The 115,343-nt window shown below is 41.1% G+C and carries 97 protein-coding genes, 1 tRNA gene, 1 pseudogene and 1 riboswitch (2 of these 100 running past the window's edge); of the genes and pseudogenes, 17 read left to right on the top strand and 82 right to left on the bottom strand.

Translation table 11 applies throughout. The annotated features are described in order from the left end of the window. On the bottom strand, positions 1-586 hold the 5' portion of the coding sequence (locus JF50_RS04395) for a TonB-dependent receptor domain-containing protein (protein ID WP_039608283.1). 1,271 nt of this gene lie to the left of the window's left edge; only the first 586 of its 1,857 coding nucleotides appear in the window; the start codon lies at positions 584-586; its stop codon lies off the left edge, out of view. 38 nt (positions 587-624) lie between these two features. Continuing rightward, positions 625-795: riboswitch (cobalamin riboswitch) on the bottom strand. A gap of 85 nt (positions 796-880) precedes the next feature. Further along, positions 881-1,363, bottom strand: coding sequence for a YajQ family cyclic di-GMP-binding protein (locus JF50_RS04390; protein ID WP_039608282.1), 483 nt, complete (start codon positions 1,361-1,363; stop codon positions 881-883). Between the two features lie 190 nt (positions 1,364-1,553). Here JF50_RS04390 and JF50_RS04385 point away from each other — a divergent pair, with 190 nt between their 5' ends. Together JF50_RS04385 and JF50_RS04380 are read left to right on the top strand one after the other, a co-directional pair. Beyond that, positions 1,554-1,910 carry a VanZ family protein gene (locus JF50_RS04385; RefSeq protein ID WP_039608281.1) on the top strand — a complete coding sequence of 119 codons (357 nt, stop codon included), beginning with the start codon at positions 1,554-1,556 and terminating at the stop codon, positions 1,908-1,910. Further along, a complete protein-coding gene (locus JF50_RS04380) occupies positions 1,903-2,799 on the top strand; it encodes a ketopantoate reductase family protein (protein WP_039608280.1) in 897 nt (298 codons plus the stop codon). The genes JF50_RS04385 and JF50_RS04380 overlap by 8 nt, the downstream gene beginning before the upstream one ends. 17 nt (positions 2,800-2,816) lie before the next feature. Here the strand turns inward: JF50_RS04380 and thiI are convergent, their stop codons facing one another. Then, positions 2,817-4,274, bottom strand: a complete 1,458-nt coding sequence (thiI, locus tag JF50_RS04375; RefSeq protein ID WP_039608279.1) for a tRNA uracil 4-sulfurtransferase ThiI — start codon at positions 4,272-4,274, stop codon at positions 2,817-2,819. A gap of 171 nt (positions 4,275-4,445) precedes the next feature. After that, a complete protein-coding gene (locus tag JF50_RS04370) occupies positions 4,446-5,102 on the bottom strand; it encodes a TetR/AcrR family transcriptional regulator (RefSeq protein WP_039608278.1) in 657 nt (218 codons plus the stop codon). Between the two features lie 171 nt (positions 5,103-5,273). Between JF50_RS04370 and coaD the strand changes: the two genes are divergently transcribed. Next, the gene (coaD, locus tag JF50_RS04365; protein WP_039608277.1) at positions 5,274-5,756 is read left to right on the top strand and encodes a pantetheine-phosphate adenylyltransferase; all 483 of its coding nucleotides are present in this window, start codon (positions 5,274-5,276) and stop codon (positions 5,754-5,756) included. Then, the gene (locus JF50_RS04360; RefSeq protein ID WP_052262133.1) at positions 5,753-7,108 is read left to right on the top strand and encodes a capsule assembly Wzi family protein; all 1,356 of its coding nucleotides are present in this window, start codon (positions 5,753-5,755) and stop codon (positions 7,106-7,108) included. Before coaD ends, JF50_RS04360 begins: the two co-directional genes overlap by 4 nt. 49 nt (positions 7,109-7,157) lie before the next feature. Here JF50_RS04360 and JF50_RS04355 read toward each other — a convergent pair whose 3' ends face one another. From JF50_RS04355 to argC, 7 genes and pseudogenes are all read right to left on the bottom strand, one after another. After that, positions 7,158-7,616 carry a hypothetical protein gene (locus JF50_RS04355; RefSeq protein ID WP_152614457.1) on the bottom strand — a complete coding sequence of 153 codons (459 nt, stop codon included), beginning with the start codon at positions 7,614-7,616 and terminating at the stop codon, positions 7,158-7,160. Between the two features lie 56 nt (positions 7,617-7,672). Then, a complete protein-coding gene (locus JF50_RS27110; protein ID WP_160290450.1) occupies positions 7,673-7,840 on the bottom strand; it encodes a hypothetical protein in 168 nt (55 codons plus the stop codon). Positions 7,841-8,314: 474 nt separating this feature from the next. Further along, positions 8,315-9,676: pseudogene (gene argH / locus JF50_RS04350) on the bottom strand (argininosuccinate lyase); the annotation flags it as partial. A gap of 24 nt (positions 9,677-9,700) precedes the next feature. Further along, positions 9,701-10,912 (bottom strand): argininosuccinate synthase, encoded by a 1,212-nt coding sequence (locus JF50_RS04345; protein ID WP_039608275.1) that lies wholly within the window; start codon positions 10,910-10,912, stop codon positions 9,701-9,703. Positions 10,913-10,925: 13 nt separating this feature from the next. Next, positions 10,926-11,843 (bottom strand): ornithine carbamoyltransferase, encoded by a 918-nt coding sequence (locus tag JF50_RS04340; protein ID WP_039608274.1) that lies wholly within the window; start codon positions 11,841-11,843, stop codon positions 10,926-10,928. Between the two features lie 8 nt (positions 11,844-11,851). Continuing rightward, positions 11,852-12,640, bottom strand: coding sequence for an acetylglutamate kinase (gene argB, locus JF50_RS04335; protein WP_039608273.1), 789 nt, complete (start codon positions 12,638-12,640; stop codon positions 11,852-11,854). Then, positions 12,637-13,644 (bottom strand): N-acetyl-gamma-glutamyl-phosphate reductase, encoded by a 1,008-nt coding sequence (argC, locus tag JF50_RS04330; protein WP_039608272.1) that lies wholly within the window; start codon positions 13,642-13,644, stop codon positions 12,637-12,639. The genes argB and argC overlap by 4 nt, the downstream gene beginning before the upstream one ends. A 167-nt stretch (positions 13,645-13,811) precedes the next feature. Between argC and argE the strand changes: the two genes are divergently transcribed. After that, positions 13,812-14,990 carry an acetylornithine deacetylase gene (gene argE / locus JF50_RS04325; RefSeq protein ID WP_039608271.1) on the top strand — a complete coding sequence of 393 codons (1,179 nt, stop codon included), beginning with the start codon at positions 13,812-13,814 and terminating at the stop codon, positions 14,988-14,990. Positions 14,991-15,005: 15 nt separating this feature from the next. Here argE and JF50_RS04320 read toward each other — a convergent pair whose 3' ends face one another. The 3 genes from JF50_RS04320 to JF50_RS04310 all read right to left on the bottom strand — a co-directional run bounded on the left by JF50_RS04320 (position 15,006) and on the right by JF50_RS04310 (position 17,851). Further along, the gene (locus JF50_RS04320; RefSeq protein ID WP_039608270.1) at positions 15,006-15,701 is read right to left on the bottom strand and encodes a DUF3581 family protein; all 696 of its coding nucleotides are present in this window, start codon (positions 15,699-15,701) and stop codon (positions 15,006-15,008) included. Positions 15,702-15,887: 186 nt separating this feature from the next. After that, positions 15,888-16,526 (bottom strand): cytochrome b/b6 domain-containing protein, encoded by a 639-nt coding sequence (locus tag JF50_RS04315; protein WP_039608269.1) that lies wholly within the window; start codon positions 16,524-16,526, stop codon positions 15,888-15,890. Between the two features lie 170 nt (positions 16,527-16,696). Then, a complete protein-coding gene (locus tag JF50_RS04310; RefSeq protein WP_039608268.1) occupies positions 16,697-17,851 on the bottom strand; it encodes an iron-containing alcohol dehydrogenase in 1,155 nt (384 codons plus the stop codon). Positions 17,852-17,864: 13 nt separating this feature from the next. On the opposite strand from JF50_RS04310, the gene JF50_RS04305 reads away from it, so the two are divergent. The 3 genes from JF50_RS04305 to JF50_RS04295 all read left to right on the top strand — a co-directional run bounded on the left by JF50_RS04305 (position 17,865) and on the right by JF50_RS04295 (position 19,862). Continuing rightward, positions 17,865-18,866, top strand: coding sequence for a LysR family transcriptional regulator (locus tag JF50_RS04305; protein WP_235423396.1), 1,002 nt, complete (start codon positions 17,865-17,867; stop codon positions 18,864-18,866). Positions 18,867-18,939: 73 nt separating this feature from the next. Next, complete coding sequence (locus tag JF50_RS04300) at positions 18,940-19,422, top strand: glutathione peroxidase (RefSeq protein ID WP_039608267.1); 483 nt, start codon at positions 18,940-18,942, stop codon at positions 19,420-19,422. After that, positions 19,419-19,862, top strand: a complete 444-nt coding sequence (locus JF50_RS04295; RefSeq protein ID WP_039608266.1) for a MarR family winged helix-turn-helix transcriptional regulator — start codon at positions 19,419-19,421, stop codon at positions 19,860-19,862. Before JF50_RS04300 ends, JF50_RS04295 begins: the two co-directional genes overlap by 4 nt. Positions 19,863-19,884: 22 nt before the next feature. Here the strand turns inward: JF50_RS04295 and gltX are convergent, their stop codons facing one another. The 4 genes from gltX to proB all read right to left on the bottom strand — a co-directional run bounded on the left by gltX (position 19,885) and on the right by proB (position 24,085). After that, positions 19,885-21,372 (bottom strand): glutamate--tRNA ligase, encoded by a 1,488-nt coding sequence (gltX, locus tag JF50_RS04290; protein WP_039608265.1) that lies wholly within the window; start codon positions 21,370-21,372, stop codon positions 19,885-19,887. Positions 21,373-21,462: 90 nt separating this feature from the next. Continuing rightward, a complete protein-coding gene (locus tag JF50_RS04285; RefSeq protein ID WP_039608264.1) occupies positions 21,463-21,828 on the bottom strand; it encodes a glutaredoxin family protein in 366 nt (121 codons plus the stop codon). Between the two features lie 136 nt (positions 21,829-21,964). Next, positions 21,965-22,918, bottom strand: coding sequence for a GGDEF domain-containing protein (locus JF50_RS04280; protein WP_152614456.1), 954 nt, complete (start codon positions 22,916-22,918; stop codon positions 21,965-21,967). A gap of 48 nt (positions 22,919-22,966) precedes the next feature. Beyond that, positions 22,967-24,085 (bottom strand): glutamate 5-kinase, encoded by a 1,119-nt coding sequence (proB, locus tag JF50_RS04275; protein ID WP_039608263.1) that lies wholly within the window; start codon positions 24,083-24,085, stop codon positions 22,967-22,969. Positions 24,086-24,290: 205 nt separating this feature from the next. On the opposite strand from proB, the gene JF50_RS04270 reads away from it, so the two are divergent. Both JF50_RS04270 and JF50_RS04265 read left to right on the top strand, forming a co-directional pair. Beyond that, positions 24,291-24,500, top strand: a complete 210-nt coding sequence (locus JF50_RS04270) for a hypothetical protein (protein WP_039608262.1) — start codon at positions 24,291-24,293, stop codon at positions 24,498-24,500. A 123-nt stretch (positions 24,501-24,623) separates the two neighbouring features. Continuing rightward, entirely contained in the window at positions 24,624-26,267 is a 1,644-nt protein-coding gene (locus tag JF50_RS04265; protein WP_039608261.1) for an amidohydrolase, read from the top strand. Here JF50_RS04265 and JF50_RS04260 read toward each other — a convergent pair. Continuing rightward, a complete protein-coding gene (locus JF50_RS04260) occupies positions 26,264-26,482 on the bottom strand; it encodes a YgjV family protein (protein WP_039608260.1) in 219 nt (72 codons plus the stop codon). The genes JF50_RS04265 and JF50_RS04260 overlap by 4 nt on opposite strands. A gap of 313 nt (positions 26,483-26,795) precedes the next feature. On the opposite strand from JF50_RS04260, the gene JF50_RS04255 reads away from it, so the two are divergent. Both JF50_RS04255 and JF50_RS04250 read left to right on the top strand, forming a co-directional pair. Further along, entirely contained in the window at positions 26,796-27,452 is a 657-nt protein-coding gene (locus JF50_RS04255) for a Crp/Fnr family transcriptional regulator (protein ID WP_039608259.1), read from the top strand. A 234-nt stretch (positions 27,453-27,686) separates the two neighbouring features. Next, positions 27,687-29,324 (top strand): hypothetical protein, encoded by a 1,638-nt coding sequence (locus JF50_RS04250; protein WP_039608258.1) that lies wholly within the window; start codon positions 27,687-27,689, stop codon positions 29,322-29,324. A 608-nt stretch (positions 29,325-29,932) separates the two neighbouring features. Here JF50_RS04250 and JF50_RS04245 read toward each other — a convergent pair. The 39 genes from JF50_RS04245 to JF50_RS04050 form a co-directional block, all read right to left on the bottom strand. After that, complete coding sequence (locus JF50_RS04245) at positions 29,933-32,059, bottom strand: YjbH domain-containing protein (RefSeq protein ID WP_039608257.1); 2,127 nt, start codon at positions 32,057-32,059, stop codon at positions 29,933-29,935. Between the two features lie 182 nt (positions 32,060-32,241). Further along, positions 32,242-34,191 carry a polysaccharide biosynthesis protein gene (locus JF50_RS04240; RefSeq protein ID WP_039608256.1) on the bottom strand — a complete coding sequence of 650 codons (1,950 nt, stop codon included), beginning with the start codon at positions 34,189-34,191 and terminating at the stop codon, positions 32,242-32,244. Between the two features lie 202 nt (positions 34,192-34,393). After that, entirely contained in the window at positions 34,394-34,942 is a 549-nt protein-coding gene (locus tag JF50_RS04235; RefSeq protein WP_039608255.1) for a sugar transferase, read from the bottom strand. Positions 34,943-34,956: 14 nt separating this feature from the next. Then, positions 34,957-35,886 carry a UDP-glucose 4-epimerase family protein gene (locus JF50_RS04230; protein ID WP_039608254.1) on the bottom strand — a complete coding sequence of 310 codons (930 nt, stop codon included), beginning with the start codon at positions 35,884-35,886 and terminating at the stop codon, positions 34,957-34,959. Further along, entirely contained in the window at positions 35,883-37,007 is a 1,125-nt protein-coding gene (locus JF50_RS04225) for a glycosyltransferase family 4 protein (RefSeq protein ID WP_039608253.1), read from the bottom strand. The genes JF50_RS04230 and JF50_RS04225 overlap by 4 nt, the downstream gene beginning before the upstream one ends. Beyond that, a complete protein-coding gene (gene asnB, locus JF50_RS04220; RefSeq protein WP_039608252.1) occupies positions 37,007-38,920 on the bottom strand; it encodes an asparagine synthase (glutamine-hydrolyzing) in 1,914 nt (637 codons plus the stop codon). Before asnB (JF50_RS04220) ends, JF50_RS04225 begins: the two co-directional genes overlap by 1 nt. An 18-nt stretch (positions 38,921-38,938) precedes the next feature. Continuing rightward, positions 38,939-40,087, bottom strand: a complete 1,149-nt coding sequence (locus tag JF50_RS04215; RefSeq protein WP_039608251.1) for a glycosyltransferase — start codon at positions 40,085-40,087, stop codon at positions 38,939-38,941. Continuing rightward, positions 40,057-40,809: a formyl transferase gene (locus tag JF50_RS25950; RefSeq protein ID WP_052262129.1), complete on the bottom strand. Its 753-nt coding sequence runs from the start codon at positions 40,807-40,809 to the stop codon at positions 40,057-40,059. The genes JF50_RS04215 and JF50_RS25950 overlap by 31 nt, the downstream gene beginning before the upstream one ends. After that, the gene (locus JF50_RS04205; protein WP_039608250.1) at positions 40,802-41,761 is read right to left on the bottom strand and encodes a polysaccharide deacetylase family protein; all 960 of its coding nucleotides are present in this window, start codon (positions 41,759-41,761) and stop codon (positions 40,802-40,804) included. The genes JF50_RS25950 and JF50_RS04205 overlap by 8 nt, the downstream gene beginning before the upstream one ends. A 16-nt stretch (positions 41,762-41,777) precedes the next feature. Then, the gene (locus JF50_RS04200; protein WP_152614455.1) at positions 41,778-42,707 is read right to left on the bottom strand and encodes a hypothetical protein; all 930 of its coding nucleotides are present in this window, start codon (positions 42,705-42,707) and stop codon (positions 41,778-41,780) included. Between the two features lie 73 nt (positions 42,708-42,780). Next, entirely contained in the window at positions 42,781-43,902 is a 1,122-nt protein-coding gene (locus JF50_RS04195) for a glycosyltransferase (RefSeq protein ID WP_039608248.1), read from the bottom strand. Positions 43,903-43,954: 52 nt separating this feature from the next. Continuing rightward, positions 43,955-45,853, bottom strand: a complete 1,899-nt coding sequence (gene asnB, locus JF50_RS04190; RefSeq protein ID WP_039608247.1) for an asparagine synthase (glutamine-hydrolyzing) — start codon at positions 45,851-45,853, stop codon at positions 43,955-43,957. A 265-nt stretch (positions 45,854-46,118) separates the two neighbouring features. Beyond that, complete coding sequence (locus JF50_RS04185) at positions 46,119-47,183, bottom strand: glycosyl transferase (protein ID WP_039608246.1); 1,065 nt, start codon at positions 47,181-47,183, stop codon at positions 46,119-46,121. After that, on the bottom strand, positions 47,180-48,424 hold the full coding sequence (locus tag JF50_RS04180) for an O-antigen translocase (RefSeq protein ID WP_039608245.1): 1,245 nt from the start codon (positions 48,422-48,424) through the stop codon (positions 47,180-47,182). The genes JF50_RS04185 and JF50_RS04180 overlap by 4 nt, the downstream gene beginning before the upstream one ends. Further along, on the bottom strand, positions 48,421-49,521 hold the full coding sequence (locus JF50_RS04175) for a DegT/DnrJ/EryC1/StrS family aminotransferase (RefSeq protein ID WP_039608244.1): 1,101 nt from the start codon (positions 49,519-49,521) through the stop codon (positions 48,421-48,423). The genes JF50_RS04180 and JF50_RS04175 overlap by 4 nt, the downstream gene beginning before the upstream one ends. Then, entirely contained in the window at positions 49,514-49,981 is a 468-nt protein-coding gene (locus JF50_RS04170; protein ID WP_039608243.1) for an acyltransferase, read from the bottom strand. Before JF50_RS04170 ends, JF50_RS04175 begins: the two co-directional genes overlap by 8 nt. Next, the gene (locus JF50_RS04165) at positions 49,978-50,379 is read right to left on the bottom strand and encodes a sugar 3,4-ketoisomerase (protein ID WP_039608242.1); all 402 of its coding nucleotides are present in this window, start codon (positions 50,377-50,379) and stop codon (positions 49,978-49,980) included. The genes JF50_RS04170 and JF50_RS04165 overlap by 4 nt, the downstream gene beginning before the upstream one ends. Next, on the bottom strand, positions 50,379-51,251 hold the full coding sequence (gene rfbA / locus JF50_RS04160) for a glucose-1-phosphate thymidylyltransferase RfbA (protein ID WP_039608241.1): 873 nt from the start codon (positions 51,249-51,251) through the stop codon (positions 50,379-50,381). The genes JF50_RS04165 and rfbA overlap by 1 nt, the downstream gene beginning before the upstream one ends. Next, positions 51,252-52,316 carry a dTDP-glucose 4,6-dehydratase gene (rfbB, locus tag JF50_RS04155; protein ID WP_039608240.1) on the bottom strand — a complete coding sequence of 355 codons (1,065 nt, stop codon included), beginning with the start codon at positions 52,314-52,316 and terminating at the stop codon, positions 51,252-51,254. After that, the gene (locus JF50_RS04150) at positions 52,316-53,338 is read right to left on the bottom strand and encodes an SDR family oxidoreductase (RefSeq protein ID WP_039608239.1); all 1,023 of its coding nucleotides are present in this window, start codon (positions 53,336-53,338) and stop codon (positions 52,316-52,318) included. Before JF50_RS04150 ends, rfbB begins: the two co-directional genes overlap by 1 nt. 60 nt (positions 53,339-53,398) lie before the next feature. Continuing rightward, positions 53,399-54,679: a Vi polysaccharide biosynthesis UDP-N-acetylglucosamine C-6 dehydrogenase TviB gene (tviB, locus tag JF50_RS04145; protein ID WP_039608238.1), complete on the bottom strand. Its 1,281-nt coding sequence runs from the start codon at positions 54,677-54,679 to the stop codon at positions 53,399-53,401. Positions 54,680-54,699: 20 nt separating this feature from the next. After that, positions 54,700-56,937: a polysaccharide biosynthesis tyrosine autokinase gene (locus JF50_RS04140; RefSeq protein WP_039608817.1), complete on the bottom strand. Its 2,238-nt coding sequence runs from the start codon at positions 56,935-56,937 to the stop codon at positions 54,700-54,702. 14 nt (positions 56,938-56,951) lie between these two features. Further along, positions 56,952-57,386 (bottom strand): low molecular weight protein-tyrosine-phosphatase, encoded by a 435-nt coding sequence (locus tag JF50_RS04135; protein WP_039608237.1) that lies wholly within the window; start codon positions 57,384-57,386, stop codon positions 56,952-56,954. Positions 57,387-57,401: 15 nt separating this feature from the next. After that, positions 57,402-58,526 (bottom strand): polysaccharide export protein, encoded by a 1,125-nt coding sequence (locus tag JF50_RS04130; protein ID WP_039608236.1) that lies wholly within the window; start codon positions 58,524-58,526, stop codon positions 57,402-57,404. Between the two features lie 781 nt (positions 58,527-59,307). Then, entirely contained in the window at positions 59,308-60,309 is a 1,002-nt protein-coding gene (locus JF50_RS04125) for an NAD-dependent epimerase (protein ID WP_039608235.1), read from the bottom strand. Between the two features lie 14 nt (positions 60,310-60,323). After that, complete coding sequence (locus JF50_RS04120; protein ID WP_039608234.1) at positions 60,324-61,490, bottom strand: nucleotide sugar dehydrogenase; 1,167 nt, start codon at positions 61,488-61,490, stop codon at positions 60,324-60,326. 385 nt (positions 61,491-61,875) lie between these two features. Continuing rightward, positions 61,876-63,291 carry a phosphomannomutase gene (locus JF50_RS04115; RefSeq protein WP_080760139.1) on the bottom strand — a complete coding sequence of 472 codons (1,416 nt, stop codon included), beginning with the start codon at positions 63,289-63,291 and terminating at the stop codon, positions 61,876-61,878. After that, positions 63,291-64,703, bottom strand: a complete 1,413-nt coding sequence (locus JF50_RS04110) for a mannose-1-phosphate guanylyltransferase/mannose-6-phosphate isomerase (RefSeq protein ID WP_039608232.1) — start codon at positions 64,701-64,703, stop codon at positions 63,291-63,293. The genes JF50_RS04115 and JF50_RS04110 overlap by 1 nt, the downstream gene beginning before the upstream one ends. Positions 64,704-65,022: 319 nt before the next feature. Beyond that, positions 65,023-65,775: a glycosyltransferase family 2 protein gene (locus JF50_RS04105; RefSeq protein WP_039608231.1), complete on the bottom strand. Its 753-nt coding sequence runs from the start codon at positions 65,773-65,775 to the stop codon at positions 65,023-65,025. 24 nt (positions 65,776-65,799) lie between these two features. Continuing rightward, positions 65,800-66,780 (bottom strand): glycosyltransferase family 2 protein, encoded by a 981-nt coding sequence (locus JF50_RS25945; RefSeq protein ID WP_052262128.1) that lies wholly within the window; start codon positions 66,778-66,780, stop codon positions 65,800-65,802. Between the two features lie 325 nt (positions 66,781-67,105). Continuing rightward, entirely contained in the window at positions 67,106-68,044 is a 939-nt protein-coding gene (locus tag JF50_RS04090; protein ID WP_152614454.1) for a lipid II flippase MurJ, read from the bottom strand. Positions 68,045-68,049: 5 nt separating this feature from the next. After that, positions 68,050-68,877 carry a polysaccharide pyruvyl transferase family protein gene (locus JF50_RS04085; RefSeq protein WP_052262127.1) on the bottom strand — a complete coding sequence of 276 codons (828 nt, stop codon included), beginning with the start codon at positions 68,875-68,877 and terminating at the stop codon, positions 68,050-68,052. Further along, positions 68,874-70,004: a glycosyltransferase gene (locus JF50_RS04080; RefSeq protein ID WP_039608228.1), complete on the bottom strand. Its 1,131-nt coding sequence runs from the start codon at positions 70,002-70,004 to the stop codon at positions 68,874-68,876. Before JF50_RS04080 ends, JF50_RS04085 begins: the two co-directional genes overlap by 4 nt. Further along, the gene (locus JF50_RS04075) at positions 70,005-71,090 is read right to left on the bottom strand and encodes an EpsG family protein (protein WP_080760111.1); all 1,086 of its coding nucleotides are present in this window, start codon (positions 71,088-71,090) and stop codon (positions 70,005-70,007) included. It abuts the gene before it with no gap. Positions 71,091-71,107: 17 nt separating this feature from the next. Beyond that, complete coding sequence (locus tag JF50_RS04070; protein WP_039608226.1) at positions 71,108-72,046, bottom strand: Wzz/FepE/Etk N-terminal domain-containing protein; 939 nt, start codon at positions 72,044-72,046, stop codon at positions 71,108-71,110. A gap of 44 nt (positions 72,047-72,090) precedes the next feature. Next, positions 72,091-73,083 (bottom strand): exopolysaccharide biosynthesis polyprenyl glycosylphosphotransferase, encoded by a 993-nt coding sequence (locus tag JF50_RS04065; protein WP_080760109.1) that lies wholly within the window; start codon positions 73,081-73,083, stop codon positions 72,091-72,093. Between the two features lie 106 nt (positions 73,084-73,189). Then, on the bottom strand, positions 73,190-75,805 hold the full coding sequence (locus JF50_RS04060; RefSeq protein ID WP_039608225.1) for an SLBB domain-containing protein: 2,616 nt from the start codon (positions 75,803-75,805) through the stop codon (positions 73,190-73,192). A gap of 127 nt (positions 75,806-75,932) precedes the next feature. Further along, the gene (locus JF50_RS04055; RefSeq protein WP_039608224.1) at positions 75,933-76,736 is read right to left on the bottom strand and encodes a DUF481 domain-containing protein; all 804 of its coding nucleotides are present in this window, start codon (positions 76,734-76,736) and stop codon (positions 75,933-75,935) included. 13 nt (positions 76,737-76,749) lie between these two features. Further along, positions 76,750-77,571 carry a mechanosensitive ion channel family protein gene (locus tag JF50_RS04050; RefSeq protein WP_039608223.1) on the bottom strand — a complete coding sequence of 274 codons (822 nt, stop codon included), beginning with the start codon at positions 77,569-77,571 and terminating at the stop codon, positions 76,750-76,752. Positions 77,572-77,755: 184 nt separating this feature from the next. Here JF50_RS04050 and JF50_RS04045 point away from each other — a divergent pair. Further along, positions 77,756-77,831: transfer RNA gene (locus JF50_RS04045), tRNA-His, on the top strand. A 291-nt stretch (positions 77,832-78,122) separates the two neighbouring features. On the opposite strand, the gene nagP is transcribed toward JF50_RS04045, so the two are convergent. The 5 genes from nagP to secA all read right to left on the bottom strand — a co-directional run bounded on the left by nagP (position 78,123) and on the right by secA (position 87,881). Further along, complete coding sequence (gene nagP, locus JF50_RS04040) at positions 78,123-79,424, bottom strand: N-acetylglucosamine MFS transporter NagP (protein ID WP_039608222.1); 1,302 nt, start codon at positions 79,422-79,424, stop codon at positions 78,123-78,125. Positions 79,425-79,701: 277 nt separating this feature from the next. Then, complete coding sequence (locus tag JF50_RS04035; protein ID WP_039608221.1) at positions 79,702-82,299, bottom strand: family 20 glycosylhydrolase; 2,598 nt, start codon at positions 82,297-82,299, stop codon at positions 79,702-79,704. 266 nt (positions 82,300-82,565) lie between these two features. Next, a complete protein-coding gene (locus tag JF50_RS04030; RefSeq protein WP_039608220.1) occupies positions 82,566-84,629 on the bottom strand; it encodes a M13 family metallopeptidase in 2,064 nt (687 codons plus the stop codon). An 88-nt stretch (positions 84,630-84,717) separates the two neighbouring features. Continuing rightward, positions 84,718-85,113, bottom strand: a complete 396-nt coding sequence (gene mutT, locus JF50_RS04025; RefSeq protein ID WP_039608813.1) for an 8-oxo-dGTP diphosphatase MutT — start codon at positions 85,111-85,113, stop codon at positions 84,718-84,720. Between the two features lie 59 nt (positions 85,114-85,172). Beyond that, positions 85,173-87,881 carry a preprotein translocase subunit SecA gene (gene secA / locus JF50_RS04020; RefSeq protein ID WP_039608219.1) on the bottom strand — a complete coding sequence of 903 codons (2,709 nt, stop codon included), beginning with the start codon at positions 87,879-87,881 and terminating at the stop codon, positions 85,173-85,175. Between the two features lie 437 nt (positions 87,882-88,318). On the opposite strand from secA, the gene JF50_RS04015 reads away from it, so the two are divergent. Further along, a complete protein-coding gene (locus JF50_RS04015; protein WP_039608218.1) occupies positions 88,319-88,792 on the top strand; it encodes a DUF721 domain-containing protein in 474 nt (157 codons plus the stop codon). A 49-nt stretch (positions 88,793-88,841) separates the two neighbouring features. Here the strand turns inward: JF50_RS04015 and lpxC are convergent, their stop codons facing one another. The 16 genes from lpxC to mraZ form a co-directional block, all read right to left on the bottom strand. Then, positions 88,842-89,765, bottom strand: coding sequence for a UDP-3-O-acyl-N-acetylglucosamine deacetylase (gene lpxC, locus JF50_RS04010; protein ID WP_039608217.1), 924 nt, complete (start codon positions 89,763-89,765; stop codon positions 88,842-88,844). Positions 89,766-89,842: 77 nt separating this feature from the next. After that, positions 89,843-91,099 (bottom strand): cell division protein FtsZ, encoded by a 1,257-nt coding sequence (ftsZ, locus tag JF50_RS04005; RefSeq protein ID WP_039608216.1) that lies wholly within the window; start codon positions 91,097-91,099, stop codon positions 89,843-89,845. A 21-nt stretch (positions 91,100-91,120) separates the two neighbouring features. Next, entirely contained in the window at positions 91,121-92,353 is a 1,233-nt protein-coding gene (gene ftsA, locus JF50_RS04000; protein ID WP_039608215.1) for a cell division protein FtsA, read from the bottom strand. Continuing rightward, a complete protein-coding gene (locus JF50_RS03995; protein WP_039608214.1) occupies positions 92,350-93,129 on the bottom strand; it encodes a cell division protein FtsQ/DivIB in 780 nt (259 codons plus the stop codon). The genes ftsA and JF50_RS03995 overlap by 4 nt, the downstream gene beginning before the upstream one ends. Position 93,130: 1 nt before the next feature. Next, entirely contained in the window at positions 93,131-94,039 is a 909-nt protein-coding gene (locus tag JF50_RS03990) for a D-alanine--D-alanine ligase (RefSeq protein ID WP_039608213.1), read from the bottom strand. Then, the gene (gene murC, locus JF50_RS03985; RefSeq protein ID WP_052262126.1) at positions 94,036-95,445 is read right to left on the bottom strand and encodes a UDP-N-acetylmuramate--L-alanine ligase; all 1,410 of its coding nucleotides are present in this window, start codon (positions 95,443-95,445) and stop codon (positions 94,036-94,038) included. The genes JF50_RS03990 and murC overlap by 4 nt, the downstream gene beginning before the upstream one ends. A gap of 37 nt (positions 95,446-95,482) precedes the next feature. Further along, complete coding sequence (gene murG / locus JF50_RS03980; protein WP_039608211.1) at positions 95,483-96,547, bottom strand: undecaprenyldiphospho-muramoylpentapeptide beta-N-acetylglucosaminyltransferase; 1,065 nt, start codon at positions 96,545-96,547, stop codon at positions 95,483-95,485. After that, complete coding sequence (gene ftsW, locus JF50_RS03975; RefSeq protein WP_039608210.1) at positions 96,544-97,719, bottom strand: cell division protein FtsW; 1,176 nt, start codon at positions 97,717-97,719, stop codon at positions 96,544-96,546. The genes murG and ftsW overlap by 4 nt, the downstream gene beginning before the upstream one ends. After that, the gene (gene murD, locus JF50_RS03970) at positions 97,720-99,039 is read right to left on the bottom strand and encodes a UDP-N-acetylmuramoyl-L-alanine--D-glutamate ligase (RefSeq protein WP_039608209.1); all 1,320 of its coding nucleotides are present in this window, start codon (positions 99,037-99,039) and stop codon (positions 97,720-97,722) included. Next, positions 99,040-100,122 carry a phospho-N-acetylmuramoyl-pentapeptide-transferase gene (gene mraY, locus JF50_RS03965; protein ID WP_039608208.1) on the bottom strand — a complete coding sequence of 361 codons (1,083 nt, stop codon included), beginning with the start codon at positions 100,120-100,122 and terminating at the stop codon, positions 99,040-99,042. It lies immediately after the preceding gene. Next, entirely contained in the window at positions 100,122-101,504 is a 1,383-nt protein-coding gene (locus JF50_RS03960) for a UDP-N-acetylmuramoyl-tripeptide--D-alanyl-D-alanine ligase (protein ID WP_039608207.1), read from the bottom strand. The genes mraY and JF50_RS03960 overlap by 1 nt, the downstream gene beginning before the upstream one ends. Further along, a complete protein-coding gene (gene murE / locus JF50_RS03955) occupies positions 101,501-102,964 on the bottom strand; it encodes a UDP-N-acetylmuramoyl-L-alanyl-D-glutamate--2,6-diaminopimelate ligase (RefSeq protein ID WP_039608206.1) in 1,464 nt (487 codons plus the stop codon). Before murE ends, JF50_RS03960 begins: the two co-directional genes overlap by 4 nt. Beyond that, on the bottom strand, positions 102,957-104,771 hold the full coding sequence (locus JF50_RS03950; RefSeq protein WP_039608205.1) for a peptidoglycan D,D-transpeptidase FtsI family protein: 1,815 nt from the start codon (positions 104,769-104,771) through the stop codon (positions 102,957-102,959). The genes murE and JF50_RS03950 overlap by 8 nt, the downstream gene beginning before the upstream one ends. Further along, a complete protein-coding gene (gene ftsL / locus JF50_RS03945; protein ID WP_039608204.1) occupies positions 104,768-105,091 on the bottom strand; it encodes a cell division protein FtsL in 324 nt (107 codons plus the stop codon). The genes JF50_RS03950 and ftsL overlap by 4 nt, the downstream gene beginning before the upstream one ends. After that, positions 105,092-106,027 carry a 16S rRNA (cytosine(1402)-N(4))-methyltransferase RsmH gene (rsmH, locus tag JF50_RS03940; RefSeq protein ID WP_039608203.1) on the bottom strand — a complete coding sequence of 312 codons (936 nt, stop codon included), beginning with the start codon at positions 106,025-106,027 and terminating at the stop codon, positions 105,092-105,094. It abuts the gene before it with no gap. A gap of 22 nt (positions 106,028-106,049) precedes the next feature. Then, positions 106,050-106,508, bottom strand: coding sequence for a division/cell wall cluster transcriptional repressor MraZ (gene mraZ / locus JF50_RS03935; protein ID WP_039608202.1), 459 nt, complete (start codon positions 106,506-106,508; stop codon positions 106,050-106,052). Between the two features lie 395 nt (positions 106,509-106,903). On the opposite strand from mraZ, the gene JF50_RS03930 reads away from it, so the two are divergent. Continuing rightward, complete coding sequence (locus JF50_RS03930; RefSeq protein WP_235423395.1) at positions 106,904-109,951, top strand: EAL domain-containing protein; 3,048 nt, start codon at positions 106,904-106,906, stop codon at positions 109,949-109,951. Between the two features lie 49 nt (positions 109,952-110,000). On the opposite strand, the gene JF50_RS03925 is transcribed toward JF50_RS03930, so the two are convergent. Beyond that, on the bottom strand, positions 110,001-111,665 hold the full coding sequence (locus tag JF50_RS03925; RefSeq protein WP_039608201.1) for an alkaline phosphatase: 1,665 nt from the start codon (positions 111,663-111,665) through the stop codon (positions 110,001-110,003). Between the two features lie 661 nt (positions 111,666-112,326). Here JF50_RS03925 and JF50_RS03920 point away from each other — a divergent pair. Both JF50_RS03920 and JF50_RS27490 read left to right on the top strand, forming a co-directional pair. Continuing rightward, positions 112,327-113,058 (top strand): sulfite exporter TauE/SafE family protein, encoded by a 732-nt coding sequence (locus JF50_RS03920; protein ID WP_039608200.1) that lies wholly within the window; start codon positions 112,327-112,329, stop codon positions 113,056-113,058. Between the two features lie 29 nt (positions 113,059-113,087). Continuing rightward, the gene (locus JF50_RS27490; protein WP_052262125.1) at positions 113,088-113,825 is read left to right on the top strand and encodes a helix-turn-helix transcriptional regulator; all 738 of its coding nucleotides are present in this window, start codon (positions 113,088-113,090) and stop codon (positions 113,823-113,825) included. A gap of 40 nt (positions 113,826-113,865) precedes the next feature. On the opposite strand, the gene trpS is transcribed toward JF50_RS27490, so the two are convergent. Continuing rightward, positions 113,866-114,867, bottom strand: a complete 1,002-nt coding sequence (gene trpS / locus JF50_RS03910; protein WP_039608199.1) for a tryptophan--tRNA ligase — start codon at positions 114,865-114,867, stop codon at positions 113,866-113,868. Between the two features lie 36 nt (positions 114,868-114,903). Beyond that, positions 114,904-115,343: the 3' end of an aromatic amino acid transaminase gene (locus JF50_RS03905; RefSeq protein WP_039608198.1), read on the bottom strand. 748 nt of this gene lie beyond the right edge of the window; the window shows 440 of its 1,188 coding nt (coding positions 749-1,188); the start codon falls outside the window, past its right edge; the stop codon is at positions 114,904-114,906.

The raw sequence follows: 115,343 nt of genomic DNA, 5'->3' as shown, positions 1-115,343 counted from the left end.
CAAAGTTATCAGTCTCTTCGTAACCCACATTTGCTAAAACAGTCAGCGCGTCATTCTTAAACGAAGTGGCGACTTGAGCATTGCGATAACTATTGCTACCCAGGGTAATATCCGCTGTTGTATGCTCTGCACGACGAGTGATAATGTTGATCACACCAGCCATGGCATCTGAGCCATAAATTGCTGCTCGAGAGCCTTTTAATATTTCAACACGTTCAATACTTTGCAAAGGCACTTTTGCAATTGACTTATAGCCTAGTGTGGCAGAGCCCACTCGGTTTCCATCAATCAATACCAGAGTATGCTTTGAGCTAGCACCTCTTAAAGTCAAACCTGCATTGTGGCCAAAACCACCGTTTGAATTAATTTGAATACCCGCTTGCTGAGATAGAAGCGTAACCAGATCTCGTGCACCACTGCGTTCGATCTCTGTGCGCTCTATTACCGATACAGACGCTAATACGTCTTTTTGCGACTGCTCAATTTTGTTTGCTGTAACGGTGATACGCTCTATTTCTTGAGTCGCAGATGTGTGAAATGAAACCGCTGCTAATACAGCAGCACTTAGCGCAGAAATTTTTAACATGAAGGTCCCCTACTCTGTGCCCACCGCACAAAGTTCATCAAATGAGTCAAATTCAAGGCCGGTCTCCGGGCTCAACCAAATTAAACAGTTTTACCGTTGCGGGGGCAGCGTTGGCATTGCCAAGTTCTGTCTTGCGCACCAACTTCCCGATTATCCAATATACCGACAGTTAATCTATCGGGTCAGGCACCTCGAAATTCCGCGCACATTGTCTGAGATTTAAGGGGGGATTGTCAATGGACGTCTAGAGTTCCAGCACCATCTATTGATCTGAAACCCTAGCTGAGAAACGAATTAGTCTCTAAAGTTTTTAAACTGGAATGGCTGACCTAATTCTGACGTACGAACAAGCTGCATAACTTCCTGTAAATCATCACGCTTTTTGCCTGTAACACGTACTTCTTCACCTTGAATAGCCGCTTGTACTTTGAGCTTTGAATCTTTGATAAGCTTAACGATTTTCTTAGCCATATCTTTATCAATGCCTTGCTTTAACGCCACTTTACGTGCAAACGTTTTACCACTTCGCTCGACGTCTTTTAGCTCAAAACAACCAACATCTAAGCCACGTTTGGCCGCTTTACCTACGACCATATCAAACAGTTGCATCACCTGTTGTTCAGACTCAGATTTTAATTGGATCACTTCGTCTTTTAACTCGATAGATGCTTCAACACCACGAAAATCATAGCGCGTTTCTAGCTCACGATTTGCATTATCAACGGTATTTTTTGCTTCCGTCATTTCAATTTCAGATACAATATCAAATGAAGGCATTGCTTTCTCCTCAAAACAAATTTATATCGAATTATAACAATGCTCGCTAGCAATAATATATACTTTTTTACATCACCGTGAGCACTGGAGCATACTTATATACTGCTGTGTATTCATACATTTGCTATTAAGCCACTTTTAATATTTCAGTGTTATACTCAATTTTCATCACATCGAAGTTGGAGCACATGTGACCAGAAAAGTATATAGAACACTACTTTTACTGTTTTTAATCGTCATCACATACCTTTTTGCAAAAGAAGTGAAAAGTCATGGCATAAGAATAGAGCACTTAGATAAAGTCGTGCACTTTGGGGTGTTTTTTGCACTTGCATTTTTCTCCCATCACGCCTTTCGATTCAAAATATGGTTTCATATGGTGCTACTAATAAGTTATGGTGCGGCTGTTGAGTGGATGCAATCTACGATCCCATATAGACAAGCATCTCTAGGGGACTTTATTGCTGATGTAGCAGGTGCGATTAGCTACTTTATTGCCATATGGTTTTACCAACGCTTTAAGCAACGTAGGCTAAATAATGAGTGAGATTTATATCTTAGGATGTGGTGCCGTTGGGTTACTTTTGGCTGAAAGGCTCGCTCACCACCATACTGTAACCCTGATCACACGTGATAGCACAGATGCTGAGTACTTTCTCATTCGTGACCAAAAACAACATCGCCTCAATGTACAAGTGACCACATTGAAACAGCTGAATAAAAAAATTCAAACATGTATCGTACCAGTCAAAGCCTATCAGCTAGAACAAGCTTGCAAAGAAATTTTACCCCATTTGAGTCATGACGCCGACATTATTCTCAGCCACAATGGCATGCACGATCTCTCTAAGATCAGCGCCAAGTTAGCTTCAAAACAGGCGCTGTTTTTTCTCAGTACCTCTATGGGCGGTATGAAGTCAGCCCCAAACACAGTGATATTTAAAGGTCCTGGCCTCACGCAACTGGGCGCTTGCAACTTAGCGGCACAACTCACGCTGAACGATGTATATCAAAAATGGTTCTCACAGCGTTTTGACCCCATTGAAGTGGTTGATGACATCAACGTGATCCGCTGGCAAAAGCTCTGTGTAAACATTGCCATTAATCCATTAAGTGCGATTAAACAATGCCCCAATGGTGCATTGAGGGCTCCCAAATATGCCTCTGACGTATTGAACTTGCTTAATGAAGCTTGTTTTATTGCGCACCAAGAAGGGATTCAATTAAAATTAAATGAAGAGCTTGCTCGTGCCTATAAAGTCATGACTTTAACCGCGAAGAATACATCATCGATGGCACAGGATATCAAGCTTAAAAGGCGCTCCGAAATAGATGCGATTTGTGGCTTTATTTCTTTAACAGCACAAAAGCATGGCCACCATGCGGAAGTCAACGACGGATTATGGCGACAAATAAAACTGATAGAGCAGGCTTAAGCCTGCTCTAATATTTTTTATGGTCGGTACACTTTGACTTTAGTAAAACCATTTTCATGTAAGATCAGTGCCTGTAGCTGACTCATTACCCCTTTACTACAATAGAGGTAATAGTCTTTATCTTGAGGCAAATCACCGAATTTGGTCGCTAACCGGAAAAACGGTAAATGGATCACTTCAATACCATCGATTTCTAATGGATCTGCATCTTCCTCTTCTGGAGAACGAATATCGACGACCACGGCGTTTTCTGGTAACTCTTTGACGTTTTCAGCTTCTTTAACTTCTTCTTTTGCTTCAACTTCGATATCACGAATATCTTTAATCACCGCATTATCGACAACCGTATCTAATACATCAAAATCAAAGTTAGCTTCTTCTGCTTCTATTTTCTCTAGTACCGCTTTAACCGTTGGCTTTTTAGAGATCACACCACAGTACTCAGGCATGGCTTCAGCCATTTCACATGTGCCAATTTCTCTGGCAATCCGGATGATCTCTTCTTTATCATTCTGGATCAACGGCCTTAGGATCAAAGTTTCAGTCACACGGTCAATAACACTCAAGTTTGCCAATGTTTGGCTGGAAACCTGACCAATGCTTTCACCTGTAACAAGCGCTTGAATACCAAGCTTTTGTGCGACTGCGCTACCCGCTCGCATCATCATACGCTTTAAGATAACACCCATCTGGCTGTTTTCTACATTCTCCAAAATTTCTGCAACGACTGGCTCAAAATCAACCGTAATAAATTTTACTTTATGTGTTGAGCTATATTGCTTCCAAAGGTAATGACTTACTTGCTTCACACCAATCTCATGTGCAGCCCCACCTAAGTTGAAAAATAAGAAATGCGTACGAGCACCTTTTCTGATCATTTGATAGCTGGCAACACCCGAATCAAACCCACCCGACATTAATGACAGCACATCTTCTTGGGTAGGCAGTGGAAATCCACCTAAGCCACGATATTGGGCACGCACGATATAGGCAAACTGGTCCTTTATTTCGATTTTAACCGTCTCTTGCGGTCGAGTTAACTTTACACTTGCCGTTTCAACATTTTGATTTAACCCCCCACCCACGTAACGCTCTACATCACTTGAAGTGAAGTCATGCTTACCTTGACGTTTCACACGGACACAAAACGTCTTATGTGCAATTTGCTCACGTACTAGTGGTAAAGTGTGTTGGTAGATATCGTCCAGCGTTTCGAAGGTCACTTCCTGAACTTCTAAAAATAATGTCACACCAGGCACACGCTTTAGACCATCAATCAATGCCAAGCGGGTTTTATCATCACTTAACTGACTCACGACCGTGATATTATCCCAGTTGTTTTTCACGAAAATCTTTTCATCAACTCGACCCAGCAAAAGCTTGATGTTTTTTTCTAAAATTTTAGTGAAACGCTTACGCACTGATTTACTTTTAATGACGATCTCAGGGTGCAGCTTGACGATAAATTTAAGCATATGAAGTTACTCGCTGGTGTGAAACTATAAACGCACAAGACGTTGAATCATTTTAAGGCGCGGGATTATAGCAAACTTCTTAAAGACTAGGAAATAATCAGGGAGATTGGCAAATAGTTTAGGATCACAGCGAAAGCTGCCAACATCAGATGGCAGCTCAATTACAGCCGATTAAGCAATACTCGGTAAGCTTGTATCAGCCTGATCTTGATAATAATCTCTCAGCTGCGCTATTTTGTCACTGCTCATTTGTGTTGCATAAGGCTTGAATAGCATGAGCACTTTCACAATACCATTGTAGATATCTTTTTGCTCAAGTACGCCCGTCAACCTTCTCGCTTTGACATAAGGAGTCCAAAAGCTAACAACCATTTTGAGCATATGTGCCAATTCATTCACATCATAGTCTTCAATATCAATCACTCCCGCACTGCGCAAACCAATAACAACGGCTTTAACTTGCTCAAAAAGCTGTGATTGAAATTCGATGTAATCTTTTTTCAATCCTTTATCTCGTGCCAAAATATCCGTGAGATTGTCATAGAAGAAATGATATCGCCACATTAACTCAAACAAAGAGTCTAAGTACTGTGTCAACTGCTCCAAAGGCTCATGCTCAATACTTAGTGGCTTAAAATGCGTGCTCAAATGTTCGCTGTAAAGAGAAAAAATATGCCTGATGATGTCTTCTTTGTTTTTAAAGTGGTAGTACAAGTTTCCCGGGCTGATCCCCATATTGGAAGCAATGTGATTGGTGGTTATCGCTCGCTCACCATGCAGGTTAAACAAGGCAATACTCGTACGAATTATTTTTTCCTTGGTATTCATATCCAACTCTCTTTACACGCTTAATTAAAGTAACGGCTTGGCGGCCTCTTGGTTAATTGAAAATAGCACTAAACATATACAAGGTTAAATGAGCAAATTTGAAAGCAGACCAGTGAATTTGCTTTAGAAGGCTGCTAACATAGCAAAAATTTTTTGTGTTGCAACAATCTGATGAAAGTTATAGCTCTATACCCTGGTACATTTGATCCGCTGACAAACGGACATGCTGATCTTATAAAACGCGCTGCGAATATGTTTGATACCATCATATTAGCCATCGCACACAACCCTTCGAAAAAGCCCTGTTTCACACTTGAAGAGCGTGTAAAATTGGCCAAAGAAGTATTGTGTGACATACCAAATGTCCAAGTTATCGGATTTTCAGGGCTATTGGTTGACCTAGCAAAAGCACAAAATGCCAATGTTTTGATTAGGGGGATCCGCGCGGTCTCTGATTTTGACTATGAGTTTCAACTTGCCAATATGAACCGTAGGCTATACCCAGAGTTAGAAAGCGTATTTTTAACCCCATCAGAGAGAAACTCATTTATCTCCTCAACTTTAGTCAAAGAGGTTGCGCTTCACCACGGAGATGTCAGTGAATTTGTTGACCCACTGGTTGCTAGCGCCCTGAAGGAGAAACTGCACGCATGAAATTAAAATATCTCAGTGCAATCGGTTTGTGCACTTTATCACTATACAGCCACGCAGGACCCTGGATAACTGCTGAGGATAGTGCATTAAAACACTCGATCGATTTATTGGTCAGTCATGGCCTGATCAATCGACCTGTCAATCAATACCCTCTGTTATGGCAAGGCATCGCGCATGACTTGAGACATATCGATTCAGCCTCTTTGAATGATGAAACTGCTTTTGCTGTCAGTCATCTTCGCCATGCACTTCAGCATGCAAAAACAAACACACAATCAGGTATTAAAGCGCATTATAGAGACAAGCCGAGTTCAGATACTGGCATGGGTGAGAATCATAGAGAAAAGTCAGGCATTACAACGTTTGGTGAGATCACCGGTAGCAATGTCAGTGCTCGCGTTCAAATAAACTATGCCGATGAGGCACTTGATGGTAAGCATATTAATCATCATGGTAGCCACTTAGCCGTATTACTTGGTGACTGGTCTTTAAGCGCTGAACGACTTGATTATTGGTGGGGCCCTGGCAATGAAAACGCGCTACTGCTATCCAATAATGCAACGCCGATGAAAGCCGTGCGTTTAAGTAGAGCAAATACAAATTACAGGGGACCACAGTTTTTATCTTTTATTGGGCCGTGGCAAATCACCGCCATCGCTGCACGTCATAAACCAGCTAATACGTCTGGAGACTTTTGGGGAGCGCGATTCTCTTCCACCCCCATTAAAGGGCTTGAACTGGGTTTTGCGACGACAGGTAGTGACTTTGTTTACACTCAACTAAGCACTGAAACCGAGCTGAAAAAGCAGCGTATTACTAGCATAGATTTTAAATTTTCATCTATATGGGGTGGCCAGCCTTTCGCATTTTACGGCGAGTATAGTGGTAACAATGACAATGGCGTTCTACCAGATGAAGCGCTTTTTACAGCGGGTGTTGAAAGCTTCTGGGCCGATCAAGACTACCGTATTAAAGGCTATATCGAATTCAGTGATACCACAACAGATTGCTTAGCAGAGTCAGCAAGCTTTCAATGCAACTTCCAACAAACAGATAAAGGCGCTGACTACAAAGAATATGGGTTGTGGCTTGGCGCATCCAATGGACCACAAGCAAAAAGCATCACCATTGCAGCCGATTACTTTCAAATTGAAGGCGCAGGGGGGTATGCAAAGCTAAAAGTGAGCGATTTTGAATCACTTGATTTAGACCGAACATTGTTAGAAGTGGGCGTTCAAACTGAGCTTTGGACAGGCCTATTTAAATCCAGTTTTACTATTTGGCAAGACAAAACGAACCAACAAGACGATACACACCAAGCATTTGGCGTAAGTTGGGAATATCAATATTAATTAATGAGCTGGCCAGTGGCTGCTATGACACGCACGTGATAGCAGCAAACTAAGCAGTCGCCTTTGTATTCAAAAGTTTTCGTGACAACAATTGCAAGCCTATAAAATCACGATTCAGTATCACAGCGCTAACCATGATTAAATCGACAATATTAACGGTTGAAGAATAAAAGTACCATAAAGCCCAGGGTTCATAATTGCCTAATAAATACGAATCAGTAAACATTGCTAGGAATAACAGCGCATTTATGGTCAGGCCTATGCAGCAATATGTATAGCAAGGTTGGCGAGCAGCCTGTTGAAATAGAAAGTGCCTTGCTATGATGAGTATAAACAACGTGAGTAGATCATAAGCCAGCAGCACCCCAAAATCTATGGCCTCAAAATTTACTGGCATGGTCAAGTCACTCAGACTATAAGAGATAGCCAAAATAGTTGCACATGCTAATGCCTGCACATTTTTATTCACGGCCAGTATGTAAAAAGACACATGCAGTAAACTGGCCATAAAAAAGCCCCAAATCACAAGGGCCCCAATACTTAATCCGAAGTAATCAAATGCCATTATCTACGTTGAGTATATGAAAAGCGCTTTTTAGGATAATTGCCGCTACCACGCCCACCAGATACCACCTTTAAAATTTCGAGAGATGTAATCACATTACCAGATTTTGTCTTTGTTTTTCCAGCATTTTTAGATGAATCAAAGTGTTTGATATTAAAGTTAAACATTGCTTTCCCTCTTTATGAATTTTTTCATTTCAGCTGACACAACAATATTCAGCAGCTAAAACTCTAGAAGTCATATTTAAGCAACAAGCAGGCCAAATCAAAACAAAAATAAAACAAAAAATTTACCAAACCTTTAAAAGAACAATAATTAACCTATTGATTTATCAGTAAACGAGCTAAAAATTGTTATTTTAACAATTAAAAATTACTAAATTTCATATCAGTTAACAACAAATGCGATGATCTACTTAGGAAGCGAAAAAACAAAAAGAACTTTAATGTCATAAACTTAAAAAACTATAGATTAGTTCTTTCAGTGTTAGCGCGTGTAAATCGTTGAGAAAGAGGGAAGTTATGGGAACAAATGCAGATTATATGACACAATAAAGAAAATAAAATGTTAATTAAAAATAACAGAGTGAAGCTGTGTAATAACTTCACTCGAGTAACTTATGTATTTTAATCTGCGATAGATTGCTTAAATGTATTGATTGCTTCACGCACTTGCGGCAAAGATGTGCCACCCAATGCTTGCCTTGCGGCAATACAGGCGGCAATTTCTAACCGCGGATAGACATCACTGTCAATTTTTGGACATACCAGTTTCAATTCATCCAACGCCAGTTCTTCTAAATTCTTGCCCTGCTCAATGGCGATTTGCACCAATTGTCCAACAATGTGATGCCCTTCTCTAAAGGGAACACCTTTAGCGACAAGGTAATCTGCAAGTTCAGTTGCATTAGCGTGTCCGCCTTGCGCAGCCTTTAAGGTCCTTTCTGCATTGACTTTCACCCCTTTAATACAAGACTCCGCCATATGAATACATGCGATCCACGTTGGTAGGGCATCAAACAGACCTTCTTTATCTTCTTGCATATCTTTGTTATAGGCCAAAGGAAGTGCTTTGAGTGTCATCATCATGGCACTAAATGCGCCAAACACACGCCCCGTTTTTCCGCGAATTAACTCCAGTGCATCTGGATTTTTCTTCTGCGGCATTAAGGATGAGCCCGACGTCACGTTATCTGCCAATTCAATAAAACCTGACTCACCACTGTTATAAAAGATCATATCTTCAGCAAGACGCGACAAATGCATCATTGAAATAGAAGCACAACTCAGTAGCTCTACCACAAAATCTCTATCAGATACGGCATCTAAGCTATTTCGCGTAGCACGGTCAAAACCGAGCTGCTCTGCCAAACGTTCTCTATCAACTGGGTACGCAGTCCCTGCTAATGCACCTGAACCAAGCGGACATTCATTAAGGCGTTCAATTGCACCGTTCAAACGTGAAACATCGCGAGTCAGCATCTCAACATACGCCATACACCAATGACTGAAGAGCACAGGCTGCGCGCGCTGTAAATGTGTATAGCCAGGTAAAATGGTCTCAAACTCCCGTTCAGCTAGCTGCACCAACGCACCTTGCAAAGACTTTAGTGCAACCACAATCTGCTGTGCAGTCTGGCGAGACCATAGCCGAAAGTCCGTAGCAACTTGATCATTTCGGCTACGACCTGTATGCAATTTTTTACCTAAATCGCCTACTTTTTCTATCAGTTTAGCTTCAACATACGAGTGAATATCTTCATAGCCACTGCTTGCTATCTCAACACCATTCGCTTGAGACTCATCAAGCAGCGAGTGCAACGCATCAACCAATTGCTTGCACTCCTCACGAGTCAAAACAGCAACTTGCTCAAGTGCACCTGCCCATGCGATAGAACCGACGATATCTTGCTCAACCAACTGGTAGTCAAAAGGTAATGAATCATTAAACTGCTTAAACGCTTGATCAGGGCCTGTAGAAAAGCGCCCACCCCATAATGCCATAATGTATAACTCCTTTTGCGCCAACTAAGACTGCTTTTGCTTATTCAAAGCCGCAATTCGACTCGACAGCGAGAACAGACGAATAAAGCCCTCAGCATGAGATTGATCATAAACATCATCTTCACCAAAGGTGGCAAAATCTTCGCTATATAAGCTGTTCACTGACTGCTTTTGTACAGCGACCACTTGCCCTTTATATAGCTTCAATACCACTTCACCCGTCGCATTACCAGCCAACGCCTGAGCCGCGGCTAAAATGGAGTCTTTCAGTGGCGTAAACCAACGGCCATCGTAGACTAAATGAGAAAACTCGCTGGCATATGTTTCTTTCCACTTACGACTTGATTTATCGAGTACTAATTCATCGATCGCTTGCAATGCTGCCATGATCACCGTGCCACCCGGTGTTTCATAACAGCCGCGAGATTTCATACCTACGAGACGATTTTCCACGATATCAACACGGCCCACCCCATGTTTAGCAGCAATTTGGTTTAGGGTTACTAGACATTGATAAGGACTGTACCGCTCACCATTGACCGCGACAACTTTACCCTGTTCGACTAACACTGAGACAAATTCAGGCTGCTCAGGCGCTTGCTCAGGCGCTGTTGTCCAAGTCCAAACCTGATCGCTCGGCTGATTCCAAGGATCTTCAAGCTCACCACCCTCATGAGAGATGTGCCAAATATTGGCATCTCGACTGTATATTTTTGTGGCCGATGCAGCACAGGGAATATCTCTTTGAGCAAGGTAATCAAGCAGCGACTCTCGGCTCGATAGTGTCCACTCACGCCAAGGGGCAATCACTTTTAAATCAGGCGCTAACGCAGCAAAACAAGATTCAAAGCGAACCTGATCATTACCTTTACCTGTGCACCCATGCGATAACGCATCAGCCCCCACTTTACGGGCTACTTCCACCTGAGCTTTGGCAATGATAGGACGCGCCATCGAAGTCCCAAGTAAATAGGTGCCTTCATAAATAGCACCGGTTTGCAAAGTTGGGTAAATATAATCACTCACCAACTCTTCTTTTAAGTCAACGACATAGCATTCACTGGCTCCTGAGGCGATGGCTTTTTCTTCTACACCAGCCAGCTCTTCTTCACCTTGACCTACGTCTGCGACGAACGCGACCACTTCGCAACCGTAATTTTCTTTTAACCATGGCACGATTGCAGACGTATCCAAACCGCCAGAATACGCCAGTACAACCTTCTTTACTTCACTCATTTTCTCTACCCTTTTAATATTGCTTGTTTAACAAGGTCACCAGTAGCGCATTCTGGGCATGCATCCGGTTTTCAGCTTGTTGAATAATCTTTGAATTTTCACCATCCATTACCGCAGAAGTAATTTCGTACTCTCTGTGTGCAGGCTGGCAATGTAAAACGGTTTGTGCACCTGTTTGTTTTAACAGTTCACTATTAATTTGATATGGCATAAACGTGTCTTTTGCTTGCTCCAATGACACATTACTGCCCATCGAAACCCACGTATCTGTATACAGTACATTTGCGCCTGCTGCCGCTTCAACTCGATCACTGATCAAAATGCTGGCCCCGTTCACCGCAGCCATCTGCTCCGCCTGCTTAACAATTTGCGCATCTGGTGAATGACCTTTAGGACACACTGCAACAAAGTCGGTGCCTAAACTAGCAGCTAATAACATCAGAGAATGAGTCACGTTATTTCCCTCACCCAAATAGGCCAATTTTAATCCACTCACATCGCCATATACTTCTTGCAATGTCATAAAATCAGCCAATGCCTGACATGGGTGATAGAGATCACACAAACTATTCACCACAGGAACAGTGGCATATTCAGCAAGCGTTGACAGCGTGCTATGTTGATTAACACGTGCGACAATACCATCAGCCCAAGTGGAAATATTCAACGCAAAATCTTTTACCGATTCGCGGCTGCCCATTGCACCATTTTGTTGATCTAGGTAAACCGCATGGCCACCGAGCTTGTTGATCCCGATATCAAATGATAAACGCGTTCGTAAGCTTGGTTTTTCGAATAAAGTGACTATCGATTTTCCAGCCAAAGCCTGTGAAAAATCCTGTGGTTGCGCTTTAATCTGATGCGCAAGATTAAACAGTTTTAAAAGTCCAGTTTGGTCGAGCTCCAAGCCCGTGATGAATGACTGAGTCATGGTATATCCTAAGGTAAAATTTTGGTTCCAACATGGTCGCCTCTTAATAAGGCAATTAAATTTTCTGGCTTTTGCCAACTAGAGATATAAACACCACGTCGTAAATGTTGGGCAGCGTGAAGACTGGTCTTAACTTTGACCTCCATCCCGCCCACAATCACCTTCTGTTGTATCAAGCTCTCAATTTGCTCTGCATTTAACGAGTGCAAAGGCTGTTTTTGTGCATCTAATACCGCTTCTACATCGGTCATAAATACCAACTCAGCGCCAATATTCTGAGCAATCTCCGCAGCAGCCTCATCCGCATTGATGTTATACAGACCGCCGTCTTGACCTATTCCAACTGAGCTCACTAGAGGTATGCGCCCAAGCGCCAACAGATTTTCCAAAAGACCGAGCCCCTCTTCGGCAACGCATGTACCGACCTGCCCGAGCGCCTTGAGCTTTTGCTTAGCTAGAAAACCCGCCTCGTACAAACACGTGCCAACAGGCTGAAGTCCCGCAACAATGGCTTGTGACATAAGCTGTTTGTTAGCGCACCCCGCCAAAGCGCCGACTATGTATGGCAATTGCTCTTTGGGGCTTATCCGCAAACCTTGATGTTTAGCAGTGGCAAAGCCAGCATCTTCTAGCCAGCGATCAACTAATGCGCCACCGCCATGAACCAGTACAAACTGCTTGTCTTGCTCTTTGCTTAACTCGTGTAAAACCTGAAATAGCGAAAGCGCGGCTTGTTCGGTATTGAGCACCGCACCACCCACTTTGATCACCCAAGTTTGTTTTGCTACTTGATTCATCCTTTTAACCCCAAAGTAGGTGAAAACTCACTAACAATATTCATACATTGAAGTGCTTGGCCCGCTGCGCCTTTCAGTAAATTATCAATTGCGACAACCACGATTAACTGCTGATCTTGTTGTTGCCAGCCTATATCTACAAACGGGGTATTTGCCGCTCCTTTAATCGATGGCATGTTTTCGCCTTTGAGACGAATAAGGGGTTCATCCGCAAGGCATTGATAAGCCGCTTCAACCTCATGAGGTGTCACGCCTTCTTTTAACTGCACGTAGATAGTTTCCAAGATCCCACGTGCAAAATTGCCTAAATGTGGTGTAAATAGAACTGGGTGATCCAGATACTGAGTGATTTCGGGGCCATGACGATGGTTAAATAAACCATAAGGAGATAAAGACACTTCACAAAAATGCGTAGCCAAAGAGGCTTTTCTGCCCGCCCCTGTAACACCGGAAACCGCATTGATAATAATAGGTAATTCAGTGAGTAACCCTGCGTTTTTAAGTGGTTTTAATGCATTTAACGCTGCGGTTGGATAACACCCAGCAACAGCAACCAACTGCGCATCTTTAATCGCAGTAGAGTACCACTCGGCCAAGCCATATTGAGCTTCGTCTAGCAATGCTTGATGTGGATGTTCAAATCCATAAAATGCTTGGTATTGAGAGGCATCAGCTAGGCGAAAGCCCCCTGACAAGTCAAAAACTTTTAACCCTAATTCGAGAAATTTAGGGGCCAGAGATACACTTACTTTATGGTCAGTGCAAAGGCAAACGTAATCCGACTGCGCAGCAATTTGAGCGAATGCTTGCTCTGTGAGGGGTGATAACTCGATATCCAGTAAACCGCTATGTTCCGGATACAAAGAACTCAACAACTTACCTTTGTCCAAACTTTGTTCAGAAACGTAACAACTAATCAAATTAAATTCAGGATGATTTGCTAGTAATTTGGCTAATTCTGCACCACTATATCCACTGGCGCCGATAATAGAAACATTTAACATCGATAACTCTTTCTTAGTTAGTTGATTGGGGAGTCACACTTGCTATAGATGTCATGTTCTTCGCATCGCCACCCCTAAAATAATTATTCTTTAAAAATGAATTGATATTCATACTAAACACATATAAATTTTTATGCAACATCTTTGAATAAATATTTTGGAGTATTATGTCTGTGCCTGATTTTCTCGACATGTATAAAACCCTCATTGCCAAGCCGTCAATTAGCGCCATTGACGAGACGTTAGATCAGAGTAACAAGGACGTTATCGACGCGCTCGCCAACTGGTGTCGCGATCTCGGCTTTGACGTTGAGATCACCGAACTCACACATGCGCCCGGGAAATATAATTTACTGGCCCGCAGAGAGCCGCTTGATAGCAGTGAAAATCATGGCGGGTTAATGCTTGCAGGTCATACAGATACAGTGCCTTTTGACGATGCCAGATGGACTTCAGATCCCTTTGAGTTAACTGAGAAGGACAATAAGCTGTTTGGGCTTGGTAGTATTGATATGAAAGGTTTTTTTGCATTTGTGATCGACGCCATATCACAGCTAGATCACAAGTACCAAAGTGAACCATTGATGATCCTCGCCACGGCAGATGAGGAGACCACAATGGCAGGTGCGCAACAAGTTGCCCAGCACACTTCCCTCAAACCGAAATACTGTGTGATCGGAGAACCCACTGACATGGTGCCTGTATTTACACACAAAGGGCATATGAGCAGTGCTATTCGTGTTACAGGACGTTCGGGGCATAGTTCAGATCCCGATAGAGGGTTAAATGCCATCGAAGTCATGCAGCAAGCGATCACAAGATTGTTACATTTAAAAGAAGAGTTAAAGAATAAATATTCAATTGAGCATTTCGCTGTACCGCACCCAACTTTGAACCTAGGCCATATTCACGGTGGCGACAATGCCAATCGCATTTGCGGATGCTGCGAACTGCATATTGATATTCGACCGCTACCTGGACTGAGTATCATTGAACTGGAGCAGATGCTACTCAATGCACTCAAGCCTATTAATGAACAATTTCCTGGTAGTGTCGATGTCATCGCGCTTCACGACCCTATCCCCGCTTTTAGTGGACGCACAGATTCAGGGCTCGTGAAGCTTGCAGAAAAGCTCTCAAAGCAAAAGGCCATTGCAGTAAATTACTGTACCGAAGCGCCCTTTTTACAACAGTTGGGCTGTGAAACCATTGTCATGGGCCCAGGTTCAATTAATCAAGCCCACCAGCCCGACGAGCACTTAGATATGAATAAAATCACACCAAGCCAAAAAGTGATTTTGGATTTAATCAAAAAATGTTGCTTTAACAAAGAAAAAGCCAGCTAATTGCTGGCTCTTTACTTACTTTAATGTGACTTTTCGCTCATTGTAATAGGCAATCAAATCATCGATTGCCTGCTGGCAGTATGCTTTAATACCAGATACCAGCATGTGCTTTTCACCAAAGCCCACTTTTTCACCATTACTTAATAGTTCAAAGCGAAGAATAATCTTGCCACGTTTACCTTCATAGCTGAACTCTGGCGTTGCAGCTTCCAGTGTGATCTCTTCAATGTCCAATGTATCCAAATGAATTGACATAGACTCATAGATAACCATAGGGCGGGCTGGGTTTATCATCACTTCTTGCTGACCCATTAACGGAATGATCACATGTGGGAAAGCTTTACCAGAAAAGGCGACATAGTTCTTAATTAAACTTTCTACGAGTTGAGTGCACTGCTTGCTTTGGCCTGAACGCTTCACTGACAACATGGTTTTGCCATTTGAAATGATGTCAAACTCATCACTGCCTTCAGGAAACTCTAACACTGATGTTTCATCCACCATACCAGCAAAGGTAAAGTGCATGTTTTCACTCACACCATACTTATCAAGGACCAATGAAAACAGTAAGTCACCAGGAACACAAAACTTCTTTGCATCAATATCGTGCAAAGGGTTAAAGTCATCAGCGACTTGCTTTGCAAATTGACTGCCTTGTTCACGGTTGATCACGAGTTTATTGGTTTCTTGTTGGTAATAAGGTGTAAGCATAGTTAACTTCTTTCTTGCATGAAAATCGCGCTATATTAGCAGAAAATAAGCATAGAGAGGTCATATCTCTATGCTATATGTTGTAACTTTTGATGTCGCCAGCACTTTTTATGCATGCTACAAAACACGTTATGAGGACAGGCTCACCAAGAGATTGTCATAGCAAGACGAACGATAATACTAAAACTACAATAGCGCGCTCAGTGGCTCAGCTCCCCATAAGATCAAAATACCACTCGCAACCAGAATAAAAATAACGTACGCCCATAAACCGTTTTTTATGGTCGGAGCGTTATCTGATGACCTCATTTTACCAGTCAGTAATGTGCTCAGTAAATTAATGCCCTTAATACGATAAAGCCCAATGGCTAGGATATGCACACCGATACCGACGAGCAAAATATCAATATTAATCTTATGAATACTGCCCGCGAGCTCGACCCAATCATAACTGACATAGCGCACTAGCGGTCCATCCATCAAAATGTCATCCGTGGTCATTAACCCGGATATCAGCTGAACAAAGATGACCACAAAGAAAAACAGCACCATCATGCTGCCTGCTGGATTGTGCCCAATATGAGCACGTTTACGCTTAAGTGCTTCAACTACCGATTTTGGACGGTGAAATAATGCTGTCAGTTTTGCTGTGTCACTCCCAAACACACCCCACGCCACTCGTGTGACCATCAAAGCCAATAGCACGTAGCCAGTCACAAAGTGCAGATCCAGCCAGCCTTCGTCTCCTGATACATATAAAACAGCAATGCCTATGACGAGTAGCCAGTGAAACCCGCGAATAAATCCGTCCCACACTTTGATCATAATTGCCCCTATTATTTTTGTGTGATTATAAAGAGTACCTGAGGGGATAAACAAAAACGATGGTTTTGCGTTATAAAACGCAGAAATTTTGCGGCAGGACAAAGGTAAGGGAATAAAAATTACTATTGTGAATAAAGGCGCCGATTTGACGCCCAACTCAGCCTAATCGCTTACAAGCTCGCCATAATGATCTGGCGGCTTTTATCCAATGTAACAGCCTGTTGTTCACCCAGCGCTGTCATACCATGGCGCTCCAATTGAGCCGTGAGCTTATCTACCGCCTCTTCGCCAACGCCATAATCACTTAAACGTGTCTTCATATCAACGCGGTGGAAGAACTGCTCTGTTAATTCAATTGCCGATGCGATTGCTTGCGCTTCATCAGATGTATCGAGCCCTAAAACACGCTCTGCGTATTGTAGTAATTTCACTCGCTTTTGTTCTTTTTGCTCTGACATCATTCTTGGTAAAATAATGGCAAGCGTCTGTGCATGATCCAAACCATACACCGCGGTGATCTCGTGGCCAATCATGTGCGTTGCCCAATCCTGTGGCACGCCCGCACCAATTAATCCATTGAGCGCCATGGTTGCCGACCACATCACATTGGCGCGTACTTTATAATCCACGTCATCTGACAGCAGCTTTGGCCCCTCTTCCATCAACGTCATCAATAAACCTTCAGCAAAGCGATCTTGTACCTTCGCATCAACAGGATACGTCAGGTATTGCTCCATTGTGTGAACAAATGCGTCAACCACGCCATTGGTCAATTGTCTCGTAGGGAGCGTTTCCATTACTTTTGGATCCAGTACTGCAAACTTTGGTTGAACAAGGATTGAAGCAAACGGCAGTTTGTCATGCGTTTCGCTGTTTGACACTACGCTAAAACTGTTTGATTCTGAGCCTGTTGCAGGTAGGGTTAATACCACACCAATTGGCAATGCTGATTTGACTTCTGCGCCTTTACTCAAGATGTCCCAAGGCTCACCTTCAAAGTTGGCAGCCGCAGCGGTGAATTTACTGCCATCAATTACTGAACCGCCACCTACAGCAAGAATATAGTTAAACTCTTCAGCCTTAATTTTTTCCACCGCTTGCATACAAGTCTGGTAAGTTGGGTTAGGCTCTATACCAGCAAACTCGCCCCAGTTCAACTCGCTCAAAGCGGCACTGACTTGCTCATAAATACCATTTTTATGAATGCTGCCTCCGCCATAAACCACCAATACTTTTGCTTCACTGGGGATAGCCTTGGCTATTTCAGCTACCTGTCCTTCACCAAAAAAGATCTCAGTCGGGTTGTAAAAATTAAAGTTAAGCATAACTGCTCCTGCAATGACGGTATATTATTTAATTCAGAGACAGTTTAATGGCATGCTGAACGAAGATCATTATTCAAAAGACAATTCACTTTTGCACACATGCAATAATGAAGTATTATTAACTTTCATATTTGCACAGGTGATACAAGGTATGTGGCAAGGGTTAGATATTTTTTTAGCGGTTGTAGAGCATGGTAGTTTTAGCAAAGCAGCCAATGCTTTGGATGTGTCCACCTCCCATGTTAGCCGTCAAATACAGCAGTTAGAATCTAGGCTGGGCACTGTCCTATTGCAGCGTACGACTCGCAGTATAAAACTGACTGAAGAAGGTCTTGCCTATTCAGCCAAATTGAAAGACATACAACACGCATTATTAGATGCTAACAATGAACTACAAGGTGTCCAGCATACCCCTAAAGGTCCTATCAGAATCACAGGTGCAGGCGACTTCGTTGCAAACCGGGTTGCCCCTGTCATTGTCAATTTTTGCCAACTTTATCCAGAGGTCGACGTGCATCTAGACTTCAATGCACGCAATGTCGATTTAGTCGAAGATGGCTTTGATTTGGCAATTCGTTTTGGCCGCCTGCAAGACTCTAGGCTCATTGCCCGTAAGCTCAGTACACGCTGTATGAAATTACTAGCAAGCCCTGACTATTTGGCAAAAGCGCCTACTTTAGGATCGCCACAAGATTTGCCCCAGCATAATTGTCTTATAGCGATTTCCAATCGTTGGCGATTCCTTGGTGATGAAGGCATCGATGAGATCAAAGTCTCTGGCAATTGGCGGAGTAATAACCCACAAGCAATCCTCCATGCTTGTCGTTCAGGACTTGGGATCGCCCATCTAGCTGAAGACATTGCCGAGCAAAGTCTTGCAAATGGTGAGCTCGTCTCATTACTTGACGATTATCAGGTCAATGACAATGCCAGTTGGCTTGTTTACCCCCGAAAAGACTTAATGCCACTGCGTGTTCGGCTCCTGATCGACTTTTTACTTGCACACATTAAGTGATCTTTTCTATTGCGATCAGCGTAAGTCTAATCTAATATTTAAATCGTGCACGATTAAATCACTGGAGATATAAATGCTTTACGAATTTACAGCCAATACTCTACAAGGCCAAACCTATGACTTTTCAAATTTAAAAGGAAAAGTTGTCCTTGTCGTGAATACGGCGAGTCAATGTGGTTTGACACCGCAATATGAAGGGCTTCAACAGCTTCATAAAGAACTGCACGCTGAAGGGCTTGAGATCATCGGTTTCCCATGTAATCAATTTGGTAAACAAGAACCTGGCAGTGCATCAGAGATCCAACAAGGTTGCTTAATCAATTACGGCGTCGACTTTACCATGATGGAAAAAATTGAAGTCAATGGCGCTCAGGCACATCCGCTTTATCAATATCTCAAATCAGCACTACCAGGGATATTAACCAACAACATCAAGTGGAACTTTACCAAGTTTTTAATTGGCAAAGATGGGCAACCTCTTAAACGTTATGCGCCTACGACGAAGCCTGAAAAAATCAAAGCAGATATCATCAATGCGCTTGGGCACACTTTATGAGCGACAAGCACCCTGAATTGAACTTAGACAATCAGCTTTGTTTTAGCTTATATGCCGCTTCAAGACACATTACACGCTTATATCAGCCCATGCTGAAACAGCATAACTTAACCTATCCACAGTACATTGTACTGCTGATCCTATGGCAGAAAGAGGGCATGTTAGTCAAAGACATTGGGGAGCGAGCACAGCTCAAGAGTAATACGCTAACCCCTTTGCTAAAGAGACTAGAGCAAAATGGATTAGTAACACGTCAAAGGGACAGTGAAGATGAAAGGCAATGTTATGTGTATCTGACTGAGCAAGGTAAAAGCTTAGAGAGTGTATGTGCTTGTATCCCCTCTCAAATGCTAAAACAAACTGAGATGCCGGTAGAAAAACTCATCGAGCTAAAACAACTGCTTGATCAGCTGATGGTCACAGAAGTGCATGGTAAGTAAGACACTTACCATGCATCACAGGTTAGCCGATTGTTGGATACTCTCGGTATGCCTTTTCTAGCTTTTTAGCCTGTTTCTTTGACACGCCGATGTGGTTAAGCGCCACACGTAGACGTGCACGAGAAAGATCTGAGCCCAGTACTTCCATCGCATCCACAACAGATGTTGACGACGTCTTACCGGTGATTGCGACAAAAATCGGCTCCAAGAATTCTTTGATCTTTAATTCATGGAACGTCGCAACACTTTTCGCAATCGCAAAGATCTCAGACTTATTCCAGCTGCGAAGCTTTTCCAATTCCCAAATAAAGAATTGAAGTGCTTGGGTGATCACCGCATCATCTGCTTTACCAGCAGTTAATAACGCTGGGTCATAACTTGGTATGCCACCAACAAAGTGACCAGCAAGGTCGACCAGATCTGATAACGTATTAATACGTGCTTTTGCTTCAGGCAGCACTCGAGCCAGCGTCTGCGCATTGAATTTCCAATCAACAAAGCGCTGGATCAATTCTTCATCAGATAAGTTTTCACGGATCCACAAACCGTTTAACCAGCTTAACTTATCGACATCGAATACCGGTCCACCTAGTGATACACGTTTCATATCAAAATGTTCGATCATCTCAGCCAATGTGAACTTTTCACGCTCATCAGGCATTGACCAGCCCATGCGGCCTAAGTAGTTAAGCACAGCCTCAGGTAAGAAGCCCATTTCTTTGTAATAGTTGATAGAAGTCGGGTTCTTACGCTTTGACAGTTTAGATTTATCTGGGTTGCGTAGTAGAGGTAAGTGACCTAATACAGGCGCTTCCCAACCAAGATCTTCATACAGTTTTAACAGCTTAGGTGCAGAGTTGATCCACTCTTCACCACGGAAAATATGGCTGATCTGCATATGATGATCATCCACGACGTTCGCCATGAAGTAAGTTGGGAAGCCATCCGCTTTCAACAATACTTGCATGTCTACGTTTTCCCAAGGGATCTCAATCTCACCACGAAGGTAATCGTTAAACTTAAACGTGCCTTCCTCTGGAATTGTCATGCGGATAACGTAAGGTTTGCCTGCGTCTAAATTTGCTTGAATTTCTTCTTTGCTTAAACGTAGACCACGACCATCATATTTAGGACGAAGACCTTCAGCCATTTGTTCTTCACGCATTTGATCAAGCTCTTCTGCGGTTGCAAAACAGTAAAACGCTTTGCCTTCTTCAACTAGCTGATGAGCAAACTTTTGATATAACTCTGTGCGCTCTGACTGACGGTATGGACCAAACTCACCGCCTACATCCGGACCGTGGTCCCAGTTAAGACCTAACCAACGTAAGCTATCCATGATAGCCTGCTCTGATTCTGGCGTGCTTCTAACCTGATCGGTATCTTCGATACGCAATACAAATTCACCACCTTGTTGCTTAGCAAAGCAGTAGTTAAATAGCGCTATATAAGCAGTACCTAAATGCGGATCACCTGTCGGAGAGGGCGCAACACGTGTACGGATTGTCATGATATGTCTCTTAAATTCGTTACTTAAAATAATAAATGGAATGCTAGCACAGCCTTAGCATAGGGAAAATAGCTAACATATTGACCGTGCTTAGGCTGAACGTTCTAACCTTTGAAGGTAGTTCACAATATCACTTGACTCATAAAGCCAAGTTACTTGGCCTTGTTCTTCAATTCTCAGGCAAGGTACTTTTACTTTTCCGCCCTGTTCGTGCAACTCTTGACGATAAGTCGCATTGCTTTTTGCATCACGTGTTTCTAGCTTTAAGCCTTCACGTTTTGCTGCGCGTCTCACTTTGACACAAAAAGGGCAAGCCTTAAACTGATATAGCTTCAGGTTTTGCGTGATAGAATCGAGTTGTTGCTGTGCTTGCGCCGAACGCTTTTTACTTCTTGGCGTAAAAACAAAGTCAAATAATAAGATAAGGCGACCAAGCAACCAACGGATCAGTTTCATGAATATTCTCCCAGTCAAAATCGGGGCTAGAATACCACAAAGCTGCACAACTTACGCGCAAAAGTTCCTATAAAAGTATGCTTCTTAATCGGTCGTTGTTTATCATGATTACTGCGAGTACGCACACCATAGAAAACTAAAATAGCTCAATATCTGTTTCTGCTTTGGCTTGTCCGGCAATACCAAGTTCATCAAAGTCAATAACTTGGTTCCGGCCATGTTTCTTTGCGTAATACAAGGCAAGGTCTGCCTCATGTACCAATTCAGAAACCTGTGCTATCTCTTCTAAAATTGTATAACCAATACTAATGGTTAAGTGCTGTACTTGGGGGAAGTTAAATCGCTCAATAACTTGCCTGATGCGATTAAGTAATGATTTTGCTTCTTCTCTGTCATGCGCTTGAAACAATACTGCAAATTCTTCTCCACCGTACCGAAAAACGAAATCTTCAGCGCGGAAGTTATCTTTCAATTGCTGGGCAACCAACAACAGTACTTCATCACCAATCACATGACCAAAATTATCGTTAACCACCTTAAAGTGATCAATGTCAAACAACGCCAAGAACCATTTTCTCACTCCTTGCTGCTCTCTTTCAATCACAAACCCTTCACCGGTCGTAATTTCGATCACCTTGTCGTCGAAGGTCTGTCGATTGAGTAACTGCGTTAAAGGATCTATGCGACTCAAAGCCAGTGTATTGAGCTGGTGATAAAACACATTTGTCAAATGCGCTATTAAAAAGCTACGCGCTGTAGGTAACTTCTCACCAATCCATAATAGCCCCATTACCGCCTTATTACTTCTCAATACAATGCATACATGATTTTCCCCCCGTAGAATGTTTTGATTTTTTAAGGTCTCTGCTCTGGCTATGAGATATTCAAGATCTGGTGGGGTGTCTGCAGATGATAAGGCTAATAACTTCAAGCGCTCCTTTTCAGATAGGCTTGGCGCTAAATACATCGCCATGGGTATCGCTGGGAGTAACTCTGTGAGGATTTGCTGGATACGACTATACAAGCTATTTTCACTGCGCATTTGCAATAAGCTGATTGCAAATTCATGTCCGCATGGTGATATGTCCACACTCAACTCTCCCAACACCCTCACATTGTATAGCTTAGACCCTCTTAGTTAGGTTGCAACGTGTTCTAGTAATACAAGATCATCTCTGTGAATAACCACATTGGCGCCTTGGTAACCTAATGCTTCACTTATCTCGGTACTATGCAGCCCCTTAATTTTTTGCAACTCTTGACTATCAAATGCCACTAACCCTTTGGCAATGACCCTACCTTGACTGCTCTTAAGCTCTATTAGATCACCGCGTTGAAATTGACCGCTTAAGTCTGTAATGCCCTTCGCTAATAAGCTCGCCCCTTGCGAGCACACGGCACTAATTGCCCCTTCATCACAAAACAGCGCGCCACTGCACCTCGGCCCTGAAAGTAGCCACTTTTTACGTCCATCAAGGGGGGCATCAAAGCGAATGAACTTGGTACTTTTAGCCAAACCTGAATGAATGTTGACAATAACACTTGGTTCACTGCCTTTGGCAATGACTGTTTCAATGCCTGCCCGTTGAGCAATTTGAGCAGCTTGTAATTTCGTCGCCATTCCCCCTGTGCCCAGTGACGATCCAGCGCCACCTGCGATCGCCATGATCTGCTCATCGATTTCGTCAACCGTTTCTATTAAACGTGCATCGGGGTTTTGTCGTGGGTCTGCAGTGAACAAACCTGACTGATCAGTCAATAAAAGAAGCCTGTCTGCATTTGCTAAAATTGCGACCATTGCAGATAGATTATCGTTATCTCCCACCTTAATTTCACTTGTTGCCACCGCATCATTCTCATTAATAATAGGGACCACATCGTGACGCAGCAGCTGAGTGAGCGTATCTCTCGCGTTCAAATAGCGCGCTCTGTCCTCGACATCAGCACGCGTCAACAATAATTGCGCGACGGATACATCGAAAATTGAGAACAAGCTTTGCCATAAATGAATGAGCTGACCCTGTCCAATAGCAGCTAACATTTGCTTTTCCGCAATCGAATTTCCAACATCTTGATCCAGTGCCGCTCGACCTGCTGCCACGGCGCCGCTTGAAACGAGAATGACCTGCCATCCTGCGGCTCTCAATTCAACACACTGACTTGCAATTTCAACCAGCCTTGGTTTATTGAGTAATATGCCGCCAGCCGTCAGTACACTAGTGCCTAATTTAATAACAATGACTTTTTTGTTAGCCATCACACATACATCCAAAGATCTTTTACAGACATTTTTTATACCACGCGCAATGAAAATTGAATACTAAACAAACAGATCAATAGAATATATTTCAAGGGCGCTACCATCGTATTCATATTGATTGCCTCAACTCCCCTGTGATGAACTATGATCAATGTCAAGCTCGACAGAAGCATGCGATGTATACTGGTATTCGGAGGTGACAATGAAAAAGTCTAATTACAAAAAGGAATTAATAATGCTTCCCTTGTTGTTGATCAGCATTGCGCTATGCATTGGGGGACATTTTATTCTGCAGCCCAGCTATCAAAATAACCACTGGGCAGAGTACAGCCTTGCTGCACTGCCTTTTTTAATGTTTGCCATTGTTATTATTGCCATCAAAATCGCCATTAAAGCCGATAAAGAAGATTAACTTTATTTTTGACATCATTGTAGCTACGCAGAACGTAAGCCTGTAAATTAACGTTAAAACTTGATATCAAATTAAAAATAATTAATTTGTAAATATCATAAATATAAAAATAAAGGCATCTCCGTGAAAAAACGCTTGCTACTTTGCTTATGTCTCTTTAGCCACTGCGCCCATGCTCAGTTCACAGTAGTCCACAATGTGAATGGATACACCCCAACCCGCGCAGGGGGGATTGAACAGTTTTCTACTCTCGTCATTAAGGATGGCAAAGTAGTCAAAATCGGAGACAATGAGACCATCAAGCAATACCCTCAGTCTACCACAGTCGATGGTAAAGGATTAACCATGTTGCCAGGCCTAATCGATGCCCATGGACATGTCATTGGCCTTGGTGAAAATTTGTCCCGCCTTGACCTTCGCCACGCAAAGTCAGTAGCAGAGGTAGGCGAATCGCTAAAAAGCTATGCCAAAGAAAATCCGTCTGGTTGGCTTATCGGGAGAGGCTGGGACCAGACTAAGTGGTCTCCCAATCAATTTCCAACAGCACATGATCTAGACAAGTATGTGTCTGATAGGCCAGTTGTTTTAACCCGAGTTGATGGGCATGCTATCTGGGTGAATTCGAAAGCAATGAAATTAGCACAGGTGACTAGACAGACCATATCTCCAGACGGCGGAGAAATCCTGCGTTTAGCCAATAGACAACCAAGCGGTGTCTTTATTGATAAAGCCGAGCAACTGATATTACGTAAAGTACCCAAACGCACGCCTATACAATTAAATGGCGCACTGGATAAAGCAGCTAAACATTTACTCGGTTTAGGAATTACATCTGTGCATGATGCGGGTATTGATGCCGACACATGGCAATTATATAAGCGCAGAGCACAGCAACAGTCCATGCCTTTAAGAATTTATGCCATGTTAAGCGCCTCAGATCCAAACCTAGAGGAGATGCTCAAAGCCGGTATCGTCAAAGAGCAAACCGATTATTTAACCATCCGCAGCGTTAAAATTTATGCCGATGGCGCGCTCGGTAGTCGAGGAGCGGCACTCTTAACAGACTACAAAGATAGACCTGGTCATCGAGGTTTGATGCTTGAGCAACAACCGGTGCTCGAGTCTTTGATTCGCATGAGTGTAAAACATGGATTCAGCGCACACACACACGCCATTGGTGACCGTGCAAATCGAATCGTTTTGGACAGCTACCAGAGCGTTTTTAAAGATACAGGTGGACAACTACTGAGAAACAGAATTGAACATGCACAAATTGTCGATATGCAGGATATTCCTCGCTTCAAACAGTTAAAGATTATTCCGTCAATGCAACCAGTCCATGCCACGTCAGATATGCATATGGCAGAGAAGCGTTTGAGAAACTCTCAATTAACAGGTGCTTATGCATGGCAGACATTTTTAAAGCACAATATCAAGGTGGCTGCCGGCTCTGACTTTCCTGTTGAACTCGCAAACCCGTTTGATGGTTTATATGCCGCTGTCACTAGGATGGATAAAACGCAACAACCAAAAGATGGTTGGAGACACTCAGAGCGCCTGACAAAACAACAAGCATTGAGAGCTTTCACATTAGACGCCGCATATGCTGCATTTCAAGAATTTAAATTAGGTAGTCTAGAACACGGAAAATGGGCCGATTTTATTTTAATCGACCGTGACTATTTTACGGTCGAAAATACTCAACTACATGATATAAAAGTAGAGCAAACGTGGATTGCTGGCAAACTTAAATACAAACGCGACTAATTGTCAGATTTGGCTAACTTAAACAAATGATAGATGTTGACCAATGCGAGCAAACCATTGGTCAATACCACTGGCCAAGCACTTATCATTACACCGTAAACGGTAAAGCAAATACAGCCTGCTAAATTGAACCAGCGCAACTTAGAGACATTAGTCATCATAAGAGAAACAACCAAAAAGACGGAAGCTAGATAGCCTAAATATTCCCAAGTCATTTGTTCTCTCCTCGTAGTTAGGTTAGCATTGGCGGCTAAAACGATATTCAAGTCATTTTTAGGGATAATAACAGACTACATTTGAGCCTATTATGCGCAGATGTAGGGCGATTTTCTACACACTTGCTCCATTAATTACAAGAGATATGAATAGTTTAGTTCACACTCAACTCTTGGAGTAATTAATTCACTTAGTCAAGGATAAGCGAGAATAAAGTCTTAAAAGAAACAACGTGTATAGCTTTGAATAACTCAGTTCATGCTATCTTTATACTAATTTAATAAATAGGACAATTGTCCGAGAGCTAACCAGATGTTCCAATATCACTTTTCAACCACCTTGGTCGAGCAATTACTCAGTTTTGCAGGAAATAGTTTTCAGCACAGAAAAAAAGAAATACTGATCCATCAGGATGAACCGCTCAGCAAATTGATCTTGGTCAGAAGTGGTACTGTGTCATTCAGCTATGATGTGGGTAATGGTAGGCGACTATTACTTGGGCAATTGGACTGTAACAATACCTTAATCGGTGAAATAGAAGCACTCAATAATCAACCTTGTATCTATACGGTCACCTGTTTAAGTGACGTACAGTACAATTTAATTGAACTTAAGCACTGGCGTCAATTGCTATTAGAACAGCCAGACTTAAGTTTATACACTGCGCAAACTATTGCAGCAAAGTTTACCGAGAACCAAAAAATAAACCTAGACAAATTGTTACTTCCGTTGAGCTACAATATTGCCAAGGACTGTTTATTACGCGCAGAGGATAAACACTCTACATTGCTCCGAGCTTATTCAACAGTCAGTGCTGAAGCAGAACGATTTGCAACCACTGAACGCGCTTATAGACGCGTGGTAAGCGAATTAGTGCAAAAGGGCTTAATAGAGAGAACAAACTCAGGTTTAAAGCCTGTGGATCTGGCAGCATTACACGAATTCGTAGATGGATTTTCACAGCTGTAATTTCTGAATATTATTATTTTATTAACATTGGTCAGATCAGATCCCAATTTTAGATCAGTGTGTTATTATTAAACGTGAATTTTTGGATAAAGTTAGGTCAGTTCACTTGACGAACATTTAATGTACGCTTATTCTCTAATTCACTAATTTGCATGCAGGGCAAGGCTTTCTTACATCTGCACCAATTGGTTATAACTCTCAGTTTACTTGTATTTAAAGGAAAAGGTAAAAATCATGGGAAATAAAAATTTGAAGCTAACTAAACTTGCCCTTGCATTGGGTCTAACAGTTGGTTTAACAGGTTGTTTCAGCGATAATGACAACGACGTTGTAGTCACTCCGCCAGATCCAGGCGAAGAAACCACTAAAGTTCCTACTCCAGATACTCCAGCAGCACTTTCTTCTTACGTTTCTGTGACTGTTACTGACAGTGCATCAGGTGATGTAGTTGATAACGCAACTATCACGTTCTTTGAAAGCGGTGCAGCTTCAACAAACGTAACTGATTTAGACGGTGCGGATATTTCATCACAAACGTCTACTGATGGCGCATTTGCGTTCAAGACAAAAGATGGTGTTTCATCTATCACTTTAGCTGTTTCAGCAGCTGATTACCTTGAAGGCTCAGCGATTGTTGACCTAAGCGGCGACGACAATGCTGTTAATGTTGCAGTAAACCTAGTAAGCAAAGCAAGCCTAGCGGTTGCATCTCAAGCAGACTTAGCAACTACAGACGGTAAACTAGCTGAAGCTCTATCTGTTGAAGCAAACTCAACAAATGGTGGCGCGAAGCTGGATATCCCAACGACTGTTACTCTACAAGATGCTGACGGCAACGCTATTTCAGGCGCTGTATCAGTAGAAGTAGCAACAGCTGATTTAAGTGCTGAAGCTGGTAAAGCAAGCGCTGCAAGCATTATTCCAGCGGGTCTAAACGCTGGCAACACGACAAATGTATTAGTACCTGCTGGTATCATTACAGTAAATATTTCTGCTGGTGATACAGCGGTTAAATCGCTTTCTGAAGCTGTTACTTTAACCACTAACTTCCCAGAAACATATACAAAAGCTGACGGTTCAAACCTAGCTCAAAATGATGCATTTGACGTCTACTCATACGACGAAACAAAAGCGACTTGGAGCAAACTAGACTCACAAGCAGTGGTTGCTGCTAAGTCTGGTACAGTTTTCCCAGCAAGCTTTGAAACAACTCACTTCTCAAGCTTCGTTCCTGTTGAAACAGTAACCGGCTGTTCTGAAGAAGTATCTTACGCATTCACTGGTGATGCAGTGCCAGCTTCTGGTCTAAACTTGAAGATCGTTTCTAGCGCTCTAGACAAGACTAAGATTGTTAACTCTGCATCTGGTGTACTATACGCTCAAGGTACAGCGGGCGCAGCAGGCATTACTTCATCAGCAACAGTTAACGTTGAAGTATCAGATGCCAACGGCAACGTTTGGGGCACTGCGTCAAATGTTCAACTTTGTAATAGCAGCGCAACAGCAGCTGATATCACAATCGCGTTAGATGCACCTGTTACATACGTTAATCAAGACTTCAGCCTAACATACTCATGTAGCAACACAGACCAGCCTGACACGCAACTAGCGTTCACTGGTGCATTAGTTCGTTATAACCAGGCAGGTAAAGCACCTCTAATCGCTGCTGAGACAAACGGTACTTACGCACTAACAGGCCTTGTTTCTGGTGCGACATACGAAGTATCAGTAATTCCAGTCGGTGTTGATGTTGGTGATGCATCACTAACTGTTCCTACATTCACGGCTGCAGCAGGTGAAGCTGTATCGTTCAATGTTGGACGTAGCAACTGTCAATTTGATGAAGTTACTGGCGTTACCGGCGGTAACTAATTAATAAAAGTAAACTGAAATTAAAGCCGCGATCAATCGCGGCTTTTTTATTAATAAATTGACACCTCCCCCACTGAGTGCCTTTTTTCCAATGAGTAGCGTTACCATGATGTCTGAGCCTTTCAGGACAATGACTGCCAATATATGGATATCAATATATTAAGGATATCGACCTTTAGACCTGCGCCACTCCTATTCCACCCTCTATGTCACATTGCCTAGCTAAGTAGCGCTTGCTGATCCTCTTCGTTACTTACATTGACTTCCATCATTGAATACCATCTAACTAAGAAAACATTATTTCTGGTCAACCGGATTACCCACACTCACAATGGTATGTTGGCACCTTTTAAGCATCAAATACGGGAAGTTTGGTTTCAGCCTTCATAAGTGACATACTGCGTAAAGGGACACCTTTTTCATTATCAACAACAGGATATATAAACTTGCTTTGAGACGTGCGATGGAAAAGTAGAGTAGTAAGCGTTTTAAGATTTTCATACAGATATGCTTAAAACGCCAAATGGGGGTGGTAGAGATCAGACGGACAAATCACATCAAGCTTATTGCTTTTTCAATCTCTACTAACAATTATGTAAAGTCATTCGCTACTTATAAGTGTTATAAGCTTCTCGCATCCTATCAATATTTTCAAACACATAATCTACAGATAAGCGACCTTGATTGAAGTAAAGGCGATCTAAATTAATATTTGATTTTGGTACATACCCTTTTTGATAAACAAGTGCATTCGAAGACTCGCCGATGCGCGTGCTTACTCCGTGTCTCCATGCATGGTCGCCTTTCACCTGACCAAACTTAGAAACGTTCATGCTCTTTCGTTTAGATAACGGAATACTAAATGAGATCCCGGCTACTTGTACATCGGTATCCAGAGCATAAATAGATAAATAACTATCGCCGTACCAAAACTTAGTCTCTACTTTTACGCCCTTGTCTCTGCGCCAAAATTCGCCAACGGTCACATTAAAACTAATATCCTGCTCAACCCAATTATATTGGTAATCAAACGTTTGAATATCCCTGTCAGCACTGTAGTCATCATACTCAAAATACCCATAATAATGGGTTAGCTTATGGCGACCCTCTGGACTGATCCACGCAGTCTCATTGGTGATCCCTGTGTAGTCATGAAACTCTTTGAACTTACCAACCTGAGTTAAGTTATAAAATCCATAAGGTAGTTCAAATGTTTGGTATGCAACCGCCCTCTCCAAGCCATCTTGCTTACTAAAGTTGCTGAATACACCACCACTTTTATAATCATCCGTTTCATGTACTACCGATTGTGCGGATATATGGACACCAGCCCCTTTCCAAAGAGGAACATCGATATCAGCTTTTAAAGCTAGAGAGTAATCATAAACACCCAGCTCAGACGCATACGCAGAGCTCAGAGCTGGTGAAAGCGTTACTCTAGGCCTAAATGCATATGTATTGCTATCTTCAAGTCCAACCCAAGCAACGCCCCCCACAGAGTGCATACGTCCCAGTTTCACATTTAACTTCGGTGAGCCTTGACCATTGAGAAATGCAATGTAAGTTTGAGCATCACCAGATATCGCCATGGTAGGTATGCCCTTCTTCCTCAACTGAATCGTAAATTTTGCATTGTGCGCCGCAGATAACTCGGCAATTCGACCAGCAACAAGACCAAAAGCATCAATGTCATTTTGATTAAACACTGGGTTTTCAAATGATACGATAATGTGAGGGTATGCATTAAAACCAACTCGTACCCCCTCAAACCCATCGGCTATGAGCTTGTGTCTTAGTTCTCTTACTAATTGGTTGAGCTCAATTTTGCTGGATGTAGCCGTTTTGTTTTCTACTAGACTCGAAGCCGCTGCCGCAGTTTCGTTTGTGCCTGTCTTGAAACTCGCGACCTCTGGATCCCGTTCAGGTCGTTTTGAGCGACTCATATTTTGAGTAGGTTCTGGTGCTGCTTCGACTTTATGATGAGAACGAGATAAGCCTGACAGCGGCTTTGAAAAATTAACGCCCCAATATACATCGTCTTCTGAATAATCAGTGCTGCTATACACACGGCCCATGAAGCTCAATGTGCCTAAATCATACAACCATTCTTTAGGTACAGTTACCCTTACTGCAGCATTAACCGCATCTGCATCAAACTCAGACTGCAATGATAACCAAGATAATGCTTGCCATTCAACGCCAGCAAACACACCATCCATTTGCGATGTGATTCTGTCGCTACTCGCGACTCCGGCAGAAAATCTAAAACTTCCCCACTGCTTCGAGGCCGCTAGATAATGTGTACCATAAGTATTCGCAGCCCCACCTACATCACGCGAACCAATCGCAAGGTTAAACCAGTCTTTGGGAATAAAAGGAATTTGGTATTTAAAATTAAACGATAAATCCCTCAGCTGAAGACGTTCATTTTCAGGGATAATAAACATATTATCATGCATCGTACTTGAGGCAATCATACCGTTTACTTCAAGGTTATCCCATATCCCAGCAGAGAAGGTAAAATTATGCCCTTGCTCATAACTCTCACCAAAGTAGTCTAACTGCGAGTTATAAGAAAAGTCTATCATACCTCGATCGAGGACTTCCGCATTAGGGGTATTTATTAAGCCTGTATACCCGGCAAAAGAGATCGATTTTTCAATATGATTATCCGCCAACACATTTGGCGAAAATAAAATACCACTACTCAAAAATACAATAGGAAGTTTATACATGCATGAAGTCCACTGTCGAAGCTTATTATTTCCAAATTCGCAGGTACTATATCATGCATAAGTGACAATGTAAGTACTTAAAGGAGCAGGAGAAGTAAGTTGGCAGCCCCTTATTGAACCTTGTGTTTGAAAGGGTTAAATCCCTTCGACACGCTACCGAGTCGAAGGGCTAAAATTGACGATTACTTAAAGCTGACGACTTTTCTTTCATCAACATGTTGTAGCTCTTTTTTCGCATTCCACACCAGGTCACAAATACCATCTGTTGGATTAAAGCCTGTTGGTGCATCGAGCAATAACTGTCTGATTACTTCATGATCGAAGTCGTGACAAGCTGTATCTAGCCTATCTAGGAAGTTAATGAGTTCAGATAATGGCATCATAACTTCATTCGCAGTCATTATCCTTTTATGTGATGTATCTTCAACATTGTCACCAATTAACAACTCTTCATACAACTTTTCGCCTGGACGTAACCCGGTACATTTTATCTCTATATCACCATGAGGATTGGCTTCGCTTTTGATTTCCAACCCGGATAAATGTACCATCTTTATTGCTAAGTCTCTTATCTTAACGGACTCACCCATATCGAGTACAAACACATCTCCGCCTTTGCCCATGGCACCAGCTTGTATAACCAACTGAGCGGCTTCAGGAATCGTCATAAAAAACCGAGTGATATCGTAGTGAGTCAGTGTAATTGGGCCACCTTCTTTTATCTGTCTTCTAAACAAAGGTACAACCGAGCCAGAAGACCCCAAGACATTACCAAACCTCACCATACAGAAACGTGTTTTATGTGTGAGCCTAGTATAATCCTGTGCTAAACCTTGTAATACAAGTTCAGCCATTCTTTTGGTGGCTCCCATAACATTAGTTGGTCGTACAGCTTTATCTGTTGAGACCAGAACAAATGTTTCCACTCCAGCATTGATGGCTGCTTTTGCTGTGTAATAAGTGCCAAACACGTTGTTGCGAATACCTTCGACTACATTGTGCTCTACAAGTGGAACATGCTTATACGCCGCCGCATGGTATACGGTTTGTACCCCGAATGCTTTCATGCATGTTTCAATTCTATTGACCCTTTGGACTGAGCCCATAATAGGTATCAACTCAATATTTAGTTCTTTTGTCGAAATACTTTCAGAAAGCTCTTTCTCTATTGAGTAAAGTGCAAACTCTGATATTTCAAATAAAATTAGTTTTTCTGGCTTTTGATTAATAATTTGTCTGCACAGCTCTGAACCGATAGATCCACCAGCACCGGTAACCATAACTGACTTACCCTTAATGTTCGATGCCATTAGCTTTGGTTCAGGGTCAACAGGGTCTCGACCTAACAGGTCTTCAACCTCTACATCCTTAATTTCAGATAAGCTTGCTTTTCCCTCGACAACATCAGCCATGCCAGGAATTGTCAGCACTTCTACAGGAAGCTTTTCCAGTTTAGCCAATACTTCTTTACGTCGAGCTCTAGATGTACTTGGTAGTGCCAATAAAATTTTTCTCACCTTGCCTCTATCAATCAAATTGAACAGCATCTCAAATCCGGAGACTGAAATCCCTTGAATGACAGAGTGGTGCTTGCTTTTATCATCATCAATAAATGCTGATACATAGTAATCTGGACCAGCAGTCAATGCTGTCGCAAGCTGCCTGCCTGCGTCACCTGCACCATAAATCACTACTGGTATTTTATTTACCGAGCCGATACGCCCAACCATTGAACGTACCATGATCCGAGCACCACCAACAGATAAGATAACTAACCAAGCGTAAATAAGAGGCATTGTTCTTGGAATGTTAATTTGCAAAAAGAAGGCAGCCATGACTAACACCACTGTACTGACAATAGTACCAATGACTATGGCACCAATAGCATGCGCTCCAACATATCGCAAAACGGCCCTATATAGACCCAAATTGATAAATACGAATAAACTCACAGGTAGCAATAACGCAAGCAACAGCCAATTTTTAGCCTCTGTAAACGGTGCTAGACTGTCTAACCTGACAACCAAAGCTAACCAAAATGCACTAAATACAAAAACAGAGTCTATCAGTAAAGTGAACAGGCGCTTTTTTGCCCGTGAGGTACTTAGCAAAGAACGGAATAAACTATCCACTGTAAATCCTTAATTAAACAACATCCAATACACGATGTAGTAATCTGGTTATAACGTATAAATATACACAAATATTTAAAAACTGTCATGGAAGACTAACTTTTCGTTAGTCACTATTTAGCTTTTTCTCATTGCCACTATTCCTTTTTGAGCGTTGAGTAACATCTTAGTTAAACCATTTCCTTGCAACTCTGTAAAATGTTTATTTTACACGATCTCCACTGCCTTTACCTGCGACAGTCATAAAAATATACTTAAAATAATTTGATAACGACATGGTGTCTATCATTTCTCTATCTGTTTTTGCTAACAGTTCAGGTGTGGACATATCTATTTCATTCACTTGAGATAAGCCGGTGATCCCTGGTCTGACATCAAACACCTTTTTTGCTTCTCTAGCGTGCGTTAAATCAGTTTGGTTGAACAAACCTGGGCGTGGACCTACTAAGCTCATTTCACCTTTAAGCACATTCCAAAGTTGTGGCAACTCATCCAACTTAGTTCTTCGCAAAAATCCGCCAAAAGCAGTTATCGAAGACGCACTGGCTAAATGACTAGCAACAGAAGCAGTATCCACTTTCATAGTCCTAAACTTGACCAATATAAACGGTTTTTTATTTCTGCCGACGCGCTCTTGAGTGAAGATAGGCGACCCCGTATCAAACAAGCCAACTACAAATAAAATTAGCAAAAACGGGAAGGCAAAGAGCAAACCAAAAAAAGCAAATAGAAAATCAAGTATGCGAATCATTTTTATCTCAGTAATTATTTTTTAGCGGCCAATTTAAAGCCATCTTCAACCGAATAGGGCGGCGTCCAATCAAGCGTATTTTTAGTCTCGGTAATATCTAACTGCAACGAACCAGTTAACCTATCAACGACATCTTGTTTTTTTAATACAGCAGCTGCAATTCTAAATAAGAATACAGGCACAGGTATAGCAATATTTTTTTTATTTTGTACACGGGCCATGAGCGCGACCATTTCCGCAGTAGATAAGTCCTGATCATCACTTACTAAAAATGTCTTATTGGCCGCGAGAGGATGTACCAAACAAACCTTTATTAAATCCACCAAATTATAAACTGATACCAGACTTCGTCTATTGTTTCTAATTGCTCTAAACGGCAAAGGAAGCCCCTTTGCCACAAAGCGCATTAACGAAGCAAAATTGGCTTTTACACCCTGCCCATATACAAGTGGCGGCCGGATGATGACTATGTCCATACCTGTTTCTTGTCCTAAGCGAAGTAGTTGCGCCTCCGCCTCGGCTTTAGACAGTCCGTATGGGTCCTCCGGCATCGGTTTATCACTTGCGCAAAAGGCAGGTTTATCGGTCGTACTCTCACCATTCACTTTAATTGAGCTCACAAAAACAAAACGCTTTACGCCCAATTGTGCAGCCTGACGGGCTAGGTTTAAAGTTCCTTGTGTATTAACAGCCCTAAACTCTGCTAACGGGTCCAGTGCTTTGTCTTGCATAACATGAACGCGAGCAGCACAGTGTACAACTGTTTCGACCCCATCAAGTGCCTCACTATAATCGGAGTCAGCATCGAGGCTATGATGAAAAACGTCTCCTAAATTTGACGATTTCCTACCCAGCAAATTAAGTTCATAGGTCCCTAACTCTGCTAAACTTTCTGTTAGAACCCCACCAACAAACCCTGAGTAACCAGTGATCAGTAACTTCATGAATTTCCCTCATATATATTCATGTGGGTCTGTACGACACTATTTATATCAAAACAACGCTCTGCTAGTTTTCTACCAGCTCTGCCAAATTCAGCTCTACGCTCATCACTCTCTAATAAAGAGGCGATGCTAGAAGCTAAGTCTTCTACATTTTTACTGTTGACTAGTAAACCACTTACATTAGGTTCAATTGCGTCTCTACATCCAGGTACATCTGTCGTTATCACAGCTCTCCCGCAAGCCGCAGCTTCAATTAAACTCTTAGGCAGACCCTCTCTATACGAAGGTAACACCATTATATGACAACGAGGGATAACCTGTTCAACATTTTTTGAATACCCCCAATGCTCAACAAGCCCAGAATCAACGAGCTCAGTAAGTTCTTTTTCTGATAATGAATTAGGGTTTCCAGGATCGACATCGCCCACCAGTACAAATCGCGCATCGCATTCATTTTGTAACTGCTTTGCCGCCTCACAAAACTCACCGACGCCTTTGTCTTTAAGCAGCCTCGCTAAAAACATAACGACTTTCTGTTGTTTCAAAAAATCCGGTTCTGGGGACATTTTGAACGTCTCTAAACAGACACCAGAACCTCGTATTAAAATACTCTGCTCTTCGGTGATGATATTATTTTCTAGAAAGATAGACTTATCATTTTTGTTTTGAAAAATGACTTTTATCTCATTGCCACAAGCCAAATTATACAACTTAGTGACAAAAAACCTAAGTACCTTTGCCTTAAACGAATCATCAATAAAAACAAAACCTAAACCGGATATCGACGCCACACGTCGAGCAACCTTTTGAAAGCGTGTCACTAAGCCGCCATAAATAGCACCTTTGATTGTCACCATGTGTGCTACATCCGGAGAAACCTTTTTGACTATACCGTTGAGCGCTGTGATTACTTTTAGCTCTTGCAGTATGTTTGTTCCACTTCTTGATATAGGTAGAGGGTGCACGCAAATTCCATACCCCTCTAACTCTTTTTGTCTGTCTGTAATGCCACACGCGATATGCACTTCATATCCGTTTTTTATTGCTTTTAGAGCGATTGGTAAACGATGGGATATAAAGAACCAATCAACATTTACAATAAAGAGTAACTTTTTTTTCATCAGTGGTTCTTCTCAAGCCAAAGTTGGAACATCAAGATATCCCACAAATGATATTGATGATTTTTTTTGCCAGAGCGATGCTCTTGCCACATTTCTGAGACAATATCTGCATTAAAATACCCTTCTTGTATCAATCTATCCTTATCGAGCAGTTTATCAGCCCATTCAACAAGCGGACCTTGAAGCCACTGTGCTAACGGAATAGCAAAACCCGATTTAGGCCTTTCGATCAAGTCTTTTGGAACATACTTGTATAAAATCTCTCTCAAGCAAGATTTTGACACGCCGTCTTTTAATTTCTCATTTAAAGGAAGACGCCATGCCATTTCAAAAACAGTATGATCTAAAAATGGTACTCGCGTCTCCAACGAGTTTGCCATCGCAGCCCTATCTACCTTTACAAGTATGTCATCGGTCATATAAGACAAAGTATCTAAAGCCATCATCTTTTCTACTGATGAATCAACTTTAGGGTGGGCACTTAGATCAGACACAACTGTAGCCGGTTCACGACTGCCCAATATGACTTGTTCCGGGTTTTTCCAATGTGAGGTTAAGTTGATATATAACTCATCCGCATTTTTGCACCCCAACACATCAGACGCTTTGTGCATTTTCGCACCGAAGTTTGACATTTTCGCTTTAGCAGGCAGTGCACTTCCTACTTTATCCCAAACTCGTTCAGAAATAGATGACACTAGCTTACTTCCAAGTTGGCGAAGAGGAAGCGGGATTTTACTGAGTTTTGACCATACTTTATCGGTATAGATATATCGGTTATAACCGCAAAATAACTCATCGCCCGCATCACCGGACAGTGCTACCGTGACATATTCTCTGGCTTTATTTGCAACTAAGTATGTAGGAATTTGAGATGAGTCAGAAAATGGCTCGTCATAAATGTCTGCCAGTTTATCTATTACTGACAGGGCTTCCTCTGGCGAAACGTATACTTCCGTATGTTCTGTTTTTAAATGGTTTGCCACTTCTTTTGCAAATTCAGCTTCATTAAATGCCTTATCTTCAAAGCCAATAGAAAAAGTCTTTATCGGTTTATCTGATTGCTCTTGCATTAGGCTCACGATCAAAGAAGAATCTATCCCTCCCGATAAAAATGCGCCTAGAGGTACATCTGACAACATTTGTCTTTTTACGGCTGCTTTAAGCGTCGCTTCAAGATCTTCTATCGATTTATCTCTTGTTTGATTATTAAATGACTTTTCAGGATCCCAATACGTCGTTTGAGATACACCCTCACCACTGTAGGTCGCTATTTTTCCAGGCATCAATTTATAAACATTGTTATAAATTGAGTAAGGAGCAGGAATACAGTTATGCCTTAATAATAAGGTCATTGAATCCCTAGAAATGTCTGCAATAAACTTTGGGTGAGCTCTGAAAGACTTTAACTCAGAGCCAAAAATAAACATATCGTTCTGTTCAGAGTAATATAAAGGCTTTTCACCGAATCGGTCGCGGGCTAGCTGTAATGTTTTTGCTTCTCTATCCCACAACGCTATCGCAAACATGCCGACAGATTGACGCAAAGTTTCTTCCAATCCCCAAGCTTCTACGCCACGAAGCAATGTTTCAGTATCGGAGTGACCCTTCCAAATCAACTCTTCTTTTGCCTCAGCATTTAAAGAAGCTCTGATATCCAAATGATTATATATTTCGCCATTAAAAACCAATACATAACGCTCTGAATCAGAAATCATTGGTTGATGACCAGCAGGTGATAAATCTTGAATTGCGAGTCTTCGATGAGACAAGCCAATACCCACACTTTCATCAAACCATATACCGCCACTATCTGGCCCACGAGAATATATCCCTTGCCCCATATCTTCTAGTACTTTTTGATAAGGCAAACTTATATCTTGTTTATAGATAAAACCTGAAAAACCACACACAAATATTCTGTCCTAATATCAATATGATTGACTATATAATTGAAAGTACTTTTTTTGAGCACTTTGTATAGAGAAGTGGTTAACAACTCTTTTCTTTGCACTCGCCCCCAATGCTTGTCTTTCTGACTCAGATTGTAACAACAACTTTTTGAGAGCATCCGCAACACTTTGCGAGGAAGTATCAGCGCATACAATTGCGGTCTCCCCGACCAGTTTTAATGCATCTCCTACATTTGTCGTTGCGCAAGGCAGACCCACGTACATAGCTTCACCAAGCACATTCGGAAACCCCTCCGAACGAGAATGAAGGCAAAATATATCCATTGCATTCATAAAACTTGCTACATCTTTAGTTTCATCTTGCAAAACAAAGAGATCGTCTAAACCTTGTCCTTTGATGTTCTCAACCAACTCTTTATTTTCATGATTATTCCCTCTGCCAACCAGAACAAACTTCACGCGATATTTTCGATCTATCAGAGCAGCAGAACTGACAAATAAATCTTGAGCTTTATCACTTGAATATCGTCCCACACTGCCAATTAACAGAGTATCGCTATCCACACCCAATTGCTCACGTAAAAAATTACGTTCGGTCTTAATGTTTGGAGGCACAAACCCGTTTTCAATGACAATCATTTTACTTTCGTTGTAGCCACACTCAATGTGGTAATCTTTGGATGCCTCAGCGACACATACTATTTTGCTTGGTATCGAATACGAAAGTTTGGCATTTAGTTGACGGACTATTTTCGTCATTACTGCATTGCTTTTTAAAAAGGTTGTTCTAATGTTCCAAAATATCTTTTTAAAACCCAATTTTTTTGCTGTTAGGCCGCCTAACAGCTCAGCATGATACATCCAGCATTGTATGACATCATGTTCAGGATCGAACTGGCCTAAGACACTATGTAACTTTTTCAAAAATCGAGGTAATTTTACTAAACTATAATCACACGAAATGACTTTAATGCCTTTGCGTTCAAACTCATCCCATAACGGCGTTCGAATACTCTTTAAACTTACAATAACGTGTTCAATTTCAGGGTTCTGGGCATGAAATTCAGAGATCAAAAGATCAAGCTGACGTTCGGCTCCCCCTTGAAACAAAGCGCTAATAATGTGTACTACTTTCACTAACGAACCCCATTGACAAAATAATGCCACAAGTATTTAAATAGTGTTGGGTGTGACCAAATTGCAGACTCTAAACGATTAGATTGTGTCGATTTATCACCAGCTAACAATTGCTCTAATACTGCTGGTAAAAACTTTAAAATCTCTTTCTGCTGAACAATTGGATACGTTAAAAACCAGTCATTTTTTGAGGGTTCAAAACAGGCCTGCTTTAAAATACCACCAGTATCTATGCCCTCATCTACCAAATGAATGGTAGCGCCAAAGTGCTGCTTGTCCTTATTAACTAATGCCCAATAGCCACCATGTACCCCCCTGTACTTAGGCGTTAACCCCAAGTGGATATTGACAATCGTTTTCTCAATAGATTGAATAAATGCCTTTGACAAAATACGGGTACCGCAAAGAATCACGAGGTCAGCATCCCTATCTTTCACGTGCGAAATAACATCATCTTCATTGACATTAGGCACTGTAAGATAAGGCGCTACCTGATCCAAATTAGTCATATCAGCAGTTAACTCTTTAATTCGGCCACTAGACTTACCGGAGAAAAGACGCATTAAAATCATAAATGCAATTTGGGAAGCAACTTTAATAAGCCCTTGCTTTTTTGCACGCCTTTTCAGCATATTGACTTTATCATCACGTTTTTCTTCTAACCATTCAACTTGATGGCCAGCATCTAATAAAGTAGCGTTGAGCATTTTAGTAGTTAAACTATCACTACCTAATACTAATATTTTAGCCATTTGGAGTTTCCATAAATTTTTCTGCTGCTTCTTGCATGGTTATTGACGCAAAGCCATAACGTTGATGAAGTCGTTTCTGATAATTAATAATATCTGCGAGCTGAGCCATGTTTTCATTTTGCGAAACACCAAAATTATGAGGGTGCCACCAAAGATGAAACAACTTTCCTTTTTTGGCAGCTTGTTTCATGGACCATTTTATTCTCATGATTTTGAGCGGCTCTAGAATAGATAGCTTTTTAGAGTAAGGTCTGAAAAACAAACTTGCAGGAATGTTCAACACACCACTCTCACTGTCTTTGCTTACCTCTTGTGCAAGGCTCCCAGATAGTGGCAAATAACAATCAATCAAACGAAACGCTCTTTTAACTAAGCTTTGCCCCTCATAATTATCCGCATTATATGCCCAGTGTGCAGGGTTCCCCCTGTAGATGTAGACGCCGTTCTCTTTGCACTTTTTCAAGTAATCCGTATTCACCTGATTACGAGGAAATACAATTGATTTCAACTCAACATCAAAACGAGATGCCACAACCTGATTAGCTTCTAAATCTAATCCAAACTGATGTAATGTTTGTCCCTTTTCTAAACAATAGTAATGACAAAAAGTGTGCGAAGCTAACTCTTGCCGTGGAGACTTTGTAATCATATCCACTAAACTGGGGGCAAACACTAGTTCAGGTTCACGTTCAGCAACTTTTTGTTTATACGGTGAATAATGAGTGTTTACATAATCAGGCTCGTTTTGAGGTGAGCAGGCTTGAAAATCTTCATAATTTTGACACCCAAGCGCGCCCACTGTAGCCCACGTACATGCAATGTTATTTTGCGAAAAAAGCGCTAATAGGTCGGGGACTATTTGATGAACTTGCAAAAGGTTACTTTTATAAGAATCTGAAGCGCTATCATGAACCCCCCAAAGTAACTCAAAATCTAATGATATTATAAACATGACTTCTCTATCTTCATTACGCTACACCAAAACCAAGGAACGGTTTACCGATGCGAATATAATAACCGAGCACCAATAAGCACAAAAACATCCCATAAGCACATAACCTGCGCATAGGGCTTAAGCCTAAAGCCATCAACACCGTAAAAATAAAAGCACTCTCGAATACTCTTGCCGTGTAGGCACTTACAAAATAAGTTGCCAAATAAAAAATAATACATGCCAGAGCAAAAATGTATCTTTGTATAAATACCTTTCCTGCTGCATAATACAAAAGCAGTATAGATAACCAAAATACAAAACCAAACCCAGATATAGCTGTCGTGATCGCCTCACCAGCAGCTTGCCTCGCGCCTAAAAACGAGCCTATGATTAACAGTGAGCTTCCCGTAATCAAACTTAAAAAAACCATCGCAAAGCTTTTTACGTCTTCGGCTAGCCTAGTGTTTTGCAAAATAGAACTGACCACAACAAACAGTACTAAAATAAAAAACGAAGAATGAATAAATGGTGTAGAGATTACGAGTAAAAACCGCAAATAATCCCTTTGAGTCATAAGTGCGATAATAAATACAGCAATAGCAAAGCCTTGCCTTAAATGAACAATAAATTTACCAGCAACTTGTGGAAAGATCAGTAGGATTAACAAAAGGAAAAACGCTTTTTGATTAAACCTAACAATATAAAAGCTTACGCTAAAAGAGGATATTAAGATAATACAACGTACTACCAATTCAGGCGTTAAAAAAGTACTCAACCCCATATTTACAAGAAGCCACACAGGCTCGTTGAATAATAAAGATAAAACCCCTCCACTATAAAATCTTGCGAAAATAATATCTGAATTTTCCGCATAGTTTATATAGTTTATTCTATCTAGAATAGTGCTATCTACTGGCAGTGAAATAAGAAATAACGAATAGCTACATGCAATGATGAAACACACCCAGTAGTATCTATAGTCACATGGCTGCAGTGTGAATGGCTGTAAAGCTGGTAACTGAAAAAAGCTAAACCGACTAAGCATCCGTTCTCCCATACAAATTACTATTTAAAACAGATTCCCACTGGTGAACTACATTACTAATAGTAAAAGGGCTTACCGTCGCATATACTCTGTCTCGCGATACCTTTTTACCTAACTGTTTTTGAATCGCAGCGGCGAGTTCCTCAACATCATCCTGTTTTACAAGCTCACCTGCATCACTAGAGGAAATAATCTCTTTTGGCCCACTTTGGCAATCAAAGGAAACCACTGGAGTGCCTAATGCTAAAGATTCCAACAGAACATTAGGAAACCCCTCGTAAGCAGAACTGAGCAGCGTCAACTGAGCTTTTGTATAATAGTCAGATACGTTGGATTTAAACCCTTCAAAGTCAACATTATCTATCACATTGAGCTGTCCCGCTAAATCCTTAAGAGCACTCTCCAAAGGCCCAGTACCAATAATTTTCAACCGAAGACTAGGGTGATTCTTAACGACTTGCGCAAAAGCACTTATCGCATGGTGTAATGACTTTTGCTCTACGAGTCGGCCAACACAGAGAATATAATTTTCTCTTGGTACATTATTTGACAACATAGCCTCACCCTGTTTACGAATTCCCTCGTTAACTGGGTTATAAATGAATGCACTATTGCTCTCAAGACTGGGTTTATAGGCCAGTAAATCAGCTCGCATTGCTTCACACTGATTTATGATCAAATCAACTCGCGCATAAAAAAAGCCAACAAGGGGCAGTACCACAGACTTTAACCACAGACTTTTTTCAGTTGCCAATTTGCGAGTGATTGAATTAATATTACGTGCTATTAAAACAGGAGGCCTGCGCATAAAATAACGAGCTATAGCCGCTATTGGGGTCAACTCGTAACTAAAAACAACCAGTCGCTCAACATCAAATTGCTTTAAATATCTCACTAAAGGAAAAATAGCGCTTCTAGCCTTATCGACACCTAAATTTTTCAACTTTACTCTTTCGTCGAGATCGGAAGCCAGGGTCATTTTTTTCGCATTCAGCGTAAGCAAAGTCACATCCCATCCTCGCTGTGCAAGTGCACTGGCAATAGTTGCACATACTCTCTCAGCGCCACCACCACCCAATGAGCTTATCAACAACGTTACTGATTTGTTTTCCATATATTGCTCTTTTATTTCTAATAATTTTGGAGACTAGCTTTTTCAAAACGACTTACGGTTTCTGACGCATCCACTTTTCTCTCCACATCTCAAATACAAGTAGATACCAAAGTTTATTAATATTTGCTTGTTCACCGGCTAAATAGCTATCTCTAAGCTTGATAGCATACTCCACATTGAATAATCCAGATTCATTTAACCTCTCACGTGACAAATATGTCATAAAATATTCTTTTAATTCATCTTTGAACCATTCAAATAAAGGTACTCCAAAGCCCATTTTTGGCCTATCCATAATTTCTTTGGGAATATACTTATGAACAATTTCTTTAAGAATGTATTTATTTGCTTTTTGATTGAGTTTTAAGTGATCCGGTAATTGCGCAGCAAACTCGATAATGCGGTAGTCTAATAGTGGTTCTCGCCCTTCTAAGCTCACACTCATGGTAGCGCGATCAACTTTTGTTAGAATATTATCAAGCATGTACGTTTTATAATCCGTCGCCAATACATTCGACAGCCAACCTGCATCAATATCTAAGTCAAAGTTAGTCGTTAACTTTTCTGGCTTCTGCTTAAGAAGCAATGCAAGTTCCAACTCCGTAAAAGTACAACTTGAAAGAGCTAACAAACGCTGCTCATCAGCACCCAGCATTGTTGAGAAACGATTCAACCGATCTTCAGCATTATGCATGCCTGCTTTCTCGCACAGCTTATGGATCTGCTTATTCCTCAATAAATGTTCAATCGGCTTGTGAGAAAATGAGGGCAACTTACTAAATGCGTCATGCTTGGCTCTTATACCATTGTATTTAGAATAACCTGCAAATATTTCGTCGCCACCATCTGCACTCAAACTTACAGTGACTTCTTTTCGCGCCAATTGACTGACCAAAGTAGTCGGTATAGAGCTTGGGTCACCAAATGGCTCATCCCAAATATCGGGAAGCGTTGGTAAGATATCTAGAGCATCTTTCTGCGTACAATAATACTCGACATGATCGGTACCTAAAAAGTTTGCAACTTTTTTTGCATGCTCGGCTTCGTTATACTTTTGCTCTTCAAAACCGATTGTAAAAGTTTTAAGTTTTGATGCTCTATTACTTTGGAGTATCGCTGCCACCGCAGAACTATCATACCCGCCACTTAAGAAAACCCCCACAGGCACATCTGCAACCATACGATATTCAAATGCAGAAGATAAAAGCTTCTCGGTTTCTGCAAAGGCGTCTTCTTCGGAAATATCCAATTTCGGTAAGTTGTAATAGTCTACAACATCCCAATATTTGTTCACTTCAAAACTTGCCGATGTAATGTCAAACTCTATGTAATGGCCAGCCAGAAGCTTATGAGTTCCCTCGAAAATAGAGTATGGCTCAGGAATATAACCATATTTAAAAAACTGGCCAACAGCATTGTGGTCAATGACTTTCTTAAAGCTAGGGTGATTGTGAAAGCTCTTAACTTCACTTGAGAATAAGAGAACGCCATTCTGATACGAATAAAACAAAGGCTTAACCCCTGAGCGATCCCTGAACAAATAAAGTTTACTCAGTCTTGAATCAAACAAAGCGATCGCAAACATCCCATTAAACTTGTGTAGCGCTTTAACTCCCCACAGATGGAAAGCTTTTAAAATAACTTCAGTATCAGAGCCAGATTCAAATTGATAACCAGAAACCTCTAGTTCCGCTCTCACTTCTTTGAAATTATATACTTCACCATTGTAAACCATTGTGAGATGTTCGAAGGACATAGGTTGATGCCCATGGTTTGACAAATCAAGTATAGATAATCTCGTATGTCCTAAACCTAAATTGAAGCCCGAAAGTTCAGAGAAATGAACACCACAATCATCTGGTCCTCTATGCTCTAAGGAGTTGACCATACCATTTAAGTCTTCAATAGAAGCGCTTTTACTAAAATCTAAAAAACCTGTAATACCACACACAGACTAGTTCCTCAAAAATCTTTAATAAGACAATACAAAATGAAAATAAAAACTACACGGGTATAATTTTTAATTCCGACAGTTCAGTAAGCATTCAAAATTTATTATCACTGAGAACTACCTGTATCAAAGTAAATAGTGGGAAATTTTGATTTCAACATTTCCCTATAAAATCAAATAAGAAGTCAGCTTTTTAGCCGAAAATCCAGTTTAAAGTAAACCGTGATGACCCTAATCAAAGAGGAAAACAACCAAGGACTGTCAGTTATAACGACCATTCCTTGATATATTTCTCTGCAACCGTCTTGTAATCATGCAGGCTACAAACGTACTCGCGTGATTTCAAACCTAAATCGTTCAAATCTTGTGCCGAAGTAGCTATTACTCTCTCTAGTTTATCAACTATATCATTAACACAAGGCTTGATGTTAATGACTGGGGAGTCATCAATACCGAAACATTTTAAAGACTCAGGCTCAGCTCCACCAAGTGTTACTTTGCCCATTGCCATTGCCAGCAATCCATTTACACCCAAAGAATGACTATTAACTTGATCGATGATTACATCAGTCTTGGACATCAGCTCTAGATATTCTTTGAGCGGCATTTTCCCCTCAATTATAAAATCAATGTGAGGGTGCTTTGGTTTAAGTATTTCAAAGGCCTTCTTAACATAATGAGTCCCTTTAAACCCCTCTCTATTCAATCCATGAAAAATAGTTAGCCGCTTATTTTCACCAATATTGTTGCGAGTAATTTCATCTGTGTTTATAGGTATAGGAATTACATTTCTCAAATTGCTTACATGTGAATATGATGCTTGATACTCATACATGATGGGGATTACACCATCAACTAAATTAACAAGAGTTCTATTTTTAGCAAGTTTCGACGCACACTCATACATTGATGTGCTGGATTTAAAGTCATATTTAAGAGAGTCGTTAAATGGACCATACTTAAGCTTGTCCTTACCATATTTCCAGAAAAATGCATCATCACCAGCACCCAAAAGAAACACTTTGCCATTCCTTTTTTTAAGCCGCTTAAGCATTAACTCATTTGGGAATAAATCTTGACAAAAATATTCTGCATTTACAATCTGGACGACATCATAACCTTTGATACTATTTAAAAAATTTAAGAACTGTACCCTTCTAAGGACTTTGGAAACAACTCCACTGCCTTCAACGCCAAGCTTTATATCAGCAGAAATATTTTTCCAACCATCTCCATTTGATGCAACGGTTACTTCATGACCTAAAGCAATCAAACCTTCTTGGAGGTTTTTGTGAAGGCTACTGAATTCCCCTAACAATAATATTTTCAAGAAAACTTTCTCCAAACTAAAAAAGAAACAGCCATTAAATACAGTGTATAGCTCGCTGCATAAGCATAAGTCATCCCAATTAACCCGAATGTATTTAAGCTAAATATAGACAGTAAAATAAAAACGCTCAGAAAAGCTAATTCTAAAAATATATATTGCCTGGCAAGTGCTTTTGCCACAAAGAGGTATGCAAACAGCCACGCTGTCACCTTTAACACGTCACCAACTAACTGCCATAAAAAAAGCTCTCTCATTGGAGAGAATTCATTTGTAAAAACCAGCCATATGATAAAATCTTTAAGTATAAAAATCCCCAAAGACATACAGCAGACGACAGGAAATATTAACTTAATGCCCCCTTTCAACTCGGCTTTGAGTTCTAAGTTGCATTTTATCTCTGACAGTCTAGGCAGGTAGTAAGTGCTTAACGCCGTTGTAATAACCATCAAATACATCGACGAGATATACCACATTCCTTGCCAATAACCAGCCTCATCAACCCCTAAGTTAGAAATGATGTAGTCCCTAATGAAAAAGTGACTAATTGGCGTTGCAAGTGCTGGAACCAGCGCCATTAAAGAGAACTTAAAAAGCTTCGAAGCAATAATGCGATTAAACTTCCCCTTGAAATAGGTAAATTTAATTAGACCATTTTGCCTCAAACGATATAGTACCACTAAGAATATAATAGACTGATTGGTAACTAGAGCGATAAGTGCCCCCGTAAGCCCCAGAAAATATACAAATCCACAAGTAAAAATAAGGCTGTATACACTTTGTATAATTTGAACCTTAATTAACTCTTTAACTTCCTTAAGGCCATTGAGAACGGATAAGATTAGCGTATTAAGAACGTACAAAAAAATGGTAAAGCCAAAAGTAACAAACACAAAACCATAATTTTCTGAATCAAAAACTTCTTTTGATAAAAAACTAGAAAAGCTTATAAGTACAACGCTAACGAATAAGCAACAAAAAAAGCTTATCCGTATCGCAGTTGCTAAGAGTTGAGGCAGCTCTTCTGAATCCTTTCCATACTCAGCGGTATATTTAGTTATGCCTGCATTCATAGCACCTTGCCCTAAAGTCATAACTAATTGGGAAAAGTTTTGAAATTGACCTATGATTGCTATCCCTGCAGGCCCTAAATACACTGCGACTACCTTATTGATTGCAAGGCCTGACAGTAATTTTATAACAGTAGATATAAAGCTTAAAAATGTCGTTTTAACTAAGTTCATGAGAAGTTATTTAAAGACTCTATTATCCACTCAATATCTTTAATATTTGTTACAGGCCCCATAGGCAAAGACAAGATATTATTATGTATATTTTCAGTTATTGGGTACTCACCTGTAAACACCCCTTTATATGCCTGCTGCATATGAGGAGGGATAGGGTAGTGAACTAAAGTCTGAATATCTTTCTCGGTTAGATAAGCGATTAACCTGTCTCTGTCTTCAACCTCAATAGTAAATAAATGCCAAACATGACCCACTTGCTCTACAACTGTAGGTAGTTTAATTAAAGGGTTGTTAATACCTTCCAGATAAGCTTTCGCTACAGACTGACGTTGCTGCGTCTCTGCATCTAAGTATTTTAATTTTACACTTAACATAGCGGCTTGAATTTCATCTAACCGACTATTTACACCTTGATATAGGTTCTCATACTTTTTATGCGAGCCATAGTTTCTCAGCGCTTTAAGCGTTGTAGCTAGAGATTCATCATTGGTAGTGATGGCACCGGCATCTCCTAATGCCCCCAGGTTTTTCCCTGGATAAAAACTAAATGCCCCCGCATCCCCCCAGTTGCCACACTTTTTATTAGCAATTTGTGCACCGTGAGATTGAGCACAATCTTCTAACACTAAAAGGTTGTGAGAGTTAGCATAAGCCATAATTTCATCCATCGGGGATATTTGGCCATATAAATGCACAGGTAAAATCGCTTTTGTTTTTTGTGAAGTCGCGTTTTTAATGCCTTCAATTGACAAGTTATATGTTTGTGGATCAGGTTCAACTAATACTGGAACAAGATCATTTTCTGTAATCGACAGAATACTCGCAATATACGTATTTGCAGGAACAATGACTTCATCACCAGCGCTAAGCTTACCAAGCTCTTTCCATGCGCGTAACGTCAACGTTAACGCATCTAATCCATTTGCGACACCAATACAATATTTAGTACCACAATATTGTGCAAATTGCTCTTCAAAACTCGCAAGCTCTGTTCCTTGGATATACCAACCAGAATCAATTACTCTGCTGCATGCTTCATTAAGCTCATCTTTATATTGTTCGTTTATTTTTTTTAAATCTAAAAACTTAATCATGTGGCTTCTCTAAATACTTAACTACTTTAGCTGGATTACCAACTACAACGGCATAGGGAGGAACGTCTTTAGTGACAACTGAGCCTGCTCCAATCATACAATGTTCACCAAGAGTCAGTCCGGGTAAGATGGTTGCATTAGCACCGATTGAAGCCCCCTCTTTAATCAAGATTTTTGAAAACTCTTCAGGAAAGTGTTTTGACCTTGGATATTTGTCATTGGTAAAAGCGACACAAGGGCCGATAAACACATTATCTTCTATTCTGATCCCATCCCAAAGGTAAACACCAGACTTTACAGTAACGTTATCACCAATTATGACGTCATTCTCAATGAGTGTATGAGCGCATATGTTGCAATTTTTACCCAAAACTGCCCCAGGTAAAACAACGCTAAACTGCCAAATTCTCGTTTTTTCTCCAATGGATTTCGTCTGAACATCACTTAATTGATGGATCATATTGATACCGCTTTTAGGAAGTTATCATAGTCTCTGATGTAATCTGACTCGTCATAATGTTCACTCGCCAATACCATTAAAATGCAATCTTCACTGAAATCATGCATCTCATGCCACTGCATTACATCAATCAATACACCTTGTGTAGGACTATTCATCAAAACCGTTGTCTTTTGATTGCCATCATCCATTAGCATTTTGCAGCTTCCCTTTATGCAAATAGCAACCTGCTGGGTTGCTTTATGAGCATGAAAGCCTCTTGGGATCTGAGGATCAACCCCATAAATATAGTAAACACGCTTAATATCAAATGGAACTGCCTGATTGCCTTCTAAAACAACTAGCTGACCGCGCTCATCACCAAGTGACTTTAATTGAATTTCCTGCACAAAACTCACTATTTTTTGTCCTTTATTAATGCACTTAAGTATTGACCATAGCTATTTTTAGACATGAGTTGAGCTCTTTCTTGAACCAACTGAGCATCTATCCAGCCTTGGTTTAACGCGATTTCTTCTAAACAAGCGACTTTGAAACCTTGTCGTTTCTCTATGGTTTCAACAAACATTGCGGCTTCTAACAGACTGTCATGCGTACCTGTATCTAACCACGCAAATCCGCGGCCGAGCAGCTCTACATTTAGATCTCCACGCTCTAGGTACTTTTGATTTACGGTTGTGATCTCAAGTTCGCCACGCTCTGATGGCTCAACAGACTTTGCGATTGATACAACATCGTTGTCGTAAAAATATAAGCCTGTAACCGCAAAGCTCGACTTTGGTGTTTTTGGCTTTTCTTCGATCGAAATTGCTTTTTGGTTGGCATCAAACTCAACAACACCAAAACGCTCTGGATCATGCACCTTATAACCAAAGACAGTCGCGCCAGAACCTCTTTTCGCCGCATTAATAAGTTTAGGTGAGAAACCTTGTCCCCAAAAAATATTGTCGCCCAGCACCAAACAGACACTGTCATCACCGATGAACTCCTCACCAATAATGAACGCTTGCGCCAACCCATCTGGCGTCGGTTGTTCTGCATATTGTAAAGACACGCCAAACTGACTACCACTACCCAACAAGCGTTCAAAACTAGCACGATCTTCTGGTGTGGTAATTATCAGTATTTCTCTGATACCCGCTAACATTAACACTGATAACGGATAGTAAATCATTGGCTTGTCATATACTGGCAACAGCTGTTTTGATACACCCTCAGTAATTGGATACAGACGTGTGCCAGAACCGCCAGCTAGAATAATCCCTTTCATTTAGCCTTCCCCAAGTCTTTCTAAACTGTATGAACCATCCAATACTGATTGCCACCAAGGTTGGTTTTCAAGATACCAAATTACTGTCTTTTTCAACCCAGACTCAAACGTTTCTAAAGGCTTCCAGCCTAGTTCATTGAATATTTTGCTCGCATCAATCGCATAGCGAACATCATGTCCAGGCCTATCAGTTACAAAGGTAATCAAGTCTTTATAAGACTCAACACCTGAAGGTTTTTGAGGAACCAGCTCCTCAAGAAGCGTGCAAATATTCTCAACGACCTGTAGATTACTCATCTCATTATGGCCGCCGATGTTATATGTCTCACCAACCACGCCTTCTTTTAATACTAAGTACAATGCTCTTGCGTGGTCTTCAACGAATAACCAGTCTCTAATCTGCTGGCCGTCGCCATAAACTGGCAGAGGCTTGCCTTCTAGAGCATTTAAGATCATCAATGGGATCAATTTTTCTGGGAAGTGATATGGCCCATAATTATTAGAACAATTAGTCACCAATGTCGGTAAATTAAAAGTTCGTTGCCAAGCTCTAACTAAGTGATCACTTGATGCTTTTGATGCTGAATATGGAGAACTTGGCGCATAAGAAGTCTGCTCAGTGAATAAGTCATCCGTTCCCTCCAAGTCACCAAAAACCTCGTCAGTCGAGATATGGTGAAACTTAAAGTTTGCTTGTTTCTCGCCATCCAAGCGCTGGTAGTAACTTCTAGCCACCTCAAGCAAATTATACGTACCTACAATATTCGTCTCGATAAAAGCTGCTGGCCCATCAATTGAACGGTCTACATGACTCTCAGCAGCAAGGTGCATAATTAAATCAGGTTGGTGCTCCTCAAACACTCTTTGTAGTGCTTTAGAATCACAAATATCCACCTGCTCAAAAACATACCTTTCGCTGCTTGATACAGAATCAAGCGAAGATAAATTGCCTGCATAAGTAAGTTTATCAACATTCACGACAGAGTCATTGGTCTCATTGATAATATGACGGATCACTGCAGAGCCAATAAATCCGGCCCCACCAGTCACAAGTATTTTTGCCATTAGCTCAAGAACTCCTTATACCAAGGCATAGCTTTTGCGATACCATCGAGAATTCTATATTGAGGTTCATAACCTAGTAAGTTTTGCGCTTTAGAAATATCTGCCTGAGAATGTCTTACATCCCCCGCTCTAAACTCTCTATAGTTAGGCTTACCTGAAACAGCGATATCATTTTCATTTAACGCACTTGCAATGGCACCATACAAATCATTCAAAGTAGTGCGATCGCCGACGGCTACATTATAAACTTGATCTTTTGCATCATCATTGGCAGTCGCAGCAAGGATATTCATTTGAACCGTATTTTCAATGAAACAAAAATCTCTACTGGTTTCACCATCTCCATTAATGAAAACTTCTTCACCTTGGATCATCGCTGCCGTCCACTTTGGGATCACCGCTGCATATGCGCCATTAGGATCCTGACGTTTACCAAATACATTAAAATAGCGCAGCCCAATTGTTTTAAAGCCATATGTACGAGCAAATACACCTGCATATAACTCATTTACATACTTAGTTACAGCATAAGGAGAAAGTGGGTTTCCTATATTCTCTTCCACTTTTGGGAGTGCTGGGTGATCACCATACGTTGAGCTACTCGCCGCATAAGTAAAGCTTTTTACTTCCGCTTCTTTAGCAGCCTGCAACATATTAAGAAAACCAGTAATATTTGCAGCGTTACTAGTGATAGGATCAGCTATCGAACGAGGCACAGAACCAAGAGCCGCTTGATGAAGTACATAATCAACCCCACCTACCGCTTTTTCACAGGTAGGGTAATCTCGGATATCTCCCTCGATAAAAGTGAAGTTATCCCATTGAGTACTACTCACTAGACCTTGGACTTCATTTAGATTATGTTGATGGCCAGTGGCAAAGTTATCTAAACCAATCACTTTTTGCCCAAGTTTCAGAAGTGTTTCTAATAAGTTTGATCCGATAAAACCCGCTACCCCAGTTATTAGCCATACTTTAGGTGAAGCGATTAAATCATTTTGAATTTCATTGAAGCGTGTCATTATTTTTCCATAAAAAAAGTAGGATCGGTTCACAAACCGAGCCTACTTAGTATTTTAATCTTATAAGCGCATATCTACGGTATTTTTATCCAGTACATATTTTAAATCATATAAAATATGTTCATCCTTACCGAACTTACGAATAGCTTCACTGCCTAATTGCTTGAACTCGTTATGTCCAACAGCCAAAATAATGGCATCGTAGTGGCCTTGCTTGGCCTCAGTAGCCAACTTCAGGCCATATTCATGCTCGGCTTCTTCGCTGGAGCACCATGGATCTACCACATCGACATTCACATTGTACTCTTTAAGCTCTTCAACAATATCAATCACTCTGGTGTTGCGAAGATCAGGGCAGTTTTCTTTAAACGTAAAGCCCATAACAAGGACATTTGCACCTTCAACATGAATACGTTGCTTTAACATGTTTTTGACTAATTGAGAAACAACATATTGGCCCATGCCATCATTCAATCGACGGCCTGCTAAGATCATTTCTGGGTGATATCCAACGCTTTGTGCTTTATGTGTTAAATAATATGGGTCAACACCAATACAGTGCCCCCCGACCAAACCCGGACGGAATGGCAAAAAGTTCCATTTTGTACCAGCAGCCTCTAATACTTCTAAGGTATCGATACCAAGCTTATTAAAGATAATAGAAAGCTCATTGATCAACGCTATATTCACATCTCGCTGCGTATTTTCAATCACCTTTGCAGCCTCAGCGACTTTGATACTTGATGCTTTGTGAGTGCCAGCAGTGATAATTGACTTATATAGCTGATCAACCACTTCAGCGATCTCATCCGTAGAACCTGAAGTCACTTTTAATATATTAGTAACTCTATGCTCTTTATCACCAGGGTTAATACGCTCAGGCGAGTAACCCGCAAAAAAATCTTTGTTAAATTTAAGGCCTGAGACACGTTCTACGACAGGAATACAATCTTCTTCTGTAGCACCTGGATAAACTGTCGACTCATATATGATGATATCGCCTTTACTTACCACTTTACCCAGCATTTCACTCGCTTTTATAAGCGGAGTTAATTTAGGCTGTTTGTGTTCATCGATTGGTGTCGGCACTGTGACGATATAAACATTACAATTTTTTAAATCATCAACATTATAAGAATAATTTAGCTGCGGAGATAACTTGAGCTCTTCATCACTCACCTCTAGCGTAGAATCATGTCCACCTAGTAACTCCGAAATACGTTCTTGGTTTATATCAAAGCCAAGAGTTTGATATTGCTTACCAAACTCTACGGCCAGTGGCAAACCTACATATCCTAGGCCAATGATCGCGACCCGCTTCCCTTTTAATAACTCTTGCATTTTAATACTCTTCAATAAAACTATTTGTCAGACTTATATTCGTAGTTGTAGTATCCATAATACCCATATGCATTACTGGCTTTCTTGACTACACCGTTAAATACAACACCTTTAACATCTATACCATTTTGCTCAAATCTATTACGAGTCAGCTCTAACTCTTTTACATGGTTTTGTCCAAATCTTGTAACCAGTAAAGTGCTTCCTGCGTGTGCACTAACAATAGCAGGGTCTGTGACAGCCAAAATTGGTGGTGTATCAATGATAACGAGATCATATTTTGCACTAACCTCTTCAACTAAATCGCTAAAGTTTTTGTGCATTAATAATTCTGAAGGGTTAGGTGGGATTTGCCCTCGCGTCATCACATCCAAGCTTTCAACTTGCGTACTCTTAGTGGCAGCCTGCAAGTCAATCCGACCAGATAAGTAATCACTTAATCCATTTTCCCACTTCAAACCAAACTGTGTCTGCAAATACCCTTTACGCATGTCAGCATCAATGATGAGTACTTTCTTATCACTTTGAGCAAGCACAGTGGCTAGGTTAACTGAGATAAATGACTTACCAACACCTGGACTTGGGCCTGAAATCGCAATCACATTATTTTTTGCTTCCATCATTGCAAAATGTAAGCTGGTTCTAAGGCTTCGCAACGCTTCAATAGATAAATCTGCAGGGTTGTCCATTGCCAGTATCGATTTGGCTTTGGCCGTTTTACCCTTCCGCGCTTTAGCAAACCCAGTTAACTTCACTTGATACTCAGAATAAGGAACACTGGCGTAAACAGGTAACCCAAGCGCCTCAATCTGGTTTGGATCTTCGATACCTTTGTGCATGGCTCTTTGAAGTAACACAAGCGCTACGGCAATTGCACCACCAAATAGAGTAGCAAGCATCACTATAAAATGTTTACTAGGTTTTACCGGAACGGCTGTATTGACCTCAGCGAAATCAATGATTCGGACATTACCAACGGTACCAGCACGAACAATGTCCAGCTCTTGAGTTTTAGCCAGTAGTAACGTGTATATTTCGTTATTTACCTGAACATCACGAGTCAAACGCAGTAGCTCTTGTTGTGTCTCAGGTAAGCCCTTAATCTCTCTTGCCAATCTGCGTTTTTGGTTTTCCACAGCTTCTATCTGCTCTAACGCAGCTTGATAACTAGGGTGGCTTTGCTTAAATTTGCGTGCCAACTCTAGTTTTTTAAGTTCTAGCTCTTGCAGTCTTGTCTCTAATTTAACTATCTGCTTTAAAACACCTTCAGTTTCAAGAGAAATATCAATCGACTGCTGTTTTACCTGATAATCATTCAGTCTTTGCTCTGAAGCTTCTAATTGCTTTTTAACTTGAGGCAGCTGGTATTCTAAAAAGTCTAGGGACTTTTGAGCTTCAGCGCTGTTACGTTCAACGTTTCTGTGTACATAAATTTGGGCGACCTCATTGAGGACAGTTTTTGCATACTCAGGGTTTGCGTTCAAAAAGCCTAAAATAATAATCCCAGAATCTTTACCTCTCTCACTTGCACCAATTGCTTTTTGCAAGTCAAGAATAGTACTCAATCGCTGTTTTTTAGTTAAAATGAACTCTGTTCCGGTGCGTGCGTGCAGCGTTTTTAAAGTCAGCTTAAACTCGCCGTTGATGACCTCTTCGCCGACCTTTCCGCTTAATAAGACCTGACCGTCGTCATTTTGTAGTTCAAACCGATTATTTTCAAGCGCAACTAAGGTGAATACCTTGCCTACTGCATTAGATGGTACTTCGAAGCGAAAGACCTCGATTTCTTCGCCACCCCAAGCATAACTATTGGCACCCAAACTCGGTTCTGCTAGCCCACCGGCTTGGAGAGGGATGTAAGTTCGAAATGCTCTTTCGCCAATTAAAGGAAAATGCTTTGGTGTAGCAACTATATCCAACTTAAGTTTGTCAACAGCCTCACCGATGATACTGCGAGACTTTAAGAGTTCTATTTCAGTAATAGCAGCAGAGGTGCTTTCAAACATGCCGCCCAACTCGTCAAATCCAGGAACTGTTCCACCTTTTTCCTCCACTTGGATCATGGCAGTTGCTTGGTATATTGGCGTACTGAACGTAGCAATCACAACGCCAATCAACATGCATAATACAGTAATGCTTATGATAAAAAATTTACGATCTAGCAACGCCCCTATAATCGCCAGCAAATCGATTTCATGGAGCTGCTGCGATGCTTGCTTATCTTGCATTCCAGCTGCCAAGTTTGATTGAGCATTCATTGACTCTTTCATCCTTATAAATACTTTTGCCAAGCGCTACAAGCGCTATCAATTAAATCGTATACGTGTTCAAAGGCTTCACGACTCTGCCGATAAGGGTCAGGGATCTCTTTGTCACCTAACCACTTACCAAGTAAAAAGGTTTTTCCTCTTGCCTCAGGGTAACGCGCGCATAAATCTTGTACGTGGCGTTGCTCCATCACCAATATAAGCGCATTACTTGAAACTAGTGAAGACGATATTTGACGTCCTTTATGTGAGGACATGTCTATCCCATTACCCTGCGCTAACTCACTGGCCATGGAGTCAGCACCTTTGTCGACTAAAGCGGTTAACCCTGCGGAGGAAACACTGATACTTTTTCCTTCAAGTTTACTCTTCAGTACATACTCTGCAGTCGGGCTGCGGCAAATATTACCAGCACAGACAACCAATACACTATCAAACATACTCAGATACCTATCTTACTGATTATCTATTTCCTGAACTGCATCAACAGTTGTCAATGAAGGAAGTAACAAGCTAATAACTTTGTTCCAACGCGCTATTGGTGCACTCGTGACATAAACAATATCTTGAGGGTAAAGCTCAAACTGTTCGGCTAAAACCAAGGATGCAATATTGCTTGCTCTTAATTGGAAAACATCAGCAATTACACCATCGGTTTCTAGGTTTTTCTTTCGCAGTACGAAAATTCCATTGCCATCTGCGCTGCGTTCATTTATACCACCAGACTCAGACAGTGCTTGGGCTAGGTTTAAGCCGTATCGATTGATAGCAACAGTCCCAACCACTTTCACATCCCCCATCACATATACATTGCTGTTATCATTTCGTGGGATATGAATAACATCGCCGTGCTTAAGTAAACGATTTTGGGAAATATCACCTTCGGAATAAAACTCCTCAAGATCAATAGCTTCAGTTACATTGCCTCGAGAGAAGGTCACTTCTTTCCAGTCAGCTCTTTCTGACATACCACCGGCTTGATTAATGGCATCTATCAGCGTCAATGGCGTTTCAGTTATCGCATAAACCCCCGGTCTGTTAACTTCACCTGTGACATACGCCTTTTGGCTGTTAAAACCAACCACCTTAACATCAATCTGCGGGTCTTCAATCACTCTGCTTAATCGCTTAATTAAATCCTCTCTAATTTCTACAACAGTTCTACCCACTGCAGGAACATTAGGTGCGTATGCATAAGTAAAGGTGCCATTTGCTTGCACTCTAAAACCATCGAATTCCGCCGTTCTTTGCACCGCCGCGGGAATCGTTAACTCTGGATGGTCCCAAACCCCAACGGTGATAACATCTCCAACACCGAGACGGTACTTATAATCGGACAGGTCAAGAGCACCTTTCGTATTAATACTACGCGGTAATTTTTGAGCTTTTTGCTGATTAATTAGACTTGAATCTATGAGCTGAATATTAACTTTTGAAAGGTCTTGTTCTAAGCTTGTTGTTTTATCACCTGATGTAATTCCTTCAAAATGCCCACCGGGGATCAAGGTGCAGCCACTCATCACCAAAACACATGCTGACGCAACTGAGTTAGCAATGGTTTTTTTACAACATAAGGCCATTTTTTCTTCCTAAATATTTTTAATACTTATTCTTAGTTACTAAGTTTGAAGTAACTTAACAACATAATTCCTACTTATGCGATGGCTAATTAAACCATGCGATGTTCTCAATCGCAAGTTTACATTGCGTTAATGTTACATGAGTTTTACTAAAGATTTGTTGCAATGGCCTTTAATCTTACTAAAGTCTAATTTAGCATAAAAAATAATTTGCTAACCGACTAAAAAACAACAGTTTTACCCGAAATAGAAACACACCTTTTTAGCAAGAATGAGTACGAACTTAAAAGCGACAATTGCTAAAATATAAATAATAAGGAATGTGCAATGCAGTGAATACTGCAACTAGTGTTCTGTCTTGAACCAAACAACACACTGTTAATAGCTTATAGGAATAAACAAAGATATATAAACTCAGCCTTCCAATGCTTTGACGTTCACGGTCCTTATGATTCAAGCATTATACTATATAAACAATATAAGGCCAATCAATCTACATTATTTAAAACCGCATGCAGTTACCCTTAGCACACAACCCGTTGTAATGTAGTAACTTAAACACAATAGTTTTTATGCACTCTCAGCACCATGCATAATAAAGAGGTTAAAAAAGCAAACAATCAATAGTTCATTTTGCGAGTAGGCATTTCAGGTCAGCTTAGCTACAACACCTAACAAGTGGCAGTGAATAAACATGTTTTGCAACATGATAAATCAGTAAAAAAGCCTCGAAGGAGAGACGTAGAGAATTTAAAAATTCTCTACGTATTCGTGGTTAGCATCAAAGATAAAATGATCTATACCATTTAACTAATTCTGCAACGCCTGTTTTAACATCCACTTGAGGCACATATGAAGTAGCCTTAAATAGATCATTGGTTTGTGCATAAGTTTTATACACATCTCCAGCCTGCATTTCTCTAAAATTCTTCTTAGCAACAATACCAAGCTCTTCCTCAATGGCTGTAATAAAGTCCATTAGATTAATTGGGCTGCCATGACCAATATTATAAACAGCATATGGCGCTGAGCTTGTTGCTGGTGTGCCATTTTCAACTTTCCATTGCTCATCTCTTACAGGTATCACATCTGCGATTCTGACAACCCCCTCAACGATATCATCTATATACGTAAAGTCGCGCCACATGTCGCCATTATTGTTTACGTCAATCGTGTCACCGTTGAGTATTTTCTTTGTAAAAATATATGGCGCCATATCTGGTCTGCCCCACGGCCCATATACTGTAAAGAATCGCAACCCTGTGGTAGGTAAATCGTATAAATGTGAGTAGCTATGAGCCATTAATTCATTTGATTTCTTAGTCGCTGCATAAAACGAAATAGGATGATCTACAGAGTCGCTTGTTTCAAATGGTGTCTTCTCGTTTAAACCATATACTGAGCTTGACGAGGCATATACTAAATGAGAAACCTTTTCCTGACGGCACCCTTCTAGAATATTAAGATGGCCAACTAAGTTACTGTCAGCATACGCATGAGGGTTTTCAATCGAATATCTCACACCAGCTTGTGCAGCTAGATGTATAACACGATCAAACTGCTCGCGTTTGAACAAATCAGCAGTAGCCTCTCTGTCAGCAATATCTAACTTTATAAAAGTGAACCGACTATCTTTAATACGATTTAATCGAGCATGTTTTAGCTCAACATCGTAATAGTCATTGATATTATCGATACCAACAACTTCACATTCAGTATCAAGTAATCTTTTACATACAGCAGCGCCAATAAACCCTGCAGCGCCAGTAACCAAATATTTCATTCTTTCACCTCTACTTAATCGTTGCCAAAAAGATCTCGTGTATACACTTTTTCAGCAACATCCCTGAGATTGTCATCCATTCTGTTCGCAATGATAACATCTGACATTGTTTTCAACTCTTCAACATCTGAGATAACCCTAGAGTTAAAAAACGTATCTTCATTTAATGAAGGCTCATAAACAACAACCTCTATGCCTTTAGCTTTAATGCGCTTCATCACGCCTTGGATTGCAGAGGCTCGGAAGTTATCAGACCCTGTTTTCATCACCAACCTATAGATTCCCACAACTTTCGGGGCTCTCTTAATAATTGAATCAGCGATGAAGTCTTTTCTCGTAGAGTTTGCATCCACAATAGCCCTAATCATATTATTAGGTACATCTTTGTAGTTAGCTAACAGCTGTTTTGTATCTTTTGGCAAGCAATAGCCACCATAACCAAACGAAGGGTTATTATAATGGTTGCCAATACGAGGGTCTAAACTGACCCCTTCAATAATTTGCTTCGAATCCAGTTCGTGAGATTCTGCATAGCTATCAAGTTCATTGAAATAAGCAACTCGCATTGCTAAATACGTATTTGAAAATAACTTGATCGCTTCCGCTTCTGTAGAATTAGTTAACAAAACAGAAATGGACTCTTTTTCAGCCCCTTGTTTTAACAAATCAGCAAAAACTTGCGCTCGCTCACTGTTCTCTCCGACAATAATGCGTGAAGGATATAAATTATCATAAAGTGCATTACCTTCGCGTAAAAACTCTGGTGAGAAGATGATTTGGTCAGTGTCAAATTGACGTTTAACTGTTTCGGTGTAACCAACGGGTACCGTTGACTTGATGACCATCACTGCCGTAGGGTTTATTTCAAGCACATCTTTAATAACACTTTCGACAGAGGCAGTGTTAAAGTAGTTGGTTTGCGGGTCATAGTCTGTTGGCGTAGCAATCACAACAAACTCAGCACCTCTAAGGGCTTCCTGTTTATCTGTGGTTGCAACAAAATCTAAAGATTCATTCTTAAGATACTCTGAGATATGTGCATCTTCTATAGGAGATTTTCGTGCACACAGTAAATTGACCTTTTCGACATCTATGTCTAGAGCGGTTACAGAGTTGTGTTGAGACAGCAAAAGTGCATTAGATAGTCCAACATAACCAGTACCAACGACCGTAATTTTCATTCTTAAAAACCTACTTTTCAATTTATTCAACTAACACTACCGCCAGTTCCCGGCAGGAATTGTAGCAAACAAAATTGACGCTGTAATCAACTAAAAACACGCCAATTTGGGGGACAAACAACCCTGTTAAACCTTTATTTCTAAGGAAATAAAAACAATTTCTTTAACGCCAGTCCTAACTTTAAAGGTATGATGTGAGGTTTAATTTTTCTAGCTGACGTGTTCACGCTTACAGTCAAAATTTAGCAAGCAAGATTTTGTAATAAGTAAATTATTGAGACATCTACTCTAATTTGTTTCAAAGAAACATCGATTTATTGATTGGTCAGGTAAAACTGCCAATGTCGATAACTCAAGTACATTGGCAGTAAAAAATGGATAAGGATTAACAAGCACTTCCAAAAGCTTTGAAGAAAGACGCTAGATAACGTTCGCTCACTTCAGAGCTATTAGATTCAACATAACACCTTAATTCAGGTGCATTCCCTGACGGCCTTAAATGAATGATATCTCCAGAATCCAGAGTGAGACGCAAACCATCAATTAAACACGTGCTATCAACGTGTAGATCAACCAAGTCCATTTTCTCTAGGAGTTTATTGGGTGCTACACTAAACTCAGAGATCAGCTGTTTACTTTTTTCAGTCGCAAAATTTTTCAACCTATCACTTGTAGTAAAACGCTGTGGTAGTGACTCTTGCAAGCGAGAAATAGGCATATCCTGCGCAATCAAAATCAAAGCTGGTAAAATAGCATCCCGCGTTGGCAATGCGGCTAGTGAATGATTGTTCACTTCAATGCTAGTTGCTAACAAATAGCCCCCGTTCGCCTCAAAGCCTGCAATGCGTTTATGCTTATCCTCTAGCTGTGAAAAAGCTTCTATTACATAAGGTGAGCCAATTTTGGTTCTCGTGACTTCTTTGAAAGACCCAGACAATTCAATCGCAGTGTTACAACTTACAGGGGTCGCCAATGCTTCAATATGGAGAGCTTTGCTGCACAACAGTCCGAGAATATCACCTCTTAGCCATATACCGTCTTCATCGGCAACGAGCGGTCTGTCACCATCCCCATCTGTTGAAAACAACATATCTAAGTTATGCTGACTAACCCACGTTTTCGCTCTTTCTTTATCTTCATCAGATACCGCTTCTGTATCAATCGGTATAAACTGATCACTTCGACCTAAACTGATCACTTCACCACCAAGCTGCTCAAAAAGCGCTTTGTAAATCTCTCTACCGGCACTTGAGTGTTCATAAATGCCTATTTTTTTACCGGATAAAATTGTTGAGCTAAACAAGGAGGTATACCGTGATACGTATAAATCCGCAGCTCGCGAGCTACTTTCTAATCCAACACCATCAATGTTGATAGCCGAAAACACAACATCTGACGATAAGATAGACAACTCATCTTGTTTCGTTATTTCTCCATCAGGGCGGTAAAACTTTAATCCATTTCGATCAAAGGGAATATGGCTACCTGTTACCATGATGGAAGGCATACCATCTTTCATTGCTGTATACGCCAGTGCTGGTGTCGGCAACACGCCATAAAAAACAACATTTACATTTAACTGTTTTAGTCCAGCAGCACAAGCGTTCGCGATCGCTAAACTGCTTGGGCGATTATCAATGCCAAGCGCAACCGTATCAAACTCGAATTGCTCACCTATACTATCTATGAACGCGATTGAAAACGCAGCGCATACCTCTGGCGTAAAGTCTACAACGAGTCCTCTTGCCCCACTTGTGCCAAACGAAATTCCGCTGTCTTTTATAATTGTTAGAGTATTCATCATTTACCTGTCACTCTTCCATAGCGATCTTGAAAGCGAACGATATCATCTTCCCCCAGATACGAGCCTGATTGCACCTCTATTAGTTCCAGATCAACTTTACCTGGATTCTCAAGCGCATGAACAGCGGTAATTGGAATATAAACAGACTCATTTTCAGTGACAAACTGCTCAGTGTCATCGATTTGCACTTTCGCCGTGCCAGAAACAACAATCCAGTGCTCAGCGCGGTGATGGTGCATTTGCACTGATAGTTTTGCACCCGGTTTTACGGTGATACGTTTAACTTGAAAACGCTCACCACTATCAACCGAGTAATATTTACCCCATGGGCGATAAACCTCACGATGAAAAGTCACTTCAGAACGTTTATCAGCCTTTAACTGCTGTACTATCTGCTTAACTTTCTGGCACTCACTTTTACGTGCCACTAAAACTGCATCTTTAGTATCAATCACCACTAAGTCTTCAACACCTACTGTCGTAACTAACTTATCACCACCAAAAACCAAGGTGTTTTTAGTATCAACAGACTTAACATCACCGATAAAAGCATTACCTTGACTGTCTTGCTCTAGCACCTCCCAAAGGGCAGCAAAACCACCGACATCATTCCACCCAACATCCATAGGCACAACCACCGCATCTTTAGTGTGCTCCATGACCGCATAATCTATAGATTCATCCGGGCAAGCCTCAAATGCAGCTCTATCTATTCTCACAAAGTCCATGTCACTGATTTGAATCTGTACGGCCTTTTGACACGCATCATAAATATCGGGTCTAAATAACTTGAGCTCTTCTAAGTAACGACTCGCCTTAAATAAAAACATACCGCTATTCCAATAGTAATCCTCGCTGTTTACTAATCTCTGTGCAGTTTTTAAATCTGGTTTCTCAATGAAACAATCCACGATATAGCCATTTTTAATGGCCTCACCTCTCTTAATATAACCATACCCAGTTTCTGGCTCTTGACCAACAATACCAAAGGTCACTAATTTGCCCTGTTCTGCTAGAGCCTCAGCACATTTTATACTTGACTGAAATGCTTCTTTATCCTCAATAACATGATCAGCAGCTAAAACCAGTAGCAAGGTATCATCATTGTCTTCTAGGGCTTTAAAAGCTGCTATGGCAATTGCGGGCGCAGTATTGCGGCCAACAGGCTCTAAAAATATCCCCCCATGAACCGTACTCAATTGACGCATTTGTTCAGCAGCAATAAATCGGTGCTCTTCATTGCAAATTAACATTACTGGTGCAGCATCAAGTCCGGTTAAGCGAGAGACCGTTTCTTGCAGCATAGTCTTTTCACCGTGCAGCTTTAAAAATTGTTTTGGATAATCACCTCGAGATAAAGGCCAAAGCCTTGTTCCGGAGCCGCCTGCCATAATGATTGGGAGTATCATGTTTATGCCTGAATGTATGAAGTTTTACTTAAACTATGGGATAGAGAACTACAGTGGAACTTTGAAAGTGTATATTATACCTCTCATAACAGCTTAAAAATACAATTTTCACAAGGGCAGTAATGAAGATTCGGTGCCTAAAACCAAAGATGAAATATCCGTATAAGCTCACCTTTGGGCATAGAATAGTGCCTAAACAGACACAAAGTTAAGGTAGCAACAGCTTAAAGAGCCCTAAACTGCATACTAAAAGTTTAAAATAGACATACTGTAATGTTAAGACGCCAATTTTTATCATGGACGACTCAATAAAGGCAGTTTAATCCATATATCGCTTTCTATTTTTAATAAACCCTTTAAGAGCATAAACAGAAAAAACACATATTGTCTTAAAGAAACCAAGCTTTACCACATCTCTATAGAACCGCCATTGATAGCTTAAAACACTTGTTTTACTTGCAGTCATACCACTATCTACCCTGTATTTTGCTAGGTTTTTTGTCAGGCAATATGCTCTTGGAGTAGCAGACAAAAGCTCTAACCATAACCCCATATCTTGGCGTTTTCGGATTAAAGGCATATAACGCTTTCCAAAATACTCAGAATCGTAAATTGCTGTTAGACAACCAATTACATTACTGTACAAAAGTTCATTATATGAGATGGAGTCAGGCGCTTTTGTCACTCCTAACTCTCTGTTACTATTAAAGCTTTGATAATAAGTATATGTAAAAGGGTAATCATTTGATTGCATAAAAGCAATTTGTTCTGCTAGCTTTTCCGGAGCCCAAATATCATCTGAGTCAAGGAATGCTATATATCTTCCTGAAGCCTTATCAATAGCCAGATTACGGCTGCCGCCGGCTCCTTTGTTTTCTTGATTTCTAAAAGCTCTAATTTTGCTATTTGAGCCCTGAAGCTCTTCTATAATTTCCCACGTACTATCTGTAGAGTTATCATCAACAATGATCAACTCCCAACTATCGAAAGATTGTGAAAGAACGCTCTGTACACTCTCAGAAATTGTTTTCTCCGAGTTATAGCTCGGCATAATAACAGATACTATAGGCATATAATTTTCCCAACCACTAATCAATTACTTTTTGCTTTTGATATAAAGCATGAGGCGAGTAAGGCCAAAAAACTCGAGTGTAGTAAAAACTAATAGCTCTTTGGGAATACTTTTGTAATTTTTTATTATATTTACTATAGAAGCTGGAAATTCACCGGAAATCGTTTTTTTCATATATTTGAACTTATTTATATCTTTATTATGGACACAAGATATAAAAACCAACTTGGTGAAAGATAAGTTATTAAATAAAAAATACTCTTCTTTATACGCAACTTCCAATCCAAGCTTTTCAATTTTATCACTAAAATCAGATATACTTTCACAGGATAACTTTTCGCTCAACTTTTTCGATGAACGAGAAGTCGATGACATACTATTATCTCTAATACGATAAAAATAAGTACTCGAACTAGAAAATCCAGAACGGACACCTTTTAAAAAATGATAGTTAGTTAAAAAAAGTTCACCTTGAACATACCTATATCCAGTCTTAACTAATAATGAACGTTTATACATTCGACACCATGTGGCATAAGGTGTGGAAATCAGACTAGATAGGTTATCTTTATCATATAAAAAGTTTTCATTTCTTATAATTGACTTTGAATTATTAATTATTTCACTATTTTCAGATATCAATTGAACATTGCTTACGATAATATCGAGAGAGTTCAATGAACCAAAGTTATACATATCATCAATAAAGCTTTCAGAAACATAGTCATCTGGATCTAAATTAATGATGTATTCACCAGTAGAAATATCAAATGCGTCTTGCCTCGCAGCATACAAACCTTCATTCTGAGGTTTGTTTATGTACACAAAGCGTTCATCACCTTTAATTTCCTCAGTGATTAAATTATGAGAATTATCAGGAGATGCATCATTAACTATAATATACTCTACATCATTTATTTTTTGAGACTTTAATCTCCCCAAAAACTCAGGAAGATACTTTTCAACACCATAGACAGGTATTAATACACTAACCTTTTTACTCATAATAAACTAAATTACTTTTAACGTGTTAATTCTCACTTTAGTCAAAACAAAAAAGTAAGAAGTTAAATTAACAAAAATAGTATTAAAAGTCACCATAACTGCAGCACCAACTGGACCGTGTGACTTTATCAATACAACACCAATCAAAGTTGAAAAAAACAAAGAACAAAGCAATATATTCCTTTGTAATTTTTCAAAGCCAGTCATTGATAACAGTAAACCGACATTACCCGTCAACACGTTAACAAACTGACCTACAGCGAGTATAACGAGAATGATGTATTGTTCTCTAAATGACTCATCTACAAACGCTAACAACTCAGGGCTAAAAAAACAGCATAATAAGTACAGCTGGAAGACATAACCCCCACATAAGCCGTGTTGACTTTGTTATAATTTTTTGGAGTTCATCCAAATTAGAATTTTTATAAATTCTTGCTATTTGAGGGGCAACAACCTTATTTACAGATATAATTATAAATCCAAGCAGAGTTGCTATTTTTAGAGATATAGCGATGATTGAAATATCACTGCCCACCCATAAAAACCCCAGTAATAAAATAGCTGAGTTATTATTATACTGAGTGACACATTGGGTCACTAACATTGACGAACAAGTAGACTTGAAACGGCGCCAATCAAAGTCGCTAGTTTTATCACGCCAATCTCCCTTAAGAAGAAGATAAGCAAACAAACAAGCAAGCAAGTTTGCGAATGCAAAAACTTGAACAACTTCACCATATGAATCAGCAAAAGTAAAAAGGGAAACTAGTACTATTGAGTTCTGGAATAGACCAGAAATAATCATTGCGCAAACTACATAGCCTTTACCTTGAATAGCAGAAGCGAGTACAAGCACTATCGTAGCCATCGGCAATACAGTTAACACAGACAACCACAAATAGCCATCATTAGATAAATGCACAAATCTGGTAATAACAAACACTATAAGTGTTAGAGCTAATGACGCTGCTATTGAAATAGAACATACTACAACAACCACTTTCTTTACCAAGCCAGTAGCTTCTTTGTTGATCGCCACAGTCTTTAAGATTGCATCTGGAGAACCCAAACTAGAAACTGCAGTTAAAACAGATATCACAGCGATCAAAAAGAAATAGCTACTAGCACTTTCCCCACCAAGGCTCCTTATTAACTGTGCAGTAGTGATAAAACCCACTAAAGACGCAATCACCTTAGCAATAAACACGTTAACAGTTTGCCTATAAAATGGCTGCCGATAAAACTCTAAAACTCTTCTCATAAAACTTAAGTTCTAGGGAATAGGCTAAGAATTTGTTCTATTTTTGAATCTGAAATTTCGTTATAGTAGAAACTAGTTTCAAGACTTTCTATATCCTGGCCTTCTTTAATATAAATTGGCTTTCTCTTTTTCCCACTAACACCAAGTGAATAATCATCAAATTTAAAACAGCCACCTAACAGTTTATCTGAAAATACAACATGTGTATTTGGTATTGAGTAAGAGTCAGAAGCGATTAGCCCATGAAGTGATGAAGAGATAATCGTTTCACAGCTAAGAAGTTGATCAATAAAAGGTTCTATATCCTGTTGAATATCAATAAATAGTGTGTCTTTACGGCTTGCCCAAGCCTTAACAACTGAGTTTCCCTTATCTACATGGTGAGGAATTAAACCATACTTATACTTTTTAGTAGGCTTAGGCGAATAATACTTTCTTATACAAACTCCAGGATCCCCATAAGGAACGTCTTTGAAGCCCAGCTTTTCCGCTGTTAAAGGACCTCTTAATAAAAAAACATCCAGTTTGCTTTTTGTGCCACTGTCCTTTGATATAAAACCGCTTCCCCAAACTGAGCTATTATCTCTCGCCCTGTGTAATATAGAGCCGATACCAAGAACATGCTTTCTTTTGGAATAAGGGTATATAACTAGTTTTTTTCCAGAAACTTTTTCAATAAGGTATTGATTCAAGTCATCCCCCCAGTTAGGGACACCTTTAAAATAGTTTACTAATATACAGTTCTCTCTTTTATACTTTAATATACTATAGTGATAACTAACTATAGTTTTAAGATTTGAGCTAACTATTTTATATAAGGATGAAATTTTCATTTAAGGACTTCTCTATAATTTTGTTCTAGCTTGGAAAACTCTTGAGACCAGTTATTCTGCTCAACAAACTTTACTCCCTGTCTACCGAGTTCTTGGAGCTCATCGACTCTTCCAGTGCACTCTATAATAGTCTCAGCTAGCTTTTCTGGGTCATTGGGCTCGATGAATAAACCAGCATTGACTGATTTTAGCTTTTCTTTCCAAGCACTAAAGTTACTAGCCACAAAAGGAACTCCAAATGACATATATTCATATAGCTTATTAGGGTCAGTTTTAGCATGGTCCCCAACATCATGAATACAAATTAGACCCAAATCAGATAGTGAAACATAAGCAAATGCAGAATCTTGTTCTAGCCTTCCCAGGTAGTCGACAAATGACCAGCCCGGTAAGTTTTCTAGCTCCAGTCTATAGGCTGAAGGAATATCTCCAATTAACCATAGTCTAGTATCTGCATGTTTGTTGATTGACTCCAGCGAATTAACAATATCGCTGATCCCCCGAGACTCATTAATAGCGCCCAGATAAACTAATCTAAAGCTATCTGACTTAACAATGTTCCTGCTATTTTGTTTAACCTTCTCTACGAGATCAGGACTGTACCTAGGTGAATTACCAATTAAAATTGCATTGTTACCCAACCTTTTCACTACAGAAGTTTGGGTTGCAATTGAAAACTCTGAAGCTCTAGCTGCACACTTTTCCAAGTTTGAAACAAGCCAACATAACAATTTTCTAAAGCTTTTCGGGATCCACTCTCGAAAAAGTAGACGTTGTGAATAGTCTTCATGCGTGTCATAAACCACTTGTCTAGATAGTAATGACAGAAGAATAACGATTGGAATGCTGTTAGGATTATGTAGATGATAAATATCTGCTCGGCATTTTAACGCTTGGAGAAATACTCGGTAAATAAATGCAATCCTGCCAATTTTCCCTTTATCTGATATTTTTGATCTGACTAAGTGGACACCCTCTTGTATTGTGCCATCTAACTCTGCATCCATTCTCGCAATCAAAGTTACATCGAACCCGCTGGCAGCTAGTGAAACTGCTTGTTTTTTATATACTCTTACATCATCCCAAATATGAATTGGAGCTACAATGCAAATCTTTTTTTTTGACATTTAGAGTAATCCTAAAATTGTTTGGTACTCATATTCAGCAGTTGCAAATAGAGTTACCTTCAAAATATATGGGAGAAGCAGATAAGCAAAAATCACTATAGTAAGGTAAGTTCTTTTTTCTTTTATAAGCTTATCAACAAGGTAATATATTGGGAATATATAAAAAATCATAAAATACTGAGAAACTCTACCAAAAAAGCCAAAATACATATTTACGATAAAAAGCCAATACGTTACAGCTAAAACCATAAAAAAATACATTAACATTTTATAATTTTTATTATTAGCCTCTTCCCTATATGATTTACAATATTTCACAAATGCCCAAATGAACAAGGGAAAATAATAAAGTTTGGTTAAAACAGACAACAAGTTAGCACTTGCTGATAATTCACTATCAAAATAGCCAGCATAATTTCCGAATAGCATATTAACTATAACTGGTAAAAGTTTTGGAATGAAAAACGCTGATGTTGCAAATCCGAATATGAATAAAAATGCAATTTTTTTAGGCGTTGGCCTAAATAAAAAAACAAATAAAAAAGGGTAAACTAATATAAATGATGCATGACACAAGGTTGCAATGGCTGTAAGTATAGTCGCTACAAAATATTTTCTCTGGTACAGCAATACAAAGACACAAGGAAGAATAGCAATTGCCATATATTGACGTAAGCCATTCAATTGATTTTGATATATTCCTGTTACTGTAAAATAGAGCAAAACAATAAGCCATACTCGATACCCTGCATTTTTCAACAAGCAAATCAGGTAGACCCAAAAAAAAGTATATACTAGTGAAACGAGAACGAAAATTGACTGCTCGCCCAAGCTAAACGCCGTTGCAATCTTTAATATTGAATAAAACACCCATTCCTTTTTGTTATAATAAAACTCAATATTATAACCATACCTATACATTTCAACATAGGACATATAATCAGTTCCAACATCATTTTGTAATGCAGGAACCTGAAAATATAAAAAAGCGATAGGGGTTATGACCAATAGAAACGCAAACTTATCGAACCTTCTATCTAATAAATATAGATATGATACGCAAAGCAAGGTTGTTAATAAATACATGATAGGCTAATTAAGTTCTATTGTAGCTGCAACTTTTCTCTATCCTTTCTTAATATAAAACGGATAAATGATACAGCCATACCTAAAACCAAACCCAAAATACTACCGATAATACATAGTAAAGCCCTCTTTGGTTTTACTTTCATCTCAGGGGTAACTGCTGGATCAACAATCTTAAATACAAATTCTTCTTGTGCACTCGCCAACATCAAGCTCTTAGTTTGCTCTTTTACCAACTCATAAAGCGTAGAGTGCATCTCCACTACAGAGGTTTTATCTAACTGTAAATTTAGATAAGTTAAATTGTTCGAAGCCTCTACTATAGCACGCTTTCTCATCTCTTTATTAATATCAGTTATGATTAGATTTACCCACCTTTCAGCAAGGTAAGGCGAATAATGCATCATTGATACTGTGTACGAGTTACTCTCTTTATCCTTTGATATAGTGAATATGTCAGTAACAAACTTCTCATAAGCTTCTTGAAAAGAAGGTTTCTCTTTTCTCAACCCTCTCTTAGGCCTAAGCCATTGCTGAGTATTAACATCATAAATTTCAGGGTCATAAATCAGTTTGTCTTCTGATGAATTCCAATCGATTGAAGCCATAATGGGTATGACCAGCTCATGACGTTCAATGAACTCTGAGATAAAGCTGCGAGATTGCATCACCTCAATAGCTAGAGCAACTTGGCCAGAGTCAGAAGAACCAAGATTCACACCAGCAATAGCAGCAAGTCCCCCTAATTCACCACCAAGTCCAGGCCTGGGCTGTGAGTTAGAAGGTGATAATATTGCATCAGCCTTATATTCATCTGCTTGCGAAAGTGCGTAATATACTGATGCAACTGAGAAAACAGCCACTATAATGATAATTACTAATTTATCACGCCACAGCCATTGGAGTAATTCCAATAGAGTAACTGAGTTTTCATCAAAGTTTTTTTGCGAGCTCATCAATACGACCTAGGTTATTAAACTTAATTGCAAATTTTAGAGAACTACCTACCCATACCAAATAAAACAACCTTAACTGTCTTAATCAGAATAACAAGATCATTTAATATAGTATGATGCTTAATGTAGTAGATATCATATTTATGTTTCCAAATTGCATCTTCAATCGAATCACCATAAGGATACGATACTTGTGCAAGGCCAGTAATACCTGGTTTAACAGAGTGTCTAAACCTATAATAAGGTATCTCTTTTTCAAGCTCTGTAATAAACACCTCACGTTCTGGGCGAGGACCCACAAGAGACATTTCACCTTTAATAACATTTATCAGTTGTGGTAATTCATCTAATCTCGTTTTTCTTATAAACGAACCTACCTTTGTTATTCTAGGATCATTTTTCTTTGCCCACTGTGCTTTACCATTTTCTGCATTTTGGACCATAGATCTAAATTTAAAAACATTAAACTCTTGGTTAAATTGGCCAACACGCATTTGTTTATAAATAATACTGCCTTTGCTTTCCAATCGAATAGCAATAGCCACTAAGATCAATATTGGAAATAGTAAGATTAAGGCAGTTAAAGACAACACTAAATCTATTGCCCTTTTTATATATTGATTTCTTTGTGTCGAAAGAATAGAGAATGCCTTCTGATGCAAAAAATAACCACTATTTAATAACTTAACTTCTGAATAGCTATTTCTGTCATCTAGATAACTTACTAAAGGCTCAACCCATGAGCCATATTCCATAGCACGAATTAAAAATAGCTTTTGCTCTTTGTCTAACATAGAGCTGTGATAATGACAAATTACCTTTCGGCTAAATGTTCTCAAGCTATAGTCATTAATTACAACTTCAAAGTCATAATCTTCGCAGCACGCTAATACTTCTTGCACAGCAGATTCTGGGCAATATAAATATATTGTTTTTTGGTTTAGTGCATGTTTTCTAGAACGAAAGGATTTATTCAAATACCGTATGCTTTTAATACTTTTACTGTCATTCGTGCTGTGCACTTTAACTCTCTGCATATTAGCTACCTACCCTTAATGAGGCTAATTTCAGGATGAAACTTTAGAGTACTCATCACAAGTTAATCTTTCAGGCTTCATTTGAAGCCTATTAAACTTTTTTAAATTAAATTCTCGCTAAAGCAGCGATACCAACACCTAACTGATAAAATATCTGAGTTGCTGTACTCCAAAGAGTTAAGCTATCCATGTGCGACGCATCCATAGGGACAACTATGGTATCCCCCGCTTCTAACTGGACGTTATTGTTTACCGCAAACCAACTACTTCTATTTGGTATAAATACGGCGCCATTAGCTTTTATGACGTAGACTTTTTCTTCATCGGCTCTATCTCTCATACCACCACTTAAATTGATATAGTCTTCAATTGAAGTGCCTTGTCTAAATAAATGAGATGAGCTGTAATTGACTTCACCAATGATTGAAATTGAGTCTTGACGGCCAGGAACATACAAAGTATCACCATCTTGTAAACTCAATACAGTTCGGTCTTCAAGAATGCTTGGCAAATCAATGACAAGTCGACCCAATGCTTCTACACTGGCAAGATCTTTTAGTAACTTGTTAGTCTCTTCATAGGTTAACGATGTATTTGATCCAATTGACTTTTGAAAGCTCTTTGATGCAATGTCTTTTCTTAAGTCCTCAGATAACCTTTTGAGCTGTTTCTGTTCTTGTTCTTTAATCGCTTCACGAGTGAAAATAGCGGCCTTAGGTTCAGCAAACCCTGTTATACCGCCAGCTCTGGTAAGGACTTCTTGCAAAGTATCACCGCGCTTAATCGTATACGTTCCAGGAAAAACAACTTCTCCTTTCAAATGTACTTTATAACTCTCTTGCCAATTTGGCTGCATTAAAATATTTAATGTATCTCGGCCCTGCAATAAAACAATGTTTTCAGAAGGTTCTTTGTCGATATCTGTCACTTTAATATAAGAGACATCTCCTGATGAAGACACTCTGGTAACTTCTGCAAAATCGACATAAGCGGATTCAAGTAGCCCCCCTGCAGCTGTAATGGCAGCATTTACATCAAGACCTTTTGCTAAAGGAAATACTCCAGGGAATCGAACTTGGCCATCGACTTCGAAAGTAGCTTTAGAATTACCAACAGTCGCTTGATATTCTAACTGAGCTAGAATTGGAGCGAGTAAACTCTCCCTGCCAAAAGCAGTTGGTGTAATTACCTCTTCAACTTTAATTTCGACTTCCTCTTCGCTTTCATCTTGTAAAGCATCATTTAGAGCCATATCAAATAACACTTTTTGATCAAACTGCCTTCGTTCATATAAGTGCCACAGTTTAACTTTTTCTTGAAGCTCTTGTTCTGTTTCTGTGAGGGCTAAATTTTTAAGCGCTGCTTCTTCTTTTTCTAAATCATTAAAACGACTAAATACAAAAACTTCATCATTTTTATTCAGTAGTACGTTTTTAGTTTTCAATGCATCAACTATTGAAAACTGTATAACTTCGATTTCATTAGTCGCAGCAATTTCTCTAACGATAAGCGCGTAATCCAAATCAGCTTGAGGAAGCAAATCCGTCTTTGTATTACTAACCAATTGATCAAATGTGATATCACTTTTCCACTCATAATAACCTGGGCGAGCAACCGCACCGATCAGCGTTACAGAGTCAAGTACCTCACTACTGACACTTTTCACCTTAAGATAGTCTCCACCTTGGGGAGTGTAAGCAGTCTTATCTAGAGTAAAATCGACTGAAATAACTGACTTTTTGCTATGCTCAATGACACGTTTCACTTCTACTTGTTCAAGAAAAGCGTTTTCTTTAAATCCACCAAACATATTGACTAAAGATTTAGCAGTTTCACCGTCTTTCAACTCAAAAATAGCGGGGCGTTTTACAAACCCTTCCACCGTTACTTGCGGACCAACTGAGGGGATAAATACAACATCTCCAGATTGCAGTGTCACATCTCCAGAACTGTCCCCTTTCAACAGCAAATCATATAGGTCTAATTGTGAGATAACTTTACCTCGTCTTTTCACCTTAATATTTCTCAAGGAAGCTATCTCTGATAGACCACCACTTGCGAATAAGGCATGAGTAACAGTAGATAGGGGAGATAGTGAATAGCTACCTGGTTTATGAGCTTCACCGACGACTAAAACTCTTAAGCTTCTTAATTCAGATATTGATACAAAAACTTTCAGGCCTATAGCCTCTGTTGAAATTTTTTTATCTATTAATTCTTTCAGTTCCCCATATGTCAAACCAGCAACATATACAGGGGAAAAGTTGGGAATGTTTAATCGACCTTCTCTGTCAACAGTGATAAGGTGTGTGGCTGTTTCTTTACCATAAAGGCTTACTGACAAGCTGTCGCCACTAGAGATAATATAGTCATTGGGCACTGACAGCTGCTCTGTCGGCGCAAAACTGGTTGGCTCTCCAGCAAACAATTCATAGCCGTATGGTTTTAATATTACTTCTTCTGGCTTTAACGGATCTGAGTTATTTTCTATTGAGATATCTTCTCGTGGCAATATGCTCTTTTCAGTGGTTTGATCATGCTGCTCACTATTACCCTGCACACCAATACTTGATAAATCAATACCATATTGTTTTGCTAACGTTTCCTGTTGAGATTTTGGCAGTTTTTTAAACTGTTCTATTTGCTGCGCAGTTGGTGTAAAAGCGCCAGCTAAAGCACTGAAACCCAATAAAACTATTGCTAAAACATGCTTAAAATACATCAGTGTCAGTATCCCGTTAGTCAATAACCAAAAAAAGATTGAATATTCTACACGATAACAATGAAATAGAAAAAGGGCCTAAGCCCTTTTTTTTTGTCATAACTTTGTGAAGATGTAATTCAATTCGTTAAAAACTGTAAACGAGTGTCAGTGACGTTTCTGTATCCGTTTTTTCCTTGCCTACATCTACTTCTGAGTTGTGGGTAATTTTGTAGGCTACCTTCATCTGTAGTGACCCATTCACTTTAGCCATTAAAGCCGTTTCTGACTCTGATTTAGTATTGGTATCACCATACTCTACCGCGATGACCTGTGTGAATTTAGCATTGTCAGAAATAGTCCACTCATAGTCGAGTTTCGCGACACCAATTGCTTCACTTTCCGTTTCACCTGCTAAAGATTGGCCATCATCCTTCGTTTCAGTGCTGTTTTCCTGATACTCAAAGCGTTTGATACCTGGACCAACTTCAAAATCTAAATACATATTAGGGCGGCTAAGTACTCGCAAACCATAACCAATAGAGAACACAGATTCACTTCTATACGCGCCGAAGTAATCTGAGTCATAAGAGCCAAAAATAAATAAATGGCTGTGGTCATCTACTAATTTGTAATTACCTTGCACAGATAAAGAGTACTTTTCATTAGTACGCTCTTTAACTTTTACCCCATCATCATTTTCGATTTCATCTTCTTTGAAAATGCCATCGATCTTGTATTCATTTCGCCAATTATCTAGATGATGCTTTGCTTTGATCTCCCCTTTTAACGTCGTTGTCTCCGTATTACCGCTTGTGATAATGGCACCGACTTCACTGGTAATATCCCACTCTTTTTCTTCTGGGAGTTTCTTGCCACTATTATTTTCTTCTGCTGCAAGCTGAGACGATACTGTCATCAATGCACACAAAGAGAGCAGTTTAAATTTCATTCTAAAATCAACCTTATTTTTCAGTTTTTTGTAAGTGCACATCCATTTGCGGATACGGAATATTAATATTTGCATCATCCAATGCAATTTTAATGTTTTCTAGCAAATCAAAGTAAGTTGGCCAATAGTCGCCAGTGTTAACCCAGGGCCTGACTGCAAAATTAACACTGGAGTCTCCAAGCTCTAAGACAGCAACAGTATACGCTGGGTCTTTCAAGATACGAGCTTCATGATTCAATACAGTCTCCAGAACTGTCTTAGTATGTTTCAAATCTGATTCATAACCTACACCTATGACTAAGTCGATTCGTCTCGTTTTTTCCCTTGAATAGTTTACTATCGCACCAGACATAATGGAGGAATTGGGTATTATAATCACTTTATTGTCTGGCGTAATTAGTTCTGTTGAAAATATCTCTATCTTACGGACACTGCCAGATTTTCCACCTGCGTCTATATAATCACCGGACTTGAATGGGCGCAGTATAATAATTAACACGCCCGAAGCAAAGTTAGAAAGAGACCCTTGTAATGCTAGCCCAACAGCTAGGCCTGCAGCACCTAAAATGGCAATGAATGACGTTGTCTCTACACCAACCTGTGATAAAGCCATAAGTAGTGTCGCAACAAAGCCCAAGGCATATACTATGTTTGCTAAGAAAACACCTACGGCCTTATCCACTTTGCGGTTACAAATTGCCTTTTCTGTTAGGTTAGATAAAAAACGCGTCACTTTAAGGCCGATTAAGAAAATAACTAAGGCGAGTAAAGCTTGAAGCGCATAGTGCACAATTAAATCTGAATTGTTATTGAACCAGTCGAGTATGATGTCCATAAAGCGTCCTATTTCAGAGAGTTATCAGTATAATTATTTACAGAAGGTATAAATATTAGACATTTTGTGGAGATTTTCCCCAAACAAACTAAAATAGTCAAAAAAATAAAAAAAGTCTTTGCATTGTCAGCAAAACACTGTATTATGCGCGCCACACCCAAGAGGTGTTACACGAAACATTGTGGCGGCTGTAGCTCAGTTGGTAGAGCCCTGGATTGTGATTCCGGTTGTCGTGGGTTCGAGCCCCATCAGTCGCCCCATCTCCTTCTTTTTGTGTATTCTATTTTTTATCACTCTATGTTTTATAATTAAATATCTCTCTTTTTTAGCACATCATTGCTATTTATTCTTTCTTCAAACTATTCAATTATTTAATCGACTTTTGATCTCTTTTCGTCATAGCTGTAAGAAATTTGCCTGAGCGCAAAGTCGTCATTGTTGCTTAGCCAAAAGTGTCAAGTTACTAACTAGGCAAGTAAAAAAAATGCCACCTAAATTAGGTGGCATTACACACGGGATTATTTCTACTTATAAATAGAAATTCTGTTTACTTATTTCCAGCTTCTCATTTTGTGACCTTTCAAAGCATAGAAAAGTATAAATATGTAACTTGGGATCATTAAGCTGTATGCACCTTGTGCACCAAGACCTGCAACATTCCCTAAACCAATAAGCAATGGACCTAAAGCACCACCGGCAATACCCATTATCAGTAAGCCAGAAGCTGTACCAGTCAGTCGGCCAAGGCCATCTAATGCCAGCGGCCAAATAGCAGGCCATACCATTGCATTAGCAAAACCGAGTAATGCGATACACAATAACGGATCTGGTAGCTGAGGTCCACCAAAAGGCACCAACAATAGATTAGAAAGCACAAAAGAATTGTTATCCCCCATCACAACAGCAAGCACTGTGACAATACCAGCTATGCCCGACATCACTAAAGCGCTCTGTTGAGACATAAAGCGAGGAATTAAGACAATACCAATTGCGTAGCCAAGCAGCATACAACCCATGGTATATGATGTCATAATCGAATAGTCAGCAATACCCAAGTGTAGTGCATAAGAACCAATCGTATCTGCTGCAATAACTTCAACTGCAACATATAGTGCAATACCGATTACACCTAACACTAAGTGAGGGTGTTGTAAGGCTTCTCTTAATTCACCTTTTGATGTTTTACTTTCTTCTTCAAATACCAAGTCAGGAAGAGGCGCAAACTTTGCGAATAGTGCGAATAAAAATATTAAACCAGAAATGGCTAGGTAAGGCGCTATTAAGCTATTTGCCATCGCATCTTTTTGTTCTTGCGATAAACTTTCGCCGCCATTAACAACCCCGCTTACTACAACCGCAGCAAACACAATAGGTACAATCACACCAGCTGACTTATTTAATAGCCCCATTATACATACACGCACTGCCGCAGACTTTTCAGAGCCCATTTTAACGACATATGGGTTAACGGCCGTTTGTAATACGGTTTGACCAACACCAATTAATAGCTGCGCTAAAAGGAATATTTCAATTGCCTGCATTTTGGCTGCAGGAATATATAGTAGCGCTGACAAAGCCATGATCACACAGCCTACTGCCATACCATTTTTATATCCCACTTTTTTAATCACCATTGCAGATGGGATACCTGCAATCGTTACGGCAATATAAAATGACGATATAATAAATGACGCTTGTAACGGCGATAGTTCAAGCATCTGCTGTAAAAATGGAGTGATAGCGCCGTTCAACCAGGTTATACACCCCAATATAAAAAACATAGAACCAGCCAGTGTCATCGGCAACCAGACACTCTGCTTCGCTTTTTCGTTCATATCCACTGTTGCTTCCATAATACTCTTCTTGTTGCAATAAAATCTTATGACAAGTTGCACTTGTGACCACTTATCACAGGTACACGATATATGTTGTTTTTGTGCCCGCTTTCTAAGGCTTAAAGCCTTGCAGCAATGTCAGTGCTGTATATAAAAATAAGTTCACACAGCAAAATGACAGCGCTGACATTTAACTTTACGTTAATTTTACACGTATTTCTAGTTAGAAATTATACTAAACTGGATTTAAAAAAGGGGCAAACGCCCCTATTTAAATTTTAAATTATCAGTAGGTTTACTCTAAACCTGTAATTCGACTGTACTTTTTGCCATCTAATGTCGTTCTCAAACGCACATCTGATGAATTACTTACTGACATCGGACCTGAATATGCTTGCCACGATTTACCAGCGTCCAAGCTCACTTCAATTGTCAAAAATGAAAATGCACTATTCGCCAATAACTGACCATCTTTGATCACCGCACCTGGCACAGGTAAGTTAACATTCACACCATCTGCGACCAATCGATTCAATTCTTTTAACGCCAATGTCGCTGAAAACTCTTGCCAGTCAGTTGCTCGTGCTTTTTCATTTGGCTGCTCACCTTCCCAGCTTGCTTTATGCCATGCACGCTCAGCAACGGTCAAAACACGTGGGAACATCATCGCCATCACCTGATCTTCAGTGCGGATCGTTTCAGTCCATACCTGCCCTTGCATTCCCAAGATATTTTCAGGTTTTTCGAGCTTTGGTAATGGTCGACCCACAAGCGCTTCCAAATTGTCAATCGCTTCGCCATTACGGGTAAAGTCTGCGTTAGCATAGACATCATCTGGCATATAACTAAATGCTTTTTTGGTATCTGTATATCTTGCAGCCCAATAATAACCTCGTTCAGCTGGGTGTGCTTCATAAGGATGGTCAAAGTATAAGTGTGTACCGTGAGATAGCACGACCTGATAACCATCGTTTGCCAAACGGTAAGCCCTGTCTGCGACACCCCACTCCCAGATATTATCCCATACGTTAGCAGTGAAGACTTGGTTAGGGAATTCATCACGTTTAAATGGATTTACACGATCATACATCAAGCCATCTTCCCAAGCGCCCGGTGCAATCCCGCGTTTTGCAAAGATTTTCGCAATGCGCTGTGTGAAGTATGGTTTCAAATCAGCTGGCCCTGCAATGCCATTATTCGCTTCATTAAATAAGGCATTACATGCAGGCGATTTGGTCCAAGAACCCGCACCCACTTCATCACCGCCAAAGTGCAGGTTTTCTAAGCGCGTACCCGCTTCACGATACATGCCTTGCAACTCATAAGTCACCTTTTCAACGAAGGCATAAGTTGAGTCCATACACACATTGAATGAATTATCTGTGTAGTTTTGTACTGTCAAATATTCAGATTTATCTTCAGGATCACTCAATAAGAAAGCGCGCGCTTCGGCTTCTTTACCCTGTTCCATTAATCTATGATACCTGGCTTCCATCGCTTTAATGGCTGCACGGGCATGTCCTGGACCTTCAATTTCTGGAATGATATCTATGTGCCTAGCTTTCGCAAATTTTAATAGCTCAACAAAGTCTGTTCTTGATAGATAACCATTTCCAGAGCCCGTCTTAAATGGACCCGTGCCAAGCTGAGTCAGCAAACATGAGCGCTCTTCTAAGTCAAAGCAGCGATAACCGCCAATTTCCGATAGCTCAGGTAAGCCTGGAATTTCTAAGCGCCAGCCCTCATCATCTGAGAAATGCCAGTGAAATTTATTTAGCTTGTAACGCGCCATTTGCTCAACGAGCTTAAATAAAGCGTCTTTCCCATGGTAATTTCGCGCATTGTCATAATGCATACCACGCCAACCATATCTCGGCGTATCGTCAATCTCTACATTTGGCACTTCAACACTGCCATCTGGTACCTTTGTAAACAGAGCTAATAGGCTTTGGATCCCATAGAATACACCCGCATTATCTGTACCGATGATTTCAATTTTATCGTCATCTACTTCGAGCTTGTAGCTGCCTGATTGACCTGAATAGCGCCCTTCGTCCGCTTCAACTTTGAGGAAAATGGTAGGAACTTTGCCTGCCGAAATGTGATCTGCTTTAGCATCCAGAGTCAAACCAAATTCACTTAGGTCCTCCTGAAAAACCGCCACTTCAGATTTCAAACGTCCTGCAAAACGAATTTGCCATTTATCATTTAACTGAGCCACACCACGATTAAAATCAACATTCTGAGGTTTAGGGATAATACGTTTCAGCGCAGCTTCTTTGTCAACTTTGACGTTATGCGCATTGTGCTCATATCGCCAAGCAGCAGTAGCCAATGGAGAATAATCTAATGGCTCATTATGCCTTTTCAGTTGGTTTTCTCGCTCAATCGGCGCAACGAATGACGACATCTCCTCAGTATCTGTATTCGCAAAAATCACAGGTAAAGACTGACCAGATACAATAAATGCACGCGGCATAAAATCGGTGTATGCTGCTATCCAAGCTGCCGCTTCAAATTCAATTTTGAGTGATTCATTCGCAGCGAGTCCAGCGAACTCAGGAGTAGGCACAAAGCGATGCAAATCACCATTGACATGCTCAATACGCAGACCAGCTGACGCTAATGTTTTAATTTTTCTAACTGAATGTACGTAAATCTGCCAATCACTTTCCCCCTTGGGCAAAGCAACATTTGAACGATTTTCTAATGTCACAGAGCCGATGAAACTACCAGCACCACCATGGAAGTTGTTTTCTACTGCAAAAGTGAGTTGTGTATCTTTAGCAAAGGCGTCTAGCTGAGGTTGAGAAAGCATTGCACTTGCGCCCCACGAGGCAGTGACCAGCGTCGTTGCAAACATCTGCGCGAGCAGATTTTTTCGTAGATTCATATTAGCTCCTAAAGGCTATTCCTTGAAACCACATTTTAGCAAAAGCTCTCCCCAAGCGTTACGCATTCTGAATTATACGATTTATGATATTGCGCAACGAGAGGAAATATGTGGCCCAAATTAATAGCACTAACCAACTTATTGTTAGCTTTTCATCATATAGAAGAAAAAATGACAGCGCTATCAAATTTTAAAAAAGCCCGTTTATTCCACAAAAAAACCCGCTCAAGGTTAACTCAAAGCGGGTTTTTATACATATATGCTCGTTACCAGATTTTCACTCGTTCTTCAGGCTTTTTATACATACCATCGCCTTCTTGCACATCAAATGCCTCATGGAACTGTGGCATATTCGATAAAATACCAATAACACGATATTCACTTGGTGAATGAGAGTCCGTCATCAAACGATTTCGTAATTCTTCTTCTCGATACTCTCGACGCCAAATTTGCCCCCAGCCCATAAAGAAACGCTGTGAGCCTGTGTAACCATCTATAACAGGCGCTTCTTTGCCATCGAGTGATAACTTATAGGCTTGATAAGCCACAGTTAAACCGCCTAGATCGCCAATGTTTTCACCTAGGGTGAGCTCACCATTCACATGCACATCGTCAAATGGCTTGAAGCCATTAAACTGATTGATCAGCTGCTTTCCACGTGCTTCGAACTGAGATAAGTCGCTCTCGGTCCACCAATTTCTTAAATTACCATCCCCATCGTATTTAGCACCTTGGTCATCAAACCCATGACCTATTTCATGCCCTATTACCGCACCTATAGCACCATAGTTCACGGCGTCATCGGCTTCTAAATTAAAGAATGGTGGTTGTAAAATCGCAGCGGGAAAGACAATTTCATTATTAACCGGATTATAATACGCATTGACCGTTTGTGGCGTCATATACCACCTTGATCGATCTACTGGTTTACCCAAATCGTCGATCATCGCACGATATGACCACTCGTTATAACGCACATAATTCCCCACCAGATCATCAGCACTAATTTCTAACCCTGAGTAATCACGCCACTTATCTGGGTAACCAATTTTAGGTGTGAACTTTGCCAACTTCGCTTTTGCCGCCGCTTTCGTTTGTGCGCTCATCCATTCTAAACCATCGATAGATTTATCAAAACCAAGGATCAAATTATCTACCATGTCTTGCATACGCGCTTTGGCTTCTGGTGGGAAATGCTCTTTGACATAAATTTTGCCTAACAACTCACCCAAAACATCATTACTTGCATCTGCGGCCTTTTTCCACATTGGGGACTGCGCTTCTAACCCTCTTAAAGTTTTGCCGTAAAAACCAAAGCGTAAGTCAACTATTTTACGCTCAAGTAGTTCTGCATAATTGCTGGCAAAATGAAAAGTTAAGTAAGCGCGCCATACTGCAATGTCTGTGTTATTCACGATATTTGACAGCTGAGTAAAATAAGATGGCTGTGACACAATGACCTTATCGGTTTTAACGCCTAACGTGTTGAAATACGCTGTGACATCAAACTCCCCCATCTGCTCATTCAGTTCATCTATTGTCAGCTTATTGTAAGTTTTCGAAGCATCTCGACTATCTACACGCGTCCACTGTGCCTTGGCAATCTCAGTTTCTAAGGCAAGAATATCTGTCGCTGCTTGCTCAGCACCTTTTTCATCGAAGCCAAACTCAAACAGCATATTGGTAATATACGTTTGATAAGCAGCTCGATTATTATTGAACTTCTCAGTGTCTTTAAGATAAAAATCACGATCTGGTAATCCTAAACCAGATTGATACAAGTACATTGCATTTACGGTTGAATTTTTGGCATCGTTGTACACATACCAAGAAAAAGGGGTAGTGCCCCCTTGCAACTGTAATTTGGCAATAAGCGATGGTAGTTGAGATTTTTTCGTGAGTGCTTTAATGGGTGATAAGTACTCATCCAACGCTGCTACACCAATTTCTTCTCTTGCGAGCTCATCTGTGTAACTTTTGTAAAATGCCCCGAGTTTATATTCATCGCTGCCTGGGGTAGCTGACGCGTCTTGTGCCGCACTTTCTAAAATCACTTTTAATGCAGCTTGAGACTTCTCATTAAGCTCAGTAAAAGAACCATAATTTGATTTGTCGGCGGGAATCTCTGTACGCGCTAACCATTTGCCGTTGACATGACGATAAAAGTCGTCTTGAGGTCGAATTGACGAGTCTATGTTAGCAAGTTCAATACCTGAACTCAGTGTCTGTTGCTGCACAATTTCAGCTGCTGGTTGAGTTTGTGGCTGCTCACTACAGCCAACGAGGCCAAGTGCCATCGCTACACTAATTGCTGCGAATTTTTTACGCATAAATGCTGGCTCCTTTAGATACATATATGAATAATACCTCGCAGCACATTAGATTCAAATCCTCGAGGTCACACTCAATTGTAACGGCTTATTTTTTAGTTGATAAAGCTTCAATAATTGCCACATTTGCTGACGGAAATGCCAGCGCTTGTAGTTTTTCAAGATCAACCCATTGAGATGGTTGTCCTTCAAGACCCCTCGCTTCACCCGTAAAGTCCGCAACCGTATGCACGACTAAACGAACGGCTTTATCTCCATAATCATGTTCAACGGTCAGCAAATGTGACGAGCTTTTCACCTCAATCCCTATCTCTTCAGCAAGCTCCCTAACAAGCGCTTGCTCTACACTTTCATTTTTTTCAACTTTACCGCCAGGGAATTCCCAAAGCCCACCTTGGTGCTGTTCATCACTGCGTTTGCAGACAAAATATTGATCTTCTTTAACAATGACACCAACCGCCACATTAACCACTTTTTTATTCATCATCATATCTCATAAAAAAAGCGACCAAAGGTCGCTTTTACATTAAATAGCGTGACTGCTTAGCTTAACTTACCACAGCACTGCTTGTATTTTTTACCTGAACCACAAGGACAAGGTTCATTACGACCCACCTTAGGCTCAGCACGAGCTGCAATTGCGGCACCTTGAGGCGCTTCCCCCCCCACCGTTTCAGCTTCTTCATGTTGATATTGTCTTGGCATTTGCTCACTGCGACGATGCTGCTCTTCAACTTTTTCAACATCTTCTTCCGCACGTACCTGCACTTTGCTCAGCACACCGACTACATCAACCTTCAATGTTTCAAGCATATTTGAGAACAATTCAAATGACTCACGCTTGTACTCTTGCTTCGGATTCTTCTGTGCATAACCACGTAAATGAATACCTTGGCGTAGGTGATCCATGGCAGCCAAATGATCTTTCCAATGCTGATCAAGGCTTTGTAACATAACTGCTTTTTCGAAGTGACGAAGTACGTCTACACCTACTTGCTCTTCTTTTTGCTTATATGCTTTCTCAGCTTCCTCAACGATACGCTCTCTTAAGGACTCTTCATACAGCTTACTATCTTCTTCAAGCCATTTCGCGATTGGTAGCTCTAGCAATAAGTCTGCTTTCAGGCGTTCTTCTAAACCTGGAATATCCCACATCTCTGCCAAGCTTTGTGGTGGAATAAAGCGATCAATTGTACTGTTGAGTACATCACTGCGGATCGCATTGACTGTTTCTGAGATATCACCTTCTTCAAGCAACTCATTACGCTGCTCATACACGACGCGACGTTGATCACTTGCAACATCATCATACTCAAGAAGTTGTTTACGAATATCGAAGTTACGAGCTTCCACCTTGCGCTGGGCATTTTCAATTGCACGGTTCACCCAAGGGTGTTCAATTGCTTCGCCACGTTGCATGCCAAGTTTGCGCATCATCGCTGTCATACGCTCGCCTGCGAAAATACGCATCAATGCATCGTCCATTGATAAGTAGAAGCGACTCGAACCGGCATCACCTTGACGACCAGAACGACCACGTAATTGGTTATCTATACGACGCGATTCATGTCGCTCTGTACCGATGATATGTAAGCCGCCAGCCTCAAGTACTTTGTCATGAAGCTCTTTCCACTTCGCTTTCGCTTGCTCAATTTGCTCTTCTGTCGGGTTATCAAGCTTAGAAATATCATTCTGCCAGTTACCACCTAACATGATATCCGTACCACGACCCGCCATATTCGTTGCAATCGTCACATTACCAGGCAAACCTGCATCAGCAATAATATCCGCTTCTTGCGCGTGGAATTTAGCATTTAGGACATTGTGCTCAATTTTCTCTTTGCGCAGGAAGTGAGATAAATACTCAGAGCTTTCAATTGAAATAGTACCGACAAGCACAGGTTGTCCGCGCTTTTGACAATCTCTAATGTCAGTTAAAATTGCTTCAAACTTTTCTTCTTGTGTTAAGTACACCAAGTCTGCACGGTCATCACGGATCATTGGTTTATTGGTCGGAATAACAACCGTATCAAGGCCATAAATAGACTGGAACTCAAATGCTTCTGTATCTGCTGTTCCTGTCATGCCTGACAGTTTTTCATAGAGACGGAAGTAATTCTGGAACGTAATTGAAGCCAACGTCTGGTTTTCATTTTGAATACGCACACCTTCTTTTGCTTCAACTGCTTGGTGTAAGCCTTCAGACCAACGGCGCCCTTCCATAGTACGACCAGTGTGTTCATCAACGATGATGACTTCGTTATCTTTTACAACATAGTCAACATCTTTTTGGTACAACTTGTGCGCACGAAGTGCTGCGTAAACATGGCTCAGCAGGGTAATGTTGCCCGCTGAATATAAAGAGTCATCCTCTTCGATCAAACCATGCTTGATAAGTAACTCTTCAACATTGACTTGGCCACGTTCTGTCAGGTGTGCTTGTTTTGATTTTTCATCGATCGTGTAATCACCGTCGCCCTCAACACCTTCTTCATCTTCTTTTTCTTGTTGAACGAGCTCAGGAACGATTTTGTTGATTTGTGTGTATAGCTCTGAGCTATCTTCAGCTGGACCAGAAATAATTAATGGCGTTCTAGCTTCATCAATTAAGATTGAGTCGACTTCATCCACAACCGCGTAATGCAAAGGGCGTTGAACGCGTTCTTCAATACTAAACGCCATGTTGTCACGAAGATAATCGAAGCCAAACTCATTGTTTGTACCGTATGTAATATCTGCCGCGTACGCTTCTTTCTTCTGTGCAGGCATCATGCCTGGTATATTACAACCAACACTCAAACCTAAAAATTCGAACAATGGGCGGTTGTTTTCAGCATCACGTTTAGCCAAATAATCATTGACGGTGATAACATGAACACCTTTACCTGTTATACCATTTAGGTAAGCAGGTAACGTAGCGGTAAGCGTTTTACCCTCACCCGTACGCATCTCAGAAATACGGCCTTGATGCAGCACCATACCACCAATCATTTGCACGTCAAAATGACGCATTTCAAAGACGCGTTTTGAGGCCTCACGAACTGTAGCGAATGCTTCAGGAAGTAATTCGTCTAAGCTGGTTCCTTGCTCAAATCTTTGTCTAAACTCTGCTGTTTTTGCTTTTAGTTCTTCATCAGATAGCTTGCTATACTGCTCTTCTAAAGCATTAACTAAAGCGACCGTTTTGCGTAAATTTTTGATCATCCGGTCGTTACGGCTACCAAAAATCTTGGTAAAAATTTTAGTTATCATGTTTAAACCATTTCAATCTTATGTTTGTAAGCCCGTGCATTCGCGTATACCCAAAAGGCTTACTAAGTCCTGTTGGCGACAAAGTCGTGTTTGTGCTGTGTGCCGAGTTAATTTTATACCTATCATACCAGACTATGCGCATCTGCAAACCACCTAAGCGAAAACTGTTCCCATTTAATAACATATCTGTTGCCAAGGCGTTTCAAGAATACACGCAATAACGCATATGATCACTTAAATATTACCCATAGGATATGACGGTATTGTTTGGTAATTATGCAGATATGGGGATAACTATCCAAAACTTCAAGTGCGATAAAAGAAGGAGATTTTACCTTTAGGTATTCAGCTTGTTTTTAACAGTCCCTAACGATACCAAATACCAAAAATAAGGTAGAATATAAATAGTGATAGAACGCCATTGATGAAGGTGCGGCATGGCAAAAAATAGATTTGATCCTAAATCACTCTCAGAGCTGGCTCCAAAGTGGTCTAATAAACTCTCCAACTATGTCGAGAAGGCACAAGATATTGCAGCCTTACAAGCTCCTTTAAATAAAGCGTTAGGCCCTATTTTAAGTAAAAAATGCCGGGTTTCCAATTATCATCAAGGCACGCTGTGTATTGAAGCCGCCTCTGCTACATTAGCAACTCGCCTTGGTTATCTAAAAATGGAAATACTGTCTGAATTTAGACAATCAGGCTTTCACGATTGTAGCCAAGTCAAAATAACCACAAACCCAGAGGCCCAGCAACGGTTAGCACAGCGCCCAGCCAACTCTCAGAACAAACCGGCAAAACAACATAAACTCAGTGAGTCCACAGCAGAGCAACTCACCATGTTAGCCGAATCGGCCCCTGAAGGGCTCAAAGAAAGATTATTAAAGCTCGCCCAACACGCAAAGAAATAAGCTTTTAATCATAAAACAGGCAAAAAAAATGACGCTTTCGCGTCATTTCTTATCCGGCGGTAACTTGTTGACCGGCTTCCAGCCCAGGAGCTGGCATTGTCACCGGTTCATCAAAGGTTACCCACTCCCACGCTTGCTCATTGGCCATCACTTCGCGCAGTAGTTTATTGTTTAAGCCGTGACCTGATTTATAACAAGTCACTTTACCGAGAATATTATGCCCCGTCATAAACAAGTCGCCAACACAGTCTAAGATCTTGTGCTTAACAAACTCATCTTTATAACGTAGGCCATTCGGATTGAGTACTTTAAAATCATCCAGCACAACTGCGTTATCCATGCTACCACCCAACGCAAGGTTATTAGCATGCATATATTCAATGTCTTTCATAAAACCAAAAGTACGCGCACGACTTATCTCTTCAGTGAAGCTTTGTGCTGTGATATCCAAACCAATACGCTGACGACTCGCGTTGATAGCCGGGTGATCAAAAGCGATTTCAAAGTCGATATGAAACCCATCATAAGGCTCAATCTCTGCCCATTTATCACCATCTTCAACACGAACAGCTTCTTTGATGCGAATGAAGCGCTTAGCAGCATTTAACTCGGCAATGCCGCCTTTTTGCAACAGATAAATAAATGGTAATGCACTACCATCCATAATTGGCACTTCTGCACTGTCGAGTTCTACAATCAAGTTATCAATACCTAAAGCTGCAACTGCGGCAATTAAATGCTCAGTTGTAGAAAGGCGAACACCGTCTTTGTTCGTTAAACAAGTACATAATTGCGTATCACCCACAGCTTCAGGGGTCGTCTCAAAATCGACAACAGGGTCTAGATCTACGCGACGAAATACAACACCTGTATTTGCGCTCGCAGGTCGGAGAGTGATCGTGACCTTTTCACCTTTGTGTAAACCTACACCTGTGGCTTTAACAACTTCAGCAATTGTACGTTGTTTAATCATATATTCGCCCACTTTAAGTTAATAGACCGCGGAGTGTATCATATTTAACACCCCTTGCCAATCGGTCATTATTTATCCTAATCTGACTGTTTTCTCAAAAATGCTGGAATGTCGAAATAATCACCTTTCTCTTTCTCACCAGACTCTTTTGATTGTTCAGTCGTCTTTATCGCTTCTTTTACTGATGTTGTATTGGTTTCAGCATTAAATCCAGCACCAGTATCGCTGCTTGGCTGCGCTTCAACAGGCTTGTTACCTGCGCCACCAAAGCTTGGAACAAAGTCGTCGTTAGTATGACTTGGCCCATGTGTACCTGTTGCAGCTTGACCAGAAAGCCCTTGAATGCCTTTATCTACGATACCGAATTGAGGCTTACGATCGCCCCCTAATCCCGTCGCGACAACAGTCACTCTCAACTCATCACTCATTTCTGGGTCAATCACTGCACCGACTACAACCGTCGCATTTTCAGACGCCAATGCTTTTACATGATTACCAACCACTTCAAATTCTTCGATGGTGATATCCATACCCGCAGTAATGTTAACAAGAATGCCTTTTGCACCTGTCAGATCAACGTCTTCAAGTAACGGACTTGAAATTGCAGCTTCTGCCGCCTCTTGCGCTCTATCAGGACCTGACGCTGCGGCAGTCCCCATCATCGCTGTGCCCATCGCTGACATCACAGTTCTTACATCAGCAAAGTCGACATTAATCAAACCTGAACGCGTTATTAATTCTGCGATACCTTGAACAGCGCCGTACAATACATCATTTGCTTTTGCAAACGCGTCTAATAATGTAGTCCCTTTGCCAAGTACTTTCAGTAACTTGTTGTTAGGAATTGTAATAAGCGAATCTACAATTTCAGACAGTTCACCAATGCCATGGTCAGCCGCTGCCATGCGCTTTTTACCTTCCAAATCAAATGGACGTGTAACAACTGCAACCGTCAAAATGCCAAGTTCTTTCGCCACACGTGCAACCACTGGTGCTGCACCAGTGCCTGTACCGCCCCCCATACCAGCAGCGATAAACACCATGTCAGCTCCCTCAAGACTTGCCTTGATGGTTTCGACATCTTCTTCAGCCGCATTTTTACCCACTTCAGGGTTAGCGCCAGCACCTAAGCCTTGTGTAATTTGCGTACCTAATTGTACTGTTACATCTGCAGATGACTTTCTCAGTGCCTGTGCGTCGGTATTTGCAACGATGAAGCGTACACCTTCTATTTCTTGCTTTACCATGTGCTCAACAGCATTACCGCCGCCGCCGCCAACACCAATTACTTTAATTACGGCTTCTTCGCCGTGTTGCTCCATAATATCAAACATCTTCACTCTCCGACTTGAGCTTTAAAACTCACCTTGGAACCATTTAGTTACTCGGCTCCACCAACCATCTTCGGCATCTACCTTCGCCTTTTGTGCATTTTTGGCTTGCAGCGTACGGCCGTATTGTAACAAACCTACCGCTGTTGCATATGCCGGATCATCAACATAATCTGTTAATCCCGTGATCCCAACAGGTTTTCCTATCCTTACAGGCATTTGGAATATGTCTTCAGCGACTTCCAAAGCCCCTTTCATTTTGGCACTGCCACCTGTCATGACAACACCTGCCGCGATTTGATCTTCAAATCCTGAACGGCGAATTTCTTCTTGAACTAATTCAAACAGCTCTCTAAACCTTGGCTCAACCACTTCTGACAACGTATGACGTGACATAATACGTGAAGGTCGACCGCCCACACTTGGTACTTCAATGGTTTCTTCAACACTGGCCATTTGGCTGCTGGCAAATGCGTATTGTACCTTCAAAGACTCTGCATGTGAGAGAGGTGTCCTAAATATTTTTGCGATATCTCCTGTGACTTGATTACCAGCTACAGGGATCACAGCAGTATGGCGAAGTGCACCATTTACGTAAATAGCGATATCCATGGTACCCCCACCGATATCGACCACAGCTGCACCCAGCTCTTTTTCATCTTCTGTTAGCACAGAGTAGCAAGAGGCTAAGGCTGTAAAGGTAAGCTGATCTACTTCTAAACCACACCGCTCAACACACTTTTCTATGTTCTTAGCCATATCATTAGAACAGGTAATAATATGTGCTTTGGCTTCCATTCGAACACCGCTCATGCCTAACGGGTTTTTTATCCCCTCTTGCATATCGATGCTGTACTCTTGAGGTAACGAATGGAGCATCTTTCTTTCGGCGGAAATCGGTACTGACCGTGCAATATGAATAACATTTGCAATATCATCGTCCGTCACTTCTGCGTTATTAATCGCTACTACACCGCTTTCATTCTGACATTGAATGTGTTTACCTGATATCCCCAAATACACTGAGCTAATTCTGCAATCTGCCATTAGTTCAGCCTCATCAATCGCTCGTTTAATTGAGTCAGATACCAAGTTAAGATCGTTTACACCACCTTTATCCATACCGTGCGCAACTTGGTTACCAACGCCAACAATACTTAATTGATTATCAGATGTGATCTCACCGACGGTAGCCACTACTTTAGCAGTGCCGACATCCAGTCCTATCACTAAGTTTCTTTCTGCTGACTTGGTCATGCTTTACTCTTATCTTTTTTCTCTAGTACCTGGGGGTATCTCCAACTCACCGCCAGCCCTGTATCATAACGCAAATCGATCACATCCAGCAGTGCTCCGTCAGGTCTTTCTAACAACGGATACACATCAATGAACCTTTGCACTCTTTTGGCCTTTTCTTCTCTGCCTAAATTGAGCTTGATGCCATTTTTTAACCACAATTGCCAAGCAAATCGCTCGGATAAAGCAAGGCTTGTCAATTCAAATGAATTAACCGCTAACATTTCTTTTAGTTGCAAAAATGTTTCCCAAGCTTCTACCTCACTGCCCTCTGGCCCGTATAACTGAGGTAAATCTGCAGACAGCCTATTACTGTCAGCTTGGAATATTGTACCATTTACATTTAATAGTGAGTCACTATTCCAATATGCAACTGGTTTGTGCTCTACCACATACACCTGAATTGTATCGGGCCATTGTTTACGCACCGATACACTAGCAACCCAAGGCAAACCTTTCACGGCCGCCTGCACGGCTTTTACATTCAGTTGAAAAAAACTGGATAGATCTGTTTTTTTTATCGCTGCAACAATTTCAGCTTCATCAGTATAAAGAGGGTCTCCTAATACTGTTAAAGTCTTTATCTGCGCATCTCTATGCTCAACCAGCCAATCGCTGACCCAGTAAACACTGTGCACCAACATCAATACAACGCCGAAAAAAAAGCTTACTCCCAACACACTAGGCCAATTAAGGCCTTTGAGTATTGTAAACGCCTTTTTTATATGTGGGCGCATATTATAACGTTTGCTCCAAAATGCGAACGACTAACTGCTCGAAGTTAATACCTTGAGATTTCGCAGCTTTAGGCACCAAAGATGTTTCGGTCATCCCAGGTACCGTATTGACTTCCAATAAATAAAATTGGCCATTCGCATCTTGCATCGCATCAACGCGGCCCCACCCAGTTGCCCCAACTAACTCAAATGCATGCAATGACATGACCTGAAGTTGCTCTGTATAAGCTGGGTTTAATTCTGCTGGGCAAATGTACTCTGTGGTATTTTCTTTATATTTAGCTTGGTAATCATAAAACCCACGCGGTGTGCGCATTTCAATCACAGGCAAAGCCCCACCATTTAAAATGCTCACAGTGAATTCACGACCTTCAATCCATTGCTCGACCAAAACTTGATTATCAAATTTAAAAGCGGCCGTTAATGCCTCAATCAATGAGCGCTCATCATGGGCTTTAGCCATGCCAACGCTTGAACCTTCATGGCTTGGTTTAACTATCACCTCACCGAGTTCATTAATAATCGCTTTGGCATCATAGCCACTATGTTTATCAACAACAGCGTACTTGGCCGTGCTGAGCTTGGCTGATTCAAATAGATGTTTACAGCGAATTTTATCCATTGCCAAAGCACTACCTAGCACGCCACTGCCGGTATATGGGATCCCCATAAATTCCAGTGCGCCTTGCACCGTGCCATCTTCGCCGCCTCTACCATGCAAAGCAATAAAAACACGTTTAACATTCAGAGAGGTAAGTTCAGAAACACTACGTTGCGCTGGATCAAATGCAATAACATCCACGCCCTGGTTTTTAAGCGCTTCAACAATAGCATTGCCAGAAGCTAATGAAACCTCTCGCTCTGCAGAACTACCACCAAGTAAAACAGCTACCTTACCAAATTTACTCATCGTTTCTCCGCTTTTAAACTTTGCTTTGATAACTCAGTTGCAGCAAGCTGCTTCACGATTTGACCAATATTACCTGCACCTTGAGTAATCACTAGATCTTTATCTTGGATCACGTCTCCTAATACGCTTTGCAGCTCTGCATGCTCAGCAACATGAATCGGTTCAACGCCGCGTTGTCTTAGGCTTCGGCATAACGCTTTACTGTCTGCACCCACAATCGGAGACTCACCAGCGGCATAGACATCTAGCAATATCAATTGATCGACTTCTGCCAGCACTTTAACAAACTCTTCATACAAATCTCTCGTACGCGTATATCGATGAGGCTGATACAACATGACCAATCGTTTGTCAGGCCAACCCGCACGTGCAGCTTGAATCGTTACAGCAACTTCAGATGGGTGGTGTCCATAATCATCCACCAACATCACCTCACCTGAATCATTATTAAAAGTACCGTAATGTTGAAAACGACGACCTATGCCAGCAAATTCTTGTAATGCAGCTTGTATGGCTGCACATTCAATATCATGATCTTTTGCAATGGCAATCGCTGCGGTTGCGTTTAGCGCATTATGCTTACCTGGCATATTTAACGTAATATCTATACTCGACCCTGACTTATGTAATACCGTGAATCGACAACTGCCAACGTCTTGCACATAATCAGTCATGCGATAATCAGCATCTTCGCTTTCACCATACGTGATAGTTGGTCTTGCAAATCTAGGTAAAAGCTCTCGCACTACCGGTGAATCAATGCAAACAACCGCTAAGCCATAAAATGGTAAATTGTGAATAAAGTCGATATACGTATCTTTTAACTTTTCAAAATCCCCACCATAGGTATCCATATGATCAGCTTCAATATTTGTGATCACCGATGCCATCGGCTGCAAATGTAAAAAAGATGCATCACTTTCATCAGCCTCAGCAATTAATACATCGCTACTGCCCACTTTCGCGTTACTACCTGCACTATTAAGCAAACCGCCAATAATGAAAGTAGGATCAAGCTGCGCCTCGGCAAAAATGCTCGCTACGAGGCTTGTGGTTGTCGTTTTCCCATGCGTGCCCGCAACCGCAATTCCATGCCTAAAGCGCATCAATTCGGCCAGCATTTCTGCGCGTCTCACCACGGGAATACGTGCTTGTTGTGCCGCCACAATTTCAGGGTTAGTCGTATCGATTGCACTAGAAACCACAACCACATCTGCATCGGTGACATTCGAAGCATCATGACCAATAAAAATTTCTGCACCCACTTTTAATAAGCGCTCTGTCATCGCATTTTGTGCAATATCAGACCCTGTGATCCGGTAACCTTCATACGCTAACACTTCAGCTATACCGCCCATACCCGCACCACCAATTCCAATAAAGTGGATGGTATTGATGCGTCTCATAGCCCGGCGATATTTATTCTCTTTCACAACTTTCTCTTCAACTCGTAACTTGTTTAATTATTTCGACCACAGTATTTGTAGAATCTAATTGCGCACATGCTTTGGCACGCTCTGCTTTCTGTTCAATTAAGTGTGGTTCTTCAAAGTATGGCTTTAACAAAGTAACCATACTGTGCTCGTTTAATTCCGACTGCGGCATGAGTAGAGCCGCACTTTCATCAACTAACGCGCGCGCGTTTAACGTTTGATGATCATCCACCGCATGAGGTAAAGGCACAAATACGGCCATTTTACCCGCGGCGGCGACCTCACTGACCGTGAGTGCGCCTGCTCGACAGATAATAATATCAGCCCATTCATAGGCTTGATCCATATTTTCGATAAACTCAGTGACTTTATATGTGAATGCACTGTGTTCATAGTAATCTGACACTAATAGGCCGTTGCCCTTACCACTTTGATGCCAAACTGACAATGACGCTGTTGCTGATCCATAGAGTGAAGAAAACACACTCGGCATTGCTTCATTAAGCGCCTTAGCGCCGAGTGACCCACCAATCACTAAACAATTTATTTGCTGGTCAATTGGCTTCGCTTTGATTTGTGACACAGACTCCCTAATTGGGTTGCCAACCACATCATAACTTTGCCCTTTAAATGCCCCAGAAAAAGCACACAGCACGCGGGTAGCAAGCTTCGCTAGTAATTTATTACTAAAACCAGCGACTGCATTTTGCTCGTGAATTATTAGCGGCACCCCCAGCATTTTAGCTGCGACCCCTACGGGTCCTGTGACATACCCGCCCATCGTAAGTATGGCATCAGGCTTTTGATTTTTAATAATTTTTCTCGCTGAAAATATCGCTTTAATAATCATAAAAGGCGCATTAACTAAGCGTTTTAACCCGTTTCCTCGTAGCCCTTTCACTTTTATGTAGTCAATATCAAAACCATGTTTTGGCACAACCTGTGATTCCATTCTATCTTCAGTGCCAACCCAAGAAACTTCCCAACCGAGTTGTTTTAATTTTTCCGCCACCGCAATACCTGGGAAAATATGCCCTCCAGTACCGCCAGCTGCAACCAATAGCCGCCTTGTCATCGTTTACTGCCTCTCGATGTTGCTTGCCTTGTCGACATTTTGGTTTCAAAATCTATGCGCTGTAGTAAGCCTGCCGCAATGGTCATTACCAATAAACTTGAGCCACCATAGGATACAAAAGGCAATGTTAGGCCCTTAGTCGGCAACATACCTGCACTTGCCCCCACGTTAACGAGGGTTTGAAACGCAAACCAAATACCTATCCCTAATGCTAAATACCCTTCATACTCTTTTTGTGATTTAAGTGCTTGCTGACCTATTATCAAAGCGCGAAACACCAAAGTGCCCAACATTAACAACACACAAACAACGCCCATAAACCCAAGTTCTTCTGCTATGACAGCAAAAATAAAGTCATTGTGCGCTTCAGGAAGGTACTGAAGCTTTTGAACGCTGTTTCCAAGTCCTTGCCCAAACCAGCCACCTTGTCCATAGGCCATTAATGACTGCACCAGCTGATAGCCTTTCCCAAAAGGATCTTTCCAAGGCTCTAAGAAACCAACGACCCTTGCCATTCGGTAAGGCTCGAAAATGATCAGCATAATCACCAAAAAAATACCAGTGAGCATCAAAACAAAGAACTGCCACAGCTTAGCGCCGGCAAGAAATAATAAGCCCACGGTAGTGACAAAAATAACCACCACAGTGCCCAAATCTGGTTGCATAAGGATTAAAAACGCATACACCGCAAACACGACAATGGGTTTTGCAAAGCCTTTAATATTTTCTTGTACTTCGTCCCGCTTTCGAACTAAGTAACCCGCGATATAACTGATAAAAAAGAGTTTTGCGACTTCTGCAGCCTGAATACCGACGGGACCAACCGGGATCCATCGCCTTGCTCCATTTGCTTCACGTCCAATGATCAACACCAAGATCAGCATCAATACACCGAGCAGCAGCAAATAAGGGTTAAACCTCTTCCACCACATCATTGATACTGAAGTACTCAACCAAAATAGCACCATCCCCATGAATAAGAACATGCCATGACGCACGATGATGTGGTAAGGGTTATCAAAAAGGCGCTCAGCAACTGGCATCGATGCACTCGTCACCATCACAAACCCAACACCTATCAGGCATAACATTGCGTAAAGCAAAGGCAAATCAAACAAAGTGTCCGCTTTTTTAGATTCAAAAATGCCTTTTAGGTTGATGGCTGTGATCATTTAAAGCTCCTCAACCCATTTACAGAACTCATCACCACGCACCATGTAATTTGGATACATATCAATACTCGCACATGCGGGGGCAAGTAATACAATATCGCCGCTCTGTGCCAATTGGCTTGCTCCAAGTACCGCATCTTTCAGTGATGACACTAAGTTGCTCTGCGGATGCATCGCTGAAAATAGCGCAGCATCTTTACCAAAACAATAAATGGCTCGACAATGAGCGAGAATCGGTGCTTGCAATGGGGTAACATCGGCCCCTTTAGCATCACCGCCCAAAATAAGAATGATCTTTTGAGCATCACTATGTAAGCTCTCAAGTGCAGTGACGGTTGCACCTACATTCGTTGCCTTTGAATCATTAAAATATTTCACACCAGCTACCTCAGCTACAAGTTGGCAGCGATGTGAGAGGCCGGTAAACTTTAAAAACGCCGTCTTAAATGCATCAGGCGCAATCTGAAAAGAAGATAGCAATGCCATCACAGCTAGCGCATTAAACTGATTGTGTTTACCAGATAACGTTAAATGCTCAACACTCAACACAGGTTGCCTATCCGCACAAAAATAATCGCCTTGTGACGTAGGTAATACACAGTAGTCAGCGCCCTCTAACCCCACACTCACCGCATGTGGGTGGGTGTGATGCGTCCTTTCATCATGTATGTTGTAAACTAAGCAATCTGTTTGCTGATATATACGCTTTTTAGCCGCGCAATAAGCTTCAAAGTCAGGGTACCTGTCCATATGATCTTCTGTGATGTTTAGGATCATAGAACTGGCACATTTCAGGCTCCGCGTCGTTTCGAGCTGAAAGCTAGATAACTCTAATATAATGACATCAAGATCTTGGTCGAGAAACTCTAATACTGAAGTGCCTATATTGCCACCTAGGCCAACTTTCAATCCAGCAGCTTGACACACTGCATGTGCGAGGCTGACTACTGTTGATTTACCATTTGACCCTGTTACGGCAACCACCGGAGTGGTGTTCAGTCGCGCAAACAATTCAACGTCGCCAATAACCTCAATGCCAGATGTGATCGCCTCGGCAACATACCTATCATATAGCGGGATCCCTGGGCTAATCACAATAATATCGGCTTCGAGCAATGCGCCTTCTGCAAGTGGGCCAAATACAGCCTCACACTCAGGTGCATTATGCGCGAGCCAATCAGCACCAGGCGGCACGGAGCGAGTATCAACGACCTTAGGTAAAATTCCGTGCTGCAACAAAAACCGCACAGTGCCAAGGCCTGATACTCCCAGCCCTAGCACAGTGACTTCTTTTTGTTTCAGCGTATCTAAGTAACTCATTTATCTAATCTTCAACGTCGCCAAACCAGCTAAAACTAAGATGAACGAAATGATCCAAAAGCGCACAATAACACGCGGCTCAGGCCACCCTTTTAATTCATAGTGATGATGGATCGGTGCCATTCTAAAAATTCGTTGGCCACGTAATTTATATGAACCAACTTGTAAAATGACTGACAGCGCTTCCATAACAAATACGCCCCCCATGATCACTAACACTAATTCTTGCCTGACCAAAATGGCAATGATCCCAAGCGCACCACCTAAAGCAAGTGACCCCACATCTCCCATAAATACTTGAGCGGGGTATGTGTTAAACCATAAAAACCCAAGCCCTGCTCCCACAATGGCAGTACAAACAACAACAAGTTCGCTCGCCAATGGTAAATGAGGAATATGGAGATAATTTGAGAAATTCACATTACCTGTTAAATAAGCAATAATTGCCAATGCAGCCGCCACTAAAATGGTTGGTACGATGGCCAATCCATCTAATCCATCGGTTAAATTCACGGCATTAGACGTCCCCACAATCACAAAGTAACTCATGACGAGGTAGAACAGGCCAAGTTGAGGTAATACATCTTTAAAGAAAGGAACAACTAAAGAGGTTTCTTCTGGTGAGCTGGTAGTTGAATATAAAAATGCAGCAACAGAGATAGCAATTACCGACTGCCAAAAGTATTTCCACCTTGCAATCAGGCCTTTACTGTCTTTGCGTATCACTTTCCTATAGTCATCCACAAAACCAACGATACCCAAAGAACCAATGACAAATAACGTCACCCATACATACTTGTTGCTTAAGTCACCCCACATCAATGAGCTTACAAAAATAGCACCTAAGATAAGTAGTCCACCCATGGTAGGCGTGCCAGATTTTGATAAATGTGACTCAGGGCCATCATCTCGCACAGTTTGACCAATTTGCATGCGCTGTAATGCACGAATAAGTTTAGGGCCAAAATACAGCGAGATCAGTAACGCAGTCAAAATGCCTAAGATTGCGCGCACGGTCAAATAGGAGAAGACATTAAAACCACTGTAGTATTGTGTTAAATATTCAGCTAACCAAACTAACATTATCGGTCCCCACTTTCTGAGTTTGAATGCGCTGAAATAAGATCAGCGACCAATAGCTCCATACGGGCACTGCGCGATCCTTTAACTAACAAGGTGCACTGCTCTGTTTCATTCTTAATAAAGTGCGATAACGCCTCTAACATGTGCTCGCGAGTAGAAAAGTGTCGATTTGGCTTATCAAATATCTCACTGGCATTGCGACTTAACACACCAAGTGTGAACACGGCATCAATGCCTTGTTGTTTCGCAAATTCACCGACTTCCGTATGATAGGCACGAGCATCCTCTCCTAACTCAGCCATATCACCTAACGCGAGTACTCTTGTACCAGGCATGTCTTTTAACAACTCAATTGCAGCCTTTACCGAGCGCACATTGGCATTGTATGTATCATCCACAACACGTAATGTGTTTGACACATCAATGACATTAACGCGTCCTTTAACAACTGGCATGTCTTTCAAAGCGAGTGCAATATCCGAGAGGGTTGATCCAAGAGGCAAGGTCAACGAGGCCGCGATGACCGCATTCATGACGTTGTGCTTACCTGGCAGCGCCAACTTCACCTGCTGTGATGTGTGCTCTGTGCATAAATTAAATGCAGCGCAACCAAATTCATCTAACTGAATATCTTCAGCCCACACATCCAACTTATCTTGCATTGAAAAACGTTTGACTGATTGCCCTGCCAAACTGGCTTCCCACATAGGCGCAAATTCACTGTCGCTATTTACGATTGCAACGCCATCTGCTTTTAACCCGCCAAAGATCTCGCCCTTTGCTTGGCCAATGCCTTCGATAGAGCCAAACCCTTCTAAATGAGACGGTGCAACATTACATACAACAGCGACATCCGGCATGGTCAAACCGCTTGTGTAAGCAATTTCACCAATGTGGTTTGCACCCAATTCAATCACTGCATATTCATCATCTTCAGATAACCGTAATAAAGTTAACGGCACACCAATGTCATTATTGAAATTGCCTTTCGTGGCAAGGACTTTTCCACGTTTGGACAAAATCGCCGCCGTCATCTCTTTAACCGTTGTTTTACCTACGCTGCCTGTGATTGCCACAGTTTTAGGTGCAACCTGTTGCATCACAGCCTGGCCCAGCTGGCCTAATGCTATTCGTGTATCAGTGACAACAAACTGAACAATATCAACATCCACGGGGTCTGACACAATCGCTGCAATCGCCCCTTTTTGTTTTGCTTCAGCAACAAATTTATGGCCATCGAAATTAGCCCCTTTCAGTGCTAAAAAAACCTCATTATCTGTTATTGTTCTTGTATCTGTATTGATGTTGGCAACAGCCAAACTCTGCCCACTAAAAGGGGCCTCAAGCACTTCTGCAAGCCAAGAAAAATCCATCTTGATCATGCACTTTCCCCCTGTAAAATTGATTTCACTAAGCTTCTATCACAAAATCTCAGTGTTTGATTTCCTATAATTTGATAGTTTTCATGGCCTTTACCCGCAATTAATACCACGCTGCCTTTGTCAGCATGTTCAATCGCATATCGAATGGCCAGCTCCCTATCAGGTTGCGACACAGCATACTGAGGCTCACTGAGCCCAGCCTTAATATCTGCGATTATTGTGTCTGGATCTTCACTTCGAGGGTTATCACTGGTAATCACCACTGTGTCGGCAAATTGTTCTGCCGCTTTGGCCATCAATGGTCTTTTGCCTTTATCACGATCGCCACCACACCCAAATACACAACTCACTTTACCCGGTACATGTTGTTGCAGCGCTTTCAGTGCAAGCTCTAACGCCTCAGGTGTGTGTGCATAGTCAACAATGCAGGTAGGAAAATTAGCGGCTCTAAATGCTTGCATGCGGCCATCAACTGGCACTAATTGCGTTGCAGCCGCCTGCAGTTGTTCTAGTTTGTAACCCTGCACCAACAACGCTGCAATCGCTGCTGCTAAGTTATATACATTAAACAACCCATACAAATTTGTGGTGATCTTTACATCGCCCCAAGTAGTATCAAGCTTTAGAGAAATACCATTTTGGTCGCATACCACATCGTGAAAAAAAACATAGTGTTGATAATTATGCCTGTCTGGTTTTTCACCATATACAACACACGCTTCTTGAGCTAAATCATCTAGCCATTGTCGTCCATACTTATCATCAATATTCAGCACTTTATAGCGTGCAGAACTGTCCGTAAAAAGACGCTTTTTCGCCTGCGCATAACTGTTCATATCGCCGTGGTAATCTAAATGATCACGGCTTAAATTGGTAAATACCGCGACATTAAAGTCAACCTGTGCAGTTCTGCCCTGCACAATGCCATGCGATGATACCTCCATCGCGACTTGATTAAAATCAGCCTGTAACTCACTGAAAATTTGCTGCAACAATACCGCCGATGGCGTGGTGTTATTCAACGGTGTTAACTTGTCAGGCGCCCCATAACCAAGCGTACCAATCACAGCGCTTGGCGTTCCACAGTGGGCAGCCAAGCTGGCTATCATCGCTGTGGTTGTCGACTTACCATTAGTACCAGTTACACCCACAACGGCCATCTCTGCACTCGGGTTTTGATAAAACAGTGCAGCAATACTGGGTAAGTTACTTTTCAAGTCAGCGATACGAATTATGGGGATTTCAAGGGGCCCTACGGTGGCTTTTTCATCAACTAAGACGCAAACGGCACCTTGTTTAACTGCCATTGAGATAAATTCAGTGCCATCTAGCTGATGCCCTGAAATGGCGATAAAACAATCACCCTCAGTGACTTCTCGACTGTCTAAACGCAATGCATTTATAAATATTTGTGGACTCACTACTCCAAAATTTTTGAGTACTTCAGCTAAGTCACGCATCGTCATTTTTTCCTGAAATATAGGCTACTCGTTCTTTATCCGGTGCAACATTGAGCATACGTAATGAATTGGACACGATTTCAGCAAATACTGGCCCTGCAGTTTGACCACCGTAATAAACATCACCGCCTGGCTCATTCACCATGACTACAACAGCCAGACGCGGGTCGCTCGCCGGAGCTACTCCAGCAAAATAACCAACATATTCATCACCATAACCGCCTGCAATGGCTTTTTCTGAGGTTCCTGTCTTACCAGCTGCACGGTAGCCATCCACTTTAACCATGGATGCAGTGCCCCCCTTTTCAAAAATAGACTCCATCATGGCTATCACCGCTTTGGTGTCTTCCTCTTTGAAAATACGCTCACCTGGTTGTGGCTCATCTTGCTTTAAAATCGTCAAAGGCCGAGAAATACCACCGGCCCCAATTGTTGCATACAACCTCGCTATTTGAGCTGTACTGGCAGACACGGCGTAACCGTAAGATAGAGTGGCTATTTCAAAATCTGACCACCTTCGGTTGGGATAAAATAAGCCTGAGCTTTCACCAATCATCATGGTGCCTGTATCTTCACCAAACCCCGCTTTTTGGTATATGCCAACAAAATCATCTTTAGGGAGCCTTTGACTGATTTTTGCCACCCCCATGTTACTCGATACTTTAAGAATTTCGCGTAATGACATCTCACCATGATTGCGGGTATCTTTCACTAAACTGCCGCCTAAACGCATCCAACCAGGAAAGGTATCGATGATTTCATCAGCTGTGATCACACCATACTCCAAGCCCGCGAGAATGGCTAAGGGCTTTAGGGTAGAGCCGGGCTCAAATAAGTCAGTAATAGCACGGTTTCTGCGCTTGTAAGGTGCTGCTGTGCTCATGTCGTTAGGATTAAAGCTTGGACTATTCACCATCGCGAGTATCTCGCCTGTATGCACATCAACCACCATGGCAGAACCAGAGGTCGCTTGGTAGGTGAGTACGGCTGACTTTAATGCGACATAGGCGATTGTCTGAATACGGTGATCAATACTCAAGTGAATGTCTTCTGGCTCAACACGCTCTTCTTCTGAAAGCACTTGCACTTCACGACCTTGTGCATCTTTTCGTATTGTTCTTAGCCCTTCGGTGCCCGTTAATGCAGAATCAAAGCGTTTTTCTATTCCCTCAATCCCAACACCATCAATGTTTGTGACACCGAGTACATGAGCGGCAATCTCCCCACTTGGGTAGAAACGTTTTGACTCATCAAGTAGGTGGATCCCAGGCAAACGCATTTGACGGATATACTTTGCGACCGCGGGCGTGACTTGGCGCTTTAAATACACAAATCTGCGCTTTGCATTACCGCGTAATTTTCCATTCACTTGTTCTGCAGGCAATTGGAGAACATCTGATAATTCTCGCCACCGGGCCTGAGCTTGATATAACTGCTGAGTACGCGATTTAAGTTCAGCTTCATTTTCAGCAAGCGCGACATGATCCTCACGGTCTTTTCTCGCTTGTCTCAACACCCTTTTTTTCAACGCTTTTTCTAATGCATAAGGGTCCGCATAAACACTCACCACCGGGACACTCACAGCTAGCTCTTTGCCGTTGCGGTCGTAAATCATCCCTCGTTGAACATGCAAGGTTTCTTTTCTAACGGTGCGTTTTGCATTTTCCTCGCGTGCTTTATCAGGTTCTATCACTTGTAAATAAGCAGCTCTGGCTATCAATGCCAAAAACACAGACACCAGCATGACGCACACCAATATAAAACGCCATGCAATCAAGTTTTGAGAAGACTTATTTTTATTTTTCATGGCAGCTCAATAACCTGTTCTTCTTTACTGGTGGGACGCAACATTTTTAATTGTGTTTTCGCGATTTCTTCAATTCTTGCGTGCTGCGAGTAAAACTCTTCTTCTACGAGTAAATAGCGCCATTCCAGATCGAGCTCATCTCGCTGCTGAAGTAATTTATCCTGCAAAATCAACTGCTGCCTAGTAGAGTGTGTGATTTGTACCACGACTAATGCTGATATAAACACACTCACCAGTAACAAAAACGTCAGCTTGTTTGCCAAAAGTACTTGGCAAATTTCTAAAAATAACTGAGGTTTACGTTGCGCAGGTTTAGCCATTTAGAGTTTCTCGGCAATACGTAACACTGAACTTCTTGCTCTGGGGTTACTGTTAATTTCAGCTTGGCTGGGCTTAATCGCTTTACCAATCGCTTTAAGCGTCAAGTTTTTGTTGATCTGATCATCGGTTAACGGCAAACCTCTAGGAATGGCCTCCCCCTTGCTTTGCTTTTTAATAAATTGCTTCACGATCCGGTCTTCAAGTGAATGGAATGAGATCACAACAAGACGGCCACCTGGCTTTAACACCTCCAATGAAGCCGACAGCGCGGTTTGGATTTCTTCCAGCTCACTATTGATATAAATACGGATGGCTTGGAATGTGCGTGTTGCAGGGTGTTTATGCTTATCTTTGACAGGGACCGCCTCGTCGATTAAGTCCGCCAGCTGCTTAGTAGTAGTAATCTCCGTTTCAGCCCGCGTTTCAATGATCTTATGCGCAATTCGTCTCGCAAATTTTTCTTCACCATATTTCTTGATCACATGCACCATGTCTTCCAGCTCAGCTTCAGCCAACCACTGAGCGGCACTGCGCCCTGCGTCTGGATTCATACGCATATCCAAAGGGCCGTCTTTCATAAAGCTAAACCCGCGATCTGCATCGTCTAGCTGTGGAGAAGACACGCCAATATCCAACAAAATACCATCTACTTGCCCGGTTAAACCTGCCTCATCAGCAACTTGAGCAATGTTTGAAAAACGATTATGTGCTATCGAAAAGCGTTGATCTTGAGCAAACTTCTGCGCCGCTTGGATGGCTTGAGGATCTTGATCTATTGCTTGCAAACGCCCAGACTCTCCCAAGTGCTTCAGAATTTGACCCGAGTGACCGCCGCGACCAAAAGTACCGTCAATGTAAGTGCCACTCGGCTTAATATCTAGTGCATCGAGCGTCTCATTCATCAACACCGATATATGTTCTAATTCTGAACTCATAATTGTGAGCTATACCTATACTCTATAAAGAAAAACCATCAAGATCTGAGCTGTCTTCAACGTCGCCGCTGCGCTCAATCTCTGTATCGAGCTGCATTTGTTCGTTCCAGCGCGCCTCATCCCAGATCTCAAACTTATTTAATAGGCCTACAAGCATTACTTTCTTGCCTAGGTTGGCATAACTGCGTAACGCAGGCGCCAATAAAATACGACCGTTTTTATCTAATTGATATTCAGTCGCGTGCCCCAGTAGCATTCTTTGCCACCGCCTAACACGTGGATTTGTATTTGATAGTTTTTGTAAACGCGCTTCAATATCTTGCCATTCAGACAGTGGATATACCCAAAGACAAGGTTCATTAATCGCAATGGTACAAATAACCGTGCCCATTTCTTCAGACAATAAGGTGTCGCGATACTTTGTCGGTATCGAAAATCGCCCTTTATCATCGAGGCTAATTAAGTTCGCACCGCGAAACATCTAGCCACAGCCTTATAAGCTAAGAAATGTACATATTGATCCAATTTGATCCACTTTAACCCACATTCTACCACAATTGACAAGTCTAGGGCTTGACAAGCCATTTTGTCAAGCTAAGAGGGCCTTTATAAACAAGCAAAAAACCAGAAAAAATGAGGCTTTCAAAGAAGTTTATGATTCATGTGGTAAAAAGTGGGGATACATCAAAATAATGCGCAGATTAATATTAAATTTACGAAAAGCAATTATCTCAAGAATGAAAAATACTTCTCTATACAATACGCTAAAAAAGCTATAAACCAATCAAAGATAGGATGAAAAATAGATATGTAATACTTAGGTTTGGCGATTTACACAGTCGCGGTTATCATATACATGTATTTACAAATTGAGACGTGACTATTCTTTATTCATCAATAAAACAACGTTTTTTTAGACTAATGCTGGTGCTATCTATTCCCGGGTTTTTAGCGGTATTTGCACTTTTAGTTGCACAGCGTTCCGATATTTTGCATAGCAAAGAACAAGATGCGTTGTTTTTCGCCAACCAAATTGCAACTTTGCAACGAGTGGATATTACTGATGCGCAATATCTACTGCAAAGCTTAGCAAAAAACCCTGCATTATTAGATACGCAGCAACAAGGCTGTCCACAGTTACTAGAACATGCATTGTTGATAAATCAAGAGTTTGCAAACTTTGGGTTAGCAACCCCAGATGGTCATGTGTTTTGCTCTTTACAGCCGCTCAAAGCCCCAATCAGCATTGCAGATCGCGCTTATTTTCTACAAGCCATTACTACGGGCGCGTTTAGTATTGGCGAATATCAGCAAGATCGCAGCGTCTACACTGAAACTTTGAATTTTGCTCAACCTGTCTATCAAAACAACCAATTAAAGATGATCATCTTTGCGGTGCGAAGGCTCACCAATTGGAGCGAGTCCCTGTCTCACTTACCGCTACCTATCGGCACGCGTGTGATGGTCGCTGACAACTATGCACAAATTGTTGCTGAATACCCCTACTCAAACAAGCCATTGGGCCGCTCTGTAAGCGATGATTGGCCTACCGACTTAAAATTGCACGCAATACAAACCATAGAAGATGAAAATGGATTTCATCATGTCTATTTCAGGCTGCCCCTGCAAGCACCGCAGTCAGAGCTCAACATTTATTTCGACTTTCCCTTTGAAGACGTCTTACATGAAGTTAATACGCAGTTTTTGCTGGTGACTGTACTGTTTTTATTGACGATTCTCATGTTGAGTTGGTTTGGACGTATTCAATTAAACCGTTCGCTATTAATCCCTTTGAATAATTTCAGTAACGCCATTGGCGCGCTGGCAAATGGTAAAGCACAAAAATTAGAACAAAAAGATATGCCAGCAGAGCTTGGCAAGCTAGCGGTACATTTTGACCAAATGGCAGCCGTACGACTTGATGCTGAAACCATTGCATATAATAAACATGCTGAGCTGAATACGCTGATCCAAGCCCTCCCTGACAACTATCTGCGATTAAGCAAAAGTGCACAGATATTAGATAGTCATGGCGAGAGGGTCAGTAATAAAAAAACCATACAAGAGGTTTTTCCAAACCACATAAATATTCGTATTAAAGCAGCACTGGCGATGCTGCCCAACCAACCCAGTACATATTTTGAATATGTGCATAAAGAAAATGGATACCAAAAAGTCTTTGAGATCCGAATAAAACGAATTGAACATAATGGCGAAGCCATCTTGATAATGCGTGATATAAGTCAAAAGAAGCAGCAAGAGGAAGCACTTAATCTAGCGGCGATGACTTATAACAACAGCAGTGAATGTATGGTGATCACAGATGCACAGGGATATATTCTCGATACCAACCCCGCTTTCACACAAGTCACAGGCTATGAACAACATGAAGTTATTGGCAAAACGACCTCGCTACTCAGCTCAGGTCGTCATGATGCGAGCTTTTATGAGCAACTTTGGCAATCGCTTGTCACCACGGGAAAATGGCAAGGTGAGATCATCAACAAACGTAAAAACGGTGAGCTGTATACGGAATGGCTCACCATAGATACCGTCTACGACGAACATGATGAACCCTATCGCCGAGTCGGTATTTTTGCTGACATTACTGATAAAAAGCAAAAGGATGAACAATTATGGCGTCAAAGCCACTTTGATGAGCTGACTGATCTGCCAAATCGCACCAGCCTAAAAAAGCAACTTAATACACTTTTTGGTTTACCGGAACATAACTTTGCCGTCTTACTGCTCGATATTGATCACTTTAAAGATATCAACGACACATTAGGCCACTATTACGGTGATTTACTGCTACAAGACATCGCAAAGCGGCTCAAGAAGCTGACTGAATCATCGGCGCGATTAACTCGAATTGGTGGCGATGAATTTGTGCTAATATACGATCGTTGCGCCGATCAACATTGTGCTTCAGAGTTCGCAGAAAATATTTTGGAGGCACTTAAAGCCCCATTCAAATTGGATAATGAAACCTGCTATATCGCTGCAAGTATAGGGATCGCCCTAGCACCTAAAGATGGTGAAAACACCGAGCAGCTATTAAAAGCAGCGGATCAAGCCATGTACAAAGCCAAGCAAATAGGCCGAAATGGCTTCGCACTTTTCAGCGCCGAGCTCAGAGAGCAAGCAGAGCAACGGATCCTGCTACTCAAAGATATGCGCCAAGCTCTGACACAAAACCAATTCGAAATGCATTTTCAACCTATTGTGTCGATGCACACTCAACAAATTACAAAAGCAGAAGCACTTATCCGTTGGCAACATCCAGACAAAGGTATGATAAGTCCAGCTGAGTTTATTCCTCTTGCAGAAGAGACCCAGTTGATCCATCAACTCGGTGAATTTGCATTTGATCAGGCAGTTCAGGTATTACAACTAACGAGAACACTCAACAAGTACATACAACTGAGCATTAATGTTTCGCCGATCCAATTCAGCGCAAAACATACCACATTGTTAGCATGGCAACAGCAACTCGCCAAACACCAACTGACACCCGATATGCTGGTGCTAGAAATAACGGAGGGATTAATGATGCAAGGCGAAGGACGTAGCCAAAAACGTTTAACAAAACTGATCCAACAAGGCTTTGCTATTGCTTTAGATGACTTTGGTACAGGCTATTCTTCTCTTGCCTACCTCAAACAAATGGATACAGAGTTTATTAAGATAGATAAGCGCTTTGTCGACGGTATTGAACACAATCAAGATGATCTGGTGCTGTGTGAAACCATGATTTTAATGGCACATCAACTTGGGCTTAAGGTCATCGCCGAGGGCATTGAAACGGAAACTCAGCATGAATTATTAAAACAAGCAGGCTGTGATTTTGGCCAAGGTTATTTTTATAGTAAGCCACTGCCCAAATCTGCCTTTATTGATTTCCTTACGACCCATAGACATTAGCCAAAAAAGCCATCATTTTAGATGGCTTTGGACGTTTGGATTGAGTGAGTTATTCGTTGACACCCAGTGCCGTCATCATCTTATTGGCAATATCTACATGGTGTTGCAGTGTTGAAAACTGTTGAGTGACACCCACTGGTCCAAATGCGTATACTGGCACTGGTGCCGCGGTGTGCGTTCCGGTTCCCCATACAACATTTTGATGCTTGGCAAGCACTCGGCCAATTTTTCCGGTAAAGTCATCTTTTCCATATACATAAAAGTCTGAAAAATCTGAAAAAGCAGGGTAAGGTCTGTTTTCACTATCGACGCCTTTCGTCTCGAGCATAATCGCAGTCTCTTCAATGCTGACCTCATACGCGGTGTTATTCTTGATAGCTTCTTGCCACTGATGATCCGTACTATTGCTAAAGTCATTATTAACATTTACATCAGCCATGACGTTAAAGAACGTGCCCGTCTGATTGTACAGCTTGTCTAATTGCTCAAGCGGACCAAAGTTAAACTTTGGCTTATAAGTATGCTCACCCATGCCATCACCAGGTAAATGTACCCCTGTTTCAGGCTTATTGTGCGTCGTATAACTGAAACCAAAACTGCCTGTTTCATGATCCGCGGTAACAACCACCAGCGTATCACTTCTCTCTTTGGCCCACGCATAGACAGCCTCAACGGCCTCATCAAATTTCAGTAATTCATTAAGCATCCAGCCTGCATCATTGGCATGACCAGCCCAATCTATTTGCCCGCCTTCAATCATTAAAAAGAAACCATCTTCATCTTTAGAAAGAATATCGAGCGCTTTAACTGTCATCTCTTTTAATGAAGGCTGTGTGCATGTATTCTCAGCCAGACACTTTTTATATGCAATCGCATCTGCCATACCTGAATTTGCAAACAGACCTAGCAGCTTCTCACCCTCAGTAGCGGCCAATTGCGACTTATCAAATGCCAAATGATACCCATACTGCTCTTTTGCCTGAACAACCAGATTATCTTCATCATCTCGTTTGGAATTTGAATACATGTCAGCAGGCATACCCAATTCAGCAAGCTGCGCTTTGGCCTCCTCATTTTCATGCACATCTTTAGGTAAGAATGCACGTGCACCGCCCGAGAGCATAACATCGACATTACCCGACGAAATAAGCTCTGTAGCAATGTCATTTTCTAAAGAGCGATGTGGCTGGTGTGCTGCAAATGCAGCGGGCGTTGCATGGGTGATACGCGTATCAGATACTAAACCTGTCGCCTTTCCCATTGCTTTGGCTTTTTCTAAAATCGTCGCAATTTTATTACCCTCGGTATCTAAGCCTATCATTTCAGAGCCAGCCGCAATACCTGTTGCCAACTGCGTTGCAGAACAGGCTGAGTCAGTCACCAAACTACCAGAGGATCCATGGGGCGCATTTAAAGACAAACCTAAGTGACCGTGATTGGCCAACTTGGATAATGCGGTTTTATTGTTTTTGCTGTTATAAACAGAGTTAGGCGCACGCTGGGCATATTCTTCTAACAAACCAACTTGCTGCGGTCCCATACCATCACCAATCATTAGAATCACATTTTTAACAGCAGTAACCGGTGCAGGGCTAACTTCAACCTCTTTAATCACCTCGACTTCTTTAATGACTTCTACGGTGTTTGTATTATCGTCATTACAACCTGAAAGCAAAGCAATAGACACTGCGAGCGCAGCAAATTTTATTTTCATTAGAATGTTCCTAAAACATAATCAATTGTGAGCAGGCGCAAGTCTACGGATTAAAAATGACTTTTTTATTTCACTAATAGGTCAGATTAGTTACATACATTTTTCAAAAACTATTCGAAATTATGAAGTTAAAAATACCAACAACCTGCAAGCACATACTTTAATTCATTGATAAGTCATTAGGAGTCGATGCAACTTGGAGAGATGTCTCTACTGGCTTTAATGCATAACATCTCATTTAAATAATTAATTCACCAATTGGAATTAATAGAGCTGATTTATTGAATAAATAAAACGATTTTTTATACACAGTTATTACTTTTTGAAATAAAGACCAGATTATTTCTGGTCTAGTTATTATGTGAAAAATTCTATCAATCGATAAAATATTAAAATTATTCGTGCAGGGTATAAATAAAAATCATGTAAAATCAATAGAGTATAAAATCTATAAAAAAAAGATGAGATTCAAGCCGTTTTCCACGTGCCTGATCAATGGACACTTCATACCTATTACGGTAATTTATAACTCATTACCGTCCACTTAAGCACTAAAGTAAGACGGCATATCGCATGTTTCTCTAGGTGAATTACCCCCAATAAATACCTGAGAATATTTATTTTTTTCAAATAAACGCATTGTAAGGATTGGAATGCTTTTATGGATTTAAGCGTCGTTGATATTATTCTCATAACTTTAATTATGGCAACAGGCTCATTTTTGCAAGCCTCTGCCGGTTTTGGTTCCGGACTGGTCGCGATCCCATTACTGGGCTTTATTGAGCCCAAATTAATTCCGGGTCCACTCCTCTTTGCTTACTTATTCCTCACCATTTTTATGGCGCATAGAGAAAGAGCACACTTGAGCACCTTCCATATTCGCAATACTGGTATAGGGCTGTTCATTGGAACACTAATCGGTACGCTTGTATTACTCAATATTAATAGTCAAGCTTTCCCTACCATTGCTTCGATACTTGTGCTGTTTGGTGTCGTGTTAAGTTTTATGACCAGCTCTTTTGCATTAACTCGGTTGAATGTGTGTTCAAGTGGTTTAGTTGCAGGTGTGATGAGCACCTTAGCAGGACTCAGCGGCCCCCCCTTGGCACTCCTTTTACAATTTCAAAGTGCCCCGTTTGTGAGAGCTAACCTTGCCGTCGCGTTTGTATTCTCGTCTTTGCTTTCTATCGCTGCACTGGCGTTGACTGGGCATTTTTCAACAATGTCACTGTATTTAGGCCTATGTTTAGTACCGGGTATGTACCTAGGTTACTTTTTTGGTCAGCCTGTATCGCGGTTAATTAGCCAAAAACAAAGTCGGTATACAATATTAGTGATTTCGACCTTGAGCGCGCTTTCACTCATGTACAAAGAGATGGTTAATTTCATCTAGTTACCAAATCTCAATTAGAAGTATTTAAAATGGTTATGCAGAGTACCTTCGAAATTATTGAGCAGTTAAAGACTGCATCCACATTAGAAGACGTCAAAGCGCTTTTGGGCCGCCTCCTAGACATCATTGAATATGATTACTTCTTAATCGGCCTTATTATGCCACAATCAATTACGCGTTCTGATGTACTTATTCTAGATAATTACCCCCAGAGTTGGCGGCAATATTATGATGATACAGGGCTTGTTAAAGTCGATCCGATAGTCCGTTATTCTATGGATAATTACTTACCAATTATCTGGTCTCATTTAGAAAAAGATAAGCGTTATTCGAAACAAGAACTACAAGTGATAAAAAAAGCCCATGAAGCAGGTTTACAGTCTGGGTTCAGTATCCCCTTTCATAACAATTTAGGAGAATTTGGCATGATAAGCTTTGCACTGAAAAATCAGCAAAGTGACAGTGTGTCAAAATTTAATAGGGCACTCCCCCTTGTTCAACTCATTGTGCCAGCTTTGCAAGATGCGTTAAAGCGCATCGACTCAAAACCTTCCGTCAGTGATACCACTTTGACAAAAAGAGAAACAGAGTGCCTAACTTGGGCGGCAGAAGGCAAAAGTAGCTGGGAAATTTCAAAAATCCTCTGCTGCTCAGAGCGTACCGTCTTATTCCATTTACAAAACGCAGGCGCAAAACTCAATGCAAACAATCGCTACCAGACGATTTCAAAAGCCATCATATCCGGTGCACTGAATTTATCCGTTTAACTTCAATTGGCCATCATCTATGATGATGGCCACCATGCGCTTACTGTAATAGATTCAATCCAAATGCCTGCTTAACCTCATACAGTACCTCATTGGTTTTGACGACGCCCTGTGCAGTGCCCCGAGATAAAATGTCAATCAACATCGCTTTGTCTGCTAAGAAGCGACTACGACGTTCACGGATCGGTCGTAGCGTCTCTTGTAAACACTCTTCTAAAATCGATTTTACTTTATTATCGCCTAAACCACCTCGCATGTAGTGCGCTTTTAGCCCTTGTACCAGATCGATATCGGGGTGAAATGCGTCTAGGTAAGTAAACACCACATTCCCTTCTATTTTACCGGGATCAGCGACTCGCAAGTGGGCAGGATCTGTGTACATCATTTTAACCGTTGCGCTGATCTCGTCCTCTGTTGCACCTAACGTGAGTGCGTTCCCCAATGATTTAGACATTTTCGATTTACCATCTGCACCGGGTAGTCGTGCTACATTACTTAACCGAGGGGCACACTCAACCAATATATCCCTACCCGCTACTCGGTTTACTTTTCTGACAATCTCATTGGTTTGCTCAATCATAGGCAGTTGGTCATCACCAACTGGTACGCTATCCGCTCTAAATGCGGTTATATCCGCCGCCTGACTAATTGGGTAAGTCAAAAATCCAGCGGGTATAGATTGCCCGAACTGTTTACTGGCGATTTCCGCTTTAACCGTAGGATTGCGCTCTAACCGGGAGACCGTCACCAAATTTGCATAGTACATCGTCAATTCTGCCAATGCCGGTAACGCCGATTGTAGGCAAATTGTTGTCTTCTCAGGATCTATCCCAACAGCAAGGTAGTCAGCCAATACATTTAAAATATTGTTTGACACCTTAGATGGATTTAACCCATTGTCTGTTAACCCTTGCAGATCCGCGATCAATACATATTGTTGATTGTGCGCTTGCAAGTCGACACGCTGTTTCAATGAACCCACATAATGACCTAAGTGTAACGGACCCGTCGCCCTATCTCCTGTAAGAATGGTGTGTGACATTCCTATCTTTCCTTATTCAAAGCGTGTATTACACAACTAATTGGTGTTTGCTACGTGATTAATCGCGGAGGCTAAATAGCCACATTGAGATAACCCAACACCCGCAATATTTATTCTGCCACCAGGTACAATGTAAACCCCAAATTCTGATTTTAGTCGCTCAATTTGCTCTATATTCAATGCCGTGAGCGAAAATAATCCGCTTTGCTGCTTGATATAGTCAAACTGTGTATTGCCCAGCTCATTCAGCGATAAGACCAGCTTTAATCGCAGCAGCTTCAATCTATCTCTCATCTCGCCAAGTTCTTGCTGCCACAGACTGAATAACTGCTGATCACCAAGGATCTCAGCAACAACAGCTGCACCATGATCAGGTGGCATGGCATAAGAGCAGCCCGCTATCTGTAGCAAGTGTTTCTTAATAAGCTCTGATCGAGTTGTGCTGCTACCAACAGCAATAGCACATCCCGTACGCT

The organism is Pseudoalteromonas luteoviolacea, assembly GCF_000814765.1.
Classification (GTDB): domain Bacteria; phylum Pseudomonadota; class Gammaproteobacteria; order Enterobacterales; family Alteromonadaceae; genus Pseudoalteromonas; species Pseudoalteromonas luteoviolacea_H.
The sequence above is the reverse complement of the archived record's forward strand: the minus strand, read 5'-3'. Positions and strand labels throughout refer to the sequence as shown.

Bases quoted from the DNA above. Each gene is read 5' to 3' on its own strand.
- JF50_RS04390 (WP_039608282.1), bottom strand. From the start codon at position 1,363: ATGCCTTCATTTGATATTGTATCTGAAATTGAAATGACGGAAGCAAAA.
- JF50_RS04380 (WP_039608280.1), top strand. From the start codon at position 1,903: ATGAGTGAGATTTATATCTTAGGATGTGGTGCCGTTGGGTTACTTTTG.
- thiI (WP_039608279.1), bottom strand. From the start codon at position 4,274: ATGCTTAAATTTATCGTCAAGCTGCACCCTGAGATCGTCATTAAAAGT.
- JF50_RS04370 (WP_039608278.1), bottom strand. From the start codon at position 5,102: ATGAATACCAAGGAAAAAATAATTCGTACGAGTATTGCCTTGTTTAAC.
- coaD (WP_039608277.1), top strand. From the start codon at position 5,274: ATGAAAGTTATAGCTCTATACCCTGGTACATTTGATCCGCTGACAAAC.
- JF50_RS04360 (WP_052262133.1), top strand. From the start codon at position 5,753: ATGAAATTAAAATATCTCAGTGCAATCGGTTTGTGCACTTTATCACTA.
- JF50_RS04355 (WP_152614457.1), bottom strand. From the start codon at position 7,616: ATGGCCAGTTTACTGCATGTGTCTTTTTACATACTGGCCGTGAATAAA.
- JF50_RS27110 (WP_160290450.1), bottom strand. From the start codon at position 7,840: ATGTTTAACTTTAATATCAAACACTTTGATTCATCTAAAAATGCTGGA.
- JF50_RS04345 (WP_039608275.1), bottom strand. From the start codon at position 10,912: ATGAGTGAAGTAAAGAAGGTTGTACTGGCGTATTCTGGCGGTTTGGAT.
- JF50_RS04340 (WP_039608274.1), bottom strand. From the start codon at position 11,843: ATGACTCAGTCATTCATCACGGGCTTGGAGCTCGACCAAACTGGACTT.
- argB (WP_039608273.1), bottom strand. From the start codon at position 12,640: ATGAATCAAGTAGCAAAACAAACTTGGGTGATCAAAGTGGGTGGTGCG.
- argC (WP_039608272.1), bottom strand. From the start codon at position 13,644: ATGTTAAATGTTTCTATTATCGGCGCCAGTGGATATAGTGGTGCAGAA.
- argE (WP_039608271.1), top strand. From the start codon at position 13,812: ATGTCTGTGCCTGATTTTCTCGACATGTATAAAACCCTCATTGCCAAG.
- JF50_RS04320 (WP_039608270.1), bottom strand. From the start codon at position 15,701: ATGCTTACACCTTATTACCAACAAGAAACCAATAAACTCGTGATCAAC.
- JF50_RS04315 (WP_039608269.1), bottom strand. From the start codon at position 16,526: ATGATCAAAGTGTGGGACGGATTTATTCGCGGGTTTCACTGGCTACTC.
- JF50_RS04310 (WP_039608268.1), bottom strand. From the start codon at position 17,851: ATGCTTAACTTTAATTTTTACAACCCGACTGAGATCTTTTTTGGTGAA.
- JF50_RS04305 (WP_235423396.1), top strand. From the start codon at position 17,865: ATGACGGTATATTATTTAATTCAGAGACAGTTTAATGGCATGCTGAAC.
- JF50_RS04300 (WP_039608267.1), top strand. From the start codon at position 18,940: ATGCTTTACGAATTTACAGCCAATACTCTACAAGGCCAAACCTATGAC.
- JF50_RS04295 (WP_039608266.1), top strand. From the start codon at position 19,419: ATGAGCGACAAGCACCCTGAATTGAACTTAGACAATCAGCTTTGTTTT.
- gltX (WP_039608265.1), bottom strand. From the start codon at position 21,372: ATGACAATCCGTACACGTGTTGCGCCCTCTCCGACAGGTGATCCGCAT.
- JF50_RS04285 (WP_039608264.1), bottom strand. From the start codon at position 21,828: ATGAAACTGATCCGTTGGTTGCTTGGTCGCCTTATCTTATTATTTGAC.
- proB (WP_039608263.1), bottom strand. From the start codon at position 24,085: ATGGCTAACAAAAAAGTCATTGTTATTAAATTAGGCACTAGTGTACTG.
- JF50_RS04270 (WP_039608262.1), top strand. From the start codon at position 24,291: ATGAAAAAGTCTAATTACAAAAAGGAATTAATAATGCTTCCCTTGTTG.
- JF50_RS04260 (WP_039608260.1), bottom strand. From the start codon at position 26,482: ATGACTTGGGAATATTTAGGCTATCTAGCTTCCGTCTTTTTGGTTGTT.
- JF50_RS04255 (WP_039608259.1), top strand. From the start codon at position 26,796: ATGTTCCAATATCACTTTTCAACCACCTTGGTCGAGCAATTACTCAGT.
- JF50_RS04250 (WP_039608258.1), top strand. From the start codon at position 27,687: ATGGGAAATAAAAATTTGAAGCTAACTAAACTTGCCCTTGCATTGGGT.
- JF50_RS04245 (WP_039608257.1), bottom strand. From the start codon at position 32,059: ATGTATAAACTTCCTATTGTATTTTTGAGTAGTGGTATTTTATTTTCG.
- JF50_RS04235 (WP_039608255.1), bottom strand. From the start codon at position 34,942: ATGATTCGCATACTTGATTTTCTATTTGCTTTTTTTGGTTTGCTCTTT.
- JF50_RS04230 (WP_039608254.1), bottom strand. From the start codon at position 35,886: ATGAAGTTACTGATCACTGGTTACTCAGGGTTTGTTGGTGGGGTTCTA.
- JF50_RS04225 (WP_039608253.1), bottom strand. From the start codon at position 37,007: ATGAAAAAAAAGTTACTCTTTATTGTAAATGTTGATTGGTTCTTTATA.
- JF50_RS25950 (WP_052262129.1), bottom strand. From the start codon at position 40,809: ATGGCTAAAATATTAGTATTAGGTAGTGATAGTTTAACTACTAAAATG.
- JF50_RS04205 (WP_039608250.1), bottom strand. From the start codon at position 41,761: ATGTTTATAATATCATTAGATTTTGAGTTACTTTGGGGGGTTCATGAT.
- JF50_RS04195 (WP_039608248.1), bottom strand. From the start codon at position 43,902: ATGGAAAACAAATCAGTAACGTTGTTGATAAGCTCATTGGGTGGTGGT.
- JF50_RS04180 (WP_039608245.1), bottom strand. From the start codon at position 48,424: ATGAACTTAGTTAAAACGACATTTTTAAGCTTTATATCTACTGTTATA.
- JF50_RS04175 (WP_039608244.1), bottom strand. From the start codon at position 49,521: ATGATTAAGTTTTTAGATTTAAAAAAAATAAACGAACAATATAAAGAT.
- JF50_RS04170 (WP_039608243.1), bottom strand. From the start codon at position 49,981: ATGATCCATCAATTAAGTGATGTTCAGACGAAATCCATTGGAGAAAAA.
- rfbA (WP_039608241.1), bottom strand. From the start codon at position 51,251: ATGAAAGGGATTATTCTAGCTGGCGGTTCTGGCACACGTCTGTATCCA.
- rfbB (WP_039608240.1), bottom strand. From the start codon at position 52,316: ATGGCAAAAATACTTGTGACTGGTGGGGCCGGATTTATTGGCTCTGCA.
- JF50_RS04150 (WP_039608239.1), bottom strand. From the start codon at position 53,338: ATGACACGCTTCAATGAAATTCAAAATGATTTAATCGCTTCACCTAAA.
- tviB (WP_039608238.1), bottom strand. From the start codon at position 54,679: ATGCAAGAGTTATTAAAAGGGAAGCGGGTCGCGATCATTGGCCTAGGA.
- JF50_RS04140 (WP_039608817.1), bottom strand. From the start codon at position 56,937: ATGAATGCTCAATCAAACTTGGCAGCTGGAATGCAAGATAAGCAAGCA.
- JF50_RS04135 (WP_039608237.1), bottom strand. From the start codon at position 57,386: ATGTTTGATAGTGTATTGGTTGTCTGTGCTGGTAATATTTGCCGCAGC.
- JF50_RS04130 (WP_039608236.1), bottom strand. From the start codon at position 58,526: ATGGCCTTATGTTGTAAAAAAACCATTGCTAACTCAGTTGCGTCAGCA.
- JF50_RS04125 (WP_039608235.1), bottom strand. From the start codon at position 60,309: ATGAAATATTTGGTTACTGGCGCTGCAGGGTTTATTGGCGCTGCTGTA.
- JF50_RS04120 (WP_039608234.1), bottom strand. From the start codon at position 61,490: ATGAAAATTACGGTCGTTGGTACTGGTTATGTTGGACTATCTAATGCA.
- JF50_RS04115 (WP_080760139.1), bottom strand. From the start codon at position 63,291: ATGAATACTCTAACAATTATAAAAGACAGCGGAATTTCGTTTGGCACA.
- JF50_RS04110 (WP_039608232.1), bottom strand. From the start codon at position 64,703: ATGATACTCCCAATCATTATGGCAGGCGGCTCCGGAACAAGGCTTTGG.
- JF50_RS04105 (WP_039608231.1), bottom strand. From the start codon at position 65,775: ATGCCTATAGTATCTGTTATTATGCCGAGCTATAACTCGGAGAAAACA.
- JF50_RS25945 (WP_052262128.1), bottom strand. From the start codon at position 66,780: ATGAGTAAAAAGGTTAGTGTATTAATACCTGTCTATGGTGTTGAAAAG.
- JF50_RS04090 (WP_152614454.1), bottom strand. From the start codon at position 68,044: ATGAGAAGAGTTTTAGAGTTTTATCGGCAGCCATTTTATAGGCAAACT.
- JF50_RS04085 (WP_052262127.1), bottom strand. From the start codon at position 68,877: ATGAAAATTTCATCCTTATATAAAATAGTTAGCTCAAATCTTAAAACT.
- JF50_RS04080 (WP_039608228.1), bottom strand. From the start codon at position 70,004: ATGTCAAAAAAAAAGATTTGCATTGTAGCTCCAATTCATATTTGGGAT.
- JF50_RS04075 (WP_080760111.1), bottom strand. From the start codon at position 71,090: ATGTATTTATTAACAACCTTGCTTTGCGTATCATATCTATATTTATTA.
- JF50_RS04070 (WP_039608226.1), bottom strand. From the start codon at position 72,046: ATGAGCTCGCAAAAAAACTTTGATGAAAACTCAGTTACTCTATTGGAA.
- JF50_RS04065 (WP_080760109.1), bottom strand. From the start codon at position 73,083: ATGCAGAGAGTTAAAGTGCACAGCACGAATGACAGTAAAAGTATTAAA.
- JF50_RS04060 (WP_039608225.1), bottom strand. From the start codon at position 75,805: ATGTATTTTAAGCATGTTTTAGCAATAGTTTTATTGGGTTTCAGTGCT.
- JF50_RS04055 (WP_039608224.1), bottom strand. From the start codon at position 76,736: ATGAAATTTAAACTGCTCTCTTTGTGTGCATTGATGACAGTATCGTCT.
- JF50_RS04050 (WP_039608223.1), bottom strand. From the start codon at position 77,571: ATGGACATCATACTCGACTGGTTCAATAACAATTCAGATTTAATTGTG.
- nagP (WP_039608222.1), bottom strand. From the start codon at position 79,424: ATGGAAGCAACAGTGGATATGAACGAAAAAGCGAAGCAGAGTGTCTGG.
- JF50_RS04035 (WP_039608221.1), bottom strand. From the start codon at position 82,299: ATGAATCTACGAAAAAATCTGCTCGCGCAGATGTTTGCAACGACGCTG.
- JF50_RS04030 (WP_039608220.1), bottom strand. From the start codon at position 84,629: ATGCGTAAAAAATTCGCAGCAATTAGTGTAGCGATGGCACTTGGCCTC.
- mutT (WP_039608813.1), bottom strand. From the start codon at position 85,113: ATGAATAAAAAAGTGGTTAATGTGGCGGTTGGTGTCATTGTTAAAGAA.
- secA (WP_039608219.1), bottom strand. From the start codon at position 87,881: ATGATAACTAAAATTTTTACCAAGATTTTTGGTAGCCGTAACGACCGG.
- JF50_RS04015 (WP_039608218.1), top strand. From the start codon at position 88,319: ATGGCAAAAAATAGATTTGATCCTAAATCACTCTCAGAGCTGGCTCCA.
- lpxC (WP_039608217.1), bottom strand. From the start codon at position 89,765: ATGATTAAACAACGTACAATTGCTGAAGTTGTTAAAGCCACAGGTGTA.
- ftsZ (WP_039608216.1), bottom strand. From the start codon at position 91,099: ATGTTTGATATTATGGAGCAACACGGCGAAGAAGCCGTAATTAAAGTA.
- ftsA (WP_039608215.1), bottom strand. From the start codon at position 92,353: ATGACCAAGTCAGCAGAAAGAAACTTAGTGATAGGACTGGATGTCGGC.
- JF50_RS03995 (WP_039608214.1), bottom strand. From the start codon at position 93,129: ATGCGCCCACATATAAAAAAGGCGTTTACAATACTCAAAGGCCTTAAT.
- JF50_RS03990 (WP_039608213.1), bottom strand. From the start codon at position 94,039: ATGAGTAAATTTGGTAAGGTAGCTGTTTTACTTGGTGGTAGTTCTGCA.
- murC (WP_052262126.1), bottom strand. From the start codon at position 95,445: ATGAGACGCATCAATACCATCCACTTTATTGGAATTGGTGGTGCGGGT.
- murG (WP_039608211.1), bottom strand. From the start codon at position 96,547: ATGACAAGGCGGCTATTGGTTGCAGCTGGCGGTACTGGAGGGCATATT.
- ftsW (WP_039608210.1), bottom strand. From the start codon at position 97,719: ATGATCACAGCCATCAACCTAAAAGGCATTTTTGAATCTAAAAAAGCG.
- murD (WP_039608209.1), bottom strand. From the start codon at position 99,039: ATGAGTTACTTAGATACGCTGAAACAAAAAGAAGTCACTGTGCTAGGG.
- mraY (WP_039608208.1), bottom strand. From the start codon at position 100,122: ATGTTAGTTTGGTTAGCTGAATATTTAACACAATACTACAGTGGTTTT.
- JF50_RS03960 (WP_039608207.1), bottom strand. From the start codon at position 101,504: ATGATCAAGATGGATTTTTCTTGGCTTGCAGAAGTGCTTGAGGCCCCT.
- murE (WP_039608206.1), bottom strand. From the start codon at position 102,964: ATGCGTGACTTAGCTGAAGTACTCAAAAATTTTGGAGTAGTGAGTCCA.
- JF50_RS03950 (WP_039608205.1), bottom strand. From the start codon at position 104,771: ATGAAAAATAAAAATAAGTCTTCTCAAAACTTGATTGCATGGCGTTTT.
- ftsL (WP_039608204.1), bottom strand. From the start codon at position 105,091: ATGGCTAAACCTGCGCAACGTAAACCTCAGTTATTTTTAGAAATTTGC.
- rsmH (WP_039608203.1), bottom strand. From the start codon at position 106,027: ATGAGTTCAGAATTAGAACATATATCGGTGTTGATGAATGAGACGCTC.
- mraZ (WP_039608202.1), bottom strand. From the start codon at position 106,508: ATGTTTCGCGGTGCGAACTTAATTAGCCTCGATGATAAAGGGCGATTT.
- JF50_RS03925 (WP_039608201.1), bottom strand. From the start codon at position 111,665: ATGAAAATAAAATTTGCTGCGCTCGCAGTGTCTATTGCTTTGCTTTCA.
- JF50_RS03920 (WP_039608200.1), top strand. From the start codon at position 112,327: ATGGATTTAAGCGTCGTTGATATTATTCTCATAACTTTAATTATGGCA.
- JF50_RS27490 (WP_052262125.1), top strand. From the start codon at position 113,088: ATGGTTATGCAGAGTACCTTCGAAATTATTGAGCAGTTAAAGACTGCA.
- trpS (WP_039608199.1), bottom strand. From the start codon at position 114,867: ATGTCACACACCATTCTTACAGGAGATAGGGCGACGGGTCCGTTACAC.